Genomic DNA, 115,343 nt, shown 5'->3' on the forward strand with positions numbered 1-115,343 from the left:
ACCTGATGGTTATGCGTATGCTCTGCTTATGACAGGGATCATTGCTGAACGAACCAAAGCAGCAGTGAACCATCGGAGTTTTCGCATAGGTATCCAACTGCTGACCATCAGCTTCTTGTTGTTGTCCACCATTCGATCTGCACTATTGCTATGGTTCGTGTATCAAGTAGTTATGTTTTTTCTCCATATTCGCAAATACAGCAAGAAAAACACACTGATACTGGCAGTTACGTTCATGTTGCTCCCTGGAGCAGTATTTTTCGGGGGAAGAATGCTGCAATCTAAAAATCTTCTTTCCATTACTTCCTTATTGGATCGATTACAGACATGGGGAAGTAGTCTTACATCTCCCTTCACAATGAATGGGGTTATTGGTAATGGCATTGGGTCGGTAGGGGCTGCAAGCCGTAGAACACATATGATGGGTTTGAATTCCAGTAATTTTGCGGTAGACAATCAGTACTTTTCCTTATACGAACAGACAGGTTGGATCGGACTCGTTTACTTTTCCATTTTATTTATGTGGATTGTCGTCTCGCTTGTGAAGCGAATGAATACTTTACCGGACTCGAATGGTTTGCGTCTGCCCCAGGTAGCACTTTCTCTTGGAGCAGGAGTGGCAGCAGCAAGTTTAACAACGAATGTACTTGAGTTGTTTCCTGCCAACGTTTTCTTCTGGATGGTCATGGGAATGGCTCTTTATCAGTATCGCGAAGCAGACGATATACCTTACAAAGCGGGTGAGCTTAAATGAAGGTTTTGCATATAGGAGAGTATGTTGTTGGTGGTGTAGCGACCTACTTAAATGAACTCGTCGCCTACCAGCGTCATATTTTTGATGTTTATTTACTGATGAGTGACTATAATTCAGCTTCTGATTTCGATTTAGCGTCAGATCGCATTTTTCGTTACAAGTACAAGCGCCACCCCAAACACTTTTTTTCAGCTATGAGGCAGATTCACCAAGCCATACAACGGATTCAACCGGATATTATTCATGTTCATAGCTCATTTGCGGGTATGCTCGCAAGGGGCTTATTTTTTATTACGCCTCGAAAAGCGAGCGTGTTTTATTGCTCCCACGGGTGGTCCTTTTTAATGGATACCAAACCATTGCACAAAAAGGCTTATTTCATGATCGAAAAAATATTGGAATTCAAAACGGATTTTATCATCAATATTTCAAAGTATGAGCTGGAACAGTCCGTTCAATTAGGGATGTCTCCTGCCAAATCAAGGTTTGTGTACAGTGGATTGCGGGATCGTAAAAATGACCGGCGACCAGAGCATTCTTCGCCCGTTGTTCATGAGGATGCAGAGAAGACGAGTGCCATTCAGCTCTTATTCGTTGGCAGATATGATCGGCAGAAAGGGCTGGATCTTCTTCTGGATGTACTTGGGAAATACCCTGAGCTTCAGCAGTTGATCCGGCTATATGTTATCGGTGATAGTGTACTGGAGAAGAATGAGTGGAATTTTCCTGAAAATGTAGTTCGGCTGGGATGGGTGAACAATGCGGAAATTGATCACTATTACAAGCAATGTGATGCGATTATCATGCCTTCCAGGTGGGAGGGACTACCTTTGGTCGCCCTGGAAGCGATGAAGAACCACAAGCCAGTGATCGCAAGCAATCGAGCCTCTTTGCCGGAGTTAGTCTCACATGGCATGAACGGATACATCTTTGATCTGGAACGACCCGAAGAGCTGAGAGAGATTCTTATGAATCTGGATAAAGTGACCTTGGCTGCCATGGGAGAAGTTGGTCATGGTATATACAAGGAGAAGTTTAGCTCTGATCGAATGAATGAAGAGTTCGTTAGTCTCTATTATGAAGCGAGGGATATGGGCGTTACCTTCCATGGGGTTCATCCGGCTTCACGCCTGGAAATTTCAAAGAGAAATGGAGAATGACATGATTAGAATATATATTAATGCCCGCTTCCTAACTCAGACCGTTACCGGAGTACAGCGGTATGCTATTGAGCTAATAAAGGAAATAGACAAACTCATTGAAGAGGGAGAGGTAGATGGAACAAGATATGAGTTTTGTCTGCTTTCCCCCGCAAATGTTATTACCAAACTTGAATTAAAGCATATCCGTCACCAAGTGGTCGGCAGATTCAAGGGGCATCTGTGGGAGCAGCTTGAACTTCCACTCTACGCAAGAAAAGGGTTGCTGATTAATCTTTGTAATACAGGCCCGGCGTTTAAACGAAATCAGGTCGTTACGATTCACGATGCATCCGTATTCAGTTATCCGAAGGCCTTTTCTTTTGCTTTCCGTTCATGGTATCAGTTTTTAACCGTTAGGTTGGGGAAAATATCCAAAAAGGTGATCACGGTATCCAATTTCTCCAAAGGAGAACTGATCCAACACTGCAAAATTGCCGCGCAAAAGGTAACCGTCACTCACTTGGGTATTGATCATATTCATCACAGGCAGGCTGCTCAAGGGACACTGGAGAAATACGGAATTCAATCCCCATATGTCCTTGCAGTCAGCACCATGAATCCGTACAAGAACTTCAAGTTGATTTTGGAAATTTTGCCTGAGGTGAAGGCGCAAAATTTGAGTGTGGTTATTGTTGGATCGAAAAATAGCAAGGTATTCAGCAATCATGCATTGAACGAATCGGATGGGGTAAATTGGGTGGGTTATGTGACGGACGAAGAGTTAAAAGCACTGTATGAACATGCGGCTGGCTTCATTTTCCCGTCGTTGTATGAAGGATTTGGATTGCCGCCGCTGGAGGCGATGGCGCTCGGTTGTCCGGTAATTGTATCTTCTCGAGGGTCCATTCCCGAAGTATGTGGGGATGCTGGACTTTACTTTGATCCTCATCACCCGCAAGAAGCTGCTTCACGCCTAGTCGAGATCATGTCTGATCCGGAGCTTGGTCAGAAATTGTCCATTCAGGGCAGAGAACATTCGGCTTTTTTCTCCTGGAACAAATGTGCCAAGGATACGGTCAACGTTATTATGAGTACGGTGTAAGAAGGGTTTATGTTGTCTTTTAAGGGAGATAGAACCTATGAATAAAGTATTTGTTGCTATTGATTTCCCGCCTGAAAAAGGAGGGATTCATGATTATGCTTATGGACTTATATCTCAGATTCCGGCAGAAGAGACTACGGTTCTAACGAATAAAATAAAGAATGTTGCCGAATCTGAACAATTCGACCAGAAGACCGATTTCGAGATTATTCGAAAACGTATTTTTTGGGATTCCAATAAACTTCTGCTCATCCTCTCGCAGCTAATTCTGATTATTCAGCTTATTCATCTGAAATGGCGCAAAAAGACAGACGAAATACATTTTGTTAACATATTCCCGGTAGGCATCGCAGGCCCGTTGATGAAGTTTTTTTTCGGGGTGAAATACTTTCCTTATGTTCATGGGCTCGATGTGATGGGGATGGTGAACAGTAGACTATTTCCACTCCTGTTATTCATTTTGAAGCGGTCCGACAAGGTGATTTCCAATAGTCAATATACCAAGTCCAAGCTGGTGGAACTGGGGATTTTGGAACAACAGATTGTTATTATTCCACCAGGATTAAACGTAAGCAAATTAAACGGTGATGCTGGGCTTCAGCAAGATATCCGGGATAAATATGATCTGCACGGCAAAAAAGTAATGATAACCGTTTCTCGTCTCGTGGAACGCAAAGGTCATGATGTCACGCTTAAAGCCATGAGCCAAGTGATTGAACGGATTCCAGATCTTAAATATGTAATATGCGGAGATGGACCCTATAAAGAACAGCTGGAACGTCTGGTGAGACAGTACGGGTTGGATTCTGTAGTTGTTTTCACAGGGCGGACGACTGACCATGAGCTGCATCAGTTATATGAATGTTCTGATCTGTTCATTATGCCTAGCCGTGATATCAAGGAAAAAGGTGATGTTGAAGGTTTCGGAATTGTATTTCTTGAAGCCAACTACTACAGATTGCCTGTGATTGCGGGGAATAGTGGCGGCATACCTGATGCGGTAAAGGACGAAATAACCGGTTATCTCGTAGATCCTATGGATGAGAAGGAAATCGCGAATCGGATTGAAGAATTGATTACCGACGAGGGACTGGCCAGAACAATGGGGAATAACGGGTATGAGTGGGTTACCAATCATTGTCTGTGGTCGCATCGTGGGAAGCTGTTGAAGCAATTAGCCTAAATTAAAAAATGTAATTGGGGTGAGATCATGAAGGCTTCAGTATCCATTTGTACACACAACAGAGCAGTAGACACGATGCAGGCTGTTGAAAGTGTTTTGAATGGGGATACGGGTGGTACAGATTACGAAATTCTGGTCATTGATAATCATTCAACAGATAACACCAAAGAATTATTCGACTCACTCAACTTGCCAGAGCATGTTCGCTATATTTTCGAGCCGCAACTAGGGTTATCTTATGCTAGAAATAGAGCAATCAAGGAAGCAAAAGGGGAATTTATTTTATTCCTGGATGACGACGCATTAGCGTGTCCTAACTGGATTAAAGAAGTCGTTAAAATATTTGATATGGATCCCCGGATTGGATGTGTCGGTGGGAAAATAAATCCCATTTGGGAGGGGGGGAAACCTGATTGGATCCCACAGGATATCGTTAGTTTGTACACGTTAATGGATTTTTCTGACGAGGTTGTTGAAATGCAGGCGCCATCTATTCCTTTTGGAGCTAACGTAGCATTCAGAATGAGTATTTTTCAGCAGATTAAACCGTTTAGAGAAGATTTAGGACGTGTCGGTAGTAATTTAATGTCGAGTGAAGAAAGTGAACTAATCGGTCGGGTTCGCTTAGAATATAAAGTTTTTTACAGTCCATACGCTATTGTAGAGCACAAAATAGCAAAAAGTAGGCTGACTAAACGTTGGTTGCTACGAAGAGTTTATTGGCAAGGCATTAGTGATGCAACACGTTATAAGAAGAGCGGATGGGGAATATTCAAGCATACGGTAAGGATTGTTCAAGCGGTGTTTTTAATATTGATCTCATTCAATAATGTGCAAAAGGTAATGAGTGAAATGGCCAAGATATCTTATCGTAACGGAACGATCGTAGGGTCTTTCCGGAACGGCAGAGGACTGAACACCTGATGAGCATGGCCATTGCCAAAAAGCCAAGGCAGCGCAGCATGGTGCAGACCATTCTCATGACCAGTTTTGCCAATATTCTCATTATGGCTGTAACGACTCTCACGTCTATTATCACCGCCCGCATGTTTGGGGCAACTGGTAAAGGGGAACTTGCGGCTGTACTGTTCTGGCCCGCCTTTATATCTGGTCTAGCTGCAATAGGTCTTCCAACCTCGTTAATCTACAATGTCAAAAAGAACAGAAATCAATTACCAACCTACATCAGCATGAGTTTTGCGGTTCAAATTCCTATCAGCTTAATAGCTGGAGTGGTAAGTTGGTTTGGTATCTCGTCCTGGCTGACCGGATATTCGGAATCTGTCATTTCCATTGCACGCTGGTATACGGTGTCCATGGTTCCTGTCATGCTGTTTATGGGAGTGCTTGCAGCAGCCGCTCAAGGAACAGATAAATTTCATATTTATAATTTATCGAGGCTGTTTGCTCCCTTATTTAATCTTTTAGGTCTGGTATTGTTGTGGGTAACAGGGATATTGACGGTGGAAAGAGCGATCATAGTCAGTTTTGCAGCCAATGTACTAGTATTAGTATGTTACATGTATGCCATGCGTCAGCAAATATTCAGTTCAGTAAGCAAATTGGCTGGTCAATTCAGAACCTGTATTCACTTATTCAGTTATGGCATTCGAGTATACGGTGTAGAATTGCTTGGTACTTTGTATAACCAGTTCGATAAAATCATTATTTTGGCTTTGCTTACACCCAAAGATTTTGGGCTGTATTCGGTTGTTTTTGCCCTCTCTCGAATGTTTAACGTAGTTCAGACTGCGATAACGAATGTTATCTTTCCAAAAGTCGCAGGCATGGAGCAGCAGAAGGTATTAACTCTTGTAGGCAGAGCTTTCCGCATTAGTATGGTTCTTATGACGATTATCATCATACCTAGTATGCTGATTGGTCGTTTTTTTATTGGTATTCTGTTCGGACCGGAATTTCTTGAAGCTAGCGGTGTGTTTTATTTGTTATCTCTGGAATGCATCGTTGGCGGAGGATCCTGGATTCTGGCCTCGGCATTCAATGCGCTCGGAAGACCAGGTGTAATTGTACTTCGGCAGATTGTCGCACTGGCTGTGACCATTACTTTATTTTTTGTGCTCACTCCAATTCTGGGTCTATACGGAATAGGGTTAGCATTATTGTTGGGTTCCTTTGTACGTATGTTGATGTCACTGGCATCGGTATCCATTATTTTCAAAATGCCCATGCATAAGATGCTGTACAACAAGGAAGATATTACGTTCTTAAAGGAAAGATTGAGAGAGAAAAATTTACTCAAAGGAGCCGGAAAAGATGTCAAACGTGCAAAAGATTCATCCCATGGATGAATTGAAAAAACGGCTTGAATCGATACTGGAGGTCATACCTCCCTATTCCAAAATTTATTATATTGATTACCCTGTGTATAGCAATGGGGGGGATATATTAATTATGAAGGGAGCAGAAGCCTTTTTTAAGAGCAATAATATTAAGGTTTCTGCCAGATATAGTGTGCATGATTTTCATGAAAACATTCATATCCCAGAGGATCACATTATCGTTCTTAGTGGGGGAGGAAACTTCGGGGATTTGTATGATGCTCACCAGAAGGTGAGAGAAACACTTGTTCAGAATTTTACCCGACACAAAATAGTAATTTTGCCTCAGACGATCTTCTATAAAGAGGAAACCAATATTCTTAAAACAGCGGCAATTTTTAATAAACATACAAATCTCCATTTATATGTACGAGATGAGCCATCTTATCAGTTGGCCTCTACGTATTTTATAAATTGTCATGTTGCTCTTCTTCCAGATATGGCGCATCAGCTTTGGCCAATCGAAGTTAAAGATAACCCAAGCAAAGAGAGACTCAACTTTTTTAGGACCGATATCGAAAAAAATTCAGAACAAACACAACTGGTAGTACAAGGTGATCATTTGGATTGGCCTTCTCTATTTAACAGATATGAAAAGAAGCTGATCTATTACATCAGTAAAGGACTAAAAAAGCCTTCGACAAGAGCCATTTCACAATTTTTATGGATGAAATATAGTGATTATTTGGTGAACAAGGCAATTCGTTGTTTCGCTGACTATCGCATGATTCATTCTTCCAGATTACACGGGCATATCCTGTCCTGCCTGATGGCAAAACCCAATGTGCTGATCGATAACTCTTATGGAAAGAACTCGGGATATTATCGGATATGGACTCATGAAGTGAACACGGCAAACATGGATTCCTCCTCAAAAGTGAGCTCTCCACCTGCGCCTAAGTATATGGAAACAACCGCAACAGTATAAAATCCGGGCTCAATGTGTGTAAAATATAGAGAGTGGAGTGATGACTATGAGAATCGTACTTCTCTCCGGTGGATCAGGCAAGAGGTTATGGCCCTTATCCAACGATACGAGATCGAAGCAATTCCTTAAAGTACTGGAGGGCCCTGAAGGGCAGACGGAATCCATGGTGCAGCGGGTATGGAGGCAACTGCAGCATACGGGACTAAGCGAGCAGGCCACAATTGCAACGAGTAAGCCGCAGGTGGAGATTTTACGGAGTCAACTGGGCGATGAGGTTGATCTTGTCGTTGAGCCGGAACGCAGAGATACCTTTCCTGCGATCGCCTTGGCGGCGGTTTATCTGTACTCGGTACAGGGTGTAAGTCTGAACGAAACGGTGGCTGTACTTCCTGTTGATCCATATGTGGAGGAATCCTTTTTTTATAAAGTTACAGAGCTTGAAGATGTATTGGATGAGTCTGGTGCTGATTTGGCATTAATCGGGGTGAAACCCACTTATCCTTCAGAGAAATATGGTTATATTATTCCGGATCAACATGAAACTGAAGAACATATACAATACGCCAAAGTGTCACGTTTTCAAGAGAAACCCTGTGAAGCTGAAGCGGCAGAAATGATCGAACAATCTGCCCTTTGGAATTGCGGGGTTTTTGCATTCAAGCTGAATTATCTGATTAATCTGCTGATTTCCCTTGAGCTGCCAATTCAGTATGAGGAGATGCTCAAACAATATGGAAGATTACAGAAAATCAGCTTTGACTACCAGGTCGTGGAGAAAGCCAGTCATATTGTGGTTACACCTTATGAGGGGTATTGGAAAGACCTTGGTACATGGAATACGCTGACGGATGAGATGAGCACCCATATTGTGGGCAGAGGTGTAGTGACGAACAGTTCGGTAAACACACATCTGATCAACGAATTGAACATCCCGGTGTGTGTGCTGGGAGTATCCAATCTGATCGTGGCTACAAGTCCGGATGGAATTCTGGTCAGTGAGAAAGAGGCAAGTCCACAGATTAAAGAGATTCTTAAGGATAGCAATCAACGCCCCATGTATGAAGAACGCCGCTGGGGTTGTTACAAGGTGCTTGATTATACACGTAATGCCAAAGGAGAAGAGGTATTAACCAAACGCATTATTATTGGGGCAAACAAGAATTTCTCTTATCAATACCATCTCAAACGAAATGAAGTATGGACAGTCGTTTCAGGACAAGGCGAGTTGATTCTGGATGGTGAGCTGAGACTGCTGAATCAGGGGGAGATCATTTCCATTTCGGCAGGCAGTAAACACAGTGTGAAAGCCGTAACGGAACTCGAAATTATCGAAGTACAGATGGGCAGCGAGCTGGTAGAAGAGGATATCGTGCGAATTGAGATGGAATGGACAGATATTATCCAAAATTGTGTGAATTGGGGGAAAACAAGATGAATATTGCAGTGATTGGAACAGGGTACGTAGGTCTTGTATCGGGAGTATGCTTCTCGGAAATCGGCAATCAGGTCATCTGTGTGGACAACAATCAAGCCAAAGTTGAAATGCTCAATGAAGGTCACGTTCCCATCTATGAGCCTGGACTCAAAGAGCTGATGGCTTCCAACATGCAAGCGGGAAAACTGTCGTTCACTTCCAATATCGCTGAGGCCATTAACCAGTCCGATATTATCTTTATTGCTGTAGGTACACCCTCACTTCCGAGCGGCGAAGCCAACCTGAGCTATGTAGAGCAAGTGGCTGTTGAGATTGGAAGTCACATTGAGAGTTATAAAATTGTAGTAACCAAGAGCACTGTACCTGTAGGCACCAATGATCGTGTCCGCGAGCTGATCAGCAGTATGTCATCCCAGCCTTTTGATGTAGCTTCTGTTCCCGAGTTCCTGCGGGAAGGAACAGCGGTCAAAGATACGTTGAATCCTGACCGGATTGTCATTGGAACAAATAGTGATCGTGCGATTAAAATACTAAAGAAACTTCATCGGCCATTGACGGAGAATTTGGTCATTACGGATATTCGATCAGCCGAAATGATTAAATATGCTTCCAATGCATTTCTCGCGACCAAAATATCATTTATCAATGAAATCTCGAATATATGTGAAAAAGTAGGGGCCGACGTTACACGAGTAGCCGAAGGCATGGGCTACGATAAGCGTATTGGAGCTTCCTTTTTAAAGGCAGGCATTGGCTATGGAGGTTCATGCTTTCCAAAAGACACACAGGCACTAATTCAAATCGCAGGCATGGTCGACTATGATTTCAGACTATTAAAATCTGTTGTACAGGTAAACCAGGATCAGCGTTTCCATGTCATTCACAAACTGGAAGAGGCGCTGGGTTCGCTAAAAGGAAAAACAATTGCAGTCTGGGGATTAGCCTTTAAACCGGATACAGATGACGTGCGAGATGCTCCAGCGATCGATATTATTCAGCATTTAAGCAACGCAGGAGCGGTGATAAAGGCTTATGACCCTATTGCAACTGCGAATTTCCGTAAAGAGGTAGATGTAGCCTCCATCTCATGGGAAGAGAATCCACTCCACGCTGCTGAAGGAGCAGATGCCCTGTGTGTGTTGACCGAGTGGAAGGAATTTGCTCATATTGATTTGGCAGAGTTGGCCGAAGTCATGAAGGATCCCATTATGATTGATGGTCGTAATTTGTACAGTGCGGAACAGATTCAAACATCTAATCTTCAATATTATTCTGTTGGTCGTCCGGGTTTGAAGAAGCTTGAGGGCAAAACGGCAGCAATCATTTAATCAAACCAGTTATCATCTTGAATGTAAGTGAGGAAGATCCCATGAAAAAGTGGATTAAAATTACAACGTGGATTGTTTCCCTTTTTGTGATTGTTGTGTTTGGTTATGCCATATATCTATACCAATCCGTTAAATCAACTGCTGACCAAATTTATGAGCCTCGAAATCCTGTGAAGCCTGTCTCCGTCACGGAGAGTAAAGGTGGGCTTCCAGTGGATATCCATAGTAAAGAGCCTTTTAATGCACTCATACTTGGTGTGGATGAGCGTCCAAATGATGCGGGGCGCTCGGACACAATGATTGTGCTAAGTGTCAATCCAGAGAAAAAACAAGTGCTCATGTTTAATATTCCGAGGGACACACGAACCGAAATTGTCGGACACAATACAGAAGATAAGATCAATCACGCATATGCCTTCGGAGGCGTGGATATGTCGGTCAATACCGTCGAGAAATTTTTGGGAGTCCCCATTCATTGTTATATGAAAGTGGACATGGAGGGCTTTGCCAAAATCATTGACCTGGTCGGAGGCGTGGATGTAAATAATCCTTTTGCCTTTGATTATGAGGGGAAGCGTTATGATCAGGGAAATATTCATCTGGATGGTATTGCTGCGCTCGGCTTTTCAAGAATGCGCTATGATGACCCGAAAGGCGATTTGGGCCGCAATGATCGACAGCGTGAGGTTCTGAAGCAGGTGCTTAAGAATACAATGCAATTTTCCAGTGTACTTCATATTCAAAATATGCTTGATGAACTAGGGACTCATGTCAGAACGGATGTTACTTTTGATGAAATGAAGGAACTTATTCTTGATTATCGCAGTGATCTGGAGAATGTCGATACAGTAGAGATTCAGGGGAAAGGCGAAAAAATCAATGGGATATATTATTATATTGTCGATCAGCAGGAAAGGGATCGAATTCACGGAATACTGGAAGATCATTTGAAGAAATAAAAGATAAGAAATAAGGAAAATCGTAAATGTTCCAAGAAAGAAAGTGGTGAAGACATTGCTTATGGAGGAGGACTTCGGGAAAAGAAAACATAAACATAAACGCAGTCAACGACCGTATATGTATATCCTTTCAATGCTGATGGTTGTAATCTGGGTACTGGTAATCTGGTCTTTTTCGACACAGTCGTATCAGCAGCAGACCATCCAGCCTTTGCTGCATAAATGGGCTCAAAAAGTGAATATCGGATCCGCATTACCAGATGTTCAATTCACATATGGCGAGCATGAGTATTCGCTAAGACAAAGACCTTATGATTTTGCCGAATTTATATTTCGCAAGAGTGCCCATTTATTTATATATGCAGTGCTGGCAGGGTTGGTTTATGGTGGCTTGCGATACAGGAAGATGCGGTTGATGACATGTATCATTGCAGGTCTGGCAGTGGTGGCCGTGATTGCGTCTGTGGATGAATATATTCAGCAGTTTAGCCCGAATCGGACCAGTTCGATTCGGGATGTCGGTGTAGATCTGCTTGGGGGATGTGGAGGAATTGCCATAGTAATGGGACTTCAGGCGATTCGCAGGACAATCAGATCATCAAGGTATTCTCCAGGCAAAAGAAAGTGATTTCCCAGGAAATGCTGCTCGTCGATTCCAGCTTCTACTTGCCTGCTATCCATCATAAGTATGGGAGTAGGACAAGGGGGGCTGGACATGCTGCGAAGAAGGAACCGGAATGCGCTGCTCAAAAAAGTCGGATTTATAGCTCTTGTGTTATTGCTGTTGTGGCTTATAGGCAGAACGATTCCCTATTTGTTTCGTGCGGATGCACCAGACGAAGCTGCTGCAATTGTCGAAGAATTTTACAAATATGAGCAGACGGGAGATTTCGGCAGTTCATGGGAACTTTTTCATCCGTTAATGAAGGAACGGTTTCCCAAAAGCGTCTATTTACAGTCCAGAGCACATATTTTCATGCAGCACTTTGGGGTGGAAACCTTTGAGTTTGAGATGGAAAAGCCCGAGCGGGAGTTTGACGTAACTGTAATGGATGGTGTAAAGCCATTCCCGGAGGCGTATCGTATTGGAATTACACAGCAATATACAGGAACCTTCGGGCAATTTAAAATTGTGCAGACCTGTTACGTTGTGCAGGATGGGGAGGATTGGACATTGCTTTGGTATTATCCGAAGAATGGAGATAACCAGCATGAAAGCAGTGACTAGTCATGAAAAATGATAATAACCCATACAATGAACCGATTTGTATCATTTGGACGAAAAGGAGCTCTATGAATGCGAGACTTTTGTCGCATTTATAGAGCTTATTTTGCATTTTATCTCTTTTTATGCCAGTAAATCCTTGACATTGGTCCTGGTGTGAAGTAAATTACGAGGTAGATACAAAATGTATCAAAATCCAGCGTCTAACGACAAATAACAGGGACTTCAATGCTCCTTGTGAGGGGAAGGAATATCATTGATCGAAATGGACCGCTTTTACTGTGTCAGTTGTGGGATGATTGTGTCGGTCGCTAGGGGTTCTGTCGAACTAAAGGAAGAGGACTGTGTAGGCAATCACGTATTTCGCACCGGATTCTATCGGAGTGAGATGCCGCTTGGATGCTGTGAAGCGTGTGTAGTTCAAACGAAACGCCAGGGGAAAACCCAGTTTGCGGGACAATATACTAAAGATTATGATACACTGTGTTCATATGAGAAACGGGCATAATGTTAATGTCCGTCGATGAAGGAGGAAATGGAATGCAGCAGGAGCCGGTCGTCCGTCTTCAGGGCGTCAGTAAAATCATCTCCTCCCGATCATTGGTCAGTGACCTGACTCTGGATATTTCTCCGGGGCAGGTTTTTGGTTTTTTAGGACCCAATGGGGCGGGGAAAACAACAACGATTCGAATGATGGTTGGACTAATGTCCATTACTAAAGGAGATATCATCATCTCGGGGCACAGTGTAAAGAATGAATTCGAGCAAGCGGTAGCCCAGGTAGGAGCCATTGTCGAGAATCCGGAAATGTACAAGTTTTTGAGCGGATATCAGAATCTCGTTCACTTTGCCCGGATGTCACCTGGCATTACAAAAGAAAGAATTGCCGAGACGATTGAACGTGTCGGGCTTACAGCTCGCATTCATGACAAGGTAAAGACCTATTCTTTGGGAATGCGCCAACGTCTCGGTGTTGCACAGGCCATATTACATAAACCAAAGTTATTGGTACTGGATGAGCCAACCAACGGGCTTGATCCGCAGGGAATACGGGAACTCCGGGATTATTTGCGTCAGCTCTGCCAGGAGGAAGGCATTACTGTTTTTGTATCCAGTCACTTGTTGTCGGAGATGGAGCTCATGTGTGACACTGTTGCGATTATCCAGAATGGCAAGCTGATCGATGTGAGAAATCTGAAGGCTGAAGCGGGGGCGGATGTCCTTGCTGAAGTTGCTTTTGAGGTAAATGATGCGGAGCGTGCGGCTGAACTGATTAGCGAGGCTACCGTGCAGGGCAACGCCATTGTGATTCGTTTATCCCGGGAGCAGATTCCGGACATAAATGCCAGACTGGTCAGTGAAGGGTTCCAGGTATACGGTATTCGTAATGTGACCCGTACACTGGAAGATCAATTTTTGCAAGTGACTGGGGGCGGAAGCATTGGGTAATTTCGGCAATCTGATTATGAATGAAAACATGAAAATTTTCCGTCGTCCGCGTACCTGGATTATGTTATCCATTCTGGCATTAATCGCACTGTTGCTGCCGGTTTTGCTAAGAGAAGGTATGGGGTCCAGTGAAGTTCCCTTCTGGCAAGCAGCGATTACAACCGTACAGGTCGTCTTTTTCCTGAATACCATTTTCTGTGTCGTCATTGCAGCCGAATCGGTAGCCGGAGAGTTCACCTGGGGAACCATTAAATTGCTGTTGATCCGTCCGTGGTCGCGCAGCAAAATACTGGCTTCCAAATATCTGACCGTGATTGGGTTTAGTATTCTGAGCACGTTCCTTGTAGTAATTCTGGCAACCGTAATGTCGTATCTGCTGTTCTCCCATTCCGTACCTCAGGATGGAAGTGGGGCTTCTGCGTCATATGCATTTACATCATGGGGATATCTGTACGTGGACCTGTTTATCACACTCGCTATTGCCTTTATGGTTTCCTCTGTGTTTCGTTCAGGTGCATTGGCAATCGGTTTATCTCTATTTATCATGTTTACACAGAATTTGTTCTCGCTGATCTTTAATCCTGTCCGATATGACTGGGCCAAATATGTCCTGTTCAATAACATGGATCTTAGTCGATATATGAGTCCAGGGACAGACATTGGGATGATGGACGGTGGTAATGCAGGCATGACACTTGGTTTTTCCGTTGCCGTCCTGGCCGTGTACTATGTCATCTTCATCGTCATTTCATGGGTTGTATTCAGCAAAAGAGATGTGGCAGGCTAACCGCCTGCTTCTTTTTTTTGCTCCCAGTTCTGTTTTGGGAAGAAAACGAGTGTATATTCAGCATCAGCTGTGGCATGACTGTCATTTAAGGGTACTTACTATCATAAGTAAATGACCAGGTTACATATCAACGCCGCAGTCCATTGGCAGAGCAGCGTATGGAGGGATCACGTTTCTTGATAAACAACAAGTTTTACCGCATATGCACAGCGATTATTTTGCTGCTGCTCATCGTGTATCTGGGGGATAAAGTCAACTTTATTTTCAGTCCTCTGACCTCACTGATTCACATCATCATGATTCCGCTGCTAATTGCCGGTTTCTTCTATTACCTGCTTCGCCCGCTCGTCGATTATATGGAAAGGCACAAAATGAAGCGAGCTTTGTCGGTAATTCTTATTTATGTGGTGATTGCGTTAATCATGGCAGGGTTCAGCGTACTGGTATGGCCTTCATTGCGGGAGCAGCTGTTGAATTTTGTGGAAAATGCCCCGGCACTGGTTACTTCGCTTAGCAATCAGTTAAGTGAATTCGAAAAGAGCGGTTTCCTTTCCAAATATTTGCCCGAGGGTTCCGATCTATTCTCACGGCTTTCCGAATTTCTGAGTCAAGGGATTACACAGGTGACGGATTATGTATCCGGGTTGTTCTCGGTGGTATCCAATCTGGTCATCATTCTGGCGACATTCCCGATTATGCTGTATTACATGCTTAAGGAAGGCAGCAAATTTGGAACCAATCTCACACTGTTGCTCCCTAGACGTTACCGTAAGGATGGAGAAGAGACGGTCCATGAAATCGATGAAGCACTAAGCAATTATATTGTTGGGCGGGTTATTGTTAATGTGGCATTGGGTATTTTGATGTACATTGGTTTTCTGTTTCTCGGGTTGCCCTATGCCCTTCTTCTGACAGTTGTATCCATCATTCTGAACTTCATTCCCTATGTGGGGGCATTGCTGGCAGCCATTCCTGTCGTCATTGTGGGGTTTATCGAGTCACCTTCGATGGCCATCTGGTCACTGGTCATCATTGTGATCGCCCAGCAAATTCAGGATAACCTGATCTCACCTTACGTCTATGGCAAGCAGCTCGATATTCATCCACTGACTACCGTTATTCTGTTGCTCGTGGGTGCGGACTTGGGGAACATCCTGGGTATGATTATCGTGATTCCGCTATATATGATCCTGAAAATTATAGTTCTCAAAATCCATTATCGGATTGTCGAAGATAAGACTGAACTTTGAATGGAATTTAAAATACAACTTTGTCATGTGTCTCCACTAATGTTTGTCCTTGAATAACATAGATAAGCTCATCAGGATAAGCCGCATATCAATGGTGAAGGGTCAGGTAAGCTTGCCCTCGCGATTGATATGCGGCTTTATTCATAATAGGCTACTCAAAATGTGGGTGAGCCAAAATAACTCATATCCTCGTGATATAAACTCCTGAGTCAATCCCCCTTGTACTCACACTTCATTATTTTCATGCTTATTGCTCATTCGTGTTATACCTGTTATACTTGGTATATAACAGATGACAAAAAGAAGGTGAACTCTTGATTATTCAACTTGATATGCAATCCGAACTTCCCATCTATTCGCAATTGGTTTATCAAATTATCGAAGGCATTGCTAGTGGTGAGCTACAACTAGGTGAGGCGCTACCTTCGGTTCGGAATTTGGCAGCAGATATTGGTGTTAACCTTCATACGGTCAATAAGGCTTATACATTACTCAAGCAGGATGGATACATTCTAATTCATAGACAAAAGGGAGTTGTAGTAAACCCTGATGGAATGCCTGATTTAACGGATGAGTTTTTGAAAAAGCAGCAAAGAGAACTAAGACCGATGATTGCCGAAGCGATATGTCGAGGAATGACCAAAGAGGAGCTTTCTGCGGTATTAGACCAAATTTATGATGATGTAAAGATGGGTCACAACAAGGATTAAACGAATCAAAGGAGTGTGTTATGTATGCAGCTATTCAGTGTATTACCTATCATATTAATCTTTGCTCCATTAGCCTTACTTCTATCCTTTGCGCCATATGTGACAAGGGAAACCATTAGCTTTGGGGTTACGGTAAGTGAATATAATTACTACACATCCATCTTACGTAAGCTACGGAGAACGTTTGCTACTGTAAGTCTGATCGGAAACGGGATGATTATAGTTGTCTGTCTGTATTTACTCCGATCTGGTAATGAAGAGTCTACCGCAATGATCACCGGTGTGTGCACAATGATGTTCATTGTGTACTGGGCAGCACTACATATATTATTTCATTTCAAGATGAAAAAGATAAAGGGAACACTTCCAACTGTAGAAGCACCTCAAAGGGTTAACATTGATACCACCTTCCGCCAAAATAAACTCACCTATTCCAACTATTGGTTTCTAATTCACATTGCTATTATTGTAGCTATTGCAATCATTTCGATCCTGAATTATAAGTCACTACCTAACGTCATTCCAATGAAATATGATCTTCAGGGCAATGTCACTTCCAGTGTGCCCAAAACCTATCTCTCGGTACTGGCTATTAACCTTGTACAGCTAGGAATCATTGCACTTATGATGTTGGTGAACTGGAGTATTAAAACAAGCAAACAACAGCTTACTCCATCTAATCCTGCCCAATTTGCTGCTGAACATATCCGATTTCGCCGTAAGTGGTCCCTATTTACGATCATAACAGGCTTGCTTCTTACCATCTTATTTGCCTTCATTCAGATAAATATGTTCGTTCCTAATCAGGTCTTGTTAACAGCGATTAGTCTAATCACCTCAGTGGCGATCTTATTAGGCGCGATATTGCTGTCTCTCACAGGCAGACAAGGCGGTGGAAAGATTAGGAATCATCAGGAAGATCGCGAACGATCTAAGGAGCAGCCTGTGAATGACGATGATTATTGGAAGCTTGGTTTTATTTACTTCAATGCCAATGATCCTTCTTTTACTGTAGAGAAACGTTATGGAATAGGTTGGACGATTAACTTCGCCCGTCCACTATCTTGGGTCCTGTTGTTATTCATCATTGCTATTGTTGTTTTAAGCAGAGTTCTGAGCCAATAAAAGCTCATAGACTATGCATATTATAAAAATGATTTGGAGGAGTTATGACGATGAACAATTGGAAAAAGTTATTATGTTCTCTTACTGTCGTATGTCTTATCCTGCCGGTAACATCCATCTCAGCAGCTGCTGAGAAACCTTCTGGTCATGAAAATCTGGTTCCTGTTCGTGAGATTGCAGCAAAGAATGGGGCAGAGGTATCTTGGCAACAACAAACAGGAGAAATCACAATACGAAAAAGCGAGCTTACGATTGTAGTTAAGGTAGGAGATAAACAGGCGATTGTGAACGGGCAAGTCATCCCCTTAGACAATCCTGTTCAGTTAACGAAAGGGGTTACCTTTATGGATGAGGGATTTCTTACCGAGACACTGAAGGCAGCACCTGAGGATATGTTCATTTCACTTTTAAGTGAGGGTGATGGCAAGGAAGCTGCGAAGTATGTTCATACCTCGGTGAGTGGAGTGTTGTCACCTACGTTGTTGAGTCAGTTATGGACAGCATTAGAAGGTCAAAATGGTAAAATCACAAATAAAGCCATAGCTAAACACGTAGAAAATAACACAGTGCATCGCAATGTCACCTACACTTTTAAGACAGAGCTTACTAGTATAAATATTACGGTCAGAATGAATCATAACGGGTTTGTGGATGACTTGTATATTGCCGCTGCTGCACCAGATGTGTATCAAAAGCCAAGCTACGACGACCCATCTGCCTATACAGAACAAGACATTACGGTTGGTCAGGGTGATTTAGCTTTACCAGGGACATTAACTTTACCCAAGGGTGATGGACCTTTCCCGGTTGTAATTCTAGTACATGGATCTGGACCCAACAATCAAGATTCTGCCATTGGTGGTGCAAAGCCATTTCGCGATCTCGCTGTGGGCTTGGCTTCAAAAGGAGTTGCTGTATTAAGATACGATAAGGTCACATATGAGCATACCTATAAGGTAGCTTCACAGCCTAAATTCACATTAAAACAAGAAAGTGTGGATCAGGTAACCGATGCAGTAGAATTACTTAAAAAGAATACACATATTGATTCTACAGCGATTTATGTAGCTGGACATAGTCAAGGCGGGTTTGCATTACCGTTGATCATTGCTGAGGATAAACAACATGATATTGCAGGAAGTATTCTACTTGCTGCACCAAGTAGTAGCTTTGTGGATGTGCTTACCGAGCAGCAGGACGAATTGGTAGATCGGATGAAGCAGCTTGGTTTAGACACGGAGATCATTAAAAGACAAGCTGAATTTTATAAAAATGTTGCTGCGATAGTTAAAGATCCTAAATATTCTGTAGATCATCTTCCTGAGGCGTTTCCGCTTCAACCTGCTTATTGGTGGTTTGAGCAGAGAGATTATGTGCCTGCGGAACTGGCTAAAATACAAAATACCCCTATGCTTATTATACAAGGTGAAAATGATGTGCAAGTGTCTATGAATCAATTCCAAAACTGGAAATCGGCTCTTCAAGATCATTCCAATGTAACGTACAAAAGCTATCCAAAGGTAAATCATATTTTATCTAGCTTTGATGGACTTTCGATTGGTCAAGAGTACGCTGAGCCATCTAATGTCTCTAAAGCCATTATCGATGATATTGCGAAGTGGGTATTAAAATCAAACTAAAAAAGGGATGATAAGTTTCATTCTTGGTTGAGTGATAACATAGGGAAGTGACACCTGGAGCGAGAAATAATAAGAAGAAGAAGAGCACTTACCAATGTAGGCAAGTGCTCTTCTTATTATATATGAAATTGCTTTATTTAGGCCAATTAGGCCTCTTTCTCGTCTTCATCGGTGTAATCAGACATGGTCAATGGTTCTTTAGGAACAACGGCCACTTTGTAGAAACGATTCTTGTCTTTTTCCAGCAAAACGAAGGTCAGATTCTCGAACTCATATTCTTCCTGTTCATTCATCTCTGGGCGATGACTATAGAGCCATCCACCAATGGTATCCCATTCATCAGCATCCAGGTGGGACATAAACATGTCATTTACCTTGGACAAGGATACCTTGCCGTCCATAATCACGTAGTTCTCATTGATGACCTGAATATCTTCCACTTCGTCTGCGTCGAACTCGTCGCGGATCTCACCAACAATCTGCTCAAGCACATCCTCAATGGTTACAATTCCGGAAGTTCCTCCATACTCATCGACCAGCACGGCAATATGCACGCCATCCTTCTGCATCTTCTTAAGCAGATCCTTGACCGGGGTCGTTTCGTGAACAGCGGATACCGGCTGAATCAGGGAAGACAGATCGACAGGTTCGTCGTTTCCGTATAACTCCAAGAAAAATTGTTTGGTATTAATGATACCGATAATATCGTCTTTGCTCTCATTTACAACCGGAAAACGGGTATATTGTTCCTGTCGGATAATATCCAGATTTTCCTCGTTTGATCTATTTACATAAAGGCAGACCATATCAGTCCGGGGTACCATGATTTCTTTGGCAAGCATCTCATCAAAAGCAAAAATCCGGCTTACATATCCGAACTCGGCCTGGTTGATCTTTCCACTCTCAAAGCTTTCATTGATAATAATCTGTAATTCTTCTTCCGAATGCGCATCTTCATGTTCTGATGCAGGTTTGATTCCGAACAACTTGACCAGTTGATTCGCTGAGCTGTTTAACAGCCAGATAAAAGGATACATAATTCGGTTAAACCAGATGATAGGTGTAGACGTCAGCAGAGCAACGGCTTCGGCTTTGCGGATTGCAATCGTTTTGGGGGCAAGTTCACCAACGACCACATGCAAATACGTGATGGCAACAAACGCAATAACAAACGATAAGAATGAAGAAACAGCCTCAGGTATGTTCATGCTTTCAAACACAGGGTGGAGAATTTTCTCAACCGTTGGTTCACCCAGCCAGCCCAGTCCCAGTGATGTAATCGTGATACCCAACTGACAGGCAGACAAATATCCGTCCAGGTTGGCAACGGCTTGTTTGACAGCCAAGGCACGCTTGTTTCCTTCCGCAATCATTTGGTCGATCCGGCTCGGACGAATCCTCACCAGTGCGAATTCCACTGCAACAAAAAACGCCGAAAATCCTATCAAAATCGCAACCAATACTAAATTTAACGCATACCTCTCACTGTCCATTAACTAGTCTTCTCCTTTAAGTAATAAGTTTTTAACGAATATTATATCTAATTTTACGTAAGAAGACCACCTCCCGATGAAGAAAACAGGAAGAGTCTGGAAGCGGAGTTGCTCAAAAGTGCGTGATACTGCTAATTTGCTGACTTGAAATAATAATATGTAGAAGATAACACAGTCAGAATATACACCGACAGAGCATGGAATGACCTGCTGATCACCATAGGTAACTGAGGTTCGGATGTAAAACTTTATCTGAGCAAACGTTACGAAAGGGGCTAACATTGGGTATCTATGATTAGTTAAAGGCTTTATCGTCAAAGCTGATGTAGTGAGAGAGAACGGCAAGATTGAACCTTGCCATGAGGGGGAAGCCGAATGTTTTGGCTGGTCATTATACTGCTCATATTTATTTTTCAGGCAGCCACCATTCTCTTGCTGGAATTCCGTAATCCAGCGAAAGCTGTGGCATGGCTGTTTATTTTAATTTGTGTGCCTTTGATCGGTTTCGTTGTGTATTATTTTGTGGCGCAGGATTACAGCAAACGTAAGAAAGTCCGTAAAGGCGGGTCGCGAATCTTTCGGGAAATACGGGAAACGATCTGGGAACAGGCCCATATTATCGAGAATGCCAGTCAGATGCCGGACAGCCGATACATCCATCAGCATCGTTTGTTTAACCTGCTGTCACACCTGTCCGAGAGTCCGATTACGGGCTGCAACAAGAGTAAAGTATTAACAAACGGTGAAGAGGCATTTGCAGCCATGCTGAAGGCGATGGAACAGGCAGAGCATCATCTCCATGTTGAATTTTATATTTTCCGTGATGACGTTATCAGTACAAAGTTTCAGGAAGTCATGATCCGTAAAGCAAAAGAAGGCGTCAACGTGCGGTTCATATGCGACGGACTGGGCAGCCATAAAATGAGCGGGAGCTTTATCCGCAAATTACAGGATGCTGGCGTAGAGTTCCATTACTTTCTTCCACCGCTTATTGCAACAATTGATCGGAGGGTTAACTACCGAAACCACCGTAAAATTGTTGTGGTGGACGGAAAGATTGGATTTGTGGGTGGAATGAATGTTGGAGATGATTACCTCGGGCAATATCCCGATGTTGGATTTTGGCGGGATACCCATGTGCAGATTGAAGGGGATGCCGTATATTTTCTGCAAAATACGTTCCTGAATGACTGGAAACTGGCCTCCGGCGAGCAGATTACGGAACCTCAGCTGACAGCGCTGTTCCCGCCCCATATTTGCAGCGGAAAAGAAAGAATTCAGGTTCTGGCCAGCGGGCCGGACCAGGAATGGGATGCTATTCAGGAAATGTGCTTTGGTGCGGTTTCCGTCGCGTCCGAACGCATATACATTACAACACCCTATTTTATACCAGACCCTGCTCTGTATGAAGCGATCAAGACAGCTGCCGTCAGCGGGGTCGATATAAAGATTATCATCCCGTATCAATCGGATTCCCGGCTTGTCCATCTGGCCTCGTTATCTTATGTCGAAGAATTATTACGAGCCGGAGTAAAATTTTATCAATACCGTAAAGGTTTCGTACATGCCAAGGTTTTGATTGTGGATGATTTGCTTGCGACGGTAGGTACAGCCAATATGGATATGCGCAGTTTTTTCTGTAATTTTGAGTTGACCGCAGTGTTGTTTGAGGCATCATCCATGGAACGACTCACAGAAGACTTTGAGCGGGATTTGGATGATTGCAGTCAGATTAATGTGAAGGTGTTCCAGGAGCGTTCTCGATGGCAAAAAGGGGCCGAAATGCTTTCCCGCATGCTTTCTCCGCTGCTTTAGCCGTTTTAGGGCCAATTTCTCAAGATAAATTCACTTTTTGTGAATTTATCTTCTTTTTGCTAACTATTTTGCTCAAATTTGATCTTTTATGATATAATAGTTATATAAATTATGTCTTGGCGAAGGAGGGGAGTCTGCGGGAAAACAGGCTCCCTTTTGCTCTCTTTTGAAAGTGTCAACCGGAATTAAGACATACTTGAATACATTTCATATAGCCTTTAGGTGCTTTTAATGCAGGGTGCGTATAGAATCGGAACGATATTGTTCTTCTATATGCTGAAGTCCCTCTAGGTACTTAAATGATTTATGAAATGGATTCACACACTGATTTAACGGGGGGGATACCATGTCCAATGTAACGGTGAAAGAACTAACAGCCAAGCAAGCTGACCGCGGGGTCAAAAGCTCGGTGTTTACATTAAAGCTGCTGCAACGTATTGTGATGATCCTGATCGGTGCTGCACTAATGGCTGTATCGCTTGAAGTGTTTCTCGTACCGAATGGTGTTATTGATGGTGGGATTACGGGTATTTCAATTATGGTGTCAGAACTTACAAATCTGCCACTCGGCGTATTCCTGACCTTGCTCAACTTGCCTTTCCTGATTCTGGGTTACAAGCAGATTGGTAAAACATTTGCGTTATCCACATTGCTGGGGATCGTCGTCATGTCCATTGGGACTTCGTTATTGCACCATGTTCCTGCATTAACACCAGGGGAGCCTTTGCTCGGAGCTGTATTTGGCGGATTGATCCTGGGTGTCGGTGTTGGACTCGTTATTCGGTCTGGTGGTTCACTGGACGGTACGGAGATTGTGGCCATCCTGCTTAGTGAGAAGTCGCCATTGTCTGTAGGACAGATTGTACTGTTCATTAACGTATTTATTTTCGCAGGTGCAGGATTTGTATTCGGTTGGCCGAATGCCCTGTATTCCATGATTGCATATTATATTGCGATGAAGATGATTGATATCGTGAATGAAGGACTGGATCAGTCCAAATCGGTATGGATCATTAGTGAAAAGTATCGTGATATCGGTTCAGCCCTGACAGACCGTCTTGGTCGTGGGGTAACTTTCCTGGATGGAGAGGGCGGATTCAGCGGGGACGAGAAAAAGATCATCTTTGTTGTCATCACTCGCCTGGAAGAAGCCAAACTCAAGTCCATCGTTGAAGATTGGGACCCGCAAGCCTTTGTGGCAATCGGTAACATTCATGACGTGAAGGGCGGACGTTTCAAGAAAAAAGGTATCCATTAGCGATGTATATACGCATGAATGATAATAGCCGACACCCTTGTGATGAGGGAGTCGGCTATTTTTGTTTTAAATGCTGGATAATCAGCTCAACAGGCTGGGGCTCGACTGCTGCGATCAAATCTCCCGTCTGCGTCAGGCGTTCCACGATGTTCATGAGGTGATAATCCTTGATCGAAACGTTGTTACGAACTTCATCCCAGGTGAGCGGGGTGGAGACAGTGCCGCCAGATTTGGCGCGCGGCGTATAGGGAGCTGCAAGTGTCTTGCCTCCGTAGTGCTGAAGGTAATCAAAATAAATACGGTCACCCCGATCTTTTTTGAGTCGCTCCAGTGTAAATAGATCCGGATGTTTCTGAGTGACGTATTTACCTACAAAATGACCGATATCCCTCAATTCATCAAAGGTTACACCTTTACGAATGGGAACAATAATTTGCACACCTGTGGCACCAGAGGTTTTCGGTACCGATCTCAAACCAAGAGAAGTTAGTGTTTCCCCCACGATCAGAGCTGCCTGCATGATGCGGGGTTCCTCTTCCTGGGATGGATCCAGATCAATCATCCACTCGCAGGGCAGATGGCTGCCTACCGCATGCAGGGAAGGATGAAACTCGAGGGCGGCAAGATTACCAAGCCATAACAGGTCTGGAAGTTCGTTCATCACCACGTATCGTATTCCCTCATGCATTTCAGTCCGCACAAAATCAGGAACAGGTTCAGGGGCATTTTTCTGATAAAAAAATTCACCGCCTGCACCATGTGGATAACGTATCGTGGTGAGAAGCCGATTTTGGGTGTAGGTAAGTAGATAAGGTGCCAGTGCAGCCAACTTTTGCAAATAGAGGGCCTTGGTTACACCTGCTTCGGGCCATAGCATTTTTTCCGGATTGGTCACGGTGAGTTCCATTCCATGAATCGTTATGGTGCCCTTTACCTTATGGGCCATGCAGAACACCTCCTGTGGTGAACAACGCTCGTATCAGATAGCTAAATTGCATTTGTTTTTCCAGGGCAGATTGAATATGGAACTAACGTTCAAAAATAAGCTGACTGGCTTGACACTCCTCAGGGGTTACGGAAGCAAAAGTCTGGATACTGGGGTGACGTAATGTCCGATGGTGTGTCAGTTCCATAAACTGCACTTTGACTCCGAGTCGTGGTTCTATCCATGTTGTCTCTGCGCTTCGTTCCGGCTCGTTATGAAACGGTCTGTCCTTGCGAATGAGCGGTTTCACTTTTTCGGTTAGCTCACGCCAAGTGTCCGAGTTCAGCTTACCTGTGCCAACATGACCAATATAGACAAAGTTGGGCCCATCATATACACCGACTGCAATTGCATTCACGATCCCGCTGCGGTAGGTAACGCCTCCGATCATGGCATACAGATCGTGCATAATCTTAACCTTCTGCCAGCGTGAGTCTTTGCCGTTGATTCCATAGGTACTGGAAAGGTCTTTGCATACAATCCCCTCCATCTGGTGTTGCCTCATGACAGTGAGCAGAGCGTCGGCATCTGACGTAGTGGTCACCTCCTGAACGTGGGGAGCAGGATTCAGTACTTGATGAAGCAAACGCTGGCGATTGGCGAGAGACTGATCTGTGACCCAGACTCCATCGCAAAACAGAATATCAAACACCATATAAGTCACCGGAATCTGGTTTACAGCCTGGGCGATGCCATCCGGTCTGCTCATGCGATCCCGCCGGAGGACGTGGTAAAAGGACGGCTTCCCTGTATCCGGGTCAAGAGCAATAACCTCTCCGTCCAAAATATAGGAAGGGACTGAGCACAGATTACGTGGCAGGACCAGTTCGGGATACTGTGCTGTTCGATTGTGCAGCCTGCGGTTGATTAGCTGAATACTATGCCCATCTTCGTAAGCAAGCATGCGGACTCCATCCCATTTGATCTGGGCAATCCAGTTTTCTCCGGCAGGGATAACATCCCGGGATACGGGTTCAAAAGGAACCACGGGATTGAACATGTACTATACTCCTTTCTAATGTTAAATCTGCCCGGAGATGATCCTCCAGGTTGAATTGCTCAAGCTAACCCTTTCGCAAACGGGCTTTCAATTTATGCATCGTTATGAGCAGCAGGGGAATTCCGATACCACACGTCAGATCCCAATCCAACCAATAGGGTATAACCTCCTTGAGATAGAAAGTTTCATTGGGAGCGATAAGAATGGACAGAGCCAGAATCAACAAGCCACCAGGCAAAATGAGTGGACGATAACTGGACAACCGGAAGAGATGCGTGATTCCGAGAATAAAGCTGTAAAAGAACAGAACGCTCTTGAAAAAGACGGCAATAATCCAGACGGACGCCATAAAGGCCTCGATTCGCTGCAAAAAGTTGCCTATGTTGATCTTTAGCGACAGATTGAATGCTGCGAACCAGTGGTGCTCTGTCATGAATGGTCCCATGACCAGAAGACAGATGGCTAGAGTCAAGGTAAGCATCAATCCGCCTATAATGGCTACCAGGAGGATATCCCTTTCCCAATGTGGTTCTTTTTTGGCATACGGAAAAAGCATAAGAAAGATGCACAATTCACAATAAGGATAGGTAAGCACAGCGACAAAGCCTTTGAAGGGATTGAGAAGGCCTTGTGCAAGGACAGGCTTGATATTACTCACATGTGAATGCGGGAACAGACAGACCGTTAATATAAGTAGAAACAGCACGATCAAGGGGAGGAACACCTCAGCACTTCTGCCTATGGGTTCCAGCCCGGAGAAAAGTCCCCAGACAAGAGTGCAAAGAAAGAGCAAATTCACAATCATGAGCGGTGATTCAGGCAGGATCTGGGTCGTCATGAAATCACCGATTTCTCTTATGAACGTGGAGGTACCCATCAGAAAATAGAATAAATAAAAACAGCTGAAGAAGGCACCGATCCAGGGTCCCAGCGTTTGCAGTACATGTTGAATCAGATTCATCCGGGGCTGCAGCTTGTATGTAATGAGCATAATGGATATTACCCCGGTTCCTCCAGCAACACCCAATAAGGCGGACAACCATGCATCCTGATGTGCATATGAGGTGATCATCGAGGGGAAGACGATAATCTGCTCACCGATGGTACATAAGAACATCAGTGAAGCCAGTTGTCTGACAGTTAAACGCCCCTTTTCAATCATATGGCTTCTCCTTCGCATGTGTATCCGGGTATTTGGATAGGATGCACCAATTTCTCCAGTTTTATAAATAGGCATGCAAAAAGCCCAGGCGACTGTCTGCTCCAATGGTACATGGAGAGGACAGGATCTGGGCCAAATTAGGTATGTGGGGGACTTGATTCGCTTCATAAGCTTCGGAGGGACTTGGAATTCACCTTAATGACTCGTTGTAGTAAGGAGAATACGGATATTTTGCGGATCTACAGTAAACCAGCTGTCACCTTGTTGTTCTAGAGTTGCACCTGATTGGCGCAGTTGCTCCACAGCCTGCTCTAATTGCTCAATTCCCGAGTAGACGATGGTAAAGTAGTCAATCCCTGTAGCATTGTCCGGATTCACAGGTGCGCCGTTACCAGCCCAGATGTTCAGCCCGATGTGATGGTGATATCCGCCTGCGGAAACAAACAGGGCAGACATGTTGGCGAAGTTGCCCACGATATCGAAACCAAGTACACCTGTATAGAAACGACGTGACTCTTCCAGACTCCGCACATGGAAATGAACATGGCCGATGACCGTTCCGGCAGGCAGGCCCTGCCACGGCTCGTTCGCGGCTAGAGCAAACAGACTTTCCACGTCAACGGGATCACTCGACATAATGTAGTTATTATCTGGATCGCGCTTCCAGGTGTCCCGTGCACGGTCCGCATAGATTTCAATTCCGTTCTGGTCCGGATCGGAAATATAGAACGCCTCACTGACCAGATGATCTCCTTGGCCAATTTCGATACCGGATTCAGCGAGATTACGGAGGGCAAGGCCCAATGACTTGCGGTCAGGCAGCAGGATGGCAAAGTGGTACAGGCCAGAAGTGGAGCGAACAGGCATCGTCACTGCATCCGTTAACTGCTCAAGGCGCAGGAGAGAATGCACCCCATCGGCTGTCATTGTAGCGACTTTTTCGCTGCGTTCAAGCACCTCCAGTCCGACAATCGTAGTATAAAATTGAATGGATCGCTCCAGATTGCTGATTCGCAGGCTTACTTCACCCAGATGGGTTGTAGCAGGAATTTGATAAGTAGAAGTCATAATGGTTTCCTCCTGAAAAGAGTTTATTGGTATAGGCTGGTTCTCTCATAGGTCATGAAATAGAGCTATTATGCGGAATAGATTCATATCAAAGTAAAGGGAACTGTATATTTATAAATGAGTTACTTTTCATAAGTTAATATAAAATATAAACCAACTTTCGTCAATCGAATTTTCCATGCAAAACAAAATCCGGCATATGGCCGGATCTCCAAAGTTGGATATGGAGTAAAGCAAATCTCTTTATGGTTCGGCAGCTTCGATAACTTATACTTTGGGCTTGGAAGCAGCTTTCTTTTTTTTGACAGGAGCAGGAGCTTCAGTGTCACCCACAGCGGTTGCCTGTTCGGCCGTTTTTTTCGGAGCACGTTTCTTGGGTTTGGCAGTAGTAGTTCCAGGGTCGGCAGGAATGGGCTTCACTGCTTCGATACTTGCTTGCAGCGCAGCCATTAGATCCATAACATTGGCTTCCGGTTTGGCCGGGGCAATTTTGATCTCTTCGCCTGCCACTTTGTGATTGATCAGATCCAGCAGTTTGGCACGGTAGTCGTCTGTATATTTACCAGGTTCGAAAGGGGTCGATAACTGGTCAATCAACAGTTTTGCCATCGTCAGTTCCTTTTCGTTCACATTCAAAACCTCAGGCAGGTTGGGAACCTGAGAGACGGGACGAATCTCGTCGGGATAGAAAATGGTTTCCATGGAGATGCAGTCTTCCAGTACACGGATCGCAGCCAGACTGCTCTTGGAACGAATGGATATTTTGGCGATGCCGATCTTGCCGGTATCTCGCATGGCCGTCATTAATAATTGGTAGGCATTACCTCCCGCTTGATCGGGGGAGAGATAGTACGTTTTTTGAAAATAGATCGGATCAATCTCGGTTAAATCCACAAAATCCAGAATGGTAATGGTTTTACTGCTGGAATCATTTAAAGCCTCGAGCTCATCTTTCTCAAACAAGACGAATTTGCCTTTTTCATACTCATATCCTTTGGTGATTTCTTCCCATTGAACCTCAACCTCGCAGGAAGGACATTTGCGTACATAAGCGAGTGGGCTGCCGCAGACTTTGTGAATATAACGCATGGAGATATCTTTGTCTTCGGTAGCCGAGAACATTTTGACAGGCACATGAACCAGACCAAAGCTGATAGCACCTTTCCAGACCGTATGCATGAGGGCGGCTCCTTTCCGTGAACCTTTTTTTCAATAGTATAGGCATCTGACGGACGGGATAACCGTATTTCCAAGGAACTGTATGGTTCAGACAGACTGGGGGATGATAACAGAAACATCCCCCAGTCTGCATGTGAAATGCTAACCATTATGAGGGATGATGCTGCAACTAGTACGTACCACGTCAGGAGGTGCACCTTTGAAGAACAAACGAGATGAAGCCGAAGCTCATGCCCACACGTTCTCCCCGTATCCCCGTGCCGACTCGGAAGAGTCTGAGGATTTTCATACGCCGGCAACAGCGGTCAACTGGGAGGCCATCACCTCAGAAGAGCTGCCGCTTGACCGGGAGTCGTTCATGCTGGACATTGACCGCATGGTGAATGAGGGACTGGGCGGGGGACAAGTTACGGAAGATAACGGTTATATTGGTGATAGTACAACAGATAGCATGGTTCGTGAATCTCATGATGATCCGGAAGGGGAGTATGAATAATGATGATGGATGTGAAACGCGCAAAAGCCATTTTTGATTCCAAGGATACGATTGCAGTTACGCTGGAAGGAGATCCCGTCTGGATTGAAAATGTGGATGAAGCGAACGGTATGGCAACGGTGCAGGTAGGCAGCAGACCGGGGAATACCCAAACAGTACGTGTAGACCGTTTGGAAGAATAAGAGAAACATAAGAGACTTAAAGATGTTCAAGCATAGCCGGTGCCGCAGGGTGCCGGTTTATTTGTCGTTCCTGTGACGTGAGGTCAGCTTCCATTCTGCTTCCGATCCTTCCATGTTGCGGGGGAAGAAAGGGACCGATATAATAAAGTTCAAAGTGAACTCAGGCGGCTTGACCGCCAAAGGTGGGGCGTATATTGAATCAGACGCATGAGCAGTGGGTGTATTACTCCCATGGCATTGCAGATACAGAAGTACTTGCGTCCGCACTCGCTGAACAGGCAACCGCCGGCATGGTGATTGCATTGGACGGTGATCTGGGTGCGGGCAAAACGGCATTTTCACAGAAGTTTGCCTGGCATTTGGGTGTACGTGATGTGGTCAACAGTCCCACGTTTACACTGATCAAGGAATACGAAGGGCGTCTGCCCTTGTATCACATGGATGTCTATCGCATTTCACTGGAAGAAGCAGACGAGCTTGGGCTGGATGAGTATTTCTATGGAGCCGGAGTCAGCCTGGTGGAGTGGTCGAGTATCATTCCCGAACTGCTCCCGCAAGAACATTTGCATGTGCAGATGGAGACGACAGGCCCGGAGGATCGAACGATTACACTGGATGGGTATGGCGAGACTTACGCTGCTATATGCCGACAGTTCAGACAGAATGGAGTCATAAGATGATGGAAGATTTACAAAAAAAGCCGCGTCAGCGGTTTTTGGCGTTGGATACCTCGACTGCGGTGATGGCAGCCGCGGTAATGGAAGATCACGCCCTTCTGGAAGAACGCAATGAACGGGCAGAACGCAATCACTCGGTGCACGTTGTGCCTGTAATGGAGCAGCTGCTGGAAGCCAGCAGCACGCAGCCGGGACAGCTGGACGGCATTGCTGTCGGCATTGGCCCGGGATCGTACACGGGCATCCGCATTGCGGTGACCGCGGCGAAGACGCTGGCCTGGGCGTGGGACATCCCCGTTGCCGGAGTGTCCAGCCTTCAGGCTCTGGCCTGGGGCGGCTGGCACAGCGGCCACGCGGCCAAGGCTGAAGCTGCGGCAGAGGATGCCGCAGCCGGGGCTGGCGGAACGCCATCCGCGGACCAGGGCGGCACGGGTGCCGCCCCTGTCCACTGGATCGTTCCGCTTGTGGATGCGCGGCGCGGTCAGGCCTATACCGCGCTGTTTGCCTCCGCCGGGAGCGCTGCGCCCCGGCGGCTGGCACCCGATGCCATCCGTCTGGTGGACGGATGGCTGGAAGCCCTCGCCGTCCGCATGGCGGAGGCGGCGCCGGAAGAGCGGCCCGCTGCCGTCTGGATTGTCGGCGAGACGGGCCCACATGCGGCGGCAGCGGCTGAGCTTCGCTGCCCAGCAGGAACGGCGCTCCAGCTCGTACCCTATGAGCTGGAGGGCCGCTGGGTTGGGCGCCTCGGCGCCGAGGCGCTGCTTGCAGGTCAGCGGGATGACGTGCATGCGCTCGTGCCCAACTACACCCAGCTGGCTGAAGCAGAAGCCAACCTGCTGCGCAAAGGCTAAAAGAGGTTGTTCAAAAAGTCCGCTTGTGATTACGAAGGATGCCTAGTGGCATCATCAGCATCGAATATGAAATTCAGCCGAAATAAGTGGGATGCTTGTGAAGTATGTTTCCTTCGGAAACATTGTAGTTGCTCACGTAGTTTTCCCTACGTTCGGCTACTCCATTTCTAGCTTCACCCCATCTTCTCGGTACTGAAAACCGGTCTTTTTTGAACACGCACTAAAAGGGGAGGGGAAGCGGATGGACAACGTGGAGAATGACGAGCAGGAAGCAGCCCTTCAGTTCAGGTTCATGACTCTGGATGATATTCCCGATGTAATGATTATTGAACATGAGGCCTTCACCCTGCCCTGGACGGAAGAAGCGTTTCAGAATGAATTGACACACAATCATTTTGCTAAATACATGGTCATGGAACTGGAAGGAACAGCAATTGGCTATGCTGGTATGTGGACGATCATGGATGAAGCCCACATTACCAATATTGCAGTCAGGGAAGCTTATCGTGGGCGCAAGCTCGGCGAGAAGCTGCTGGACGAATTGATGAGAACGGCGGCTTATCTCGGGATGGAACGAATGACGCTGGAAGTCCGGGTTTCGAATCGAATTGCCCAGAGCTTGTATCAGAAAAAAGGGTTTGAATCGGCAGGTCTTCGCAAAGGATACTACTCCGACAATGGGGAGGATGCGATGATTATGTGGGCGAATTTGCCGCCTGCGAGCCGGAGCGGCGAAGAGGAAGGAAGCGTAACGGATTCATGAAGGATTTCAATGAAAAGATAAGTTCAGCACCATCTTATATATTGGCTGTGGAGACAAGCTGTGATGAAACGTCCGTAGCGGTAGTCAAGGATGGACGGGAAGTGCTGTCCAATCTGATCTCCAGCCAGATTGAGACGCATAAGGCATTTGGCGGGGTTGTGCCTGAAGTGGCTTCGCGCAAACACGTTGAAGTCATTACATTGATGCTGGAACAGGCTATTGAACAATCCGGTATCCATCCGCGTGATCTGAGCGCGATTGCCGTCACGCAAGGGCCTGGACTGGTAGGTGCATTGCTGGTCGGCATTGTAGCGGCCAAAACCATGGCTATGGCTCTTGGCAAGCCGCTCATTGGCACACATCATATTGCGGGACATATCTATGCCAACAGACTTACCCAGGAGCTGCAATATCCAGCGATGGCATTGGTGGTTTCGGGTGGTCATACCGAGCTTGTGCATATGGAATCCGAAGGCAAGTTCAAACTGATCGGTCGTACGCGTGACGATGCTGTAGGCGAGGCTTACGACAAAGTGGCACGGGCCCTGGGCTGTCCCTACCCGGGAGGACCGCATGTGGACCGGATGGCTGCTGAAGCAGAGCAGGCGGTACCTTTGCCGCGTGTCTGGCTTGAAGCAGATTCGTATGATTTCAGTCTTAGCGGTCTGAAGTCTGCTGTACTGAATGTTCTGAATCAAGCCAAAATGCGCGGAGAAACGCTTGAACCATCTGCTGTGGCCCGGGGCTTCCAGGAAGCGGTCGTCGAAGTGCTGGTAGAGAAGGCAGTGCGGGCTGTCCGTGAGTATGGATCGCGTCAATTGTTGTTATGCGGTGGCGTTGCAGCAAATCGGGGTTTGCGTTCAGCTTTGCAGGAGCGTTGTGCGAAGGAAGGGCTTGAATTGCTGATCCCGCCGATGGAGTATTGTACCGACAATGCTGCGATGATTGGAGCTGCGGCGTATTTGAAATGGCAGCGGGGAGAAATCTCGGAATTCGATGCCAAAGCAGATCCTGGACTTTCACTTGAGGCATGGTCTGTTCAATCGCTATAGAATGATTCATACACATTAAGACTTGACAGCCAGATGTGAAGAATGTATATTAGTTACAAATTTAAACAGGAATTCAGATTCCTGAATTGTAAACGCGATGAACAGGAACAGTAGGGTAATTCCCGGTCTTAGAGAGCTGCGGGGTGGTGCAACGCAGTCGAAGGAAACCTGAAACTCACCTGGAAGCGGAACGATGGAACACGGTAACTCCCCGGGAGAAGCCGAAGGCCGATGATGGCCCAAAGTACATGGTTACGGGTTGCCTCCGTGAATGGGCCGTTGTTGATGGAATACGGATGACATATCGGTAGGAAATCAACGATAACTGAGGGGGCTTTTGTCACTTTGGGCAATGATAACGGTATGGACGCATACAGGATCAGCTCAAAGGAAACGAAGTCAACAAGAGTGGTACCGCGAAGGTGAACAGCCTGTCGTCTCTTGCAATATTGCAGGAGATGGCAGGCTTTTTTGATTTTCAAAATGGTATTGGTTATCAATCCGTTGTTGTATTGGTTATGGGTCAGTTGTTATATACGATAAATGTAATGAACGGGAGCAGTAAAATGACAAAGCGCTCAGAGAGCTGCGGGGTGGTGCGACGCAGTGGCTGATATCATTTGAATCTCGCCCGGGAACAGAGCTGTGGAAGCATGAGGGACGATGTTCCGTCCATTTGTCCTTGCGGACGAAAGGGTCATGCGTTACACAGTAACGGCTAACCTCCGTTACAGGGTGTTTCTCCAGCTGGATAAGCTGTTGTATGTGCGGTGTGGTTTGTACGCAGTACGCAGCGGCAATGTTTATGATTGGAGACGACGAGGTGGATGGTCTCTGGCGCAAGCCTGGATCATCAAGCAAGAGTGGTACCGCGGAGGGATAATAACCCGCCGTCTCTTAGATGAGATGGCGGGTTATTTGTGTTTGCTGCCGGCAGCAGGGTGGGTGATGGGCATGAATAATCTGCATGAGAAGAACTGAGAGAGTGTAAGTCGACGTACACTCTTGTATGTCAGAAATAAGTTCATGAATAAGGTCTAGAGTAATGTCCGAGTTGTGAGTGGTTAACGTAGCGAGCCTGGATATCCGATCAAACACAACGATGAACAAAAACATACGAAAACATGCCATGTGAAAAGCAAGGATCTGGCCTGGTTCCAATGCAATGAACATTTTATAAATTTGATGGAGGTTGAAGGATATGACAACGAACAATAATAAACGCATGATCGAGATTTTTGATACAACACTGCGTGATGGAGAACAGGCACCGGGAGCAAGTTTGCAGCCTGAGCAAAAAATTGAACTGGCACACCAATTGGCTTCTCTGGGCATTGACGTCATCGAGCCTGGATTCCCGATCTCAAGTCCGGGTGAGTTTGCGGCGGTTCAGGCGATTTCCAGACAACTGCAAAACGTTGAGATTTGCGGTTTCGCACGTGCGGTCAAGGGGGATATTGATGCAGCTGTTCGAGCAACGGCTGACGCAGCACGCCGCCGAATTCACCTGTTTATCTCCTCTTCGGATATCCATATTGAGCATCAGCTGCGCCGTCCGCGCAGCGAAGTCGTGGCTACCGCTCGGGAGATGGTATCTTATGCGCGTCAGTTCACAGATATTGTGGAATTCACCGCCATGGATGCGGCTCGTACGAAGATGGATGATCTGATTGAAATGGTTGAAGTGGCCATTGAAGCAGGAGCGAGTGTTATCAATTTGCCGGATACGGTCGGGTACGCGCTGCCGCATGAATATGGAGAGATGTTCCGCCGGGTACGTGAAGGTGCAAGAGGTGGAGACAAGGTTCGTTACAGCGCACACTGTCATAATGACTTGGGGCTTGCCGTTGCTAACAGTCTGGCTGCGATTGCGAACGGTGCTTCCCAGATTGAAGTAACCATCAACGGTGTAGGAGAACGGACGGGCAACTGTGCATTGGAAGAGCTGATTATGGCTTTGGAGACACGTGGAGACGCTATTGGTGCAACCACGAACATCAAACTGAACCAAATGTATGAGACATCGCGTCAGATTAGCCGTGCAATGCATTTCCCGATTGCCTACAACAAACCGGTGGTAGGACGGAATGCCTTCCAGCACGAGTCCGGTATTCATCAGGATGGTCTGCTCAAGAACAGGAATACGTATGAAATTATGGACCCGGAAGCGCTGGGTATTCCGCGCAGCATGATTATTCTGGGCAAACACTCCGGTCGTCACGCTTTGAAAGACCGGGTTCGTAAATATGGTTTTGAACCGGATGAGCAGCAAATGGAACAACTGTATGAGGTATTTAAAGAAACGGCCGACCAACAGAAAGTGGTCAGTGATGATCAGTTATTACAGATGGTTAGCCAGACCATGAATATTCCTGCTCAAGATTATGAGCTGGTTGAATTGCAGGTAACAGCAGGCAGCATGACCGATCGAATGGCAGCCGTTCGCATTCGAACAAGCGCAGGAGAGCAATCTTACTCTGCCGTTGGCGGCGGTCCGGTAGATGCAACCATCCGTGCGATTGGGCAGAGTATTTCAGATGATATTACGTTTGTGGATATGGAGATGCACGCCTTGAGCGGAGGAGAGGCTGCGAGTGCAGAAGCTGCGGTAACCGTGGAACGGGCAGGACGTGAATTCAGAGGAACCGCTACGCACAATGATATCGTCATGGCTGCTGGTCTGGCGTATGTAGCAGCTTGTAATGCTGCTGGATTGAAGGCAGAATCTTCCGAGAGTGATGAGCCTGTGCACGCATAAATAGCAATTAGCCTTTCAGAGAATTTTTTATGCTAACAAAGAAGAGCGAAGCAGGCCTTGAATGAAGAGGTCTGCTTTTGTCCTTTTAAAGGAGATTACATATGAAGACACGGATCGATTTGTCAAGATGTGATTAGAGTTATCCACATATTCAGGATAATTTGTGGGTAACTCTATCAAACCCAAACCAGTAATGTTTTCGGAAATAAAGGTTTTAGGGGATAGAGATCCCCCTTTATATCCACAAAGTTGTGGATAACGTGGATAACTTGGTGGATAAATATGGTTTTTATGCAGAAAAGGCTATTCTACCGCCGTATAATTAACTCAATTAAGTTGATTGCTATATTGCTTTCTTGTGGATAAGATTGAGGGTAATCAACAGAAAAATATTTCCCGTAATTCGAGTGAATTTGACAAATATGAAAACACTCTTGTCAAAACCCTATAGTTATAATTAACAAAAAAGCTGAATCCGTCAAGGAATCAGCTTTTTTGTTTGCTATTTGTTCCACGCAGCAGGACAGCAGGGAAATGGACTGAAAGGGCCAGCTTATTCCAAAGCTAATTCTTCCCACTCTTCATAAGCCTTGGCAAGTTGAAGTTTGTGACTCTCCGCTTGTTCCTGAAGCTCTTGCAGCTTCATGTAATCCTGATATATTTCAGGCAGGGCCATCTGTGCCTCAAGCTCCGTAATCTCCGTTTCCAGCTCCGCAATCTGTTGTTCCAGAGCTTCCTGCTTGCGCTGGCGGTTTCGTTCTTCCCGCTTGGCCTGCTTGTCAGCTTCGAATGAAGCGGCTCCGGATTTTTCGGTTGCAGACAGGCCCGGATCCGATTTCGCAGAGTTTTTGGAGGAGGCAAGGCGTGCTTCAGCAGCTTCGCGTGCAATGTCCTCAAGCTCCTGTTTCTTCTCTACATAATCATCATAGTTGCCGAGGTAGTGTTCTGTTCCACCTGGATGAAGCTCAACAATACGCTCAGCCATTTTGTTAAGGAAATACCGGTCATGGGAGATGAACAGCAATGTGCCTTCATAGTCCATCAGTGCGGCTTCAAGCACTTCTTTGGCGAACAGATCAAGATGGTTCGTAGGTTCATCCAGAATAAGCATGTTGGCTTCCATGAGCATGAGCTTGGAGAGAGACACACGAGCTTTTTCTCCACCGCTGAGCGAGGAGATTTTTTTGAGTACATCATCTCCACTGAACAGGAAGTTGCCAAGCACCGTACGAATCCGCGCTTCCTCCATGCCTGGATAGGCACTCCACAGCTCTTCCAACACGGTATTGGAAGGATTAAGTCCCGTCTGTTCCTGATCATAATAGCCAATCTGCACCTTGGTACCCCATTGGATCTCACCGCTTGCAGGACGCAAACTTCCGGTGAGGCATTTCAGCAAGGTGGATTTGCCAATACCGTTTGGACCGATCAAAGCAACCGTTTCCCCGCGTCTAAGATCAAAAGATACATTGCGGAACAGCGGCGAGGCCTCATCGTAAGCCACGGATAGCTGATCCACACGGAGCACTTCCTTGCCGGACATGACAGCCGTTTCAAAAGAGAAGTGGGCTTTCTTCAGATCTCCCATAGGTTTATCCAGCCGTTCCATCTTATCGAGTGCCTTGCGTCGGCTCTGCGCCCGTTTGGTTGTTGAAGCACGGACAATATTCTTCTGAACAAATTCCTCCATCTTGGAGATTTCATCCTGCTGTTTCTCATATTGCTTCATCTGGCTTTCATACTCGGCAGCCTTAAGCTCCATGTACCGGCTGTAATTGCCCGTATATTTTTTCGAGCGATGCCGTTCAATCTCCACGATGGTTGTAACAAGCCGATCAAGAAAATACCGGTCATGGGATACAACGAGCAGTGCGCCGGAATAACCTCTCAGATAATCCTCAAGCCACGTTAAGGTGGCGATATCGAGATAGTTGGTAGGCTCGTCCAGCATGAGCAGGTCAGGGGCCTGGAGCAAAATTCGAGCGAGCGCAAGACGTGTCTTTTGACCGCCGCTCAGTGTGGCAATCCGGGTACCCGGTGAGAATTCACCGAATCCCATCCCGTGAAGTACACTGCGAATGCGGGTTTCCATCTCATAACCGCCATGATCCTTGAACCAGTCCGAGCGTTTCGCATAACGTTCCAGCAGGTCTGCATATTTTTTTTCGTCTTCCATCTGGGCAGGGTCAGCAATTTCCTGTTCCATCTGACGCAGATCTGCTTCAGCCTGGGTCAGATGAGCGAATACATTCATCATTTCATCCCATATGGAGCGGTCCGATTGCAGTCCGCTGTTCTGGGCAAGGTAACCGAGTGTCGTTTCCTTGGATTTGAAAATCTGCCCGCCATCGTAGGACATTTCCCCTGCCACAATTTTGAGCAACGTGGATTTCCCTGCGCCGTTAACACCAACGAGGCCGATGCGCTCGCGTTCTAATATTTGTAAGTTCACGCCGTCCAGGATCGGATCGACACCAAAACGTTTGATAATTCCGGATACTTGCAGCAGCATAAAATTAAGTTCCTCCATAGGTCCAGTTCGTGATTTGACAACTACATCTCAGTTTACATGAAATACAGAGCAAATGCACCGATTGAGAGTGCCTGGGGCGTGTAGTCTTTTTGGTCAATCAATGATAAACTGAAACAAGGCATGTTATTACATGAGGATTTTGCAGAAAATGAATCATTTGGCCATTCCAACAAGATGACAACTGGTGCATAACATATAAATTGTTTTTCAATGAGAGCTAGTTTACCTTCCCGATCAACAGGAGGTTATCCAAGGATATGCAGGATCGTACGGGACAGAAAAGCCGCCTTCGTTCCAAGCTCAAGCAAAGCCGTGATCTGATGGATGGAAGCATGCGTCAGCAGGTGATGACTGAGATTCAGGTGGTGACGAAGCGGGAGCTGGAGCGCCTTAGGCGAGACAAATGGAAGCTGGAGAACAAACCTCTCGTTCTATTCAGCTATTTGTCTTATGGAAACGAAGCATCGACGGCCTTTTTGTTTGAAGAGGGCTGGAAGCATGGAGATCTGATGCTCGCTCCGAAAGTGCTGGCCAATCCGGCTCGTATGGAATTACGGCGAGTGAATGGGGAGCAGGATATTGAGCCGGGAATATGGGGTATACCTGAACCCAAGGATTCCTGTGAAGTGCTGCAACCTGAAAGCTGGCCGGATATTGATCTTGTCGTAGTACCCGGGCTGGGATATGACCTTCATGGTGGACGCATTGGCTATGGGGGCGGTTATTATGATCGCTTTGCCGAGACACTTGCAGCAAAATGTGCAACAACCGGCAGAAGACCATTGATGGCTTCATTCGTATTGCCAGGACAACTGCAGGATGAAATTCCGATGGACCAGCTCGATCTGCGGCTTGATCTGTTGTTGACAACCGAAGGTATAGTACATATCGAATAAAAGGTTGTGATGTAATTGAATTCAGAAGCGAGTAATGACCAGGCTTCCAGCGGGAAATTGACCCATTTTAATGAACAGGGACGAGCCCGGATGGTTGATATTTCAGGCAAGGAAAGCACCGTACGCACAGCTGTGGCGGTATCCAAGGTGACGATGAATCCGGCTACGCTGGAAGCAATTCGAGCGGGGCGTATCGGTAAAGGTGACGTTCTGGCTGTGGCTCAAATCGCCGGCATTCAGGGCGCCAAGAAAACATCCGACTGGATTCCGATGTGCCATCCGCTGGCACTGACGGGTGTGGATATCCGTTTTCATGATAACGGTGTGGATGAATTACAGATTGAAGCCACGGTCAAAACCGAAGGGAAAACAGGTGTCGAGATGGAGGCGCTGACGGCGGCCTCGGCTGCGGCACTGACGATCTATGACATGTGCAAAGCCATGCAAAAAGATATGATTATCGGTCCAACCATGCTGAATTCGAAGAGTGGTGGCAAAAACGGCGATTTTAGCCGATGAGGGTTATTTATTTTTTCATAGAGGAGAAGGGTGATCTTTATGGTGTGGAGAACAGCAATCCTGACAGCCAGCGACAAAGGGGCCCGAGGACAACGTGAGGATACGAGTGCCCAAGTGATCCGGGAGCTTGTGGAAGAAGAACTGGGTGGGGAAATCGTGGAGTACCGCATCGTTCCGGATGAACCCGATGAGATTATTGCGGCTTTGATTGAGATGACAGATTATTTTCACGCTGATTTGGTATTGACTACAGGAGGTACGGAGCTTGCGATTCGTGATATTACTCCGGAAGCGACCCGACGAGTTATTGAACGGGAAGTTCCAGGCATGGCTGAAGCCATGCGATACAGTGTCATGGGCAAGAATCGTTCTGCGATGCTATTCCGTGGCGTATGCGGCATTCGTGGACGTACATTGATTGTCAATTTGCCAGGTACACCGAAGGGTGTGCATGAACATCTGGCGGCGATTATGGACCAGCTTCCGGAAGCATTGCTGATGGTTACGGGTCAATTCAAGCAGTAGGACCTGGTTCATTCAAATAACAGATGGTGAATTACACCAGATTTAATGCCGGAATTACATGTCTTTTTGTGAATATTATGGGTTATGTAAGTGGTTACATCTATGGTATGATGGGCTTAATTCTAAAAAGTACAGTAGCTGTATCGTTCAAGGTTTGCGGGTGCAGGTTCGCTGCTTCTAGTAGGTTGAGACAAGGAGGAGGATAACTATGGGATTTGGTGGTATTGGACCAACGGGGATCATATTGCTAGTCATTGTCGCTTTGCTATTGTTTGGGCCGAACAAGCTGCCTGAACTTGGGCGTGCAGTCGGACGAACTTTCCGTGAATTCAAGGAAGGTGCACGAGACATTATCTCTGATGATGATTCCAAACGCAAGGGGCAGGAAAAGGCGAAGCCGCTGGCATCGGAGAGCACAGCTGCAGACAAGCCTGCTGATAAGCGCCTGCCGGAATAATCTGTACGGCAACGAAAGAGAAATCCCTTCCTGCCGGAAGGGTTTTGTATTTTAAGCTGGCAATACTGGGGGGCAGGCATGACGCAGCAAAATGAAGAAATGACGATTACGGAACATCTGAGCGAGCTGCGAAAGCGGCTGATCTACGTATTAAGCATTTTTGTGCTGGGTCTGGTTGCAGGTTTTTTCGTAGCGGACCCGGTATATCGCTATCTGACGAAGGCCGAGTCAGCACAGGGTTTTGTGCTGCACGCCTTTTCGTTCTGGGACGGGATTGGCATCTACATGAAGATTGCCGGGCTGTTTTCACTGATTATTACGCTGCCATTTACGGTGTTTCAGATCTGGAAGTTTGTTAGTCCCGGATTGCGACCGCGCGAGCGAAAAGCATCACTGAAGTATGTACCCTATGTTTTCCTGCTATTTCTTATAGGAGTGGCATTCTCGTATTACGTCGTCTTTCCAATGGCGCTTGCCTTCACTACGGCAATTACGGAGAAAATGGGGCTTGTGGAGACGTACGGAATGAAGCAATATTTCAGTTTCCTGTTTGGGATTGTGTTGCCCGTATCCCTATTATTCGAACTTCCTTTGCTTATTATGTTTCTAACAGGACTTCGGATTTTGAATCCGATTCGGCTTCGCAAGATGCGGAGAGTTGCTTATTTTGTCCTGATCTTTATTTCAGTGGTCATTACACCTCCAGATTTTATATCGGATATTCTGGTGATGATTCCCCTGCTCCTGTTATATGAAATCAGTGTGTTTCTATCTGCAATCGTATACCGCAAGCAGCTCGCGGCAGACGCAGAGATCGAATCTCGCTACGTTCGTGCTGAAGATGAGAAGCATGCGGGTTAGAGAATTAAATGCCATATTGAATATTCCTGGATAAAGGACTGTTACTGGACTGGAATAGGATACATGGCAACATGCCCGGAGAAGACGATCTGTTCTGCTCCGGGTTATTTCTGTAGTTTTCCCTTAGACGCAACAGGACAAGCAGGCATATTCTAATCAATAATGGATACAATGGAAAAAGGACTGCCTGGGAACGTTGCAGGAGGACGAGTGGATTCCGTAGAATAAGATTAGCATAAGACCACAAATATGATGGCAAATGAGTGCTGTTTGGCTGAGTTGGTGTAAATCTGATGTAAAATCTCACAAGAATTCATCAAAAGGACTTGAAATCATGCTTCAAGTTGAGTATCATAAAGTTGGTTGTTAGCACTGAACACTGTCGAGTGCTAATACATATGGCTACAACCCACGATGCAACGTTATATAATTTCAAAAGGAGGCTATTTTTCATGATCAGACCTTTAGGTGAACGCGTATTGGTAGAACCACTGGAGCAAGAGCAAACCACTTCTTTCGGGATCGTACTTCCGGACTCCGCCAAAGAAAAACCGCAAGAGGGTAAAATTATTGCAGTTGGTGCTGGAGTATTGAAAGACGGAGTACGTGTAGCTCTGGAAGTGAAAGAAGGAGATCGTGTTATTTTCTCCAAATATGCCGGTACAGAAATCAAATTCGAAGGTAAAGAATATTTGATTATGAAAGAGAGCGATATTCACGCGATTCTCGACTAATTTCAAATTTAATCGGTTAACCGAACCATATAGCAACACCATTTTAGACCAAAAACTAGGGAGGTTTTCTTAACATGGCTAAAGACATTAAATTCAGTGAAGACGCTCGTCGCTCCATGCTTCGTGGTGTGGATGCATTGGCTAACGCAGTAAAAGTAACACTCGGTCCTAAAGGCCGTAACGTGGTTCTGGAGAAAAAATTCGGAAGCCCGCTGATCACGAATGATGGTGTAACAATTGCTAAAGAAATCGAACTGGAAGATGCATTCGAGAACATGGGTGCACAACTGGTTAAAGAAGTAGCAACCAAAACGAACGATGTTGCCGGTGACGGTACAACAACTGCAACTGTACTCGCTCAAGCGCTGATCACAGAAGGCTTGAAAAACGTAACTGCAGGTGCTAGCCCAATCGGTATCCGTAAAGGGATCGACAAAGCAGTTAAAGCTGCTGTAGCTGAACTGCAATCCATCTCCAAACCAGTTGAAACCAAACAATCCATCGCACAAGTTGCAGCGATCTCTGCAGCTGACGAAGAAGTAGGCGAACTGATCGCTGAAGCTATGGAAAAAGTGGGCAAAGACGGCGTTATCACGGTTGAAGAATCCCGTGGATTCGCTACCGAGCTGGAAGTGGTTGAAGGTATGCAATTCGACCGCGGTTACATCTCTCCATACATGATCACGGATACGGACAAAATGGAAGCGGTTCTGGACAACCCGTACATCCTGATCACTGACAAAAAAATCTCCAATACTCAAGAAATCCTGCCATTGCTTGAAAAAATCGTTCAACAAGGCAAACCGCTTGTATTGATCGCTGAAGATATCGAAGGCGAAGCACTGGCGATGCTGGTTGTGAACAAATTGCGTGGTACATTCAATGCTGTAGCTGTTAAAGCTCCTGGCTTTGGTGACCGTCGTAAAGCCATGCTGCAAGATATCGCTGCCCTCACTGGTGGCCAATTGATCACGGAAGAACTGGGTCTGGACCTGAAATCCGCTGTTGTGGAACAACTGGGTACAGCTCGTCAAATCCGTGTAACCAAAGAAAACACAATCATCGTTGACGGTGCTGGCAACAAATCCGATATCGATGCACGTGTAAGCCAAATCCGTACACAACTGGAAGAAACAACTTCCGAGTTCGACAAAGAGAAACTGCAAGAGCGTCTGGCTAAATTGTCCGGTGGCGTAGCAGTAATCAAAGTTGGTGCGGCTACTGAAACAGAATTGAAAGAACGCAAACTGCGCATCGAAGATGCCCTGAACGCAACTCGCGCTGCGGTTGAAGAAGGTATCGTATCCGGTGGTGGTACAGCGCTTATGAACGTATACAACGCGGTTGCAGGTGTAGCCCTGTCCGGTGACGAGCAAACAGGCGTAAACATCGTCCTGCGCGCTCTGGAAGCTCCAATTCGTACGATCGCAGCTAACGCTGGCGAAGAAGGTTCCGTCATCGTGGAACGTCTGAAAAAAGAACAAACTGGCGTAGGCTTCAACGCTGCGACTGGCGAGTGGGTTAACATGATCGAAGCGGGTATCGTTGACCCTGCGAAAGTAACACGTTATGCATTGCAAAACGCTGCTTCCGTAGCAGCGATGTTCCTGACTACCGAAGCGGTTATCGCTGACAAACCAGAACCTCCAGGTGCTGGTGGCGGCGTTCCAGACATGGGCGGCATGGGTGGAATGGGCGGCATGATGTAAGTAAAGGTGTAAAAACCTTTGTAATGCCAATAGATTAAAGGCTCCCGAGAGGGAGCTTTTTTTCATTTCCGTCACGGTGTGACCAGCATTACACTTCTTATTAATCTGATCAAGGAGTGGGGTTATGAATATCCTGTGATTGCAACCTTGTATCTATTATTTTCGTATGTACCTTGATACATAGAAGGAATTAGTATAATAGTCTGAGGAGGGGATGAATTGAGAAAGAGTACAAAGTGGGTATTATGGATTCTGGGCTTGATGCTTGGTGCAATTTTTATCAATTTTTACATGAATCTATATAGCTTCGCTTATGCGCTAATTACCGTGCTTTTACTTGCCTTTATGGGATGGGGATTCTTAGCAAAATTAAAGAACGACGTACGTCAGCATGAAGACCATCATAGAAGAGAGCACCAATCTGCGATCGATGACATCGATCGATACACAAGGTAATAACTAATACCACAAATAGCATCCAAGATAAATACGATGCTCAGAAGATTATTAACCATCTGATTCAAAGGTAAGACACATAATGCTAGAGCAGACGCTAGGGATGATTAGCGAATGTCATAACTCACATTTTTGGGTATATTCCTAAAAGGAGGGATTTTATGAAATTATATTTAAACTGCCATGGATTCTTTGTACTATATTACTGATGCGGAGAAAACCAAAGACCCGATAACCTTTAAGATGAGTTGGAACAATCAAAGTGAATTTGTGAATTTTGAATAACTCTTCGCAGTGTGGGGGTGGTTTTTTTTGGATATGTGGCAACTATTAATCGCGTGGATTTGCATTATTTGTTTAATGATCACTTTCAAAGATAAAATCAGTAAATGGATACTGTACCTTGTATCGCTTTTTTGTATAGTGATCACTTTGATTTTTGGGTTTATCCATCAATAATACATATCAGACGTTGAGCCGATCCGTAATGGAGCGGCCTTTTTCACGCAATTGCAACGTACTTCGTTACGATATTCCAAAAGTAAAAGTGCGACTATCTTGAATGATAAAGCGATATTCCAATCCATTCCGAACCGTTGCCCCTTCAAAATCGGTCTGATCCACATCGCGATCTAATAAACCGATATCCTGTATGATGTCTTGCGCATCATTATAAGTGTAATCGCTATTGGTTGTAAGAATGAGTGTGGCAATAGCGGTTAAAAGGGTTCCGTCGGTTGGTTCGCTGACATCACCAGTCCCGTATAACCTGACTCCTTGTAATCTTTGATCTGAATCCAACACACCAATCATACGTAAATCATCACTAAAGACATACTCGAAAGTTCTTGTGTTATCTTCTGAGGACTCTTTCACATTCAGATGGGTCACACCTAAACCATTTAACCGATATTTACCTACAATTGAATTGAACTTGTTCTTGAACTCCTCCGTTGTCATGTTGAAGCCAGAGTGTTCTGTCTGAGTTGTCCCGTTATGGACAGTCTTATCCGTCAAAGATATCTTACCGTAAACCCCGATACAACCAATTACAAGGCATATCCCCGTTAGAATAACATGCCTATTTGTGTTTCCATTTTGTTTCCTTGCGGAAAGGACCGCCAAAACAAGAAATACGAATGATGCAATGAATGCAATTAAGAACAGGGTTATAAATAGAAATTGCAAAATCTCACCTCATGCTCATTATAATATGCCTCCCTATATATGTCCTAATTTGAGTGGTGAAGTGCATGCTTCTTTGGGAAATATTCTGCTTCTTCAAGCCGCGGCGATGACTGCATTTTTCTTGAATAATGTTTGGATTGTCGGTATGTTTAGAGCGGGCGGAGTGGATTTATGCATTGTTTTTAGGTGAAGAGATGAGCAAGGCCCTAATAGGGTATAAGCGTTATCGCTCTCAGAAATGGATGCGGAATCTGGTAGGGGACGTTCCTGAAGCGCCACCATCGGCGCTGGCGTTATAGTTACTATAGTGTTCAATATGCATCGTAATCATAAAGAGGAATGGGAGGACTGGGCATGTCTCTTGCAGGTGAAGAAAGAAGACTAAGCATAATGAACTTGCTTAACGAGCATGGGAAGGTCATTGCGGGTGACCTGGCTCGCATGTTTGAGGTTACAACAGAGACGATTCGCAGAGATTTGGATGAACTTGAGAAAGAAAATAAGCTGAAAAAGGTCTACGGTGGTGCGATCAAGCTGAAGGTGGAAGTAGAACCTGCCTTGTTCGAGAGAGCTTGTGTCAATCAAGAGGCGAAGGAGAAAATCGGGTATCTGGCATTTACGCTGATTGAAGATCACGACGTTATTTTTTTGGATGAAGGCACAACACCGCTCCAGATTATTCCGTTTCTATCCCAGAAGAGGGAGGTCACAGTTCTAACGAGTTCGATCTCTGCCATGATGTCCTTAATTGAACTGAAGAAGCGAGAGCAATTCGATGGCCGGATCATTATGCTTGGCGGTGAAGTGAGTGTGAAGCATCTCCGTGTGGCTGGTGCAATTGCAGAAGCAAGTATGTCAGACATTTTTGTGAATAAAGCCTTTGTAACGGTAGATGCGTTATCCATGGAACATGGATTCACAAGCTATGATTATGAGAAAGCAACTTTGACTCGCAAATGGATTCAGCAATCGGAAACCTCTATCGTTCTGGCGGATTCATCGAAATGGTATAAGCGATCGATGGTGAAGATCTGTGATTTCGAGAATGTGGATATGGTTATCTCGGAGCTGGAGCCCCCGGAAGAATGGAAAGCGCAGCTTGACGAATCCAATACCAAATGGATGATGCCGAGTGAAACTCACGTGTGAAGACGAATGTATGAACAGTAAAGTAAAAAAAGGAACTGCAATCGCAGCTCCTTTCTTCTCTTAATCGGGCATAATCCAGACGATTTCGGCAATGCGCACAAAAAATTTCTTCTGTCTTTCCTCCAGCACAACGTGGTCATGCTTAACAGTGACAACACATCCGTCAAGTCTGCCGCGTGTCGTTTCAAGGATAACCACTTTTCCGACCAAGGACATCAAGCTCTCGACTATACAATGATCTACCTGATGAACCACAATGTTATGAGGCATGTGGTGCATGTAAGGTGAGTTAGCCATATGATGCATCATTGGATAATTATTCACGAAAAAACCTCCCAAATCATTTATAGGGCATTCTATGCGGTTGCCTACCCATGCGACACTGGATGATTGTAGCGTTTGAATTTTGATGTTCTTTTCATCTCCATTTCAGATTCCATTAAGGTAGCAGGGGTAAGATAAGTCTTGTAAACCCCTTCTCGTGTTAAATAGATGTGTGACTAGCCCCGTCGGATCGTCCGGCGGGGCACTTTTTTCATTTCATCGGTTGATGGTATGATAGGTAAATACATATACGCAAGTAACGGAGGGATGATTTGTGGACCCCAGCCTGCACCCGCTGTTCAGACCCATTCAAATGAATGGAGCGGATTTGAACACCTATTATATTGAGCAAACCCCATCTGTTCCCCTGCTGGCTTATATAGCCTGTTACTGGGAGTCGGGATCTCTTCCGTATTCAGAAAAGAATCAAGGTACAGCAGATCAGCCTTATATGTTTATGCCTGCCCGGGTATTGCCGGATGGCTGCACGGACATGCTGATTACATACGACCCGATCCGTTTGGTACATTCATACGCGTACTGTGGCAATTATACACATCCGTTCGTTGTACCTGAGTCAGCCAATGTGTCTGCTTCTTCCGAATACACATTTGGCGTACGCTTTTTCCCGGGGGGAGCATATGTCTTTCACGGTTTGCCGTTGGAAGAATTTACGGACAGGCGTATTCCGCTTGAGGAATGTTGGCCAGCCAAGCTGAATGGACTTCAGGAGCGGATGGCTGAAACGAGTTGCTTTGAAGAACGGGTACAGGTGATGAATTCCTATTTGAGCCCGTTGTCCGTGCAGGCTCATACATATGAGAGTGATATGATGAAAAACGTGCTGCACCGTGTCTTTGTGGATGGAGGGCGCATGAGTGTCAGTGAACTGGCGATGCGAGAGGTTATCAGTGAACGGCAGTTGCATCGGAAATTTGCAGAATGGATTGGAATCAGTCCCAAGCGATTCAGCGAAGTTGTTCGTTTTCACCGTGTCCTGGACAGTATTCATCAGGGGCATACGGCGGATGGGGTAGAGCTTGCCTTGATTCATGGTTTTTATGACCAAGCCCATCTGATTCGTCAATTTCGCAAGTTCTATGGAGACACCCCGCTGACAGCTGCCAAAGAACATCATCAGATGTTGTCCGATTTGTACAATAAATCAGCTGCTCAATCCGTTATATTGAATTCATGACAATATATAAGATAAAGGAGAGACTATTTATGAATGGAACAATGCAAATGCGGGATCATCTGCTCCGTGAATTGGAGACAGGGGTTCGTACGGGAGCTAGCTTGATTCGCTTGATCCGTCCAGAGGACTGGGCTTATCGCCCGCAGGAGAATATGCGTTCACTGGTGGAACTGGTCCACCATTTTATTCAGATCACGGCATCGGACCTTGCGATTATGCAGGAGAAAGATGAGGCTGAAGTTGGTTTGGTGGAGAATAGCTTGTCGGGGATCGAGGACATTGAAAAACTGGAGGCGACCCTTTGGAGCAATTTGGAAACCTACAAAGCGTATATCGTTTCATTGAGCGAAGAAGATCTGTTAAACCGTTCAACCAAAGCTTTCTATATGGAGCATGGCCATTTGCAGGCCCAATGGCAAATTGAAACGTTAACACATGTATTCCACCACCGTTCACAGCTGTATAACTATCTCAAACAGCGGGGGCATGAGCTGAACTTTTTCATGCTTTATGCTTAACAATCTTAGAATGTGAGTGCATGGAATTGGCTTCGCCGGATGATCTGGCGGGGCTTTTTGATTAGGGAGTCTAGCATCTCTATTAAAATGGACATTATAACACTGTCATTTTACCGTTACATTAATAGATTCCAAACATAGAATACCGTATCAAAGCAAAAGGAGGTGATTTCTATGGCCATCCTTTTACCGTCACAGTTTTACAACTTGGCTGCAAGCGTGGGCAAATCGTATTATGAGAACCTGGCTGGAGGCGTCAATGCCAGCATCACGGTTAACAACGTTGGTCCGTTCCCAGTCGATTTGGTTGTTACTCGCGTGGATGCTCCTGTCATCACGTATTTAATCCCTGCCGGCAACAGCCTTACACTGTCTGTAAACTTGCTGCTCGTAGCTGCCTTATTGACTAGTGCGGCAGGTGCTTCTACAGGTACGATTCAAATTGCAACATCTGATTTCTGATTGATGTAATTCGCTTGTTGAGCCTCTGTCGGACATGTTGTCGACAGGGGCTTAAACTTTTTTTGAGGATAGATATGGCTGATGTGAAGGTGGTATCATATAGGATGTGTTAAATAAAACCTGTTGTTATAAGAATGATATTCTTATGCCAAACGAAAGGAAGATTTGATGTTGAAAAAGATATTCATCTACGTTTTGGGGGTAAGCTTGGGATTGTCTTTATTCCTGTCTCCGCATGCTATTCAGGCAGCTTCTGTCATGAGTACTCTCGAGTACAGTAACGGATCGACGTATTATGGAGAAGCCCAAAATGGAAAACCGCATGGATATGGAACAATGAGCTGGGGAAAAAGCAAAACCTACAAAGGAAACTGGGTTGCAGGCAAACGTTCAGGTCATGGTGTTTATAAAGTAGTTACGCGTGGTGGGGACAGCATTTCAGAGCTTAAGTATGACGGGTTCTGGAAGAACGACAAAAAGGAAGGGAAAGGTGAACTGCAAATTACAGAAACTTCACTGACAGGTGAAATGCAGGAAGCGAGAATTCAAACCGGAACATTTACAAAGGATCAGTGGAGTACCGGGTATGATGTTTGGCATATTACAGTAGCAGATCCTCCGTATTCTTTTATTTATAAAGATTCGAAAATGAGTCTTGAAATTTTGGGTGATGCCGGAAATATATTAAATGGATTGAAAGCCGGTTATTTCTTCTCGTTTACATATCACAAGGGAAAAGTATACAAAGATGTTGGTGTCGGGGATGAGTATAGCCCCAAGCAATTTAGTTCTTTTATTAAGAGTGTAGAAAAAGAAATTAAGCCTCATATCAATCAATTCGAGAAGCTGGCTCAGCAGTTATAGGGATAATTTTGAGTGATGTAGCGGGTATAACCCTTTTTTTGTTTACAAAGGCAGCTATTCGAGTAAATTCATTATAGATAGAAGTAACAGTAGACTGATGTTGGGAAACAGGAGGTTATTGGATAATGAACAGAACAACGTTTCTTGAAACCGAGCGGCTTGTATTCTCCACATGGAGCGAAGAGGATCGAGCTCTGGCCTCTGCTTTATGGGGAGATCATGAGGTGACGAAGTGGATCAGCAGCAAGGGATTCCTCAGCGAGGATGAAGTGGAAGCAAGGCTGGCGCTGGAAATAAAAAGGCAAGAGGAGGTGGGGGTGCAATACTGGCCCCTCTTTGAAAAAGATTCGGAAGTGTTTGTCGGGTGCTGCGGCTTGCGCCCGTATTCTCCGGAAGAAAACATATATGAACTGGGATTTCATCTGACCAGGGATTACTGGGGCAAGGGTTATGCGATGGAGGCTGCACGGGCGGTGATTGACTATGCATTTAGAGAATTAAAAGTCAAAGCACTGTTTGCGGGGCATCATCCGGACAATGACGTTTCGCGTCACATGCTGTCCAAGCTGGGCTTCGAGTATGTACGCGACGAGTGTTATGAACCGACTGGCTTGATGCACCCTTCCTATTTGCTGAAAAAGAAATAAATAATTTGCCATTCAGGACAGCTCATAGATTTAAAATGTATAAGCTTGAATGGATAGCAGTAGTGACCGTCATTTTTGGATAACTGGGTTTTCATCGTTTTTTTATTTCATTTTCAGCTTCTATTAAGGTAGTAGAGGTAAGATCATTCTTGTAAACCCCTTCTCGTGTTAGATAGATGTGTGACTGACCTCGCCGGACGCCGGTGAGGTATTTTTTTTGTTCATTTTATGGGGAATGAAAAAAACAAACATAAACAAAAATAAACAGAATGAATTTTTCTGTGTATTATTGACTTATAAAGATAAACAAAGGTATAATAAATGTGAAAAAAGGAACTTACTATTGTGCGTGACGGCCATTCTATTTTTTATCACAAGGAGAGAATGATGATGAACGTGACCCTTACCAACGAAACAACGCAGGCAGTTGGTTTCCATATCCCTTTTGTCCGTGAGATGGCGGAAATTACACAACATATGTGGAAAAATGGCTGGGATGAACGAAATGGAGGCAATGTTAGTTATCTTCTGGAGGAAGAGGAAGTTGCTAAATACATCGATATCAACCATGTGATCCGCAGGATCAAACCCGCATTTTCGGTGCACGAACTGGCAGGGAAATATTTCATCGTGACTGCTTCGGGTAAATATTTCAAAAATGTACTGGCTGATCCGGAGAGCAATTTAGGGTTGTTGCGTGTATCGAGTGATGGTCAGGAGTTGGAAGTACTATGGGGCTTCAAGTCAGGGGCGAACCCAACGAGTGAATTACCTACGCATTTTATGAGCCATATTGAACGTCTGAAGGTCGATCCGAACCACCGGGTTGTGATGCACAACCATGCGACCCATGTGCTGGCGATGACGTTTATCCATGAGTTGGATGAGATGAAATTTACAAAAACGTTGTGGCAGATGTGTACAGAATGTGTGGTCGTATTTCCTGATGGTGTGGGTATTATTCCGTGGATGGTACCTGGATCGAATGAGATCGGACAGGAGACGGCTAAGAAAATGAAGGAATACCACGCGGTCATTTGGCCGCAGCATGGGATCTTTGGAACAGGCACAACGATGGATGAAGCCTTTGGTCTTATTGAGACCATTGAAAAGGCAGCCCAGGTTTATATGCTGATTCATGGTCACGAAGTCCAGCAGCGAATTACGGATGAACAACTGTTGACATTGGCTCAGGTGTTCGGTGTTACTCCACGTCCTGGCATTTTGGGCATGTAGGTTTGAGGGATCGAGAACGTATAAAAAAAAGAGTATCGGCACAGCTTAATACGGAATGGTCTTTGGTCTAGTAAACCGAAGGCCATTTTCCTTTTTTCGACGAACAAACGCCGTTTTGGTTCAAAAAAGTTCAAAATGCTGAACAAGATCGGCTTTGTTATCGATTATTGAATCGTAGTATGCATTATCACGCGCTGGCGTATTTCGGGTGAAATGACGTATTGTCATTAGCCCTATGATTTTGCATAATAACAATGCTTCACAGATGATGGATGGAAGGAAGTTATGATCATGCTTGGCAAAATGAAGAGAATCTTAATAGGCAAGCCTATGAAATCGGCTGAACTGGATGCAGAAAAATTGGGGAAATGGAAGGCGCTCGCGATCCTGTCCTCCGATGCATTATCGTCCGTTGCCTACGGTACGGAGCAGATCTTATTGGTACTCGTTGCGGCCGGATTCGCCGCCTTATGGTACTCTGTTCCCATCTCCATCGCCGTGTTGGGATTACTCGTCATTTTAATATTTTCCTACCGCCAGACCATATTTGCTTATCCAACAGGAGGCGGCGCGTATATCGTAGCCAAGGATAATCTGGGTACGGCTCCGAGCCTGATTGCCGGAGGGTCTCTGCTGGTCGATTATATTCTGACTGTCGCGGTAAGTTCGTCTGCAGGGACTGATGCGATTACATCAGCCTTTCCCATGCTTCACGATTACAGCGTAGTGATTGCATTGGTGATGATTGTATTCCTGACGATTATGAACTTGCGGGGAGTGACGGAATCCGCTTCTGTACTGGCGATTCCCATATATTTGTTTATCTTTTCGATTGCGATTCTGATTATATCGGGAGGCATCAAATTTCTTGCGGGTGGAATGGAAGCTGCAGCGCCTGAGTTCGGAACGAGCATGTCTCATGTGAGCATGTTTCTGCTGCTGAAGGCATTCAGCTCGGGGTGTTCGGCTCTGACAGGAGTCGAAGCGGTCAGCAACGCCATTCCAAACTTCAAGCAACCTGCCGAAAAAAATGCTGCGGGAACTTTGATGCTGATGGGCTGTATTCTGGGGGCCATGTTTATCGGCATCACGTTACTTGCTTATGGTTACGGAGTGAAGCCTGATCCCAAAGCCACGGTCATTTCCCAGATTGCCGAAGCCACGTTTGGCAGGGGTACGATGTATTTTATTATCCAGGGCGTAACGGCACTGATCCTGTTCCTGGCAGCGAATACGGCGTACTCGGCTTTCCCGCTGCTGTCCTTCATGATGGCGAAGGATAAATATATGCCGCATATGTTTATGGTCAGAGGAGACCGCCTTGGCTTCTCGAACGGTATCATTTTTCTCAGTGTGATGTCTGCATTGCTGGTGGTGGGGTTCAAAGGAAATACGGAAAGCCTGATTCCACTCTACGCGGTGGGTGTGTTCATTCCATTTACCTTGTCCCAGCTGGGCATGATGATTCGCTGGATCAAAGTCAAACCGTCCGGCTGGGGTGTGAAGCTGCTCGTCAATACGATTGGTATGCTGACCACACTGTCGATTACATTGATTTTTATATTCACCAAGTTTACGCAAACGTGGGTTATCTTTATTTTCCTGCCACTCGTCGTCTATGTGTTCATGCGTATTCACCGTCATTATTGCAACATCGCGGATGAATTACGGATTGATATCAAGCTGGAGAAACCGGTAAGAAAGGGCAATACGATCGTCATTCCGGTGGCTGGTATTACCCGGGTCGTGATGAACACAATCAGTTACGCGCAAACGATGTCAGATCACGTGGTTGCCCTGTATATCGGATTTGATGATGAAGCCATTCGCAAGATGGAGCAGAAGTGGGAAGAGTGGAACCCGGGTGTTCGCTTGGTTGTAATTAAATCGAGATACCGCAGCATTATGGGACCGCTCAAGAAATTCATTGATACCGTGGAATGGAAAACGGCTGAGACGGACCATATCACGATTCTCATTCCGCAGTTCATCACCAAGCATTGGTGGCAAAATGTACTGCATAACCAGACCAGCTTCATGATTCGCGCTTATCTGATCAATTACAAAGACGTGATTGTCACGACGGTACCCTATCATCTCAATCGTTAAAAGGCTTCGTCTACACTGGCATGAAAACAGTATATTTTGTGCGTACATGCAATTCATATGATCCCAGGAATATCAACTGAACATTTGAGTTAACGTTAAATATCCAGTTTTCTGTTAAATTTATTGGGTTTATATTTAATCGTTGTTCATTTTCCCTTAACACACAAAGCCGCATGAACATTCCCAAAAGAAGGGAGTTCATGCGGTTTTTTTTGCTGTTCACTAACCTTTGTTTGAAGTCTATATAACGTCCCTTGTTTGGTAAACTTGCCGATCCATGATTAACGCTGCGTTGATTCAGAACGGATGCTGCTGTGACAGTTGGCTTTTACACTAGATAACATGGGTGATGAAGTTCACACACCGAATGCGTAGATCAAGGGGGAAGAAAATCCGATGAGTGAGCTTGACAACCGGATCGGCTTGCCTGCTGCAAGACGGCGCGTGTCCAATACGAGTCAGCGCCGGACAGCTTCGCTGCGTGTGCAGCGGATGCGGGAGAACATGCTGGCCTATGGTTTCCTGGCACCATCGCTGCTTTTATTTGCAGTGTTTTTGTTTTATCCGATGTTCAAGTCGGTGTACCTGAGTATGCATTCCACGGACCCTACTGGACAGATTGCAGCCTATGTTGGACTGGACAATTTCAAGGCGGTGTTCCAGTCCGGACTGTTCCTGCAAGGCATGAAAGTGACGCTGCTATTTGTCCTGTTTACCGTGCCAACCGGCATGCTCGCGGCCCTAATTCTGGCGGCTCTGACACATAACCGTTTCAAGGGAATGCGTGTATTCCAGTTTGTTTTCTCTCTGCCAGTGGTATTATCTGTCGGTTCGTCAGCGGTCATCTGGAAGTTCCTGTTCCATCCAACCCTGGGCATGCTGAATTATGTATTAGGAAAAGTCGGAATTGACCCAATTCCCTGGCTAACCAGCCCGGATTGGGCATTAATTTCGATCTCCATCATGACCATTTGGATGAATCTCGGATTTAATTACATTATATTATCCAGTGGATTGCAGGGCATCCCGGATGAAATTTATGAGAGCGCGAAGATGGATGGCGCAGGTCCTTTGCTTACTTTTCGCAAAATCTCAATGCCACTGTTGTCGCCAACCCTGTTTTTTGTCACGGTCGTATCAATCATTGGTGCGTTCCAATCATTTGGTCAGATCAACATTCTAACCCGGGGTGGCCCGATGGACAGTACGAATGTTTTCGTCTACTCCATCTATCAGGAAGCCTTCGTTAATTTCCGCTTTGGAACGGGCAGTGCGCAGGCACTAATCCTGTTCGCAGTTATTATGCTGCTGACCCTGATTCAGTTCAAATGGATGGAAAGTAAAGTGCATTACCAATGAGAACGCCTTGGACAAAAACGTTGCTGTATGTGTTGCTTACCATCTGTGCGGCACTCGTGCAGTATCCGGTGCTGTATACCTTTTTCATGGCCGTGATGACGCCGGAGGATGCCAGTGCGTATCCGCCCCATATCATCCCGCGGTCCATAGATTTGTCCAATTTTGTGGAAGTATTCGATATCGTTCCGATTGGTTCGTTTATCGGAAATACGTTCCTGGTCGCAGGACTGACGATGCTTGGTCAGCTTGTTACAGCGAGCATGGCAGCTTATGCATTCGCGAAAATGGAGTTTAAAGGCAAAAACGTCATCTTCAGCATGTTTGTTGCCACGATGATGATTCCTTGGGAAGTGACCATGATACCCAACTATCTCACGGTGCGCAGCTGGGGCTGGCTGGATACGTACCAGGGGCTGACCATTCCGTTCCTGGCAACGGCGTTCGGTACTTTCCTGCTGAGACAATTCTTCATGCAGCTGCCGAAGGAATTGTTTGAAGCAGCGAAGATCGATGGCTGCGGGCATATCCGGTATTTTGTATCACACGTCCTGCCATTGTCCCGTCCGGCACTTGGAACACTGGCGATCTATTCGTTCCTCAGCATGTACAACTCTTATCTGTGGCCGCTGCTCGTCACGAACAGTCCGGAGATGAGAACCGTACAGATCGGGATCTCGATGTTGGAGTTCCAGGAATCCACCGCATGGAATCTGGTGTTTGCTGGCACGGCGCTTGTCATTTTGCCATCGCTGCTGCTATTGATCTTTGGTTTGAAACAGCTCGTCCGAGGAATGGCCGCAGGCGCGCTGAAGGGGTAGTAGGAGTAAGATTTGCTTTAAGGATTGAAAAGGTTGGCGTTTTGGTTACACAGGAGCGAATAAACAAGGCTCACTCTTGAAATAAGTCTTTCAGAAACTGCAAAAGTAGTGGAGGGGACGAAATCGATTCTGTAGAAGCGGTAGCGTTCGCCTTTGTCTCCGGAATTTAAACAATTAAAAACTAATTCAAAAAAATATGGAGACAACAGCGATCGAAGGAACGATTCGTAACCGGAACGGCCACCGTGCAGAACGTAAGCACTTATTGTAACGTGAGCCCAAAAAAAAGGAGAGCGATTATGATCGGGTTTCGTTTGAAAAAAAGAGGTACATTTGCACTGATGCTGGCTGCACTGATGCTGGTCATCTCCGCTTGCGGCGGGAAAACAGAAACAAGCAGTCCGGCAAGCGGCGCTGCTCAAGCGGATGCAGCTGCGGCTGAACCGATTCAACTGACATGGTGGCATTCAATGTCCGGAGCAGGAGAGAAAGCGATCAATCAGTTAGCTTCCGATTTCAACGCAAGTCACCCGGACATTCAGGTGAAGGCGATCTATCAGGGGAAATACGATGAAAGTCTGAACAAACTCAAGGCATCCATGGGATCAGACAGCGGTCCGGACATTATCCAGGTGTACGAGATCGGCAGCAAGTTCATGATCGATTCAGGCATGATTACACCGGTACAGCAATTCATCGACAAAGACAAGTTCGATCTGTCCCAGCTGGAACCGAATATCATTCGTTATTACACCATCGATGGCAAACTGAATGCGATGCCGTTCAACACATCGAACCCGATTCTTTACTACAACAAAGACATGTTCAAAGCAGCAGGTTTGGACCCAGAGAACCCGCCTAAGACATATGAAGAGTTTGAGCAAGCAGCCAAAGCACTGGCGAAAGACGGTAAACCGGGTGCATCCATGGCGATCTACGGCTGGTTTATGGAACAGTTCTTCGCGAACCAGAATGCAGATTATGTAAACAATGGTAACGGTAGAAACGGTACAGCGACTGAATCCATGTTGAACTCCGAAGCGGGCGTGAAGACATTAACATGGTGGAAAAAGATGATGGACGAGAAAACCGTCTCCAATCTGGGACGCAGCACAGACGATACGACCGCTGCATTTACCGCACAGCAAATCGGCATGACGCTGGACTCTACCGCTGGTTTGCGCAAAATTGTAGAGGGTGCTGGCGGCAAGTTTGAACTGGGAACAGGATTCTTGCCTCGTCCGGCCGATGCCAAAGAAGGTGGCGTCGTGGTTGGTGGCGCAAGCTTGTATATCATGAACAACAAATCCGAAGCTCAGCAGCAAGCTGCTTGGGAATTCATCAAGTATTTGGCTACACCTGAGGTTCAAGCCAACTGGAGTGTTGCGACAGGATACTTCCCAATTACGACAGCAGCCTACGATGAGCAAGTATTAAAGGATAATATGGCGAAGTACCCGCAATTCCAGACAGCTGTCGACCAATTGCACGCTTCCGCTGATTCGACAGCAACATCCGGGGCTGTTATGGGCGTTTTCCCCGAAGCCCGTCAAATTGTCGAAGGAGCAATCGAGACGGTCCTAAATGGACAAGGCTCACCACAAGAAGCACTCGATGCAGCAGCAAAGCAAATTACAGACAAGATTGCTCAGTATAACAGCACGGTGAAGAAGTAATGTGTTTGTTTTTAGGATTGGATGCGGCGATCACGCTGCATCCAATTTTTTTGTTCTAACAAGAGGAACAGTCTAACAATATTTGTTAATGATTCCGAAAATAGAATAGGGAGTTGAAATGGGGAGTCCAATAGGTATGAACGAAATTAAAAATGAGAAGGAGAGTAAAAGAATGAAAAAAATAGCCTTTCTAATCATGGTTTTTACATTGTTGTTTGTCTCAAGTGCTTATGCGGAGGATCGCAAAGTTGAAGATATTCAGCTTATGCCGGCTAAAGTCGAAGTAACAGTCGGGGAGAAAATCGATTTTGATGTGGCTTTAATTTATGATGAGGAGAATATGATGACCAGTGTTGATTATCCCTTTCTAGGTAACCATGTTGGTCTCTCAAAAACAGACTATACCATCAGCAAACCACATATACTCAAGTTATTGAGCAATGGGATGTTAAAGATAACGGGTGTGGGTTCATCCAAAGTTACCGTTAAGGTCGGAAATATCGAGAAATCGGTTGTCATATCAGGTAGCTTGAAGGATGCCATTGATGGAGGATATGCGAAGGACGGAGTTAATTTTCTTCCTATGAAAAAGGTGTTCGAGGCCTTGGGGGGAAATGTGAATGATATGGCACAGCAAAAAAACTTCCAAATTAATGTAGGGTCCACTGTGATCATTCTTCCAAAGTCGGGTACCAAGGCGACTCTAAACAGCGAGCCATTAACGCTGAAAGCCCCGCTTCTTGTCCATAATGGAGTGACATTGTTCCCGGCCTCGCTTCTCTCGGATGCTTTGGGTGGGCAGTTAGCTTATAATGCTTCGGACAAGCAGATGAATATATCTATTGATAAAGGAACAATGGCCGTAAATATTGAACAACCTCAGAAACAAAACGGTGGAACATCCTCAGTCCCAACCAAAGGAAAACTTTATGCTGTACCGGCTGCTGGGGATATGAAGGGATGGAACATTCTCAAGGGTCACCCCTATGAGAAAAGCATCCGTGTTTATTTCAAGGTGGACGGAACGACGGTACAGATCCATACTAAGGATATACGCAAGGTCGATCTTAATAAAAAAGTTACGTGGACAGATCTGGATGGTAAAAAACACACGAATACCATAAAAGAGTTGTATATTGTTTTTGGGAAATTGAGTAATGAATATACAAGTGAAATACTATATAAAATGTTTGGGAAAACCTATTCGGACTGGATTGCTGTATCTACAGTGAATGCGGAGAAATATGTTGACCAGTATTTGGAGCAAAAAGGGTTGATTAAACCATCCGGAAGCAATATTACGTTGACCCCAGACACGGAAGTATATTAAAAATATTTTCAAGTAATCTCGAATAGGTAAGTATTAGTTTCAACTATTGTATTTCTTGTCTCACAATATTCCACAAGAAAGTCTCTGGAACTGGAGATTTTTTTGTGGTTTTTTCTTTGTGTGGTTTTATCTCATTGTACATACCTGATTCAAAATTAACATTCCATTGATTGGGACTGATTCTGCTTTTAATACTTCTCTTTTACAATGGAGGAATGCGGCGGTCAAACTCGCATTTTTTTCTACGAGGAAATATATGATCAAAGTCCGGGCGCAGCAAATTCGGGGTAGATTGCATGTCGTTAAATGTCGAAATAGTAATCACAACGATTATATGTGTTAATTTAACTGACATTAAATGATGGGTTGTACACATTGATACGACTTTTAAAGATCGAAAAGACATGTTTTTAATCGGGAATTAGCCCTATATGACGAAGAGTGAGAGGAGATAGATTATTTTTGTAATGTATATGTTCTATTTTATTTCACAATAGAAGAATGTTGTTTACATCGGATTGAAGTTCAGTTATCTTATATTTGAACTAATGTACAAGCTTCATGAACAAATGATTGGAAAATCGACACATGGGGGTAGGTAAAAGATGCATTGTATGCAAATGAAAAGCTGGCTCAGGTTGTTCCTGGCCATGGTCCTGTTGATAACAGGTGCCATTCCGACCGGATTGTTCAACAGTAATGCCTCTGCGGCAGATGAGCCGTTAACGGTTGCTCAGGCCCAGGCGAAGAATTCTGACAAATCTATAGCGACTGTTGAAGGATATGTAGTAGGTTACTACAACAGTGGAAGCTCTATCCAGCTAAGTCCTCCGTTTACTTCTGACACGAACTTTGCACTGGCAGATCGACCTGATGAAACAGATGTGAGCAAAATGATGCCAGTACAAGTACCCACAACTGCTCCTCGCAGCACTTTTGGACTACAAAGCAATACTTCCTTATATCATTCCAAAGTTCGAATTAACAGCGTTAGTTTGGAAACCTATTTTACTGTTAACGGAATTAAAAGCACCGCTTCGACCATTTTCCAACTGATCGATGAGACGCCGGAAACCAAAGTGGCAAACGTCACAGCAACTCCATCCTCGGGTGCAGTTCCAGCAGGCACACAGGTTACACTGGCAACAACTACAGTTGGTGCAGCCGTATACTATAAGTTAGATGATGAAAATGCTTTTCTCCCATATACAGTGCCAATCACAGTGAATGATACGATTCACATTGAAGCTTATGCACACAAAAGTGGATTGATGGATAGCGATATTACGCTTCTTGACTATACCATCGTCGACAACACCCCCATTTCAATCTCCGAAGCACGAAATAAATCTGAGAATACGCCTGTTACCGTACAAGGGATTGTAACCTACCGAGAAGAATCGGGTGGATTGGCGAACTTGTACATTCAGGATGATCATGCTGGAATCGTTATTCGTGGAACGGACGCCACTGTAGAGCCAGGTGATCGTATTGAAGCTTATGGACCACTGACGATCTATAACGGTTTGCTTCAGGTAGAGAAGGACAAGACTGGATTTCCAGGCGGTTATATTAAGGTCTTGGATAAAACACAAGAAATTCCTGAACCGGTTACATTGACATCCAAAGATTTTACGCCTGCTGAAGGCGGAGGAAAGGGTACAGGTGGCATCTATGAAGGGATGCTTGTCGAAGTCAACGCGGTTACAGTGACAAGAAGCAGCAGTTCCACCTTTTATGCGACAGATGCCGATGGCGGAGAGATCACGATCTATGCCAAAAATAGCCCTACTTCACTCGCAACAGGCAAAACATACGAAAAAGTGACAGGGGTTATGACCTATCATACAAGTTATGGTCTTGAACTGATTCCACGTACAGCAGCGGATGTTGTCGAAAATCTGCTGTCTGTTACAGCAAGTGTTCCATCAGGCGGTATTGTCAAAGGATCAACAGTGACATTATCCTCGCCAAAGGCAGGAGCAGAAATCTATTACACGATTGATGGGACTGAGCCAACCCAAACATCTGCAAAGTACAGTGTCCCGATTACATTAGAAGAGGACACGCTTGTTAAAGCGATTGCTGTATCAGGTGGAAATACAAGTGATGTGTATAGCTTTACTTACAAAGTTCTTCATGAACTGGACAATCTTAGAATTCACGATATTCAAGGGACTTCCCATAACTCTTTGTATGATGGTTTGGCTGTCCAGAATGTCGAAGGTATTGTGACTTATGTTGTAAATGCAAATTCCTTCTATATACAGGAAATTCCTGGAATGGAAGATGGCGATGTGAAAACATCCGAGGGCATACTTATCTATAAGTCTTCTCATGGAATGACAGTAGGCAACAAAGTGAGGGTGTCTGGTCAGGTCAAAGAATATGCAACAGCGACGACTGAGCTGTCAACGACAGAGATTGTGGCGACAGCAATTCATGTTGAGGACAATAACCTAGAGCTTCCTGAACCTGTGATTTTGGGAACTAATGGTCGAATTATCCCTAACGTGATTGATTCAGATCAGTTCGGGGAGTTTAACCCGGAGACGGATACGATCGATTTTTATGAAAGTCTGGAAGGCATGAGAGTTCAACTTGATAATGCAACGATTATCGGTCCGTATTCCAGTGAACCGGGTTTGGCAGTTGTCGTTGACAATGGTTCCAATAATCCGGTACGTACACCAGCAGGAGGTGTCATCCTCACTGCGGATGGTACAGAACCATATGAGAGTACGCTTAATCCGCAACGTTTGTTCATTAACAAAAAGCCTGCTCAGGCGGTCAAAACCGGTGACAAGCTTACCGAGTCCGTCAAAGGTGTTATGACGTATTCCAACGGAAATTTCAAGGTGAATCCGGAGGGGAACCTTCCAGTCATCACTTCCGGGGGGCTTGAACAAGCAACAACAACGATTCAGCAGGCCGATGGTAAGTTGACAATTGCAACTTTCAATGTGGAAAATTTCAGCAAGAAGGATGCAGCGAGAGCTGTCAAAATCGGTGGAATTGTAGTCAATAATCTAAAAAACCCTGATATTATTGGCATTATGGAAGTACAAGATAATGATGGAGCTACAGACAGTGGAACAACTGCTGCGGATGCAAGTTTCCAAACCCTGATTGATGCTATTGCATCTAAAGGTGGCCCTACCTATAAATACACGGATATTGCTCCAGAAAACAATAAGGATGGTGGAGCTCCGGGAGGGAACATCCGCGTAGGATTCCTATACAATGAGTCACGTGTAACCCTGAAACAAGGAAATAAAGGGGATGCAGTGACGGGTATCCAAGTGGAATCGGACGGGAGCTTGTCCCTGAATCCTGGACGCATTGATCCAACAAACGATGCTTTTGCAAGCTCGCGTAAACCGCTCGCCGCGGAATTCGAATTCAACGGAGAACGTGTTGTTGTGATTGCAAATCATCTGAATTCCAAAGGCGGCGATCTGAAGCCTTACGGAAGCATACAGCCTGCGACAAGAAGCAGTGAGATTCAACGTGCACGACAGGCGACTGCTGTGAACGGTTTTATTAAGGAACTGTTAAGTAAAGACCCAGAGGTAAATGTTGCTGTACTTGGCGATTTCAATGACTTCCAGTTCTCCAAAACATTGAACATTGTTGAAGGGAATGAACTGGACAATCTGGTAAACAAACTGCCAGAGAACAAGCGTTATTCCTACATTTATGATGGAAACTCTCAGACACTGGATCACATTCTGGTGAGCAAAAACCTGTCTGATGCTGCAGCAATCGAAGCTGTTCATGTGAATGCTGATTTCGAAGACTCTCATGGACGCGTCAGTGACCATGATCCGCTGCTCGCCCAGCTAAGCATTGGAAGCACAGCGGAGGAAGGCGACTTCAACCTGCGTGTATTGCATACCAATGATACGCACGCGCATCTGGATAACATTCCGCGCCGCGTAACAGCTATCAAGGAAACACGCAATGATAACACCCTTGTGTTGGATGCAGGGGACGTATTCTCTGGTACGTTGTATTTCAATCTCTTTAACGGTCTTGCGGATCTGGAGTTCATGAACATGATCGGATACGATGCCATGACCTTCGGAAACCACGAGTTTGATAAAGGGCCAAGCGCACTGAAAGCTTTTATTGAACAAGCGGAATTCCCGTTTGTGAGTGCCAATATTGACTATACCACGGATGCGAATTTGGGTAGCCTGTACAACGGTACCATTGGAAATCCAGGCGAGAATTCTCAAATCTATCCGGCCATTATTACGGAAGTGAACGGTGAGAAGGTTGGAATCTTTGGCTTGACGACACCGGATACCGTATCCCTTTCCTCGCCGGGAGATGATCTGAAGTTTAGGGATTACAAGGCAAGTGCTCAGGCTACGGTGAACATGCTGAAAGATGAAGGTATCAACAAAATCATCGCGCTGACCCATCTGGGTTACGCGGAAGACCTGAAGCTGGCAGAAGCTGTGGAAGGCATCGACATTGTGGTTGGTGGTCATTCACACACCATTCTGAACAAACCGGTGGTTGTGGATACGCACATGGACCCGACGCTTGTGGTACAGACAGGTGAGTATGACGTTTCGTTGGGTCAACTGGATGTAACGTTCGATGAAGCGGGCGTGCTGAAAACATGGAACGGCAAGTTGTTGAACCTGGATGCGAAGGATGCCTCTGGAGCATACGTCTACGCCAATGATCCGGAAGCAACAGAGAAACTGGCAAGTTATGCAGGGCCTCTGGCCGAGTTCAAAAAAGAAATTATCGGTAAAACGAATGTATTCCTTGATGGAGAACGCGGCAGTGTGCGCAAGCAGGAAACCAACCTCGGTAACCTGATGACAGACGGCATGCTGGAGAAAGTGAAATCCATAGTGAAGGAAAGCGACGTTAAAGGATATGTCGCCATCCAAAACGGTGGAGGTATTCGGGCTTCGTTCCAAAAAGGAGATATCACGTTGGGTGATCTGCTAACCGTGATGCCATTCGGCAACAACCTGTCTGCATTAAAAATGACAGGTAAGGAAATTACGGCTGCGCTTGAAAATGGCGTGAGCGGTGTGGAAACAGGAGAAGGGCGTTTCCCGCAAGTTTCAGGCATGCGTTTTTACTACGATTCCACGAAGCCGGGTGAGAAAATTGATGCGATAACCAATACGGTGACCCAAGTCGGTCAACGAGTCCTCAAAGTACAAATTAAAAATGCCAATGGCACGTATACGGATATCGATCCAAACGGGTACTACATCGTCGCGACAAACTCGTTTATGGCTAACGGTGGAGACTTCTACCGTGCCATGAGAGTGGCGAAGGATGATAACCGTTACTATGAACTGAATCTGGTGGATTATGAAATCTTCCATGAACATTTGGACCGTGTAGGTACGGTAAATCAGACAACGGAAGGACGGAGTACCGATCTGAAGGGAGCGCCACTTCCTAGTGACGGGAATGGAAGCAACCCTGGCAATGGCGGCAATCCGGGCAGTGGCAACAGTGGTGGAGGTACAACGACACCACCAACACCGGTAACGCCAACAACACCAACAACACCAACAACACCAACAACACCATCCGTCCCGGGTAATGGAAATGGCGGAGGAACCACGCCAACCAATCCGGGTACAGTTTTAAAAGATATCGGCAATCACTGGGCAGCAGCTGCCATCGAGCAGGCCATTTCCCGGGGAATTGTGAATGGATATCAAGACGGTAATTTCCGTCCGAACGCTCCGGCAACACGCGCCGAGTTTATTGTGATGCTGGCAAGAGCATTTGAACTTCCAGCCAGCACTAAGGCGTTGACGTTCAAGGATGCTTCCAAAATTCCGGCTTGGGCCCAATCCTTTATTGCTCAAGCTGTAGAACAGGGAATCATCAGTGGATATACAGATGAGACGTTCCGTGCATCCGGCAAAGTATCACGTGTGGAGATGACCGTTATGCTTGTAAGAGCATTGGGGCTACCAGTTGATTCGAAATCCACTTTAACCTTTGCAGATGCGAATAAAGTACCTGCATGGGCCGTACCTTACATCGCAGCTGCATATGATGCAGGACTGGTGAAGGGTACAGGCAAGAACATGTTTAATCCGCTCACTGAAGCAACTCGTGCTGAAGTCGTGACATTGCTGATGTCAGCAAGGGAGCTGCAATCCAAGCAATAAAGATCGAATTCATATACCACCGAAACAGGCTGAAATCAGTTTATTCTGAAAGGCTATCTCCGATAATAAAACGAAAACGGCTTGCAGACTCTTATCTGCAAGCTGTTTTTAATAATTGATGACTGTTTATTTTCACCGAGGAAGGTATAGTAGACAGACTTATACCAAAAAAAGACCCCCGAAAATAAAATTTTCGAGGGTCTTTTTACCAAATTCAGGTTTATCCATCTCAATCTGGTTTAATTATCTTTTAAATCTTCAATAGAACTAATGTCCATATAGGTTGGTACAACCAGACCTGTTTTGGCACCGTCCATATTTGGACCGAGATCATCGATCTGATCTTTGTACTTGTTGTAATAATCTGCAGAGGTGAGCGGCAGCCATGCAGCTGGAGTTGCATCCACATCACCATTGGCGATACCGGTCCACATTGGACCAATCTCTACCTGAAGGGCGGTTACTTTGTAACCCAGTTTTTCTTTCAAAATGTACTCCAGCAAGTTGGTACTTGCAATTTCGGAGTCCCAGGCTACGTAACTCAGTTTAATGGGATCTCCATTCACCGGGGTCAGACCTTTGGTCCATTCAGCCACTTTGTCGCTATGCTTTTCGGCAAAAGCTGCTGCGGCTTTTTGGGGATCCTCTCCGTCCTGAATGGCGACCATGATTTCACCCATATCCTCAGGTGTCCAGGAGAAGCGATCCAGGAATTCATAAGCGACAGGTTTGTCTTCCTTTAACCCTTTACGGGCAATGGTATGAATTTGTTCGGCTTCGCCATAGACGCCTTCCGGATCGTCCAGGTATTTCAAGTCATATGCGTTGAACATCCAATGCGGTGTCCAACCGGTAACGATAATTGGATCTTTATTCTTAACGGCTTTATCCAGCGTAGCTGTCATTGCAGCTCCTGAACCTTCAACCAGTTTCCAGTCAGACAAACCATATTTCTCAATGGCACTAGCTGTGGATTTCATGATTCCGGCACCTGGATCGATACCGATAATTTGATGATTTACTTCATTTCCCACATTGGCATTCGCCGATGGAGTAGAGGAAGATGCACCTGTTTCCAGATCTGCAATCGAATTAACGTCTGTCATGTACGCAGGAACAACGAGCCCTGTACGTACACCGGTCATGTTGGCACCCAGATCATCCACCTGGTCTTTGTAACGTTCCCAGTAGTCAGCGTGAGTCAATGGCAGCCAAGCTGCTGGAGAGGCATCTACGTCGCCTGAGGCGACACCCGTCCACATCGGTCCAGCTTCAACCTGCAGGGCGTTAACTTTATAGCCAAGCTTGTTTTCCATAACATATTTCAGCAAGTTGGTACTTGCTATTTCGGAATCCCAGGCTACATAGCTAAGTTTAAATGCATCGCCGTTAACTGGCGTCAGACCTTTGGTCCATTCGTTAATCTGATCTGCATGTTTCTCAGCGTAGTTTTTAGCCGCTTCTTCTGGAGATGTGCCGTTTTGGATGGCGCTCATCATCTCGCCCATTTCATCAGAAGTCCACTTGAAACGGGACAGGAACTCATAAGCAACCGGGTGATCCTTTTTCAAGCCTTTACGTGCGATGGTATGAATTTCTTCTGCATCACCAAAAGATTTTTCCGGATCATCCAGATATTTCAGATCATATTTGTTGAACATCCAGTGTGGAGTCCATCCAGTAATGATGATCGGTTGTTCAGCTTTGAGGGCTTTGTCCAATGTAGCCGTCATCGCTGCACCAGATCCTTCAATGAGGGTCCAATCCGTCAAATGATAGTCATTGATGGCTTTGGCAGCGGACTTCATAATACCTGCACCCGGGTCGATACCAATGATCTGATAATTGACTTCTTCGCCAATAGCATTAGCTGAAGTGTTGTTACCGCCGGCAGAAGAACTATTGCCACCAATAAAGTATTGTGAGAAACCAGCTACGAGTACAACCAGTGCTGCCGCAGCCGTAATCCAGGCTTTTTGTTTCGACGAGATGCGGGAGGTCTTCTTACGACCTGGCATAAACAGATTTTGCGTGAAACGGTCGAGCACAATCGCGAGTACCACGACAGCCAGACCTGCTTCAAATCCTTTACCGATCTGCAACTGCGTTACCGCACGATAGACTTCCGCGCCAATACCCTGTGCACCGATCATGGAAGCAATAACAACCATGGACAGCGACAGCATGATAGTTTGGTTAATCCCTGACATGACAGTAGGCAATGCAAGAGGAAGCTGTACTTTGAACAACTTTTGCATGGATGTGGAACCAAAAGCATCTGCTGCCTCAACGAGTTCGCCAGATACCTGCTTAATGCCAAGATGAGTCAGGCGAATCGTAGGTGGAATCGCAAATATTACGGACGCGATAACACCGGGAACCACACCAAGACTGAAGAAAGTTACAGCTGGCAGCAAGTAGACAAATGCTGGCATGGTCTGCATAAAGTCAAGCAATGGCGTAATAATCCGGGCTGCGGTTCTGCTGTATGCAAGCCAAATTCCGATTGGAACACCAAGCAGGATGGAGATTAATCCTGACGTAATAACAAGGCCCAATGTATCCATCGATTGGGACCAATATCCGAGGTTATCTACGAGCAGAAATCCAATAACCGTAAACAGGGTTAATGGTAATCGCCCAACAAGATATGCCAGTATACCAAGTATTACAATGAACAGAAGCGGATGGGGAAGCATGAACAACCCGGAGAAAAATCCGACAACCTCCTGAATCACGATAGATATCACTTTAAATAATCCGGAGAGCGAAGAGCTCATCCAGTCAACAATGGCTTCAATCCACGATGCTAGTGGTATTTTGGGAATCATTTGCAAGTTCCTCCTTTACTGCAACTTCACCGCTAAGTGCGCCAAGCAGGGCACCGCGGACGATAACACCTTGCAGACGACCATTTTCGCCAACGACAGCGAGCGGCACATGGGCTGAACTTACAATTTCGAACAATTCATGAATCAGGGTTTCAGGCGATACAGTCGGCCCATCCGTGATCAGAATATCGTTCAACACTTTGTTTTCGCGCATTGCACGGGTTGCATCTTCTGCTGTAATGACACCAAGCAGCTTCTTCGAACGGTCAATGACAAACAGGTTGGAAATACCACGTTCGCGCATTAATTCGAGGGCAACACGAGGACCACGGTCAAGCGTAATCGTTTCAGGACGTCGCATAACATGAGATGCGGTAAGGACCTTGGACAAGTCCACGTCTTCGACGAAGCGGGCCACATATGAGTTGGCCGGTTGAATCATGATTTCTTCCGGAGTACCGATCTGTACGACTGCGCCGTCTTTCATGAGGGCAATGCGATCGCCGATGCGCAGCGCTTCGTCCAAGTCATGGGTAATGAAAATAATAGTCTTTTTCATTTTATCTTGAAGCTCAATCAACTCATCCTGCATATCACGACGAATCAACGGATCAAGTGCACTAAAGGCTTCATCCATTAACAGTACTTCCGGATCATTTGCCAGCGCACGAGCCAAACCTACACGCTGCTGCATCCCGCCACTCAGCTCATCCGGCATTTTATCTTCCCAGCCTTTAAGGCCAACCAGTTCAAGCGAGGTTTTCGCTTTTTCCCGACGTTTATCTTTATCTACCTTTTGAATCTCGAGTCCATACTCCACATTATCGAGAACGGTACGGTGCGGGAATAACGCAAACTTCTGGAACACCATGCTGATCGTTTTCCGACGCACTTCGCGCAATTGTTCTTTGTTCATCTTGCGTAAATCTTTGCCATGCACGAGAATCTCTCCCGATGTCGGTTCAATCAGACGATTAAACATCCGAACCAGCGTCGATTTACCACTTCCTGATAGTCCCATGATGACGAAAATTTCGCCTTCTTTAATTTCCATGTTGACCCGGTTGACACCAACCGTTATCTGTTTTTCTTTGGCCAACTTTTCTTTACCCCAACCTTGCTCCAATAATTGAATCCCTTGCTCGGTTTGGGGGCCAAACAGTTTACTTACATTCTTAACTTCAAGTATGGTCATGTTTTCACCCCTTCTGATGTGTTGTGCACTTCGAACGGCTTTCAGCATCCACAAGCCCATACACTTGTGCGCCCAGCCACGAAATCCGGTAATTGCTTCGCTTCCCGTCTTTCTGGGTAACGTTTTGTATTCTAACAATACTTAACCTGTATAGCAACTGAATAAACAGTACATAATGTTTGTACAGTAAAAACTGTACAAAGTTTTCCGTCCATATGCTCTGTCATCCTCCTTATTTTGGCTAATAAGGCATCTTTACATTTGATATCGCTTTTCCTACAATAGAAAATAAGCTGAATTAAAGCTGTTTTTATTGGTTAAAAGATAGTCGTAGGCAGATGCAACCTGGTAAAGTTCCCCTTAACATACATTGGGTAGCCTAAAGTCCTCTGGCATATAGGATGTCCTGCAGGATACTTTCCCATGTAAGCAGGATCTTAAACCGTTGCAATTTATTTTGCCAAGACTGGGAATGTTCAGAATGGAGGTTGCAAGCATGGGCTTGGACCATTTAGAAGAGGAACAGCAAGCAACCGTTCTCAGAATCCGTAAACGCGTCATTGAAGCCATTGGACGTAATATGGATCTTTACGGAGTTACGCTGTCCACGGGACACTTATATGGATTGCTTTTTTTTGCAGACAAACCAATGACCCTTGACGATATGGGCCGGGAAATGGAAATGAGCAAAACGAGCATGAGTACCGGCGTACGCACACTGCTGGATCTAAAAATGGTGAATAAAGTATGGAGCAAAGGCTCCCGGAAAGACCTATATGAAGTGGAGTATGACTGGCATCAGACGTTTACGGATTATTTCGTGATTAAATGGAGAAAAGCCGTGGAGAGTAACCTGCAGGTACTGCGCAAATCCATTGATGAATTGAATCGTTTGATTTCTGACCTGGATGAACAAGCAGATGCTGAACTTCTTCACATTCTTATGGAGGACAAGCATAAAGTCCTTCAAGCAGAAGCCTATTACAAATGGTTGGACCGATTGATAGATACCATGGAAGATGAAGAAATATACAAGCTGGTTCCGAAGGAAGAAATTAAGGAACATTAATAACACCAAAGAACCCTCTCCAGACTGGAAAGGGTTCTTTGGTGTGCCTTCACTCATGCACAGACAATATACATAGTATGCTAATGAAGTGATCCGGTTGAGCACCGCGATAAGTATCATACAAGTGTGGTGTTTTTGAAAAAAGTTTTCGCCATAAAAAAAGAGGATACCTCGAGCCGTTTGGGCTGTAAGGTGATCCTCTTCTTGGGATATATATGATTTTAGTTAGGTGTTACCAACAGGATATCGTCCAGGAAAACATCACTAAGCGACTTTTTGCCTGTACCATTCGCTTGGACGTGATACAAACGGTACAAATCATTTGCGTTGATGTAGAACATTCCCGGAACATCCGCCATGAACTGGAATGTATCCCATTCATCTCCGGCAAGCTTGGTTACTTTGAGAGAGGGGTTAACGGAGTAGAGGCCATTGGTGCCCGATATGTATGCCATTGTTGGTGTGCCATTGGTGAACTGATTGCCCACATAGCTGACATTACTCAGATTCAGATTGACAGATTTAGATATCTTGTTGCCAGAAATGGTTTTGGCGTATGCCTTTTTATCAGCATCCACAATAATCATTTTATCTGTACCTAATGCGTCCACTTCTCGAATGCTCTTGCTGTGGACCTGGAGCGTCTTGCCTGAAGCGGTCAATGCATAGGCTTTGCCAATTGCATAGTTATAGTCCTTGTTGCTGTCCAACTTGATGCCTTTGTTATACACATAAAGGTTATTGCCCCAGCCACCAGAATAAACTGCGTTGACATCGAGCTTTGCTTTTGGGTTAACAGCTGTGGCTTTGCCTGTGTTGTAGTTAACCTTATACATCACAACAGCATTGGTGGAATATACCTGTTCATACGGGTCGGTATTGACCATGAGTTGAAGCTCATTTTTGGCTGGGTGCATAAAATAACGACCTTCTACTGCGCCTGCAGCAATCCGCTGTACGGCTCCGCTGCCATTGGATGCTTTGGAAACGATCCAGGTATTTCCGTTAACGAGCGCGTTATAGTATACTCGGCCTTTCGTTACAGTGAGGAGCGGAAAATCTGTATCCGCTTTGTCTGCAATTTTTTTGACAGTCGAAGCCTCACTGTCACCGTTCGCACGATAAATTGCACCTTTGGTGTCCATATAATAGATGAACCCGTTGTCTGAAAAGTAGTTTAACACCTCTGTAGCATACGTTTCGGCTGAATCACGTGATCCGTCATTTGGGACGCGAAGCAATGTTGTGGACGATTTGGATTGTGTGTAGTAGAGGTAAGAGCCTGCCTCGACAAGGTCAACCCCTTCGAAATCCAGCAAGACTTCAGTTGTGTTACTTCCGTCACCGGATACTTTGTACAATACCCCATCGGAATCATAGTACACAGTAGATTGGCTGAGCGAGGCTGCTTGCGCGGCGTTCCCGCCTCCCAGTGTCGCTGCTGCCAGCAACGTAAACAGCAGCAAGGCGCAGATGGTACGTTGCACCCGTGAGGACCATTTGTTCATAAATCAATCGTCACCCTTCTTCTTTATGTATGTAATAAATACCTTAACACCTTAAGTTATATCGGCAAACTATGGAAAATATGTTATACATCTTAGTCAAATATGATCGACAGATATGAAATTGAATTTTATTAAAATTCCCACTCGGAAATGCATCTGCATCCGTCATAGCCAACGTCTAACATGCTGCAAAAAAATCAAAACACCGCGCGCAAGGGGATGCACGCGGTGCAAACTTAAATCTGACTTTCTGCCAGCTGCTGCCGGCTGTTCCACAAGGTGACCAGCCGAAGCAGAGCGAAACTGATGAGCAGAAGCACCGCTCCAATCAGGAGCAGCATGAATGGACTAATTAGCAGCATGCCGCTCGCCTGACCGGCAATCAGTGCAAGCAACGGAATGACCACTAATCCACCCAGTTGATAGGCTTCCTGGAATCCACGAACCTTGGCCGAAATCAATACATTAAACAAAATGACCACAAGACTGCATGCCGGAACCACCCAGAGAACGAGAATGATCCAGTTCAGATTGGGGAACATCCATTTCCCAAACATTGGGTACATCAGGATATTGGCAATGATTCCGTAGATGATGAATGTAGTCCAGGATAACAACAGGGAAGGAATGAGAGCAGCCAGCACTTTTCCTTTGAACAACGTATCCATACTCATCGGCGTGAAAAGAAGACCTTCTAATGTCTTCCGTTCCTTCTCACCTGCAAAGCTGTTCGCCGTCAGAATGCTGGATGCCATCACCGGAATGATGAGAAACAACGGGGCAAACATGTACAAGCCCAAATAATAGACAATACGATGGTTATCCGTAGGCATGGAAACGAGCTGGGGGATCTGGCCGGAATGGGTTAAGGTATCCAGTGTATCAAGCAGTAAGCTCATATTGCCCAGGGAACGAAGTTCCATCCTTGAGGCTGTCCACAGAAGGACTGCGGGCATGATGATACCAATTATCAATGGAACGATCAACATGGGCAACCAGAGCTGAACACTGGCTGTGATGGCTTGAATGTCTTTGCGTACAAGTGCACGTATGGCTTGGCGGTTATTCATGATGGTGTGCCTCCCTAATAGCAAAATAAATACTTTCCAGATCACTGCCCAAGATTCGTGCCTGATAGACTTGTCCGCACTCTGTTAATCTCCGCAGCAGAACTGGAATCTCATCACGGGATTGGAGCTGAAATATCGCTTTATATGCGGAGATCACTTCCGGCATATATTCTGTTAAGGACAGCCAGCCGTTCGGTATGGTCGCTTCAACTTCAATTCGTGGTGTGGTCAGATAACGGTTCACAATCTCCTGCTCCGAACCTTCTTCCACTTTGCGACCCTTTTCCATAAAAATATACCGGTCACACACGGCCGAGAGCTGGGACAGCACGTGAGACGAAACGAGGATAGTCATGTTTTCCTCCTGGTTCAATCGACGAATGATACGGAGTACCATCTGGATTCCGTCAGGGTCAAGTCCGTTGGTCGGCTCATCCAGAAAGAGGATGGAAGGGCGATGCAGCAGCACCCGCGCAAGACCTACGCGTTTTTTCATGCCTGTGCTGTAGGTGCCGACTTTCCGATGCTGATAATCCTGCAATTCGAACAGATCTACGAGTTCTTCGATTCGTGCTTTGGCATGTTGTACACCGAAAGCTTCAGCGAAAAAGATCAGGTTGTCACGTCCGCTCATATTTTCATACAATCCGCTCTGTTCGGTTAGTGTGCCGCATAAGGCTAGTACGTTCTCCGTCTCACGGAAGGGATCAAGGCCGTTAATGCTCACTTGTCCACCCGAAGCGCCAAGAACGCCGTTCATGATGCGGATCAGGGTGGTTTTGCCCGAGCCGTTGGGCCCAATCAGCCCGGTAACGCTACCTTTTTCAACCTTAAAGCTGACATCGTTCAGTGCCTGATGCACTTTAAATTGCTTGGAAATGTTGCGAACTTCAATCATGTACATTCACCGTCCGATCTGAGTTTGGAGATTATACGTCCAACCCGATCATATCGTTCAAATGAATGTCAAAATTAAAGTTTCCTCCTTCTTAAGTCCCAAACGCATGCAGAAACTTCACCCTAAAGTCTGGAGAAATCGGGTCTCAGGTTTGTTTTCACTGTACCCATTACCATGTATTCTGGTTAAAAGGATGCAATATCCCGTTTCATTGCCATCCATAACGTGGTAATTAGACCTAAGGCCTCTTACATATCTGGAATGCCTGAATATTCATCTAACGCCGGTCTTGGTTAACCAGGGCCGCTTTGACGTCGCCGCTTGACGTATCCATCCGGTGAACGCCTGTTTCCAAAAAAGTACATAATCTATTCGTCTAACACATCATATGCACACATACTTTCTGGGGCATCTGATGTATTGGACTATGAGGAAGGTGAGCGAAATGACAGCATCCAATGAATATCGCTTTCAAGTGAACCTGAGCGGTATGATCCAGATTTTATCGAACCATCTATACAGCAGTCCCAAAGTGTTTTTGCGTGAACTCATGCAGAACGCTACCGATGCCATTACAGCCCGATCGGAGGCAGATCCTGGCTTTCAGGGCGAAGTTCGCGTGGAACTGACCGGAACAGGTGAGCATCGCACGATGATGGTGGAGGACAACGGTATAGGCTTGACTGAAGCCGATATCCATGAGTTCCTGGCAATGATCGGACAATCCTCAAAGCGGGGGCAACAAGCTCTGCTGGATGGAGAGACTTCTTTTATCGGGCGGTTCGGAATTGGGTTATTGTCCTGTTTCATGGTGAGTCATGAAATCGTCATGTTGACGCAATCCGCGAAGGGCGGACCCTCCATGGAGTGGCGAGGCAAGCCGGATGGCACGTATACGATTCGGCAATTGGACGTACAGTTGTCCCCGGGGACGAAAGTGTATCTGCGCTCCACATCGGATGCGGCCCATTATTTTGATACGGAATATGTGAACGAAGCCTTGTTCTATTATGGAGCGCTGCTGCCTTATCCCGTTACGCTGCATAGTGATGGTGTTCAGCATATCGTAAACAGTCAGTCGCCAACCTGGTTGATAGAGCCTGAACTCGCGCGGGGACGCAGAGCGGAGGTGCTGGCTTTTGGTGAACGCTTGCTTGGAGAGAAGTTTCAGGATTACATTCCACTGACAACCGCTTCTGGCCGTACAGGAGGCATTGCTTATGTGCTGCCCCATGCCGTTAATCTGAATGCCAAGCGTTCCCATCGGGTGTATCTGAAGAGAATGCTGATCTCGGAAAAGGCCGAGAATATTTTGCCGGATTGGGCTTTCTTTGTGAAATGCCTGATCTGGACGGATGAGCTTCCACCGACGGCTTCACGGGAGCATTTTTATGAAAATGAAAAGCTGGAAGAGGTACGCTCCGAACTCGGTGATGCTCTTCGTCAAGGGTTGGCCGACATGGCAGAGAGCCAAACGGAGCGGTTGCAGAAGCTGATACGTCTCCATGCCCTGTCGATGAAGGCACTGGCTGTGCAGGATCAGGAATTTTACGCGATGATTCATCGCTGGCTTCCGTTTGAGAGCACTCGTGGTCATCGGGAACTGGGCGAGCTAATGGACGAGGGAGAGACGTTGTACTTCACTACCTCGGTGGATGAGTATCGCCAGATTCACCATGTCGCCTCTGCTCAATCGATGCTGGTTATTAATGGTGGATACATCTACGACAGTGATTTGATGGCGATGCTGCCACTCGCAGTACAGCATGTAAAGACGGAACGATTACATCCGGATGAAGTATCCATGAGTTTCACCGACGTGCCGCCGAGTGAACGGAACCAGTATTATGATGCGCTGCGCCTCGCTGATTCTGCATTACAACGTTTCCGCTGCCGTGCAGAGGTCAAAGGGTTTAAGCCAGCGGATTTGCCTGTGTTGTTCACACTCTCGCAGGAGTCTTCCACGCTCCGTGCATTGGAAAAAGCAAGCGAGGAGAGTACAGAGTTGTTCTCTTCTGTCCTTGGTTCATTGTCTTCAGGGATTAGTTCCGCAGGATATTCAACCTTGTATCTGAACATTAACAATCCTATTATTCAGCGAGTACTGACGGCACCAGATGCCCAAATGACCCCGATTGCCATGGAGATGTTGTATGTCAACGCGCTGATGATGGGTCATTATGCGATGAATCGGCAGGAGCTTGAGGTGCTGAATCAGGGCATCGTTCGGTTTATAGATTGGGGATTGCGTGCGAATACAGATCGTAGTAAGGGGGATGCCTGATGAAGACAGAGCTGGATTTTGAGGATCTGATGGAAGAGGCCTACGGCTTGCCAAATGGAATAGCGAAGCTGGGCATGCTGGAGCAAGCGGCAAGAGTAGCCGATGTGAATGGCATGGAGGAAGAAGCGTACGAGGCGCGTTCGGAGATCGTGGAGACGGCGACATTTTGCGGTTATCCGATGAAAGCACTGATTGCTTTTTCCTGGCAGCTGGGCAAGTTTGATCAACAGCCTGAACAATATGACGAAGAAACGTTAATGTGGTCGTACAAATGGATTTTGGGCGAGTTATCCAGCTTCCCGGAAGTGTCTCGCGATAAAATGATGGAACTGCTGGAGGACTTCGGACGTCGCTTCAAGTCATTTGGATACAGCGAACGTTCGTATTGGTATTATCGTTTCCGCATATCCATGGATCTTGGGGATCTGGAGGAGGCTGGAAACAGCTATACGAAGTTCAGAAGCATGGACCGTGACTTTATGAGTGATTGTGAAGCCTGTGAGCAGGATGAGATCATGCGATATTGGATACTTGTTGGAGATGATGAGAAGGTATTGGAAGCGGCGAAGCCCATTTTGAAAGGGCGAATGAGCTGTGCCGAAATTCCGCACCTGACCTTATCGGAGATTTTGATGCCATTATACCGACTTGGCAAGATGGATGAAGCTGACAAATATCAGCCCAAAGGTTACCGCATGATCAAAGGACATAATGATTTTGTGCAAAGCTTTGCCGAGCAGATGGAGTATCTTGCACGCACGAACCCGGCGAAGGGCATCGATGTATTGGAAGAAAGTCTGGTGCTCGCGATGGATCATGAAGATCCGTTTGCCAAAATGATGTTCTATGCCAGAGCCGCACAATTGCTGCGCCGCTGGGCCGACGAATCTCCAGGATACCGCTTGCGGCTTCCCGCTTCATTCCCCTATGAAGGAGATCCGGGAGATTTACATAAACTGGCTGAATATTTTGCAGCCCATGCCAAAGCATCTGCTGAGAAGTATGATCAGCGTAATGGCAATCAACATGTCTCTTCAATGTTAGGCGAAGTATAGCCAGAATAATTCACTAAAGCGCTAACGAACTCAGCGTCACTAACCAAAGCAGGCTTGTTCATAGGGGAGGAAGATCCTCCTTCGAACAAGCCTGCTTATCTTTTTATACTGTAAGTATTATGAAGTTGGTATTCAGTTTGGTATTCAGCTTATTCAGGAGTCACGGTTGCAGGCGCGGTTGTATCTTCAGCAGGTTCCTCATCTAAGGAAGTTTCCGCTTGCGGCTGCTTTGACATCAGATCAGCTACGATCTTGTCGGTAGGCTGTGTAAACAATTGGTACATAATCGCGGCTTCCTCCTGGCGGATCAGTGGTTTGCGTGAGAGGAAATCGACTGATCCATCCTCCAGCACCTTCACTTCCGGACCGTGTATGCCTAGCTTAATCATCATCTGGATCGCAGGCACTGCCCAGGCATCTGTCTGCCCGGCCAACTTCACATCGACGAACAGTTCGTTCGGGTATTGCAGCTGGAGTGTTCTCCAGATCATCACCATCGCTTCCTGACGGGTGATGATCTGATCCGGCTTGAACTGTTTCTCATCTGCACCCGTGATCATGCCGGATTCATAACCAAGCTGAATGTAACCGGCAGCAGGGTGTGTAGCCCAGTCGGTATCCGCAGGTGGCGTCGTTTTGCTAGCTTTCAGCCCGCTCATTTTAAGCACATCTTCAATGAATTCAGCCCGTGTAACGGCATTTTTGGGTTGAAAAGCTTCACTTGCATCATTGGTATAGTATCCAAGCGATTGTAATCCATAGATGGCCTCAGCATACGGACTGTTCGCACGGACATCACGGAAGCCTTGAGGTTTCTGCCCTTTCTTCTCATATCCGAATGGATTGAGGTAAGGTTCTTTCATATAGATGGTTCCATCAGCATTTTCCTTGAACGCCGTGAATTGGCCTGTTAATGCATCCTTGAAGAGATGATCTTCAATCTGAATCAGGTTACGTGAGCCCAGAAAAACATCTGAAATACTCAATTGTCCGGGCTCGTTGCCGCTTTCTTTCAGGGAACTGACAATGGTGCTGAGTCGCAGATCTGCGTAAAGCCCAGCGAAGCGTTGCAGTTCATCCGCAGATTGAGGCGTATACTCCTTGAACTTGACCGGCTCCGCATATTGCGGGAAGAACGTCTGGATAAAGGCCGGATAGAACAGATTACGAAGTGCTCCCGTCTGGTTGTAGGTAAGGAAGACACCTGTGTTTTGCTCAGGAATTAGGAAGAGATAAGAGCTAAATCCATTGATGTCGCCTGCTTTGGTAATAATTTTGGAACTGCTGCCTGCACCCGGAAGCTGAAAAGCAGCTTCGAACCCATAAGTGGTGTCAGGTAACAGCGGATGAATGGACGAGCGGTATTGTTCCATGCTTTTTACTGTAGATTCTTTCCAAATACGTTCGTTATCCTTCACACCATTATTCAGGAAAGCGATCATGAAATTCCCAATATCCTCAGCCGTTGACAGCATGCCGCCTTGGGGCATAGGCGTTGGGGAAAGGGTGTACAGATCCAGTGGATTATGGGCCGCATCATAGGCCGTTGCAAGTTGGTTTTTGAACTTGCCGTTCAGCATAAAACTGCTGTTATCCATACCCAGAGGTTTGAAGATATGTTGCTGCATATACGTCTCGAACGGCTCGCCGCCGACATTCTCCACAATCATGCCAAGCAGCAGGAAGGAGAAGTTATCATACATGTAGGCGCTACCAGGTTCCCTAACGACAGGTGGCATATGTAACTTTGCATAATCCTCCATCGATACGATTTTGTCGAAGTCATCATGGATGTCTTCCTGCTGCGGGTCGCGAATCTCGAATCCAGTGGTATGTGTAAGCAGATTCTCCACCGTTACAGGTTTGTCAAAAGGATTATCGAATTCCAGCCCCTTCACATAGGTCTGAAAATCAGCTTTTAAATCCACCTTGCCTTGCTCCACGAGCTGCATGACAGCTGCTGCCGTGAACGTTTTGGAGACCGAGGCTATGCGAAAGGTGGTGCTTTTCGGATCTACGGGCGTTTTGCTCTCCAGATCAGAATAACCATACCCTTTCTCAGCCATAACTTTTCCATCTTTGACGACGACCACGGAAGCACCAACATATTGGGCCTTGGCTTCGGGGGAATCAAAGAATGTGTCGAGAAATGCTGTGGCTGATTCGCTCGTCAGAGCTGTTGCTTTCCCTTTTTCGTTGACCACAGCAGATGCGGTCTCCGCCTGCACGGCGGGTGCCCATAGACTGAGGGAAAGGACCAGCGCCATGAGCGCCCCGGTTAGGGAGGTGAGCCTGAAGCGGGTGCTTCGATTGGATAAATGCATGCAAACACTCCTTTTAAGAAAATTTTACAAAATTAGACTTCACCGTGTATTACTGATTACTGACTCTTTAGGTTTCACGATAGTAGAAAGTCAAGAGGCATCTGCACGTAACCGTAGGTCACTTTGACCCGCTGAAGGCCGAAGCGACCGTCGAAAAAATACGAGTGCACCGAGACCCATCAATACATACAGGATGGCCATGGCATATGAAGGCAGAAAGGCCCCAATCGACAGCCCAAGACTACCCAGCAGAGCGGCCGCGTTATAACTCATACCATCGACAGCCATATAGGCAGCACGGTCCGAATCGGGAATCATGCCAGCAAGCAGCACCTGACGTACAGGAGCATACATGAGTTCACCAATGGTCAGCAGTACAGCAGATGTGATAAGCAGCCAGGCCCAGTTACTAAAAGCGAGCATACTGAAACCGGCGGTGTACATACACATGCCAATCGTCATGATAGAACCGGATTGGAAGCAACCCATCCATTTCGAGAATGGAAAGGCCACCAAGGCTACGAGTACAGTGTTGATGGCCATGATCAGACTGAACATCTGCAGTCCGGTGATGTCCCAACTGAACAGTTGGGCACTGAATTCACTTTTCAGACGAACGGCGATGTATTTATCCAATTGGAATTCCAGCGCAACAGCCAGCACCGTTGCGGTGAAAAACACCATAAAACGTCGGTCATTAAATACACCACAATAAGTACTCAGCATATTCTTCCTTATTGGAGCATCCGTTTTATTCGAGTGTGTTTTATCCATTGTTTCGTGAATATAAAACAAGAGGATAAATAGTGTAACCAGACTCTCCAGCCCTACCAGACTGAACAAAATAAAGCGGAAGGACTCGAATAATAACCCGCCCATCAGCGCACCGATCGTAACGGCAACGTTGGTGGTCCAATATTGCAGTCCGTACACATACTGACGTTCATGTTCATTGCTCACGTCCACAATCATGGCATTGGCAATGGGCATGGTGATACCTGAACTGACACTGCTGAGCAGAAACATGACACAAGTCAAAAGCACTGAATCCATCCAAGGCGAGTTGGCAGCGGCCAGCCAGAACAGGGCGAATACTTGCATACTTTGGGCGATCACCATCAGTTTCTTTCGGCCGATTCGGTCAGACCAGTACCCTGCACCCAAGCCAACGATCATGGAGGCCACAATATTGACGGTTAGCAGCATGCCCGCCCAGCCTGCACCAATTTGGACGCTCAGGTAGATCGCCATAAAAGGAATGATGGATTTCTGAGTCAGATCCGTGAAAAAATCAGTAATGATGCGAATTTTGATGTTGCGGTGCAATTCAGTGTATTTCATATGTAACTCTCTTCCTCTCCTGCTGGTCTTGTCGATGTACCTGAGTATAATGGAGGAAAACCTGAAGAAAAACTGTAAACGCACAAAGATGTATTTCGTATTTTAATCAGGGCAGGAAAAGGTGGGGGATTTGTGGAGGTCATCGAACATTACATACAGTTGCGTAAGGCCTTTCCGAACGCAGATGAGGAGGAGGAAATACACACAACGATTGGTGAACTTGCGGAACATTTATGTTGTACAATGCGCAATATGAATCTGATTATGAATAAATTCATGAATCATGGCTGGATCAACTGGAGTCCACAACGTGGCAGAGGCAGAAAATCAGTGCTCGTCTTTTACCTGCCGCTGCTTCAGGCTGCTCAGGAACGGTTCGACCAACTCCTGCAGGGGAACAAGTTGGAGGATGCCTACGTGCTGGCTTCAACAATGCCATTTTCGATGAGAGAAATGTTGATGCAAGGATTACAGGGCCAGTTCGGTCTGCGTTCTGATCAAGATGCTCGTGGAAGAATGGATACGCTGCGTATTCCACAGGAAACTCCCTTTGAGACACTGGACCCAACGCAAGCTGCCATGTGGGGAGAAGTTGGAATTATTGCGGAGGTATTTGATCGCTTGGTACAGTACAACGCTGAACGCCAGGTTTGTGAACCGAGCCTTGCTGTTGCATGGGAGAGCAACCAGGAGGGAACGGTGTGGACATTTTATTTGCACAAGGGCATACGGTTTCATCATGGCAAGATACTCGATGCAGAGGACGTTAGATATACGTTTGAACGGATTCTTTCAGCTCAGGAGAGCCCTTGCAGGCCGCTTTTTGACTCGATTCATCGGATAGAGACGTTGGATGAGCTTACGGTGCGCTTTGCGTTACGGTTCTCCAACTATATGTTTCCGGATCTGATGAGCAGCATGAGTGCTTCCATCTTGCCCCGTGATATGGAGCTGGACCCGATGCATCCGATTGGTACGGGACCTTACCGGTTGACGCGCAATCATCCCAAGCTGCTTGTCCTGGACGTTTTTCCATCCTATTTCAGGGGCAGGGCGTTCATTGATCGGGTTGAAATATGGCAGCTTCCCCAGTCGGGTCTGGTGGAGTCGGTGATCAAACAGGACTTGTTTCCGGACGGACAAGCTCGTTCAGTACAGCATGAGGTTCAGGGCGGTGTGTACATGACGTTTAATATGCGAAAAGAAGGCCCGCAGCAGGATCTATACTTTCGCCAGGCTGTTCAGCACCTCATGGACCCACAGGAGATGGTGGAGGCCTTGGCACGCACAAGTGTACAGGCTGCCTATAGCCTGGTTCGGGACGAGTCCGGGGAACAGTGGATGACTGGACCAACAGATAAAAATGAGCATTCGGAACAAAATGTACCCATGGACTCTCCAGAGCAATCTGAGCACGAGCATCTGTTTCTTCCACAGGCATCGAAGCCGCGACCTGAACCTTCTGCTGATTCTTCTCTTGCACGAGCTTCTAAGCTATTACAACGCAGCTGCTACGCAGGCCAAATCATGGAGGTGTGGGTAGAGGAGGGTGAGAAAATGGAGGCAGACATGGTCTGGTTTGCACAGCGCTGTGAGATGATTGGACTGAAGGTGCATGTTATGCCAGGTAATCCGGTAAATGCCGTATACCATGATGAGTTTTCTTCTTGCGATTTGATCTACACGGGTGAGGTGTTCGATGAACATCTCACACTGAGCCTGCTAACGATGTATACGTTCCAGAATACGTTACTTCTGATTGCGCTTGATGACCAACGAAAAAGGGAGTTGGAAAACGAATGCAGACACGTCGTTATGATTCGGGATACTACGGAGCGATTGCGTACGCTATTGCTGTTGGAGCATCGACTCATTCAAGAGGCGTTGTTACTGCCTGCGTACAGCTTCAGGGAAGAGCATGCGCACCATGCCTCGCTTCAGGATTACCGTGTAAGGGCATTTGGCATGCCTGATTTGCGTCGATTATGGGTGAAGCGCAGTCCGGTTACGGACGAAGGTACTGGGAGTTATCCGGCGTATATCCCATTGTGGTAAGGGTTTGGTCACTACAATGGGATAGGCCGTTAAGGATGTTTTTTTAGACTGAAGGTGACTTCTTAAATTCTATGGGCGTTGTACCCGGCTCAAGCAGAAACGGAATGGATAGAGCGTTGATGCTATCATGTTCATCCGTCTTGAACGTAAACGTAAGCTTCAGGCCAAACAGGACGAGTTCAACGGCAAAAGTATCTTTTCCGGTGTATTCCATAGGCATTTCGATCGCATTAAGGATGGTCTGTAGTCCTTCATTCGTCTGTTGAATGGTTAATTCGCCATAACCCGGATGGGTGAAGGTTCCCACATATGCAGTTACAGGCCGATCATGGGGATGAACTTGAGGTTCCTCCGTTTTCTCCTCTGCCGGGGTTTCTGGCGTTGTTGGATTTTCTAGAGATGTTGCGGCGACTTCTTCGGATTCAGTCGATTCCCCGGTTATGAGTTTGGTTAATTTGCTGCTCCAGTCCACGGCCTCCAGTCCAAGCAGACGATCGATGATGTTAAAAGCAGTTGTGTAGGGAACAATGCTCCCGTTGGTATTACTAAGGACTACGACACCGATCTGTTCCTCCGGTAAAAAGGCAACCTGTGAAGCGAATCCATCGATTGCTCCACCGTGATGAATCATGGCGTGTCCGCGATAAGGTTCGATGAACCAGCCGAGACCGTAAGTGCTAACCGGAAGCTCTGTCCCTTGGAACGGTGAATCGCAAGGCATTTGCGGTCTGTGCAGAGTAGCCATTTGTTCCTTGGAAATCAGTTGTTTCCCGTCAAGTTGCCCTTGTTTCAATTGGAATTGAACCCATGCGATCATATCAACCAGATTGCTGTTAATGGAGCCAGCAGGACCTACGGCATCAATTTTCCGAAAAGGTATTCTTATGTTCTGCCCGTCTTTTTCCATATAAGGCAGGGCAAAATCGGGTTGAAGCTGCATCTCATCGACAGAGAAGACACTTGAATTCATCCCGAGAGGGTTAAACAGGGACTCCTGAACAACATTCTCCCATGAAGTTCCTTTTAGCTGACCCACCAGATAACCAGCCGCCATATACATCAGGTTCTGGTACTGCCATTTATTCCGAAAGTCCTCATTGGGCTCCAGATACTGAAGCGCGTTTACGAGTTCTTCTCTGCTCCGGGATGAGTTATACCACACCATCTCGTGCCTCGGAAGTCCGGAGCGGTGACAGAGCATATCGCGAATGGTCAGACGTTCCGTGGCAACCGGATCGAACATTTTGAAGTCTTTCAAATACGTTCTAACAGGCGTGTCCCACTTCAGCATATCCTGATCGACGAGAAGGGCAGCGGTTGCCGCTGTAAAAGCTTTGCTACTTGAACCGATGGCAAACAGAGTATTCGGGGTAACCTCCAGTTTGGACTCCAGATCGCGATAACCGTACCCTTTTTGCAAAATGACTTCATCCTTGTGGATGACCGCTACCGCCAAACCTACACCTTTCCATTGTTGCAGCTGTTCTTCCACAAAATGATCCAGTCCATCCAGCCTTGCGTGAAGATAAGTTGTGTTCATCGTTTTCCTCCAATTAAAAATAGACTTTGTACATCAGTTAAGCCTGGTATGTAATAGCGTTGGTTGAGTTGTTATCTGTATTTACTATGAAGATTTTGGTTGGTTTTTACATCCTACCCGAGACTGATTTTGTTACAAAATGGAGTGTTCACAGCATGGACAGTGGCATGCTTGTCAAACTAGTCCGCATATATCGAACAAGTCCCTCATAACATGTACTAATCAAGTAGGGGTTCTGCTGTACGCACAATCCTGAAGTGAAAACATGTGCTAAAGGGGATGATGTCATGCGCCGAATATCATGGATGCTTGCCATGGTATTGGTCTTATCGGCCTTACTTGCTGCGTGCGGGAAGAAGGATGCGGCAGCCGTGGTCAAAGATCTGAACGAAGTCGTAGGAGAAATGGAAAGTTATCAGGGGGCAGGCATCATGACGCTGCATACCGGAGATACGCCGCAGCAGTACAAAGTCGAGGTATGGCATCAGAAGCCTTCGTATTATCGTATCGCGTTAACGAATGCCAAAAAGGATGTAACGCAAATTGTACTGCGCAATGATGAGGGGGTATTTGTCCTGACGCCGAGCCAGAACAAAAGCTTCCGTTTCCAGAGTAACTGGCCGGATAACCAGGGCCAGGTTTACCTCTATGAGACGCTGATCCGCAGCATCACAGGTGACTCGACCCGCCAGTTTGCCGATGAGAAGGAGAGCTATGTATTCGACGTAGCTGCCAACTATAATACACATGCATTGGTCAGACAGAAAATATGGCTGAACAAAAGCGATTATGCACCGAAACAGGTAGAGGTTTCGGATTCGAATGCCAATGTGGTCGTTGATGTGAAGTTCGATAGCTTCAAATTTGGCACCGAATTTGAGAAAGACGCTTTTGACATGCAGCGTAACATGACTGCAGCTACCCAAGATGGCAGCAAGACTGGTAACTCAGGCGCTGCTCCTGCTGAACAGACAGGTAAGGGGGATGGTAAAGAGCCTGCCAATCCTCAAGCTGCACCAGAGCAAGGTTCTGAAGCGAATCCAAGTGGAACAGTTAGTGATGGACAGACGGGTGTGAGTGATAACACGGATCAGCAAGGTTCAGAAGATCCGGCCAGTGGTCAGGGCACGGAAGAACCGACATCGGCCGAGCCGGAAGGTTCAGACAGCTTTGGGGTTATTCAGCCGACCTATGCACCGGAAGGTGTCAAACTGAAAGACGATCAGATCGTGGAAGGGTCAGGAGACTATTCGGTAATGCTTCGTTATGAAGGAACATATAATTACACGATTTTCGAAGCAAGGCCGCAGGACAGAGCCGTGTCGCTTGCGCCATCCAGTGTAGTTGATCTTGGGTTTACTTTCGGGATGTTGAGTGGAGATGCCTTACAGACACTTACATGGATGACCGATGGGGTGGAGTACCGAATTACCAGTGCAGATTTGCCTGTAAATGAGATGGTCCAAATTGCAACATCCATGCAGGAAGAGTCAGGGAAATGATTCCGAAAGTATAGTCGTCTTAACATGAGGAATGCTAAGAAGCATCGGAGATATTATCTCCGGTGCTTTATTGTATAGGCTGTGATCTTCCCTGTAAAATATCAGTGTTTTGTACCAATTCAGTTTAGTTGAATACAATTGTATCAACCTGCAACAACCTCGCGTAAGATGAATAAGAAAGAATCTCCGTGCACTCAATAATGCAAAACAAATGCAAAACACGCTTCTACGCAGGAGGAACCGGGTAAATAATACCGTATAAGCAGATTAGTCATGTTATGGTGAGATGAATATCTCTTCATTTGTCTGGCTTATGGGTCTTATTCTGTGTTTTCCCCCGACTTCAGGATAACGCTCCTGTATGTGTTTTGGACTGCGGATCTTCTGCTCATTTGACAGTCACATGCTGGAGCATTACGATGGAGTCTGATGTGAGCCGGATTAAGATGACTAGAGAAGGTGACTTAACGTGCAAGAACAATATCGGCCGACCCAAGCGGAGATCAATTTGGATCATTTGTGCAGCAACGTAGAAGCTTTCCGCGAAGCATTGCCGCAAGGCATGAAACTGCTCGCTTGTGTGAAGGCAAACGCCTATGGGCATGGAGCAGTGGAGACGGCCAGAGAACTTGAACGAGTTGGCGCGGATTACTTAAGTGTAGCTTTTCTTGACGAAGCGCTGGAATTGCGACAACACGGGATTACGCTTCCGATTCTCGTATTGGGTTATACATCGCCTGAAGGTATCGCTGAAGCCTGGAAACATGATGTAACCATTACGCTGTTCAGCAGGGAAGTACTCGAAGCAATCCACCATTTGGAGACAGGTACATCCCAACGCAAGCTAAAGGTTCATATCAAAATCGACAGCGGCATGGGCAGGCTTGGCCTGTTGCCTGGCGAAGAAGCTCTGGCTTTCATACAGGAAGTCGCGGCGCTGGATCAGGTGATGCTTGAAGGCATGTTTACTCATTTTGCCAAAGCGGATGAAGAAGACAAGACCTATACACTGGAGCAGTATCGACGGTTCCGAGGCGTGGTTGAAGCGCTGCGGGATCAGGGATGTGTCATCCCGATTATACATACGGCGAACAGTGCCGCCGCCATTGATACACCAGAATTGTCCTATGATATGGTTCGCGTGGGGATCAGCCTGTACGGATTGTATCCTTCGCCAGAGGTGAATCATCAGGTGGTGAAGCTGTCCCCGGTATTGACACTGAAAACAAAGGCGGTTCTGGTCAAAACGCTGCCGCCCCACTGGGGGATCAGTTACGGAACCCGATATGTAACACAAGGGAATGAACGAATAGCGACATTGCCTATCGGCTATGCAGATGGATTTTCAAGAATGCTGACAGGTAAAGCCCAAGTGCTTGTACGCGGCCGCCGCGTTCCCGTCGTCGGTACGATCTGCATGGATCAGTGTATGGTGTCGCTACAATCTTTTGCAGAAGAAGCAGAAGAAATTCAAGCCGGCGAAGAGGTTGTTCTCATCGGTCACCAGTCTGACGGCGTTATAACCGCAGATGAGGTGGCAACCCAGCTGGGTACGATTCCCTACGAAGTGATCTGCATGATGGCGCATCGGATTCCGCGGGTTTATACCCGTGGTGGAACAGTAGTCGCCAGAATCAATCCTCTTTTGACATCCTGACAGGTCGACTGGACGCTATTTCCAGGAAACTTTTTTTCAGAACAGAAGGAAAACTGTCGGAGCATCTCGAATTATGAAGGATGACTGGGATGAAAAATCCTGAAAAGAGATGTTTGCTCTGTACGAATATTGTTCCCCGTGTTTATAATGGAGTACAGCATACTTGATATACTCGGGGCATATATATTCCTTTGTATAAAAGTTCTGGAAAAACGTAATACTGGTTCACAATGGCGAAAGGTTTGTGGGGGTGGAAGAAAGGTGGCCAACTTGCAGAACACCAAGCGGATCATGATCAGTTTGCCTGATTATCTTTTGCAGGAAGTGGATGGCATCGTAGCGCTGGAGAATTCCAACCGCAGCGAATTGATTAGGCAGGCCATGAAGCTGTATTTGACGGAGCGTAAGAAACGTTACATCCGTGAATCGATGCAGCGAGGGTACATGGAGATGGCGAAGATTAACCTCACCATGGCATCCGAGGCCTTTCACGCGGAGGAAGATGCGGACAGCACTCTGGACCGCTTAGTTAGCGGGGTGTAGACATTGATCGTAAAACGCGGTGACGTTTTTTTTGCGGATCTTTCTCCCGTTGTCGGTTCCGAGCAAGGTGGAGTCAGGCCGGTTCTGGTCATCCAGAATGACATCGGCAACCGGTTTAGTCCTACTTGTATTGTGGCGGCGATCACCGCCCAGATCCAAAAGGCAAAGCTGCCGACGCATGTGGAGATTGATGCGGCGGCACACGGCTTTGACCGGGACTCGGTTATTTTGCTCGAACAAATACGGACAATTGATAAGCAGAGGTTGACCGACAAGATTACCCATCTGGACGAGGAGACCATGAAACTGGTCAACGAAGCTTTACAGATCAGCTTGGGCTTAATCGATTTTTAAGGCATCAGGCAGTTGTTTCTTTGTTCTGCCGTGCTATCCGTTGACAATGGATGTTCCTTCACAGGAGCACACAATTTCAGAACGCAATCACAGGAGCGTACTACAGCCTCACGGCGGTGGTGCGCTCTTTTGATTAAAGCTCCTTGAAAGCGTAGAACATTGAGAGGCTTTTCGTTATAATGATACCTGAGAAACCGTTTACGCCAATCGACATATATAGAGGTGGAGGAGAAATATGAGCATTTATATCGACCAGAAGAAACTTCAATTTCATTTACAGACTCAAAAGGCAAGCTATGTATTCCAGGTACTGCCTTCAGGATATTTGGTACATTTGTATTATGGCAAAAGACTGCGTGACACCGATCTGAGCTGGCTTCACGTGCGCACAGAGCGTGCTTCGTTCAGTCCGAACCCGGTACCGGAAGACCGGACGATCTCGTTCGATACCTTGCCGGTGGAACTGCCGGTATACGGCACAAGTGATTTCCGTAATCCGGCGATCCAGCTGGAACTGGAGAATGGCTCTACGGTATCTGAGTTTACGTACACAGGCCATCGTTTGGTTAAAGGCAAAACAGCCCTTTCTGGACTGCCGGCAACGTATGTTGAATCCGATGACGAAGCAGATACGCTGGTCATTGAACTGGAAGACCGTGTTTCCGGGATCAAGATCGATCTTTCTTATACAGCTTTTACGGCATTTAATGCCATTACGCGTTCTATGCGGATCATTAATGAGAGCGCTACCTCGGTGAATATTGCACGTGCCCTCAGTTCTTCCGTTGACTTCCCTCATGCAGATTATGAATTATTGCAGTTGTCAGGAGCCTGGACACGGGAACGTGATATCGTTCGCAGACCGCTGGCTTCAGGCTTGCAGGGCATCGAGAGCCGTCGGGGTTCAAGCAGTCATCAGCAGAACCCGTTTGTCGCGCTGATGACGCCAGGTACGGATGAGGATCAAGGTGAGGTCTACGGGTTCAGTCTGGTCTACAGCGGCAGTTTTACCGCACAGGCGGAAGTGGATCAATTCCAGACCACTCGTGTATCGGTAGGAATCAATCCGTTTGAGTTCAGCTGGAAGCTGGAGCCGCAGGAAGCGTTCCAGACACCTGAGACCGTTATGGTCTATTCGGCTGCAGGACTGGATGGCATGTCGCAGTCCTATCATGAACTGTATCGGGAACGTCTTGCACGTGGCAAATTCCGCAATGCAGAGCGTCCGGTTCTGGTCAACAACTGGGAAGCGACATACTTTGGCTTCGATGCGGACAAGATTGAACAAATCGCACGTGCTGGACAGAAGCTGGGTATCGAGCTGTTTGTCTTGGATGATGGCTGGTTTGGACACCGGGACAGTGACAATTCCTCGTTGGGCGACTGGATTGTCGATAAGAACAAGTTGCCACAGGGTCTGGATGATCTTGCGAATCGTGTGACTAAACTGGATATGCAGTTCGGATTGTGGTTCGAGCCGGAGATGATCTCGCCAGATAGCGAATTGTACCGTGCGCATCCGGACTGGTGTCTGCATGTACCTGATCGCCGCCGGACGGAAGGTCGTCAACAGCTGGTACTCGATTTCTCCCGTCAGGATGTACGCGATGAGATTGTACGCATGTTAACGGATGTTCTTGGCTCTGCACCGATCACTTATGTGAAATGGGACATGAACCGGAATATGACGGAAGTGGGTTCGGCTTTACTTCCGGCAGACAGACAGCGCGAGACGGCACACCGTTATATGCTCGGATTGTATGAAGTGATGGAACGCATCACTGCATCCTTCCCGAATATTCTGTTCGAGAGCTGTTCGGGTGGTGGTGGCCGCTTCGATCCAGGTATGCTGTATTACATGCCGCAGACGTGGACAAGCGACAATACGGATGCCATCTCCCGCTTGCGTATTCAATACGGTACGAGTCTTGTGTATCCGGTGAGTTCGATGGGATCACATATTTCGGCGGTGCCGAATCATCAGGTGAACCGGATAACTTCACTCGAGATTCGCGGTCATGTCGCGATGTCGGGCAACTTCGGATATGAGCTGGATTTGACCCGTTTCACAGAGGAAGAGAATGCTATCGTGAAGGCTCAGGTTGAGCTGTACAAGGAAATTCGGGGAACGATTCAATACGGAACGTTCCGTCGTTTGCTAAGTCCGTTTGAGGGGAATGAAACGGCGTGGATGTTTATTGCACCGGATGGCAGCGAAGCTGTTGTATTCTACTTCCGTGTGCTGTCCGAACCCAATGCACCGCTCCAGCGTCTGAAGCTGAAGGGTCTGGACCCTGAAGCGGATTATCGTCTGAAAGGTGGCTCCGAGACATTTACCGGGGATGCGCTGATGTATGGCGGGATCTCGGTAGGCAGCGCATCGGGAGACTATCTGAGTGAATTGTTCCGGTTCGAGCGCGTCTAGATAAGTAACTACAGATTATTTACACGGATACTACGATGACAGAACAACCTTCCAATCGCTGTTATCCCCAGATTTTTCGATTCTCTTTTCTCAAAGGGAAAATCCGGAGATAAAGGCGAACGCTTCGCTTTTTCAGGTTTTTTCTGTCCTCTCCGTTATCGTGTAAATGAGCAGTTTCACTTATTAGATTGCTATTGTATTTAAAGTTTTAAAAAAGGAATGACCGAACAGCGTCGCATTGACGTTTTTCGGTCTTTTTTTGACGTAATGGGGAAGGCTGGAGGAAGACGTAATTCTGTCAGAACTTGTATGCCAGTGGAATGATGGAAATCTGGTCGTGATTTTGTGATAATATAGGGTAGAGTGGTTGAATCAAATGATTCAATCAAAATGTAATTACAGCAGCAAAGCTGCCCTGAAATGATTGTAACAAACGATTCAGGAAGGAAAGAGGGATTTATTTTGTCTGAACAGGAAACGGTTCTGGAACCCAATGAAGAAACAATAAAGGCGGAACGCCATGAACGAATCATCAAACAGGTAGCCAAGGAACTGTCACTGTCCTTGAAGCAGGTCCGCACCACGTCGGAGCTTCTGGACGAAGGCAATACGATTCCATTTATCGCCCGCTACCGTAAGGAAATGACTGGAGAGCTGGATGAGAACCAGCTGCGGCTCATTGAAGAACGCATCGTTTACTTGCGCAATCTGGAAGACCGCAAAGTGGAAGTCATCCGTATTATAGAGGAACAAGGCAAGCTGACCGGAGAATTGAAACAGTCTATCACTCAGGCAGTCAAGCTGCAGGAAGTGGAGGACTTGTACCGTCCGTTTCGTCAGAAGCGGAAAACCCGGGCCAGTGTAGCGAAGGAAAAAGGTCTTGAACCGCTCGCTGTCTGGATCTGGGGTCAACCGAAACAAGGCAATGTCCTGGAGGAAGCTGCTTGTTATATCGATGCTGAACTTGGGGTAGAGGATGCAGAGGCTGCACTTCAGGGAGCCCAAGACATTCTGGCTGAGAATATTGCAGATGATGCTGCTATTCGTGCCTGGATTCGCCGTTACACATTGGATCATGGCATGCTGACCTCGGAAGCGAAGGATGCCGAACAGGAGTCTGTGTACGAGAACTATTATGATTATCGTGAATTAGCCAAAAAAATGCCTCCTCACCGTATTCTCGCAATTAACCGCGGTGAACGTGAAAATATTTTGAAAGTGGGTCTGGAAGTGCAGCCTGAACCGGCTCACCGTCATATGGAAGGACAAATCATCAAGGGTGCATCTGCAGTGCAGGACATTTTGCGTGCTGTGATTGAAGATGCTTACAAACGATTGATTGCCCCTTCGATTGAGCGTGAGGTTCGTGCAGAATTGACGGAAAAAGGCGAAAACCAAGCGATATCCGTATTCTCGGCCAATCTTCGCAACCTGTTGCTTCAGCCGCCGATTCATGGCAAACGTGTGCTTGGTGTCGATCCTGCCTATCGTACCGGCTGTAAACTGGCCGTGGTCGACGATACGGGCAAGCTGCTGGAAGTGGCTGTTACGTACCCAACGCCACCACACAACAAGAAGCGTGAAGCTGCCGAGGTTTTCCATCGGATGATCAAGCAGTATGATATCGGATTGATTGTTATTGGTAATGGTACCGGATCACGTGAAACAGAACAGTTTGTTGCCGAGATTATTCAGGAGAACGGGGACGAAAGTCTCGTGTATCTGATCGTCAATGAAGCTGGGGCGAGTGTGTATTCTGCATCCAAGCTGGCCCAGGAAGAATTCCCGGATCTGGACGTTGCGGAGCGTAGCGCTGCTTCGATTGCCCGCCGGGTGCAAGACCCACTGGCTGAGCTGGTTAAGATCGATCCCAAAGCCATTGGGGTAGGTCAATACCAACATGACGTATCTCAGAAAATATTGGAAGAAAGCTTGAAGGCTGTTGTGGAATCCGCAGTTAACCATGTGGGCGTGGATGTGAACACGGCTTCACCTTCACTGCTGTCATATGTTGCGGGTGTAAATGCTACCATTGCCAAGAATATCGTAAAATACCGTGAAGAGAACGGCCGGTTCACGAACCGTCGCCAGCTGCAGAAGGTGCCGCGTCTGGGTGCCAAAACCTATGAGCAGTGCGTAGGCTTCATGCGGATTGGCGAAGGTGAGAACCCACTGGATCGCACACCGATTCACCCTGAGTCGTATAAGGTTGTTGACCAGCTCTTTAAGGAGCTTCAGGTTGAGCTGGACAAGCTGGGCAGCAAGGAACTGTCTGTGCTCCTGTCTGAGCAACAACCGGAACAGCTGGCTGTGAAGCTGGATGTGGGTGTACCTACACTGCGTGACATTCTGGACAGCTTGCAGCGTCCGGGTCGTGACCCGCGTGAGGAAATGCCGCTACCGATCTTCCGCACGGATGTGCTCAAAATTGAAGATTTGGTGGAAGGCATGGAACTGCAAGGTACGGTTCGTAACGTGATTGACTTTGGTGCCTTTGTTGACATCGGCATCAAGAGTGACGGACTTGTCCACATCTCACAGCTGAGCAACGGTTACGTCAAACATCCGATGGATGTTGTATCCGTCGGGGATAATGTAACGGTATGGGTGATGAATGTGGATACCAAAAAAGGCCGCGTCGGCCTCACGATGAAGAAGCCTGCTTCTTCTCAGCAGTCTTCCTGATCCAACATAAAAGATCGGAGAACAGCCTTCCCTGTATTGGGAAGGCTGTTTGTTGTCAGCTATAATACTACTGTTGCCCGTACTGTATTCTTCGAAGGAATTTTATGAAAGAAGTGAGAGCTTGAGGTGGACGGAGAGAATGGCGTAAGATCTTATAGTTCGCTGTCCGCGCTGCGCGGGGTGCCACTTGTCGGTTTGTTACGATAAAAAAACCAGCATTCGTTCAGCAGCTTGATCTGTCTGCTGTCCTTTTTGTGAAATGCACGCATCAGTTGATTGCAAAGCCATTGAGGCAAGGGTATCTCCTCCTCTTGCATAATTCATCTGTACGTTAGCATATGTGGCAATAGCCTGGACTGTGCGGATTAACCTGTGAGTAACTGGGAAATTCGACACCAGAGAAAAAAAGCGCAACCTCCGATTGGGGAGATGCGCTTTGGTTCCGTTTAAAATAAAGTCTATAAAGAATTAGAGCGATTCCATCTCTTCTTCATACCATTGCTCCAATTGGGCCTGAAGCGCCCGAATCTCAGTGAGCAAAGAAATTAATGGATAGTGTGTCTCGCGCAGTGCTGCGAAACTTTGCTCAAGGGCATTGATATAATCCAGACCGCCAATGATGGAGAGTTGCTCGTCCAGGAGATCAAGATTGTCACATTCAGCAATAGCCCAAGGCAATGCAGGCACATCTGCTGCGGTAAGTTTATCAATCTCTTTGTGCAGGCGCAGGTTGAGCGCACTGAGTTGGTAAGCGTAATCGGCAGGCATTTCCACAAACTGCAATTGCTGTTCCTGCTGCAGGATGACGTAGCGCATTGTAGGCATAACGAGTAATAATCTCCCCTCATACATTCTACTTGACAGTGTAGCCTACGAAACGGTTAAAATTCAAGTATTATAGCGGAAAAACAAATGGCCCAAAGGGTGTGAAAGGAAAGAAACCGATGGAAAATGAGGAATTGCAACAATGGATTGAGCAGGTGTCACTGGACCATTTCGGGGTTCCGTTCACTCACGAGGCACTGTTTAACCGCCGTCTGACCACTACAGGTGGGCGTTATATGCTCAAGAGTCACCGCATCGAAATTAATCCTCATCAGCTCGAAGCCTATGGGCGGGAAGAGGTTGAGAAGATCATCAAGCATGAGCTGTGCCACTACCATCTGCACATTCGTGGACGCGGCTACCAACACCGGGACCCTGAATTCAAGGCTCTGTTGCAGAAGGTGGGCGGTTCGAGGTTCTGTCAGTCCCTTCCGGATGGAAAGGGAAGAAAGCCATTACCCTATCGTTATAAACTGGTGTGCAAGAGCTGTGGCACGGAATATTTGCGTAAACGAAAAGTGGACCCGAAGAAGTACCGCTGTGGTCGATGTGCGGGCAAGTTGCTATTGCACGAAATATAGATGGGGCATTTAGCATCAGCTATAGGACGAAATGGGATCTGCAATGGATCTGCTAGAATTGCGTGATTCCATATTTGGAATGGTTCGTTATATTTAATATCGAGTTTATATCGATCTTAAGAAAGTTGTAATCTTTTTGGCGACCTTATTGTCATTATTTCATAGTAAGCTGGTGTAGTTGGGATCACCAAAAAAAGTAATGGCGTAAGGAGGGAACGAAGATTGGCAGAGTATAGGGTGCTTGTAGTGGATGACGATCCCGATATCCGCAACGCGATTGAGATTTATTTACGCATTGAAGGAATCTCGGTGAGTAAGGCAGCAGATGGGCAGGAAGCGATAAGAAAAGTCAGGGAAGAAGAAGTTCACCTCATTGTAATGGATGTAATGATGCCTAATCTGGACGGTATACAGGCGACTCTCAAAATACGCGAGAACTGTAATGTACCGATTATTATTTTGTCTGCCAAAACCGAGGACCACGACAAAATTCTTGGTCTGAATATTGGAGCTGATGATTACATAGCCAAACCCTTCAATCCATTGGAACTGGTGGCCAGAGTGAAATCCCAACTGCGCCGATTTACAGGACTTGGAACACAGCAAATCCACAGGGGCGATGAACAAGAAATTGAGGTCAGGGGACTGGTGCTTAACAATAGGAGGAAGAAAGTAACGCTGGAGGGTGAAGAGATTCGATTAACTCCAACGGAGTTTCATATTTTGAAATTGTTGATGGAGAATACGGGGCGTGTTTTTGCCATTGATGAAATCTATGAACGTGTTTGGAAAGAGCCGGCCTTTCAGTCAGAAAACACGGTGGCTGTACATATTCGCCGGATCAGGGAGAAGATCGAGTTTAATCCAAGAGAACCGAAATATGTAAAGGTGGTGTGGGGCATTGGCTACAAGATGGAAGGTTAATGTGATCCCCTATATAATTCGATTTGTTATGATCAGCTGCGGCACTCTCATGTTTTTTTATGTCATCTCACGATTTCTCCAGAATATTGACTTTGTTTTTTGGGGCTGGGGTGTTCAGAGTGATCCGTCTTTAATCATATGTTTATTCCTGATCGCTGTTTTATATGTGTATAGAAACCGATTTCCACTGCCTTCGGAGAGTAAATATGTGAAAATGAAGAATTGGATGTCGGTCAGATTGGCTATGGATGTACAAATATTGCTTTATTTTATCATCGGTCTACCGTTGTTCTATGGAACGGTTCTTGTCATGCAGGGGAATGGCGTGCGGATTAGCCAACATGAGTGGATCAACGATATTGTCATGTTTATATCTGCATTTCTTTTGTCATCCGTGCTTCTCTGTTTTGCTGGGGAGTATGGCAGGGCGGGGATTCGGATGATTGCGGATCGAGCCGCGCTTCGTCAAACCATCAATGAATTATGGTTAAGCACGACGATTCATATGCTGCGGGATGAACTGAAACATGCGACCCCACCTGAAAATAGGATCCTCAAAACACTCATCGTTTGGTCTGTATCTCAATTCGTATTGTTGATCATTGCGTTCGTGGTAGAGGAATTTAGATTCCCGATCTTGCTGCTGATCGTGGCGTGCAGTGTGATTATTCTGGGTCAGATCGTGCGAATCATTCATGGTTTGCAAGGCTTAACACAAGCAGCTTCGGCCATGGCTTTGGGACGTATGGACGTTCAGCTTCCCCAGCAAACATACGGTATGCTGGACCAGCTGACGATGCATATGAACGGCATGAAACAAGGAATTCAGCGTACCGTCGAAAAAAGAGTGAAAAGTGAGCGAATGAAGTCGGAGCTGATTACCAATGTTTCACATGATTTAAAAACACCGCTGACCTCGCTGGTGAGTTATGTGGATTTGTTAAAACGTAATGAAGGTACTGCCGAGGAAAAGGCAGAATATATTGAGGTGCTGCAACGCAAGACGAAGCGGCTGAGTGTACTTGTTGAAGATTTATTTGAGGCGGCCAAGATGGCCAGTGGAGATGTGGAGCTTCATCTGGAGCAGGTTGATGTTGCAGCCTTATTACATCAAGCCTTGGCGGAATATAGTGAGTCTATCGTACAGTCTGGTTTGATTTTCAGAGTAAGTGACAGGGATGGTCCGATGTACGCTCAGTTGGATGGAAAACGTACATGGCGTGTATTCGAGAATTTGCTTGGCAATGTCACTAAATATGGAATGAAGAATTCAAGGGTGTTTATTGAATTATCAGAAGATGATTCGTATGTGATATTGTGTATCAAAAACGTTTCTGCATATGAAATGCAGTTTGCGGCAGATGAAATTTTTGAACGTTTCAAGCGGGGCGACCGTTCCCGGAGCACGGAAGGATCAGGATTGGGTTTATCCATTGCGAAAAGTATTGTTGAGCTGCATGGAGGGAGAATGAACGTCAAGATTGATGGCGATCTGTTTAAAGTGACGGTCCATTTTCCAAAATGCACTCGGCAGAAGCAATAAAATAATCATCGTGACCGACTTTTCTATGCACTCGAATGAAAGATGCAAGGCTTCTAAGAAAGTCACTCGGGCATGTTGACTTGGCTAATTAATCATGATAAATTAAATTTATTCAAGATTAATATTCCCTGATAGCTCAGTTGGTAGAGCACTCGACTGTTAATCGAGTTGTCACAGGTTCGAGTCCTGTTCGGGGAGCCATTTCTTGGAGAGATACCCAAGTGGCTATAAGGGGACCCTCTGCTAAGGGGTTAGACTGCGTAAGCGGTGCGAGGGTTCGAATCCCTCTCTCTCCGTTCTGAAACACTTCTCTGCAAAGGGATGAGGACCCTAAAGGTTCGTCGAAGCATAATCTTCGTAAGGAATACATCGCAGTCTCGAATGAAGTGAGAGTATCCCTCTCTCTCCGTTCTGACTACAAACATAATCCCCATTCTCATGAACCATTAACGGTTTGTGAGTATGGGGCTTTTTGATGTTTCGTCTTTTTGCCAATAAACACGATTGTCCTATAATGAAATGCCCAGCACCTCGTATAAACCCTTCTTGCCTGCTTCCGTGACTTCAACCGCCCGACTGCCTGGCTTCTGGCGGGTCCAATCCAGCTCGGACAAGCGGCGCCCCAGTTCGTCTCCCAGTAAACCGGAGATATGATGGCGACGTTCACTCCAGTCGAGGCATTTGCGAGCCAGAGTACGGCGTAATCCAGTTTTGCCTTCAAGTGTAATGCCAAATGAATTAAACCATTGAACTCCTTTCGCTGTAATTTGGTAATCCTTGGACTGTTCATCCTCCGATTCCTCGAGATAACCTTCCCGCAATAAAGCTTCGCACAACGCTATCCCCAATTTTCCGGCCAGATGCCCGTAACAGGTTCGAGCAAAGCTCAGATGTTGAAGTTGATTGGATTGTTTGAGAGACCTAACCTGTACAGGTGGGGCAATACTGCCCATCGTTTCAATCAAAAAAGCGATTTCCTTGCCCGCCAGACGGTAGTACCGATGCCTGCCTTGACGTTCAACCACAAGCAACCCGCCTTCGACCAGCTTGGCAAGATGGTTACTCGCTGTTTGGGGTGTGACACCAGCCATAAAGGCAAGTTCACCGGCAGGTAGCGCTCTTCCATCTAGTAAGGCTTCGAGAAAAACAGCACGACTCGGATCAGCGATTAACGACGCAATAACAGTTATATTCGGATATGCATTCATACTTCGATGATACCTGAACTATTAGTGTTTTACAATCGAGTCAGGCTCATCCACATGGGTCAGATTTAAGTTGTGGGAGCCGAATGAATGGAAACAGGAGATGGAGCAAATCATGAAGCACGAAAACAGTAGAGATCGATCTGCCAAGGGGCAAGAGATGAATCAACATGAAACGATTAATCCAAGTATTTTATATTACGGCACCCCGGTATTGTTACTGAGCACATTAAATGAAGACGGATCGACCAACTTGTCCCCATTGTCCTCGTCGTGGGCGCTGGGAGATTGTCTTGTGCTTGGGTTGGGTGTTCAGGGCAAGGCTTGTGAGAATCTGAGCCGACACCCCGAATGTGTTATTAATTTGCCGGACGCTTCCATGTGGAGGCAGGTGGAATCCTTGGGACGTTATACGGGTACATATCCGGTTCCCGAGGAGAAAAGACAGATGGGCTATAAATTTTGTTCCGAAAAATTTGAAGCCGCTGGGTTGACAGCTCAAAGTTCGGCTCTGGTTCAACCTGAGAAAATAGCGGAGTGTCCGCTTCAGATCGAGGCTTCCGTGCAGCACATCCGCACACCGGAGCATACGCCTTTTATGGCCGTTGTTGAGGTGAAAGCACTGAAGGTACATGCACATAAGACGCTTATATCTGGATTGAACAAAATTGATCCGGCGAAGTGGCACCCGCTAATCTATAATTTTCGGCATTATTATGGAATGGGGGAGAGACAAGGGGAGAACTTCCGCGCTGAATAGGGACAGGTATAAGTTAAAAGTATAGATGCAACCTATGTAATCCGGAATATATAAGTGGGGGCCATTTGGTCTTCACTTTTTTCAGGTACCTTTTGAAATGGATGAAAGAATGCCGCGAATGATTATTGTTTTAGTTAAAGAATGGGTAAATAGTAAAGAAAGATACATGTAAGCATATACATAAGAGAGGTGATGTGCATGGAAATGGAATACTTGATGCGTGTACTCATAGCTGGCATATGCGGCGTATTGATTGGATATGAGCGCAAGAACCGGATGAAGGAAGCGGGAATACGTACTCATTTTGTTGTCGCTGTGGGTGCTGCATTGATGATGATTGTATCCAAGTATGGCTTTCAGGATCAGGCAGGCTGGGTTAATCTGTCGCTTGATCCCTCCAGGATTGCGGCACAGGTGGTCAGTGGGGTCGGCTTCATTGGAGCCGGGATGATCTTTACACAGCGCCATACGGTCCGGGGATTGACGACAGCTGCCGGAATCTGGGCGACTGCCGGGATGGGACTGGCCGTTGGTTCCGGATTGTATTGGACAGGGGCCGGGGTGACCCTGCTTATTGTATTGGCCCAGATGCTGCTGCATCGGCCGACACGCTGGTTGGTATCCGCGAGAACAGAGACGTTGACGATTCGTTTGCTGCAGGAGGGAGATACACTGAAAACCGTTTTGGCTTTGCTGGGACGGGAAAAAATCTCGGTGATCGGATTCAAAACGGAACAGCAAATAAGCACAGACTCCAAAGAGGAGACTGTGCTTGAATTCACGTTGCAGCTGCCGGGTTCATACCGGGGTGAGCAATTGATTATTTTATTGCAGGATATTCCTCATGTTCGTTCCGTTGAGATGAGGTGATATAACCTTTTGCTAAGCCACAATGATGAACTTCGACAAGAAGGGTTACTGATTGCCTTCAATGACGGCCTCAGGGCGGGAAACAGGCTTTCCTTCAAGAACACACTGAATGGCATATGCGACACCATGTTCCACATTAGTCAATGACACAGCCTTGGCAAGCGCCTTAATTTCCGGTTCAGCATTGCCCATGGCAATACCGAGCCCTGCCATTTTCAGCATGGATACATCATTGAAATTATCACCGATGGCAGCTGTATCTTCCATGGAGATGTTCAAATGCGCAGCCAGTTTGGTTAAGGCGTTACCTTTGGATACATCAGGATGCTGCATTTCGAAGTTGTGTTCAGAGGATACCACCATGGCTACATCGGAGCGGGAGGCAAAGTATTGGCGTCCTTGCTGCAATTGCTCCGGATCCAATGAAAAGGCCATAATATTGTAAATGTAAGCTTCAGAAGGAATCTCCTGATGAGAGTTTACGCGGTGGTAATCTTTCTTGTCATAGTGCTTCTTAACGGCGCGAATGAGGCGTTCAATGTCCTCCCCTGGACTTGAACCCAGAATTCGGTCCATCTCAGCGAGCATCGCCTCATGGCTGCTAATGGGGGCGTATATACCTTGTTGTGTTGAGGCCTCGTAGTAGCAATGATGATCTTCCAGCCACTGCATCACCGATGCGGCCGTTTCTCGCTCAAGCGGAAGATGGAACAGGCGTTCACCGTTGGCATCATGGATGGTAGCTCCGTTTGAGCCGATAACTGGCGTGTGAATCCCGCCTTCGCTGCTTATCGTTAATACGTCGGAATAGACCCGTCCTGTAGCGATCGTAACCTTCAATCCTTCTTGTTGTGCCTTATGGATTGCGGCTGCATTTTCCGGGCTGATCCGGCTGTCCCTGTTCAGTAACGTTCCGTCCAAATCGGTAGCAAATAATTTCATATGTTACAACTCCTTTTCAATTGTAGGTTCAGGAATGAGAATCTCAACCTGCTGTTCGGCTAGAAAGGTTCGCCAATCTTGGGAAGGCCATTGATCTGTGATTAACACATCCACGAGCGACCAGTCTGCAAAACGATAGCCATAACGCTTATCAAACTTGGAATGGTCAGCAAGTACAATAACCTGTTTGGCGGCCTGCATCATTTTGTGTTTTATTTTTCCTTCTTCTTCAGAAGCACTAAAGCCGTCCATCGTAATTCCGCCAATGCCGATAAAGGCTTTGTCTACATAATAATGGGAAAGAGTTTCAATCACTGAAGTACCATAGACATAACGCTGTTCTTTATCAACTTTACCGCCCAGCAAACGAATCTCGACAGCCGTGTGATTGGAGAGAAGTTCGGCGGAATAAATAGAATTGGTGATGACCGTACAGGACTTGCCGTTCAAATTTTCGGCACAAGTCTGCACTGTAGTGGAAGAATCCAGAATGATGTGTTCACCTTGGCGGACGATCGCAGCGGCTAACTTGCCAATAGCTCTCTTTTCATCTGAAATGTGGAGCAGGCGATCTTTGTACGATCTGTGCTCAACGGGTGGAACGGGGAGAATTGCACCGCCACGGGTTCGGATTATCGCATCTTGTTCTTCAAGTTTGATCAAATCCCTGCGGGCCGTATCCCGGGAAACGTCAAACAGGGAAACAATATCATCAGCTGAAATGCGACTGTGCTTGCGCAGATGTTCGATGATCAGCTGCATTCGTTCTTCCTGAAACAAACGTGATGCCTCCTTGTACGTATCTAACCGTGATTATTATTTACTTATTGATAATTCAATTATAAGTAGTAATAATGAAGTTTGCAATATTATAAGTAAACATAAGTGAAGTTAAGTTTTTTGATCTTGATTTTACAATTTACGATGATTATGATGATAAATATGTGAAAGAGAAATCATTAACATTATGGGGGAGAGAGCTTAAAAAAAGAGGGCAAGAAGTAGTTGGGAAATAAATATTAAAAAAAGTGTTGCATGTTTCAATTCGCCTATGATATACTCATTCTTGTCGCCAAGAAAGACAACTTGTTAATAAGGCCCGTTGGTCAAGGGGTTAAGACACCTCCCTTTCACGGAGGTAACAGGGGTTCGAATCCCCTACGGGTCATATCTTCACCACCTCAGGGATGCACAATCCACATGAGGAAATCCTCAAAAAGTCATAGCTCCTAATCAAAAGAGTTAAGTATGGCACATCGGTGAAGTTACAGCAAGAGCCATTAGCTCAGTTGGTAGAGCACCTGACTTTTAATCAGGGTGTCGAAGGTTCGAGCCCTTCATGGCTCACCATTTTTACAATTGAATATGCGGTCGTGGTGGAATGGCAGACACGCTATCTTGAGGGGGTAGTGGGTGTATACCCGTGGAGGTTCGAGTCCTCTCGACCGCATCACAGCAACAAACGTTATAAGATAGACTCTCATGGTTATCCGTGGGAGTCTATTTTTGTGCTATGTGAAATAGCAGAACGTATTTCTGGGATTAAAAGGCTGAGGATTCAGGGAGGTTGTGGTATAATTTAGGTACATGCAATGATTATTACGGTTGGAAGGCGGTTCTGTATGCAGTCGATCTATGAGCGAATTGAACACCTGATTGCCGAACGAGGAATGACCAAGAAGGCTTTCTGCCAACAGCTGAAGATCAGCACAGGCAATCTGGGTGACTGGAAACGCGGTAAATCTATTCCGAGTACGAATAAACTAATTGAGATTGCTTCGTTTTTTGATGTGAGCCTCGACTGGCTCATGATTGGGCGTCCATCCAAGGAGGCGATGGTGCGGGAAAAACGGGAGGATTATTTTTTTGACGTTTTGCGGCAATTGAATTGCCAAGAAAGCGAATTATCGACTGTGGAACAGTCTTTTATCAGTGAATATATTGAATTTACCCGTTATCGCAAATCCAAGGAAAGCAGAGATTCAAGCGACTTTCGTTACAAGGGAGAAGATAATCCCAAAGGGGACGAGACGTTGTAGTGCAAATTTAGTGAAAGTTACATCTTGACTGGACCATCTGGATATATAAAAAACCTCTGAACAAATCCGAAACCCGTCGGAAATTGTGCAGAGGTTCTTTGTCTTTTAAACTCGTTGCAATATGCAATTCCGAAAGTTAGTCCGATATACGTATAGCTTCACTTGCGGAATATGAGGCTTGGTTTGCCCAAAAGGGTGGGACGAAGGGAATTCCAGATCCGAAGGCATTGCTCCTGAAGTTCCCAGGCTGCCATGCCGAGCAAACGAACACCAATCCCGCCTGTAGCGAGTAAACTGGCTCCGGCAAGCATGCGGCCATCTGGTGGCAAGGTGGACCGTACAGATTCCAATTGTGCTGCGCCCAATCCAGGGGCGATCATCCACAAAGCAGCAGTATGAGTATATCCCATTAACGCTGCGGATGCTTTCGGATCGTCGGATTCTGGTTCGAGTCCGAATCGATCCCATACGGCCAACTGCTTCTCATGCCAGATTTCTGTCAGACTGCGATAGCGCTTGAACTGAAAGGCCTCACCCCGATGAATCCGTCCAGCGGACCAGATATCCGCGTATGCAAGTACTGCTTGTTCTCCTAGCTCAAAGGTCGTGGTGAGTGCAGAGGAGCTGCCTTTGAATGGAATGACGCATTCGGGAAAGTACTCCAGTACCGCTCCTTGTTCCAGTCGAAAGTGATGGTTCACAGACGACGGAACAGTAGGTGTGGGATGAAGCCTCGTCGCTGATGTGCTGCTTAGCATGAGGTGGGTGTTCTGGCCCAACTGCCAATCGGATCGATAATGATCACCGTTCAGTACACCTGGGGAAACGTCTGAAGTATATACACATAATTCATCTCCGCCACCCGGAGGCCGAAAGGATCGACTGAACCGGAGAGGGGCGCTGTAATAACGATCTGTCATGACGGTGCGCCCGCCTTGGAGGGCAAATGAGGCCCTGAGCTCGCTGCGGCGTATCACGGCCTCTCCGGCACTGCGGTTCAGTCCATGTTCAACTCCATGTAAAGAGGAAGATGAATTAGTGGCTGTGAGTCGTTCCGTGTTCATGGGTGTGTGTATGCAGATGCGCAGCGGAAGCATCGTCATCCATATATTGATGTTCAAGCCAATGGACGATTTCAGATACCCCTTCACCGCTCATCAGGTTCGACATCACATAAGGGCGTCCTTCACGTACCCGCTCAGTATCATTCTTCATGACTTGCAGACTTGCGCCAACATAAGGAGCGAGGTCAGTCTTATTAATAAGCAATAGATCTGAACGAGTGATGCCTGGGCCGCCTTTACGAGGCAGTTTTTCCCCTTGAGCCACGTCAATAATGTATATGAATACATCCGCCAGTTCCGGACTGAAAGCTGCAGACAGGTTGTCACCGCCGCTTTCGATAAAGATCAGCTGCAGATCCGGGAAGCGTTCAATCAACTCATCAACGGCTTCGAAATTCATGGAAGCATCCTCTCGAATAGCGGTATGCGGGCAGCCGCCTGTCTCTACACCGATAATACGTTCCGGTGCGAGGGCATTCTGACGCAGCAAGATTTCGGCATCTTCCTTCGTATAAATATCATTGGTAATAACAGCCAGGCTGTAGCGTGTACGCAGTGCCTTGGACAGCTTCTCTACCAGGGCTGTTTTCCCTGAACCTACCGGCCCGCCGATCCCGATTCGCATCGGGCGACTCCGATCAAATACCTTGCGTTCCCATTCTGCATGATGCGTATGATTAGCTCCTCCACACATAACAAATTCCTCCTTGGTTTTGAATTAATGTCGTTAGGACATGAACAGACGGGCTGGCAGGCTCTCGTGCCGCATGGCATAGATTTCCTGGGCAATACCGAAGCTGTGCATATCTTCCGGTTCGTTATTCCGGATTCGAGACCATTCAGAGTCAATATCATTCAAAAGTTTCTGGATCAGCATTTGTGCTTCAGTTTGCCCGATGGGTAGAAGACGCAGAGCGCTGTTTACATAAGCGTTAACAGAGGTGTACAGATGTCCGGTGACGGCTTCGTCTAGTCCAATTTCCAGCTGATAATTGATGTAGCCGTGAATGGTTGTGATGCCGCAAAAGGCACCGTGTTCCTGTACGGCTTCATCGATTAGAGAAAAGTCCATCCACGGGTAAAGTGATCTCGCGAGTTTGAGTAATCGCTTCCCCATCTTGTGCCCACTTTCCCGCAGTTCCCTCGGGGTTCGCTGAGTGTGTACACGTTTGTCGTAAAGGGCGAGCAGGGCGGCATCCTGTTGCTCAATAGCCTGGTAAACACCTTTGATGGCGAGACCATCGAGCCGCACGAGGCTGGAATGAAGCTGGCTGCGAATAAATTGTTCAAGCTGGGCGGTGGTTTTTATCGTTCCATCATGGGTGTATGCCTCCAGACCGAACGAGTGGGAGAACCCGCCGATGGGCAGGGCCGAATCCAGCAGTTGAACATAACGGAGCAATTTCGTGCCGCTGTGCATCATCAAGCGTCCCTCCCTTTGTCAAAACATGAAATAGCGTTGTGCCATTGGCAGTTCATCTGCGGGCTCGCAGGTGAGAAGCTCGCCATCTGCCCGTACCTCATAGGTTTCGGGATCGACTTCAATGACGGGAGTTACATCGTTGTGAATCATGTCTTTTTTGCTCACCGAACGGCAGCCTTTAACAGGTTCCACGCGCTTGTTCAAGCCTAGCGTCTCTTTGATCCCTGCATCCGCTGCGGCTTGGGAGACAAAGGTGATGGACCCTTTAGCGACTGCTCCGCCGTATGCGCCAAACATTGGTCTTCCGAAAACGGGCTGCGGCGTAGGGATTGAAGCGTTGGGATCTCCCATCTGGGCAAAGGCAATCATGCCGCCCTTGATGACCATCTCGGGTTTTACTCCAAAATAGGCCGGATTCCAAACGATCAGATCAGCCAATTTACCGACCTCCACAGAACCGACAAGATGGCCAATTCCATGAGCGATAGCCGGATTAATTGTATATTTGGCGACATATCTTTTGATCCGATCATTATCAGACGGAGAGCCAGTGGTCAATTCGAGCTTGCCGCGCTGTTTTTTCATTTTGTCAGCAGTCTGCCAGGTACGAATAATGACCTCGCCAACCCGCCCCATTGCCTGCGAATCGGAACTGATGATGCTAAATACGCCAAGATCATGCAAAATGTCTTCGGCCGCGATCGTTTCGGGCCGAATCCGCGAATCGGCAAAGGCGACGTCTTCAGGGATGGATGGGTCCAGATGGTGACAAACCATCAGCATATCGAGATGTTCTTCTACCGTATTGCGTGTGTAAGGACGTGTTGGGTTGGTTGAAGAGGGGATGACGTAAGACTCTCCGGCAGCGCGGATAATATCCGGCGCATGTCCGCCGCCAGCACCTTCCGTATGATAGGTGTGGATTGTGCGTCCGTTAATGGCCGCCAGTGTATTCTCCAGAAATCCGGTCTCGTTCAGCGTATCGGTATGAATGGCTACCTGGACATCATGTTCTCCGGCTGCGGTTAGACAGGCATCGATGGCGCTTGGTGTTGTACCCCAATCTTCATGCAGCTTAAGTCCAATGACACCGGCTTCAATCTGTTCAATTAATGGTGCGGTACTGGAACTGTTGCCTTTACCCAGAAAACCGATATTCATGGGAAATGCCTCTGCGGACTCGAGCATTCGGTGGATATGCCAGGCTCCGGGGGTACAGGTGGTGGCTTTGGTTCCGGTTGCGGGTCCTGTACCGCCTCCGATCATGGTCGTTACGCCTGAAGATAATGCCGTTTGAATCTGTTGTGGACAAATAAAATGAATATGGGTATCAATGCCTCCTGCGGTCACAATCATGCCTTCCCCGGCAATGATTTCGGTCGATGCGCCAATAACCAGCGCGGGATCGACTCCATCCATCGTATCCGGGTTGCCGGATTTGCCGATGGCGCAGATGAGGCCATCGCGAATACCGATGTCTGCTTTTACAATCCCCCAATGATCGATGATGATAGCGTTGGTGATGACTGTATCAGGCGTGCCTTCACTGCGCAGGGCGGATGTGGACTGGCCCATTCCGTCCCGGATGACCTTGCCGCCACCGAATTTGCTTTCATCCCCATAAATAGCATAATCATGTTCAATCTCTGCCCATAATTCCGTATCTGCAAGCCTGACGGCATCCCCTGTTGTGGGTCCAAACATGGACGCATATTGTTCGCGGCTCATTCCTTTCATAAAGAGTCCTCTCCATCCTGCACAGGGGGCGCAAATGACTTCAGGAATGTTTCCAGTTTCTGTGGATCGGGTGGCTGATCCGCCGCCCCTTCGGTTAATCCGTTAAATCCATAAATCTGACGTTTTCCGCCAAATGTAGTGAGTTCGACCGGTTTTTCTTCACCGGGTTCAAAACGGACAGCGGTACCTGCCGGAATATGCAGGCGGTGCCCGAAAGCGGAAGAACGATCGAAGTCCAGTGCGGCATTGACTTCATAGAAGTGAACATGAGAACCGACCTGTACGGGACGGTCGCCACGGTTCAGTACGATCAGTCGCATAATTGGGCGATCTGGATGACAGATGATCTCATCATCCTGTTTCAAACGATATTCACCAGGGATCATGGTGTTCTCCTGCCTTTCTCAGCGTATAGGTTCATGTACAGTGACCAGTTTTGTTCCGTCTGGAAAAGTGGCTTCCACCTGTACCTCAGGGATCATGTCTGGTACACCGTCCATGCATTCTTCTCGCTTCAGGATCGTGCCGCCATATCTCATCAATTCTGCAACACTCATGCCATCGCGTGCGCGCTCCATGAGTTCGGAGGTTAGCAATGCGATGGCTTCGGGAACATTCAGCTTCAGGCCGCGTCCTCTGCGTTCGCGGGCAAGATTAGCGGCGACAGTAATCAGGAGTTTTTCTTTTTCCTGCTCAGTCCAGTGCAAGGCAATCCGACCTTTCCCTTAGGTAGTCTCTATCTTTATGGATAATGTTGTATGTTAATTATACTCACACAGGGTGGGCCCTTTGTCAATATGGTTCCAATCATATTAGCAGTATGCATGAAACGAGTATGCATGAAATAAAATTGTGTAAGCATTATTGACATGGTGATTGTGACCCTCCATAATTTGGATCAACGAACATTTCAGTAATATATGACCTTAATGTTCGTCAATAGACTAAAAAAAGGGAGTGTAAGCTATTGAAGAAGAGGTCGGTCAAATTATGGGGTATTTTGCTCGGTACGGTTATTGCGTTGACAGGATGTGTAGAAGGTGGCACGCCGCCTAAGGCATCGGGTTCCGTTGAAACAGGAGAGTCAGCTTCACCCGGAGACACGATTAAAGTAGGTATTCTTCACTCCCTAAGTGGAACGATGGCAATCAGTGAAGTGTCCGTTAAGGATGCGGAGATGCTTGCCATTGAAGAGATCAATGCAGCAGGCGGAGTTTTGGGTAAACAGATCGAGCCTGTGGTTGAGGATGGTGCTTCCGATTGGCCTACGTTTGCAGAGAAAGCAGGGAAACTGCTTCAACAGGATAAGGTAGCTGCTGTATTCGGAGGATGGACCTCTGCAAGTCGAAAGGCCATGCTTCCGGTATTTGAACAGAACAAGGGTCTGTTGTTTTACCCGGTGCAATATGAAGGATTGGAATCATCACCTAACATTTTTTATACAGGAGCCACAACGAATCAGCAGATCGTTCCATCCGTAACCTGGTTGCTGGAGAACAGGGGCAAGAAGTTTTACCTGCTGGGTTCGGATTATGTTTTCCCAAAAACGGCCAATCAGGTCATCAAAGCCCAGCTTGCAGCTGAGGGCGGCGAGGTGGTAGGTGAAGAATATACACCACTGGGGCATACGGATTACAGTACGATTATCAGCAAAATCAAGGCTGCCAAGCCGGATATTGTATATAACACGCTGAACGGAGACAGTAATGTCGCCTTTTTCAAACAATTAAAGGATGCCGGGATCTCATCGGACCAGATGACGACTCTGTCGGTGAGTGTGGCGGAGGAAGAAATTCGGGGGATTGGTGCAGATGTACTGAAAGGACATCTGGCTTCGTGGAACTATTATCAGACGACAGATACACCTGAAAATAAAACATTTGTAGAGAAATATAAAGAAAAATATGGTGCTGACCGGGTGACAGCTGATCCGATCGAAGCGGGATATGTGGCCGTTTATCTGTGGAAAGCGGCTGTGGAAAAGGCCGGATCAACCGATGTGGAAAAGGTGAAGGAGGCTGCCAAAGGTCTTGAATTCGATGCGCCGGAAGGCAAAGTGACGGTGGACGGAGAGAACCAGCATATCTACAAAACGGTGCGGATTGGCGAAGTGCAGGAAGATGGACAGTTTAAGGAATTGTGGAACTCCGGTGCGCCAGTCAAACCTGATCCGTATCTGAAAACCTATGAATGGGGGGCTTCCCTCAGTAACAAATAGCGCAGAAAGTTCACGTCAAAACTCCTGAATAACGGATGAGGGTGAAACAACACACCCTCCAACAATATCGCGGTAAAGCGTTGATGTGATATATAAATGGTATCTTGTGTGAAATGTCAGATGTTCACAGCATAAGGAGGGAAAGGCGATGGATATGTTTGTCCTGCAAATGTTCAATGGGTTAAGCATCAGTTCCATCCTGCTGCTGATTGCATTGGGACTCGCGGTTACATTTGGATTGATGAATGTCATTAACATGGCACATGGTGAATTGATCATGATTGGCGCTTACGCTACGTATGTGACACAAAACCTGTTCAATTCATATGCTCCGCAAGCGTGGTTCGACGTCTACTTTATTGTGGCTCTTCCTATCGCCTTTGGTGTGGCGGCTCTTATAGGCTGGTTGCTGGAAGTGGTGCTGATCAGGCATCTGTATGGGAGGCCACTCGACAGTCTGTTAGCTACGTGGGGCGTGGGTATGATGCTGCAACAATTGGCACGAACCATTTTTGGGGCGCCAAATGTAGGGGTGTCCAGTCCGACATGGCTTAACGGAGGTCTAACCATCGCGGATGGGATTGTTTTTCCGTATAAACGTCTTTTCATTATTGCGTTGGTTGCAGTTGTGTTGTTGTGCATGTATTTGTACATCTATCGGACTTCTTCCGGCAGGCGGATGAGGGCGGTGATGCAGAATCGGAGCATGGCGGGCTGTCTCGGAATTTCCACTAGACGAGTGGATGGCATGACCTTTGCGATTGGTTCGGGCATTGCAGGAATCGCCGGGTGTGCATTGACGCTCATTGGCCCGATTGGCCCTTCACTGGGTACGTATTATATCGTGGATGCATTTATGGTGGTTGTGCTGGGTGGTGTTGGAAAACTGGTGGGAACCGTGTGCGGTGCGCTCGGAATCGGCATGTTTAATACGTTATTCGAAACATACACTTCCGCCTCCATCGGCAAGGTGCTGGTATTTGTCTGTATCGTGGCTTTTCTGCAATGGAAGCCTCGCGGACTTGTGGCCATACGGACCCGGAGTCTGGATTAATGCGAAGAAGGGGGTTATATGATGTCTGCACTTCTCAAGACGGGTAGTCTGAAAATGAAGATCATCTGGGCGGTTGTCCTGATCATGATGTGTCTTGCTCCGCTCATTTCCACGGAATTCCGGCTTAGTCTATTGGCGAAATTCCTGGCGCTGGCCATTCTGGCCATCGGTCTGGATCTGATCTGGGGGTATGGAGGTGTACTTAGTCTGGGGCATGGTGTGTTTTTCGGACTGGGCGGTTACGCCATGGCGATGTATCTGAAGCTGCAGGCCAGTGGTGCTACTCTTCCTGACTTTATGGGATGGAGTGGTCTTAGTAGTCTCCCGTGGTTTTGGGAACCGTTCAGGTCGTTCCCGGTAGCGTTATTACTGGGTATTGCCCTCCCGGCATTACTGGCCTTTGCTCTGGGTTGGTTTACGTTCCGTAACCGGATTACTGGCGTTTATTTTACGATCCTGACGCAAGCGCTTGTCCTCATTACCGTAACGTTGTTTGTTGGCAAACAGGAATGGACAGGAGGGACCAATGGTATTACTGGATATAACGCCATCTTTGGATTCACACTTCATTCAGCAGGGACAACAATCGCACTCTACTATATAACGCTCGCCGTTCTGGTGCTCGCCTATCTGCTCTGTCGCCGGGTTGTGAACAGCAGGTTCGGTCAGGTGCTTGAAGCTGCGCGGGATGGGGAGAATCGGGTTCGCTTTCTTGGATATGACCCGGCAGGGTTCAAAACGCTGGCTTTTGCCCTTTCCGGAGCGCTTGCGGGAATCGCTGGAATGTTATTTGTACTCCAGGTAGGGATTATATCGCCTTCCATGATGGGGATTATACCTTCCATTGAAATGGTGTTATGGGTTGCGTTGGGTGGGCGTGGAACACTGATTGGTGCGGTGATCGGAGCTGTGGTGCTGAATGCAGCCAAAACCGGCATCAGTGAGGCTTATCCGGAAGGTTGGTTATTTGTGATCGGAGGACTCTTTGTAACGGTGGTATTGTTCATGCCAAATGGGCTTGTTGGTGTGTACCGTCACGTGGTTCGTTTGCTGAAGCGGAGAGGAGAGGTTGTGCATGTTCCAGTCAGTCAGGAAAAACCTGAAGTCTACTGAGGTTCCGGTGGTCTTGGTCGCTGAAGGAATTACGGTAGCGTTTGGAGGCTTTGTTGCGGTCAAAGGCATGAATCTGAAGCTGTATGAGCATGATTTGCATTTTCTGATCGGCCCCAATGGTGCGGGGAAAACCACGATGCTGGATGTCATTTGCGGCAAGACCAAGCCTGTGTCCGGTGCGGTAAAGATGGCTGATGGTACGGAACTGACTCGTCTGAAGGAGCATCAGATTGTACGGAAAGGGGTAGGACGCAAATTCCAGGCTCCCTCGATCTTTGGGGGTCTGACCGTGCAGGAGAACCTGATGCTGGCTGCGGAGACTCGTCGTTTTCCCTTGCAGGCTCTGGGTATTCGACGTTATGGCAAAACAAGTTCAGCGATGGAACGGATTACGCACCAGATTGGTTTGCAGGACCGTGTGGACGCGCTTGCAGGGGCGCTATCGCACGGGGAGAAGCAGTGGCTCGAAATTGGCATGCTTCTGCTGCAGGAGCCGCGTGTATTGCTGCTGGATGAACCTGCGGCAGGCATGACGGATGAGGAAACACATAAGACGGGCCGATTATTGCAGGAGATTGCGCGTGAAAGGTCTGTTGTAGTGGTAGAGCATGATATGGAATTTGTTCGCGAGTATGCGGCCAAAGTAACGGTAATGCATGAAGGCAAGCTCTTGAAGGAAGGAACGATGGCGGAAGTGCAGGAAGATCCGAGGGTGGCTGAAGTGTACCTGGGCAAAAGGAGAGATGACCATGCTGTCGCTGAAACGAATTGAATCCGGTTATGGGGAAAGCAATGTACTGCGGGGCGTGAATCTGGATGTTGAGCCAGGTCAGGTGGTGTGTCTGATGGGTCGCAATGGCGTGGGAAAGACTACCCTGATGAAAACCTTGATGGGACTACTTAAAACACGCAAGGGCAGTATCCAGTGGAAAGGTGAGGAGTTATCCGCCCATGACTCAGCCAAACGGGCCAGGGCGGGGATTGGCTATGTGCCGCAAGGGCGGGAAATTTTCCCTCAGCTTACGGTTAAGGAGAATTTGTTGCTGGGACTGGAGACCGGCGCTCCGGGTGTGAAGACGTTACCGGAGGATGTGCTGGCGATGTTTCCGGTGCTTGCCACGATGTATGGACGGCAGGGTGGTGATCTGAGTGGGGGGCAGCAGCAGCAGCTGGCATTCGCCCGCGCGCTCGCTTCCCGGCCCGGACTGCTGCTTCTGGATGAGCCGACAGAAGGCATCCAGCCTTCCATCGTAGAGGATATCCGGCAGGTTATTTTGCAAATTAAGGCAAAGGGCGAGATCTCTATCTTGCTGGTGGAGCAAAGCATTGATTTTGTACGCGGTGCTGCAGATTATATCTATGTAATGGACAAAGGAGCGATTGCACTGCAAGGGACACCGCGAGAGCTGGATATGTCGCAGTTTGAGCACCATCTGTCTGTGTAGCCAAGGTTCATGGCGTAGGATGAGTTTAGGAGCGCTTGTCCAAAATGTTGGAGTATTTGGGATATAGTCTTCGGATGCAATCCGGGCAGATATCATGGGTGAATTCGGCATGTGTGTGCTTCTCCAGATAACTCTCGACAGAGTTCCAGGCGTCCTGTTCATCCTTGATCTGTTTGCAGACAGCGCAGATGGGCAGCAGCCCGCGTAATGTGCGAACTTCGGACAGGGCCTTCTTTAGCTGCTGTTCTATGTGTTTCTGTTCGGTGACATCTGTGTGAGCAATTAGGGCAAGATCAGACAGCAGAGTTGGATCGGCCTGCCTTAACGGGGTAAGCTCCAGACGGAACCAGCGCTGCTCCCTGTGGGTCGTTTGAATGGAAATCTCGTATGTACAACAGTCGTTAAAGGGTTTGGTGATATTTTTCAACTCTTGAACAATCTTCGCATTCTTTGCTTTCTCCTCGCGTGATATCCACGCCTCCATGAGCTGGAGGTAATGGGATGTTTCTGGTGTTCTGGAAGTGTCTGATATGTCCAGCTTGGTAGGCGGCTGTCCGAGCCCCTGCTGCCAAGCGGTGTTGCAGCTTCGAATGATCCAGTTGTGGTCAACGATGATGAGCTGGTGATGCATGGACTGGAACGATAATCTCTCCAGATCGGATATTAAATATCTCATGAAATGAGGTCCTCCTTGGCAGAAATCTTATCTTAAATCATCAGGAATTCCCAAAATGTCTGCGACCTGGTTCCTGAACCTGGTTGCTTTGCGTGTGCCGTGAATGAGATTGGAGAGACGGTATGGCGGAATGCCGTGCTGTTCGCAAAATGTCTTCTGGTCGACCTGGAGTTCGGTTAGCCGTCGTTTGATCGCCCAACCGAACGGAGTAACAGGTTTCTTTTTGTTCAAAAGGGTTCACCCCTCAGTTAGAATGTAGTATTCAGCCGGTCATTCTTGATGTAAAATATATGGATATGCGAGCTGTAAGATTTATTATATACGTAATTGCGTCATCTAACAATTAAAAAATACGGAAATAAGTGTATTTTAATATGTTAAATGGCGTAAATGCGTTAAACAGGCAACATAATTGACATAAAAAACACGCCAGCAAGGAGGTTGCGGCGTGTTTTTTGTGTCTTACTGTATGAGGAGGTGAGTGATATGGAGGCGAAGGGGGTAGAGATTACGCCCTGTAGGCGTGAAGGCCTGCTCCAAGCATGTGAAAGCTGGGGAACAATGCTTTCATGGACATTGAGGTTGGTTGTACCAGTCCATCCGCAGCGGAGGCGCTGACGGTATGCCATTCATGCTCCAGGTCTGCGGCCAGGCGAACCAACAGGTCCTGTGTTGTATTGGTGTTGAGGGGGATGACTTTGGAGGCTTCGGTTATGCAGGCACTCATGGCTGAATGCAGATAACCCAGGACCGCCTCC

The 115,343-nt window shown here is 46.6% G+C and carries 100 protein-coding genes, 5 tRNA genes and 1 other annotated feature (2 of these 106 cut by a window edge); of the genes, 74 read left to right on the forward strand and 31 right to left on the reverse strand.

Annotated elements, in window-relative coordinates; all coding sequences use genetic code 11:
• From ACFTRD_RS02495 to ACFTRD_RS02580, 18 genes are all read left to right on the forward strand, one after another.
• Nucleotides 1–754 carry the 3' portion of an O-antigen ligase family protein gene (locus tag ACFTRD_RS02495; protein WP_379377599.1) on the forward strand. It extends 554 nt beyond the left edge of the window, so only the last 754 of its 1,308 coding nucleotides appear in the window; its start codon lies beyond the left edge, outside the window; its stop codon occupies nucleotides 752–754.
• Nucleotides 751–1,914, forward strand: a complete 1,164-nt coding sequence (locus ACFTRD_RS02500) for a glycosyltransferase (RefSeq protein WP_379377600.1) — start codon at nucleotides 751–753, stop codon at nucleotides 1,912–1,914. Before ACFTRD_RS02495 ends, ACFTRD_RS02500 begins: the two co-directional genes overlap by 4 nt.
• 1 nt (nucleotide 1,915) lies before the next feature.
• On the forward strand, nucleotides 1,916–2,998 hold the full coding sequence (locus ACFTRD_RS02505) for a glycosyltransferase family 4 protein (protein WP_379377601.1): 1,083 nt from the start codon (nucleotides 1,916–1,918) through the stop codon (nucleotides 2,996–2,998).
• 37 nt (nucleotides 2,999–3,035) lie between these two features.
• A complete protein-coding gene (locus tag ACFTRD_RS02510) occupies nucleotides 3,036–4,181 on the forward strand; it encodes a glycosyltransferase family 4 protein (RefSeq protein ID WP_379377602.1) in 1,146 nt (381 codons plus the stop codon).
• Nucleotides 4,182–4,208: 27 nt separating this feature from the next.
• Nucleotides 4,209–5,105, forward strand: a complete 897-nt coding sequence (locus ACFTRD_RS02515) for a glycosyltransferase (RefSeq protein WP_379377603.1) — start codon at nucleotides 4,209–4,211, stop codon at nucleotides 5,103–5,105.
• Nucleotides 5,105–6,490 carry a lipopolysaccharide biosynthesis protein gene (locus ACFTRD_RS02520; RefSeq protein WP_379377604.1) on the forward strand — a complete coding sequence of 462 codons (1,386 nt, stop codon included), beginning with the start codon at nucleotides 5,105–5,107 and terminating at the stop codon, nucleotides 6,488–6,490. The genes ACFTRD_RS02515 and ACFTRD_RS02520 overlap by 1 nt, the downstream gene beginning before the upstream one ends.
• Nucleotides 6,456–7,448 carry a polysaccharide pyruvyl transferase family protein gene (locus ACFTRD_RS02525; RefSeq protein ID WP_379377605.1) on the forward strand — a complete coding sequence of 331 codons (993 nt, stop codon included), beginning with the start codon at nucleotides 6,456–6,458 and terminating at the stop codon, nucleotides 7,446–7,448. The genes ACFTRD_RS02520 and ACFTRD_RS02525 overlap by 35 nt, the downstream gene beginning before the upstream one ends.
• Before the next feature lie 46 nt (nucleotides 7,449–7,494).
• Entirely contained in the window at nucleotides 7,495–8,883 is a 1,389-nt protein-coding gene (locus ACFTRD_RS02530) for a sugar phosphate nucleotidyltransferase (RefSeq protein WP_379377606.1), read from the forward strand.
• Nucleotides 8,880–10,211, forward strand: coding sequence for a UDP-glucose dehydrogenase family protein (locus ACFTRD_RS02535; RefSeq protein ID WP_192264701.1), 1,332 nt, complete (start codon nucleotides 8,880–8,882; stop codon nucleotides 10,209–10,211). The genes ACFTRD_RS02530 and ACFTRD_RS02535 overlap by 4 nt, the downstream gene beginning before the upstream one ends.
• A gap of 41 nt (nucleotides 10,212–10,252) precedes the next feature.
• Nucleotides 10,253–11,170 carry an LCP family glycopolymer transferase gene (locus ACFTRD_RS02540; RefSeq protein ID WP_379377607.1) on the forward strand — a complete coding sequence of 306 codons (918 nt, stop codon included), beginning with the start codon at nucleotides 10,253–10,255 and terminating at the stop codon, nucleotides 11,168–11,170.
• A gap of 46 nt (nucleotides 11,171–11,216) precedes the next feature.
• The gene (locus tag ACFTRD_RS02545; RefSeq protein ID WP_379377608.1) at nucleotides 11,217–11,798 is read left to right on the forward strand and encodes a VanZ family protein; all 582 of its coding nucleotides are present in this window, start codon (nucleotides 11,217–11,219) and stop codon (nucleotides 11,796–11,798) included.
• 87 nt (nucleotides 11,799–11,885) lie between these two features.
• Complete coding sequence (locus ACFTRD_RS02550) at nucleotides 11,886–12,398, forward strand: hypothetical protein (protein ID WP_379377609.1); 513 nt, start codon at nucleotides 11,886–11,888, stop codon at nucleotides 12,396–12,398.
• A gap of 537 nt (nucleotides 12,399–12,935) precedes the next feature.
• A complete protein-coding gene (locus ACFTRD_RS02555) occupies nucleotides 12,936–13,844 on the forward strand; it encodes an ABC transporter ATP-binding protein (RefSeq protein WP_379377610.1) in 909 nt (302 codons plus the stop codon).
• Nucleotides 13,837–14,631, forward strand: coding sequence for an ABC transporter permease (locus ACFTRD_RS02560; protein WP_379377611.1), 795 nt, complete (start codon nucleotides 13,837–13,839; stop codon nucleotides 14,629–14,631). The genes ACFTRD_RS02555 and ACFTRD_RS02560 overlap by 8 nt, the downstream gene beginning before the upstream one ends.
• A 176-nt stretch (nucleotides 14,632–14,807) precedes the next feature.
• The gene (locus ACFTRD_RS02565; RefSeq protein WP_379377612.1) at nucleotides 14,808–15,881 is read left to right on the forward strand and encodes an AI-2E family transporter; all 1,074 of its coding nucleotides are present in this window, start codon (nucleotides 14,808–14,810) and stop codon (nucleotides 15,879–15,881) included.
• A 314-nt stretch (nucleotides 15,882–16,195) separates the two neighbouring features.
• Nucleotides 16,196–16,591 carry a GntR family transcriptional regulator gene (locus ACFTRD_RS02570; protein WP_379377613.1) on the forward strand — a complete coding sequence of 132 codons (396 nt, stop codon included), beginning with the start codon at nucleotides 16,196–16,198 and terminating at the stop codon, nucleotides 16,589–16,591.
• 24 nt (nucleotides 16,592–16,615) lie between these two features.
• Nucleotides 16,616–17,716: a DUF1648 domain-containing protein gene (locus ACFTRD_RS02575; RefSeq protein ID WP_379377614.1), complete on the forward strand. Its 1,101-nt coding sequence runs from the start codon at nucleotides 16,616–16,618 to the stop codon at nucleotides 17,714–17,716.
• A 50-nt stretch (nucleotides 17,717–17,766) separates the two neighbouring features.
• Nucleotides 17,767–19,356: an alpha/beta hydrolase family protein gene (locus tag ACFTRD_RS02580; RefSeq protein WP_379377615.1), complete on the forward strand. Its 1,590-nt coding sequence runs from the start codon at nucleotides 17,767–17,769 to the stop codon at nucleotides 19,354–19,356.
• Between the two features lie 146 nt (nucleotides 19,357–19,502).
• Here the strand turns inward: ACFTRD_RS02580 and ACFTRD_RS02585 are convergent, their stop codons facing one another.
• Nucleotides 19,503–20,849, reverse strand: a complete 1,347-nt coding sequence (locus ACFTRD_RS02585; RefSeq protein ID WP_379377616.1) for a hemolysin family protein — start codon at nucleotides 20,847–20,849, stop codon at nucleotides 19,503–19,505.
• 375 nt (nucleotides 20,850–21,224) lie between these two features.
• On the opposite strand from ACFTRD_RS02585, the gene cls reads away from it, so the two are divergent.
• Together cls and ACFTRD_RS02595 are read left to right on the forward strand one after the other, a co-directional pair.
• Nucleotides 21,225–22,664 (forward strand): cardiolipin synthase, encoded by a 1,440-nt coding sequence (gene cls, locus ACFTRD_RS02590; RefSeq protein ID WP_379377617.1) that lies wholly within the window; start codon nucleotides 21,225–21,227, stop codon nucleotides 22,662–22,664.
• 346 nt (nucleotides 22,665–23,010) lie between these two features.
• The gene (locus tag ACFTRD_RS02595) at nucleotides 23,011–23,922 is read left to right on the forward strand and encodes a YitT family protein (RefSeq protein WP_379377618.1); all 912 of its coding nucleotides are present in this window, start codon (nucleotides 23,011–23,013) and stop codon (nucleotides 23,920–23,922) included.
• A gap of 55 nt (nucleotides 23,923–23,977) precedes the next feature.
• Here ACFTRD_RS02595 and ligD read toward each other — a convergent pair whose 3' ends face one another.
• From ligD to ku, 5 genes are all read right to left on the reverse strand, one after another.
• Nucleotides 23,978–24,868, reverse strand: coding sequence for a non-homologous end-joining DNA ligase (gene ligD / locus ACFTRD_RS02600; RefSeq protein ID WP_379377619.1), 891 nt, complete (start codon nucleotides 24,866–24,868; stop codon nucleotides 23,978–23,980).
• Between the two features lie 82 nt (nucleotides 24,869–24,950).
• A complete protein-coding gene (locus tag ACFTRD_RS02605) occupies nucleotides 24,951–25,907 on the reverse strand; it encodes an ATP-dependent DNA ligase (RefSeq protein WP_379377620.1) in 957 nt (318 codons plus the stop codon).
• 64 nt (nucleotides 25,908–25,971) lie between these two features.
• On the reverse strand, nucleotides 25,972–27,069 hold the full coding sequence (locus tag ACFTRD_RS02610) for a GerAB/ArcD/ProY family transporter (protein ID WP_379377621.1): 1,098 nt from the start codon (nucleotides 27,067–27,069) through the stop codon (nucleotides 25,972–25,974).
• Between the two features lie 195 nt (nucleotides 27,070–27,264).
• Nucleotides 27,265–28,137, reverse strand: coding sequence for a VOC family protein (locus ACFTRD_RS02615; protein ID WP_379377622.1), 873 nt, complete (start codon nucleotides 28,135–28,137; stop codon nucleotides 27,265–27,267).
• A gap of 267 nt (nucleotides 28,138–28,404) precedes the next feature.
• A complete protein-coding gene (gene ku / locus ACFTRD_RS02620) occupies nucleotides 28,405–29,316 on the reverse strand; it encodes a non-homologous end joining protein Ku (RefSeq protein WP_379377623.1) in 912 nt (303 codons plus the stop codon).
• A 199-nt stretch (nucleotides 29,317–29,515) separates the two neighbouring features.
• Here ku and ACFTRD_RS02625 point away from each other — a divergent pair, with 199 nt between their 5' ends.
• The 7 genes from ACFTRD_RS02625 (at nucleotide 29,516) to ACFTRD_RS02655 (ending at nucleotide 36,095) form a co-directional block, all read left to right on the forward strand.
• Entirely contained in the window at nucleotides 29,516–29,812 is a 297-nt protein-coding gene (locus ACFTRD_RS02625; RefSeq protein WP_379377624.1) for a hypothetical protein, read from the forward strand.
• 5 nt (nucleotides 29,813–29,817) lie between these two features.
• Nucleotides 29,818–29,994 (forward strand): H-type small acid-soluble spore protein, encoded by a 177-nt coding sequence (locus tag ACFTRD_RS02630; RefSeq protein WP_192273232.1) that lies wholly within the window; start codon nucleotides 29,818–29,820, stop codon nucleotides 29,992–29,994.
• 194 nt (nucleotides 29,995–30,188) lie between these two features.
• Entirely contained in the window at nucleotides 30,189–30,674 is a 486-nt protein-coding gene (tsaE, locus tag ACFTRD_RS02635) for a tRNA (adenosine(37)-N6)-threonylcarbamoyltransferase complex ATPase subunit type 1 TsaE (protein ID WP_192264733.1), read from the forward strand.
• Nucleotides 30,674–31,522: a tRNA (adenosine(37)-N6)-threonylcarbamoyltransferase complex dimerization subunit type 1 TsaB gene (gene tsaB / locus ACFTRD_RS02640; RefSeq protein ID WP_379381133.1), complete on the forward strand. Its 849-nt coding sequence runs from the start codon at nucleotides 30,674–30,676 to the stop codon at nucleotides 31,520–31,522. Before tsaE ends, tsaB begins: the two co-directional genes overlap by 1 nt.
• A gap of 241 nt (nucleotides 31,523–31,763) precedes the next feature.
• Nucleotides 31,764–32,285 (forward strand): ribosomal protein S18-alanine N-acetyltransferase, encoded by a 522-nt coding sequence (gene rimI, locus ACFTRD_RS02645; protein WP_113051825.1) that lies wholly within the window; start codon nucleotides 31,764–31,766, stop codon nucleotides 32,283–32,285.
• Complete coding sequence (tsaD, locus tag ACFTRD_RS02650) at nucleotides 32,282–33,337, forward strand: tRNA (adenosine(37)-N6)-threonylcarbamoyltransferase complex transferase subunit TsaD (protein ID WP_379377625.1); 1,056 nt, start codon at nucleotides 32,282–32,284, stop codon at nucleotides 33,335–33,337. Before rimI ends, tsaD begins: the two co-directional genes overlap by 4 nt.
• A gap of 539 nt (nucleotides 33,338–33,876) precedes the next feature.
• Nucleotides 33,877–34,238, forward strand: a binding site (T-box leader).
• A 300-nt stretch (nucleotides 34,239–34,538) separates the two neighbouring features.
• Complete coding sequence (locus ACFTRD_RS02655; RefSeq protein ID WP_192264737.1) at nucleotides 34,539–36,095, forward strand: 2-isopropylmalate synthase; 1,557 nt, start codon at nucleotides 34,539–34,541, stop codon at nucleotides 36,093–36,095.
• Between the two features lie 553 nt (nucleotides 36,096–36,648).
• On the opposite strand, the gene ACFTRD_RS02660 is transcribed toward ACFTRD_RS02655, so the two are convergent.
• Complete coding sequence (locus tag ACFTRD_RS02660) at nucleotides 36,649–38,607, reverse strand: ABC-F family ATP-binding cassette domain-containing protein (protein WP_379377626.1); 1,959 nt, start codon at nucleotides 38,605–38,607, stop codon at nucleotides 36,649–36,651.
• A 278-nt stretch (nucleotides 38,608–38,885) separates the two neighbouring features.
• Between ACFTRD_RS02660 and ACFTRD_RS02665 the strand changes: the two genes are divergently transcribed.
• The 8 genes from ACFTRD_RS02665 to ACFTRD_RS02700 all read left to right on the forward strand — a co-directional run bounded on the left by ACFTRD_RS02665 (nucleotide 38,886) and on the right by ACFTRD_RS02700 (nucleotide 44,785).
• Nucleotides 38,886–39,524 carry a 5-formyltetrahydrofolate cyclo-ligase gene (locus ACFTRD_RS02665; protein WP_379377627.1) on the forward strand — a complete coding sequence of 213 codons (639 nt, stop codon included), beginning with the start codon at nucleotides 38,886–38,888 and terminating at the stop codon, nucleotides 39,522–39,524.
• Between the two features lie 15 nt (nucleotides 39,525–39,539).
• A complete protein-coding gene (gene moaC / locus ACFTRD_RS02670; protein ID WP_228469176.1) occupies nucleotides 39,540–40,043 on the forward strand; it encodes a cyclic pyranopterin monophosphate synthase MoaC in 504 nt (167 codons plus the stop codon).
• Nucleotides 40,044–40,082: 39 nt separating this feature from the next.
• Nucleotides 40,083–40,568: a MogA/MoaB family molybdenum cofactor biosynthesis protein gene (locus tag ACFTRD_RS02675; RefSeq protein WP_379377628.1), complete on the forward strand. Its 486-nt coding sequence runs from the start codon at nucleotides 40,083–40,085 to the stop codon at nucleotides 40,566–40,568.
• Nucleotides 40,569–40,776: 208 nt separating this feature from the next.
• Nucleotides 40,777–41,025 (forward strand): twin-arginine translocase TatA/TatE family subunit, encoded by a 249-nt coding sequence (tatA, locus tag ACFTRD_RS02680; protein WP_192264744.1) that lies wholly within the window; start codon nucleotides 40,777–40,779, stop codon nucleotides 41,023–41,025.
• 78 nt (nucleotides 41,026–41,103) lie between these two features.
• Complete coding sequence (gene tatC / locus ACFTRD_RS02685; RefSeq protein WP_379377629.1) at nucleotides 41,104–41,886, forward strand: twin-arginine translocase subunit TatC; 783 nt, start codon at nucleotides 41,104–41,106, stop codon at nucleotides 41,884–41,886.
• A 452-nt stretch (nucleotides 41,887–42,338) separates the two neighbouring features.
• The gene (gene groES / locus ACFTRD_RS02690; RefSeq protein ID WP_024630746.1) at nucleotides 42,339–42,620 is read left to right on the forward strand and encodes a co-chaperone GroES; all 282 of its coding nucleotides are present in this window, start codon (nucleotides 42,339–42,341) and stop codon (nucleotides 42,618–42,620) included.
• A 74-nt stretch (nucleotides 42,621–42,694) separates the two neighbouring features.
• Nucleotides 42,695–44,329, forward strand: coding sequence for a chaperonin GroEL (gene groL / locus ACFTRD_RS02695; protein WP_379377630.1), 1,635 nt, complete (start codon nucleotides 42,695–42,697; stop codon nucleotides 44,327–44,329).
• A gap of 219 nt (nucleotides 44,330–44,548) precedes the next feature.
• On the forward strand, nucleotides 44,549–44,785 hold the full coding sequence (locus tag ACFTRD_RS02700) for a hypothetical protein (protein ID WP_379377631.1): 237 nt from the start codon (nucleotides 44,549–44,551) through the stop codon (nucleotides 44,783–44,785).
• A gap of 525 nt (nucleotides 44,786–45,310) precedes the next feature.
• On the opposite strand, the gene ACFTRD_RS02705 is transcribed toward ACFTRD_RS02700, so the two are convergent.
• On the reverse strand, nucleotides 45,311–45,973 hold the full coding sequence (locus ACFTRD_RS02705; RefSeq protein WP_379377632.1) for a hypothetical protein: 663 nt from the start codon (nucleotides 45,971–45,973) through the stop codon (nucleotides 45,311–45,313).
• Between the two features lie 354 nt (nucleotides 45,974–46,327).
• On the opposite strand from ACFTRD_RS02705, the gene ACFTRD_RS02710 reads away from it, so the two are divergent.
• Entirely contained in the window at nucleotides 46,328–47,122 is a 795-nt protein-coding gene (locus ACFTRD_RS02710; RefSeq protein WP_379377633.1) for a DeoR/GlpR family DNA-binding transcription regulator, read from the forward strand.
• A gap of 60 nt (nucleotides 47,123–47,182) precedes the next feature.
• On the opposite strand, the gene ACFTRD_RS02715 is transcribed toward ACFTRD_RS02710, so the two are convergent.
• Nucleotides 47,183–47,446 carry a DUF2642 domain-containing protein gene (locus ACFTRD_RS02715; protein WP_228469179.1) on the reverse strand — a complete coding sequence of 88 codons (264 nt, stop codon included), beginning with the start codon at nucleotides 47,444–47,446 and terminating at the stop codon, nucleotides 47,183–47,185.
• Between the two features lie 274 nt (nucleotides 47,447–47,720).
• On the opposite strand from ACFTRD_RS02715, the gene ACFTRD_RS02720 reads away from it, so the two are divergent.
• The 12 genes from ACFTRD_RS02720 to ACFTRD_RS02775 all read left to right on the forward strand — a co-directional run bounded on the left by ACFTRD_RS02720 (nucleotide 47,721) and on the right by ACFTRD_RS02775 (nucleotide 65,830).
• A complete protein-coding gene (locus tag ACFTRD_RS02720; protein WP_379377634.1) occupies nucleotides 47,721–48,644 on the forward strand; it encodes an AraC family transcriptional regulator in 924 nt (307 codons plus the stop codon).
• A 29-nt stretch (nucleotides 48,645–48,673) separates the two neighbouring features.
• On the forward strand, nucleotides 48,674–49,162 hold the full coding sequence (locus ACFTRD_RS02725) for a DinB family protein (protein WP_379377635.1): 489 nt from the start codon (nucleotides 48,674–48,676) through the stop codon (nucleotides 49,160–49,162).
• 174 nt (nucleotides 49,163–49,336) lie between these two features.
• The gene (locus tag ACFTRD_RS02730; RefSeq protein ID WP_379377636.1) at nucleotides 49,337–49,624 is read left to right on the forward strand and encodes a hypothetical protein; all 288 of its coding nucleotides are present in this window, start codon (nucleotides 49,337–49,339) and stop codon (nucleotides 49,622–49,624) included.
• 168 nt (nucleotides 49,625–49,792) lie between these two features.
• Nucleotides 49,793–50,488, forward strand: coding sequence for an MORN repeat-containing protein (locus tag ACFTRD_RS02735; RefSeq protein ID WP_379377637.1), 696 nt, complete (start codon nucleotides 49,793–49,795; stop codon nucleotides 50,486–50,488).
• A gap of 125 nt (nucleotides 50,489–50,613) precedes the next feature.
• The gene (locus tag ACFTRD_RS02740) at nucleotides 50,614–51,135 is read left to right on the forward strand and encodes a GNAT family N-acetyltransferase (protein ID WP_379377638.1); all 522 of its coding nucleotides are present in this window, start codon (nucleotides 50,614–50,616) and stop codon (nucleotides 51,133–51,135) included.
• 390 nt (nucleotides 51,136–51,525) lie between these two features.
• Nucleotides 51,526–52,371 carry a rhamnulose-1-phosphate aldolase gene (gene rhaD, locus ACFTRD_RS02745; protein WP_379381135.1) on the forward strand — a complete coding sequence of 282 codons (846 nt, stop codon included), beginning with the start codon at nucleotides 51,526–51,528 and terminating at the stop codon, nucleotides 52,369–52,371.
• A 291-nt stretch (nucleotides 52,372–52,662) separates the two neighbouring features.
• Nucleotides 52,663–54,480, forward strand: coding sequence for an APC family permease (locus tag ACFTRD_RS02750; RefSeq protein WP_379377639.1), 1,818 nt, complete (start codon nucleotides 52,663–52,665; stop codon nucleotides 54,478–54,480).
• Between the two features lie 396 nt (nucleotides 54,481–54,876).
• Nucleotides 54,877–55,839, forward strand: coding sequence for a carbohydrate ABC transporter permease (locus tag ACFTRD_RS02755; protein WP_379377640.1), 963 nt, complete (start codon nucleotides 54,877–54,879; stop codon nucleotides 55,837–55,839).
• The gene (locus tag ACFTRD_RS02760; protein WP_379377641.1) at nucleotides 55,836–56,657 is read left to right on the forward strand and encodes a carbohydrate ABC transporter permease; all 822 of its coding nucleotides are present in this window, start codon (nucleotides 55,836–55,838) and stop codon (nucleotides 56,655–56,657) included. Before ACFTRD_RS02755 ends, ACFTRD_RS02760 begins: the two co-directional genes overlap by 4 nt.
• Before the next feature lie 299 nt (nucleotides 56,658–56,956).
• A complete protein-coding gene (locus ACFTRD_RS02765) occupies nucleotides 56,957–58,333 on the forward strand; it encodes an ABC transporter substrate-binding protein (protein ID WP_379377642.1) in 1,377 nt (458 codons plus the stop codon).
• Nucleotides 58,334–58,505: 172 nt separating this feature from the next.
• Nucleotides 58,506–59,663, forward strand: coding sequence for a copper amine oxidase N-terminal domain-containing protein (locus ACFTRD_RS02770; RefSeq protein ID WP_379377643.1), 1,158 nt, complete (start codon nucleotides 58,506–58,508; stop codon nucleotides 59,661–59,663).
• A 605-nt stretch (nucleotides 59,664–60,268) separates the two neighbouring features.
• The gene (locus ACFTRD_RS02775; RefSeq protein WP_379377644.1) at nucleotides 60,269–65,830 is read left to right on the forward strand and encodes an S-layer homology domain-containing protein; all 5,562 of its coding nucleotides are present in this window, start codon (nucleotides 60,269–60,271) and stop codon (nucleotides 65,828–65,830) included.
• Between the two features lie 239 nt (nucleotides 65,831–66,069).
• On the opposite strand, the gene ACFTRD_RS02780 is transcribed toward ACFTRD_RS02775, so the two are convergent.
• Together ACFTRD_RS02780 and ACFTRD_RS02785 are read right to left on the reverse strand one after the other, a co-directional pair.
• Nucleotides 66,070–68,661, reverse strand: a complete 2,592-nt coding sequence (locus ACFTRD_RS02780; protein ID WP_379377645.1) for a glycine betaine ABC transporter substrate-binding protein — start codon at nucleotides 68,659–68,661, stop codon at nucleotides 66,070–66,072.
• Nucleotides 68,627–69,856, reverse strand: coding sequence for a quaternary amine ABC transporter ATP-binding protein (locus ACFTRD_RS02785; protein WP_062323694.1), 1,230 nt, complete (start codon nucleotides 69,854–69,856; stop codon nucleotides 68,627–68,629). Before ACFTRD_RS02785 ends, ACFTRD_RS02780 begins: the two co-directional genes overlap by 35 nt.
• 496 nt (nucleotides 69,857–70,352) lie before the next feature.
• Here ACFTRD_RS02785 and ACFTRD_RS02790 point away from each other — a divergent pair, with 496 nt between their 5' ends.
• Nucleotides 70,353–70,925 (forward strand): GbsR/MarR family transcriptional regulator, encoded by a 573-nt coding sequence (locus ACFTRD_RS02790; RefSeq protein ID WP_379377646.1) that lies wholly within the window; start codon nucleotides 70,353–70,355, stop codon nucleotides 70,923–70,925.
• Nucleotides 70,926–71,146: 221 nt separating this feature from the next.
• On the opposite strand, the gene ACFTRD_RS02795 is transcribed toward ACFTRD_RS02790, so the two are convergent.
• The 3 genes from ACFTRD_RS02795 to ACFTRD_RS02805 form a co-directional block, all read right to left on the reverse strand.
• Nucleotides 71,147–72,433, reverse strand: coding sequence for a DUF5050 domain-containing protein (locus ACFTRD_RS02795; protein ID WP_379377647.1), 1,287 nt, complete (start codon nucleotides 72,431–72,433; stop codon nucleotides 71,147–71,149).
• Between the two features lie 236 nt (nucleotides 72,434–72,669).
• Nucleotides 72,670–73,503, reverse strand: a complete 834-nt coding sequence (locus ACFTRD_RS02800; protein WP_379377648.1) for an ABC transporter permease subunit — start codon at nucleotides 73,501–73,503, stop codon at nucleotides 72,670–72,672.
• A complete protein-coding gene (locus ACFTRD_RS02805; protein WP_379377649.1) occupies nucleotides 73,496–74,401 on the reverse strand; it encodes an ABC transporter ATP-binding protein in 906 nt (301 codons plus the stop codon). The genes ACFTRD_RS02800 and ACFTRD_RS02805 overlap by 8 nt, the downstream gene beginning before the upstream one ends.
• 445 nt (nucleotides 74,402–74,846) lie before the next feature.
• On the opposite strand from ACFTRD_RS02805, the gene ACFTRD_RS02810 reads away from it, so the two are divergent.
• The gene (locus ACFTRD_RS02810) at nucleotides 74,847–76,685 is read left to right on the forward strand and encodes an HSP90 family protein (RefSeq protein WP_379377650.1); all 1,839 of its coding nucleotides are present in this window, start codon (nucleotides 74,847–74,849) and stop codon (nucleotides 76,683–76,685) included.
• The gene (locus ACFTRD_RS02815; protein WP_379377651.1) at nucleotides 76,685–77,740 is read left to right on the forward strand and encodes a hypothetical protein; all 1,056 of its coding nucleotides are present in this window, start codon (nucleotides 76,685–76,687) and stop codon (nucleotides 77,738–77,740) included. The genes ACFTRD_RS02810 and ACFTRD_RS02815 overlap by 1 nt, the downstream gene beginning before the upstream one ends.
• A gap of 149 nt (nucleotides 77,741–77,889) precedes the next feature.
• Here the strand turns inward: ACFTRD_RS02815 and ACFTRD_RS02820 are convergent, their stop codons facing one another.
• Nucleotides 77,890–80,064, reverse strand: coding sequence for a serine hydrolase domain-containing protein (locus ACFTRD_RS02820; RefSeq protein ID WP_379377652.1), 2,175 nt, complete (start codon nucleotides 80,062–80,064; stop codon nucleotides 77,890–77,892).
• A gap of 90 nt (nucleotides 80,065–80,154) precedes the next feature.
• Nucleotides 80,155–81,405, reverse strand: coding sequence for an MDR family MFS transporter (locus ACFTRD_RS02825; RefSeq protein ID WP_379377653.1), 1,251 nt, complete (start codon nucleotides 81,403–81,405; stop codon nucleotides 80,155–80,157).
• A 132-nt stretch (nucleotides 81,406–81,537) separates the two neighbouring features.
• Here ACFTRD_RS02825 and ACFTRD_RS02830 point away from each other — a divergent pair, with 132 nt between their 5' ends.
• Complete coding sequence (locus tag ACFTRD_RS02830) at nucleotides 81,538–83,460, forward strand: ABC transporter substrate-binding protein (RefSeq protein WP_379377654.1); 1,923 nt, start codon at nucleotides 81,538–81,540, stop codon at nucleotides 83,458–83,460.
• A gap of 43 nt (nucleotides 83,461–83,503) precedes the next feature.
• Here ACFTRD_RS02830 and ACFTRD_RS02835 read toward each other — a convergent pair whose 3' ends face one another.
• Nucleotides 83,504–85,000 (reverse strand): serine hydrolase, encoded by a 1,497-nt coding sequence (locus ACFTRD_RS02835; protein ID WP_379377655.1) that lies wholly within the window; start codon nucleotides 84,998–85,000, stop codon nucleotides 83,504–83,506.
• 287 nt (nucleotides 85,001–85,287) lie between these two features.
• Between ACFTRD_RS02835 and ACFTRD_RS02840 the strand changes: the two genes are divergently transcribed.
• From ACFTRD_RS02840 to ACFTRD_RS02865, 6 genes are all read left to right on the forward strand, one after another.
• Nucleotides 85,288–86,502 (forward strand): outer membrane lipoprotein-sorting protein, encoded by a 1,215-nt coding sequence (locus ACFTRD_RS02840; protein WP_379377656.1) that lies wholly within the window; start codon nucleotides 85,288–85,290, stop codon nucleotides 86,500–86,502.
• A gap of 469 nt (nucleotides 86,503–86,971) precedes the next feature.
• On the forward strand, nucleotides 86,972–88,159 hold the full coding sequence (gene alr, locus ACFTRD_RS02845) for an alanine racemase (protein ID WP_379377657.1): 1,188 nt from the start codon (nucleotides 86,972–86,974) through the stop codon (nucleotides 88,157–88,159).
• A 261-nt stretch (nucleotides 88,160–88,420) separates the two neighbouring features.
• On the forward strand, nucleotides 88,421–88,702 hold the full coding sequence (locus ACFTRD_RS02850; protein ID WP_024630715.1) for a CopG family ribbon-helix-helix protein: 282 nt from the start codon (nucleotides 88,421–88,423) through the stop codon (nucleotides 88,700–88,702).
• Nucleotides 88,703–88,705: 3 nt separating this feature from the next.
• Nucleotides 88,706–89,056, forward strand: a complete 351-nt coding sequence (locus ACFTRD_RS02855; RefSeq protein WP_024630714.1) for a type II toxin-antitoxin system PemK/MazF family toxin — start codon at nucleotides 88,706–88,708, stop codon at nucleotides 89,054–89,056.
• A 235-nt stretch (nucleotides 89,057–89,291) separates the two neighbouring features.
• Nucleotides 89,292–91,481, forward strand: a complete 2,190-nt coding sequence (locus tag ACFTRD_RS02860) for an alpha-galactosidase (protein ID WP_379377658.1) — start codon at nucleotides 89,292–89,294, stop codon at nucleotides 91,479–91,481.
• A gap of 462 nt (nucleotides 91,482–91,943) precedes the next feature.
• On the forward strand, nucleotides 91,944–94,166 hold the full coding sequence (locus ACFTRD_RS02865) for a Tex family protein (protein ID WP_379377659.1): 2,223 nt from the start codon (nucleotides 91,944–91,946) through the stop codon (nucleotides 94,164–94,166).
• Nucleotides 94,167–94,318: 152 nt separating this feature from the next.
• Here ACFTRD_RS02865 and cmpA read toward each other — a convergent pair whose 3' ends face one another.
• Together cmpA and ACFTRD_RS02875 are read right to left on the reverse strand one after the other, a co-directional pair.
• Nucleotides 94,319–94,462, reverse strand: coding sequence for a cortex morphogenetic protein CmpA (gene cmpA / locus ACFTRD_RS02870; RefSeq protein WP_090808144.1), 144 nt, complete (start codon nucleotides 94,460–94,462; stop codon nucleotides 94,319–94,321).
• Nucleotides 94,463–94,634: 172 nt separating this feature from the next.
• Nucleotides 94,635–94,991, reverse strand: a complete 357-nt coding sequence (locus ACFTRD_RS02875) for a hydrolase/acyltransferase (RefSeq protein WP_379377660.1) — start codon at nucleotides 94,989–94,991, stop codon at nucleotides 94,635–94,637.
• Between the two features lie 119 nt (nucleotides 94,992–95,110).
• Here ACFTRD_RS02875 and ACFTRD_RS02880 point away from each other — a divergent pair, with 119 nt between their 5' ends.
• The 5 genes from ACFTRD_RS02880 (at nucleotide 95,111) to ACFTRD_RS02900 (ending at nucleotide 98,335) form a co-directional block, all read left to right on the forward strand.
• The gene (locus ACFTRD_RS02880; protein ID WP_379377661.1) at nucleotides 95,111–95,572 is read left to right on the forward strand and encodes a SprT family protein; all 462 of its coding nucleotides are present in this window, start codon (nucleotides 95,111–95,113) and stop codon (nucleotides 95,570–95,572) included.
• 222 nt (nucleotides 95,573–95,794) lie between these two features.
• Entirely contained in the window at nucleotides 95,795–96,496 is a 702-nt protein-coding gene (locus ACFTRD_RS02885) for a response regulator transcription factor (RefSeq protein ID WP_379377662.1), read from the forward strand.
• Nucleotides 96,497–96,710: 214 nt separating this feature from the next.
• Nucleotides 96,711–98,039, forward strand: coding sequence for a sensor histidine kinase (locus ACFTRD_RS02890; RefSeq protein ID WP_379381137.1), 1,329 nt, complete (start codon nucleotides 96,711–96,713; stop codon nucleotides 98,037–98,039).
• 125 nt (nucleotides 98,040–98,164) lie between these two features.
• A tRNA-Asn gene (locus ACFTRD_RS02895) sits at nucleotides 98,165–98,240 on the forward strand.
• A gap of 6 nt (nucleotides 98,241–98,246) precedes the next feature.
• Nucleotides 98,247–98,335: transfer RNA gene (locus tag ACFTRD_RS02900), tRNA-Ser, on the forward strand.
• Between the two features lie 213 nt (nucleotides 98,336–98,548).
• Here the strand turns inward: ACFTRD_RS02900 and ACFTRD_RS02905 are convergent.
• A complete protein-coding gene (locus ACFTRD_RS02905; RefSeq protein WP_379377663.1) occupies nucleotides 98,549–99,247 on the reverse strand; it encodes an ArsR/SmtB family transcription factor in 699 nt (232 codons plus the stop codon).
• Between the two features lie 157 nt (nucleotides 99,248–99,404).
• Between ACFTRD_RS02905 and ACFTRD_RS02910 the strand changes: the two genes are divergently transcribed.
• Both ACFTRD_RS02910 and ACFTRD_RS02915 read left to right on the forward strand, forming a co-directional pair.
• Nucleotides 99,405–100,004, forward strand: a complete 600-nt coding sequence (locus ACFTRD_RS02910; RefSeq protein ID WP_379381139.1) for a flavin reductase family protein — start codon at nucleotides 99,405–99,407, stop codon at nucleotides 100,002–100,004.
• A 198-nt stretch (nucleotides 100,005–100,202) separates the two neighbouring features.
• Nucleotides 100,203–100,874 carry an MgtC/SapB family protein gene (locus ACFTRD_RS02915; protein WP_379377664.1) on the forward strand — a complete coding sequence of 224 codons (672 nt, stop codon included), beginning with the start codon at nucleotides 100,203–100,205 and terminating at the stop codon, nucleotides 100,872–100,874.
• A 45-nt stretch (nucleotides 100,875–100,919) separates the two neighbouring features.
• Here the strand turns inward: ACFTRD_RS02915 and ACFTRD_RS02920 are convergent, their stop codons facing one another.
• Complete coding sequence (locus tag ACFTRD_RS02920; RefSeq protein WP_379377665.1) at nucleotides 100,920–101,816, reverse strand: Cof-type HAD-IIB family hydrolase; 897 nt, start codon at nucleotides 101,814–101,816, stop codon at nucleotides 100,920–100,922.
• 3 nt (nucleotides 101,817–101,819) lie between these two features.
• Entirely contained in the window at nucleotides 101,820–102,596 is a 777-nt protein-coding gene (locus ACFTRD_RS02925; RefSeq protein ID WP_379377666.1) for a DeoR/GlpR family DNA-binding transcription regulator, read from the reverse strand.
• Nucleotides 102,597–102,912: 316 nt separating this feature from the next.
• Here ACFTRD_RS02925 and ACFTRD_RS02930 point away from each other — a divergent pair.
• The 4 genes from ACFTRD_RS02930 (at nucleotide 102,913) to ACFTRD_RS02945 (ending at nucleotide 103,855) form a co-directional block, all read left to right on the forward strand.
• Nucleotides 102,913–102,984: transfer RNA gene (locus ACFTRD_RS02930), tRNA-Glu, on the forward strand.
• 106 nt (nucleotides 102,985–103,090) lie between these two features.
• Nucleotides 103,091–103,166 (forward strand) — tRNA-Lys (locus tag ACFTRD_RS02935).
• 17 nt (nucleotides 103,167–103,183) lie between these two features.
• Nucleotides 103,184–103,266, forward strand: a tRNA-Leu gene (locus ACFTRD_RS02940).
• A gap of 172 nt (nucleotides 103,267–103,438) precedes the next feature.
• The gene (locus ACFTRD_RS02945; RefSeq protein ID WP_192264824.1) at nucleotides 103,439–103,855 is read left to right on the forward strand and encodes a helix-turn-helix domain-containing protein; all 417 of its coding nucleotides are present in this window, start codon (nucleotides 103,439–103,441) and stop codon (nucleotides 103,853–103,855) included.
• A 158-nt stretch (nucleotides 103,856–104,013) separates the two neighbouring features.
• Here the strand turns inward: ACFTRD_RS02945 and ACFTRD_RS02950 are convergent, their stop codons facing one another.
• The 6 genes from ACFTRD_RS02950 to ACFTRD_RS02975 all read right to left on the reverse strand — a co-directional run bounded on the left by ACFTRD_RS02950 (nucleotide 104,014) and on the right by ACFTRD_RS02975 (nucleotide 108,786).
• Nucleotides 104,014–104,775 carry an urease accessory protein UreD gene (locus tag ACFTRD_RS02950; RefSeq protein WP_379377667.1) on the reverse strand — a complete coding sequence of 254 codons (762 nt, stop codon included), beginning with the start codon at nucleotides 104,773–104,775 and terminating at the stop codon, nucleotides 104,014–104,016.
• A gap of 115 nt (nucleotides 104,776–104,890) precedes the next feature.
• Nucleotides 104,891–105,613, reverse strand: coding sequence for an urease accessory protein UreG (ureG, locus tag ACFTRD_RS02955; protein ID WP_379377668.1), 723 nt, complete (start codon nucleotides 105,611–105,613; stop codon nucleotides 104,891–104,893).
• Nucleotides 105,614–105,646: 33 nt separating this feature from the next.
• Nucleotides 105,647–106,342: an urease accessory protein UreF gene (locus ACFTRD_RS02960; RefSeq protein ID WP_379377669.1), complete on the reverse strand. Its 696-nt coding sequence runs from the start codon at nucleotides 106,340–106,342 to the stop codon at nucleotides 105,647–105,649.
• An 18-nt stretch (nucleotides 106,343–106,360) separates the two neighbouring features.
• Nucleotides 106,361–108,079 carry an urease subunit alpha gene (gene ureC, locus ACFTRD_RS02965; RefSeq protein WP_379377670.1) on the reverse strand — a complete coding sequence of 573 codons (1,719 nt, stop codon included), beginning with the start codon at nucleotides 108,077–108,079 and terminating at the stop codon, nucleotides 106,361–106,363.
• Nucleotides 108,076–108,465, reverse strand: coding sequence for an urease subunit beta (locus ACFTRD_RS02970; RefSeq protein ID WP_379377671.1), 390 nt, complete (start codon nucleotides 108,463–108,465; stop codon nucleotides 108,076–108,078). Before ACFTRD_RS02970 ends, ureC begins: the two co-directional genes overlap by 4 nt.
• Before the next feature lie 18 nt (nucleotides 108,466–108,483).
• The gene (locus ACFTRD_RS02975) at nucleotides 108,484–108,786 is read right to left on the reverse strand and encodes an urease subunit gamma (RefSeq protein ID WP_379377672.1); all 303 of its coding nucleotides are present in this window, start codon (nucleotides 108,784–108,786) and stop codon (nucleotides 108,484–108,486) included.
• 260 nt (nucleotides 108,787–109,046) lie between these two features.
• On the opposite strand from ACFTRD_RS02975, the gene urtA reads away from it, so the two are divergent.
• The 5 genes from urtA (at nucleotide 109,047) to urtE (ending at nucleotide 113,909) form a co-directional block, all read left to right on the forward strand.
• The gene (gene urtA, locus ACFTRD_RS02980; protein WP_379377673.1) at nucleotides 109,047–110,297 is read left to right on the forward strand and encodes an urea ABC transporter substrate-binding protein; all 1,251 of its coding nucleotides are present in this window, start codon (nucleotides 109,047–109,049) and stop codon (nucleotides 110,295–110,297) included.
• Between the two features lie 148 nt (nucleotides 110,298–110,445).
• Nucleotides 110,446–111,351: an urea ABC transporter permease subunit UrtB gene (gene urtB / locus ACFTRD_RS02985; protein ID WP_379377674.1), complete on the forward strand. Its 906-nt coding sequence runs from the start codon at nucleotides 110,446–110,448 to the stop codon at nucleotides 111,349–111,351.
• Nucleotides 111,352–111,369: 18 nt separating this feature from the next.
• Nucleotides 111,370–112,464 (forward strand): urea ABC transporter permease subunit UrtC, encoded by a 1,095-nt coding sequence (gene urtC, locus ACFTRD_RS02990; RefSeq protein WP_379377675.1) that lies wholly within the window; start codon nucleotides 111,370–111,372, stop codon nucleotides 112,462–112,464.
• Nucleotides 112,427–113,236: an urea ABC transporter ATP-binding protein UrtD gene (urtD, locus tag ACFTRD_RS02995; RefSeq protein WP_379377676.1), complete on the forward strand. Its 810-nt coding sequence runs from the start codon at nucleotides 112,427–112,429 to the stop codon at nucleotides 113,234–113,236. Before urtC ends, urtD begins: the two co-directional genes overlap by 38 nt.
• Nucleotides 113,214–113,909 carry an urea ABC transporter ATP-binding subunit UrtE gene (gene urtE / locus ACFTRD_RS03000; RefSeq protein ID WP_379377677.1) on the forward strand — a complete coding sequence of 232 codons (696 nt, stop codon included), beginning with the start codon at nucleotides 113,214–113,216 and terminating at the stop codon, nucleotides 113,907–113,909. Before urtD ends, urtE begins: the two co-directional genes overlap by 23 nt.
• A 25-nt stretch (nucleotides 113,910–113,934) precedes the next feature.
• Here urtE and ACFTRD_RS03005 read toward each other — a convergent pair whose 3' ends face one another.
• From ACFTRD_RS03005 to ACFTRD_RS03015, 3 genes are all read right to left on the reverse strand, one after another.
• Nucleotides 113,935–114,585 (reverse strand): nitrogen regulation protein NR(II), encoded by a 651-nt coding sequence (locus tag ACFTRD_RS03005; RefSeq protein ID WP_379377678.1) that lies wholly within the window; start codon nucleotides 114,583–114,585, stop codon nucleotides 113,935–113,937.
• 27 nt (nucleotides 114,586–114,612) lie between these two features.
• Entirely contained in the window at nucleotides 114,613–114,816 is a 204-nt protein-coding gene (locus tag ACFTRD_RS03010; RefSeq protein WP_379377679.1) for an XRE family transcriptional regulator, read from the reverse strand.
• Between the two features lie 277 nt (nucleotides 114,817–115,093).
• Nucleotides 115,094–115,343, reverse strand: partial view of an urease accessory protein UreF gene (locus tag ACFTRD_RS03015; RefSeq protein ID WP_379377680.1) — the 3' portion only. Its footprint extends 452 nt past the window's final position; 250 of the gene's 702 nt are visible here — the last part of the coding sequence; its start codon lies off the right edge, out of view — the gene reads right to left on this strand; its stop codon occupies nucleotides 115,094–115,096.

Origin of the sequence: Paenibacillus sp. NPDC056933 (assembly GCF_042674385.1) — a bacterium.
Classification (GTDB): Bacteria; Bacillota; Bacilli; order Paenibacillales; family Paenibacillaceae; genus Paenibacillus.

What these genes read in the sequence shown, in the direction of transcription:
- ACFTRD_RS02820 (WP_379377652.1), bottom strand. Translation starts at nt 80,064, where the DNA reads ATGCATTTATCCAATCGAAGCACCCGCTTCAGGCTCACCTCCCTAACC.
- ACFTRD_RS02510 (WP_379377602.1), top strand. Translation starts at nt 3,036, where the DNA reads ATGAATAAAGTATTTGTTGCTATTGATTTCCCGCCTGAAAAAGGAGGG.
- ACFTRD_RS02675 (WP_379377628.1), top strand. Translation starts at nt 40,083, where the DNA reads ATGGTGTGGAGAACAGCAATCCTGACAGCCAGCGACAAAGGGGCCCGA.
- ACFTRD_RS02630 (WP_192273232.1), top strand. Translation starts at nt 29,818, where the DNA reads ATGGATGTGAAACGCGCAAAAGCCATTTTTGATTCCAAGGATACGATT.
- ACFTRD_RS02805 (WP_379377649.1), bottom strand. Translation starts at nt 74,401, where the DNA reads ATGATTGAAGTTCGCAACATTTCCAAGCAATTTAAAGTGCATCAGGCA.
- ACFTRD_RS02735 (WP_379377637.1), top strand. Translation starts at nt 49,793, where the DNA reads ATGTTGAAAAAGATATTCATCTACGTTTTGGGGGTAAGCTTGGGATTG.
- ACFTRD_RS02585 (WP_379377616.1), bottom strand. Translation starts at nt 20,849, where the DNA reads ATGGACAGTGAGAGGTATGCGTTAAATTTAGTATTGGTTGCGATTTTG.
- ACFTRD_RS02730 (WP_379377636.1), top strand. Translation starts at nt 49,337, where the DNA reads ATGGCCATCCTTTTACCGTCACAGTTTTACAACTTGGCTGCAAGCGTG.
- ACFTRD_RS02655 (WP_192264737.1), top strand. Translation starts at nt 34,539, where the DNA reads ATGACAACGAACAATAATAAACGCATGATCGAGATTTTTGATACAACA.
- ACFTRD_RS02610 (WP_379377621.1), bottom strand. Translation starts at nt 27,069, where the DNA reads ATGATTGAAAAGGGGCGTTTAACTGTCAGACAACTGGCTTCACTGATG.
- urtE (WP_379377677.1), top strand. Translation starts at nt 113,214, where the DNA reads ATGCTGTCGCTGAAACGAATTGAATCCGGTTATGGGGAAAGCAATGTA.
- ACFTRD_RS02765 (WP_379377642.1), top strand. Translation starts at nt 56,957, where the DNA reads ATGATCGGGTTTCGTTTGAAAAAAAGAGGTACATTTGCACTGATGCTG.
- ACFTRD_RS02660 (WP_379377626.1), bottom strand. Translation starts at nt 38,607, where the DNA reads ATGCTGCTGCAAGTATCCGGAATTATCAAACGTTTTGGTGTCGATCCG.
- ACFTRD_RS02960 (WP_379377669.1), bottom strand. Translation starts at nt 106,342, where the DNA reads ATGATGCACAGCGGCACGAAATTGCTCCGTTATGTTCAACTGCTGGAT.
- ACFTRD_RS02800 (WP_379377648.1), bottom strand. Translation starts at nt 73,503, where the DNA reads ATGAATAACCGCCAAGCCATACGTGCACTTGTACGCAAAGACATTCAA.
- tsaD (WP_379377625.1), top strand. Translation starts at nt 32,282, where the DNA reads ATGAAGGATTTCAATGAAAAGATAAGTTCAGCACCATCTTATATATTG.
- ACFTRD_RS02740 (WP_379377638.1), top strand. Translation starts at nt 50,614, where the DNA reads ATGAACAGAACAACGTTTCTTGAAACCGAGCGGCTTGTATTCTCCACA.
- ACFTRD_RS02795 (WP_379377647.1), bottom strand. Translation starts at nt 72,433, where the DNA reads ATGAACAAATGGTCCTCACGGGTGCAACGTACCATCTGCGCCTTGCTG.
- cls (WP_379377617.1), top strand. Translation starts at nt 21,225, where the DNA reads ATGTTTTGGCTGGTCATTATACTGCTCATATTTATTTTTCAGGCAGCC.
- urtD (WP_379377676.1), top strand. Translation starts at nt 112,427, where the DNA reads ATGTTCCAGTCAGTCAGGAAAAACCTGAAGTCTACTGAGGTTCCGGTG.
- ACFTRD_RS02750 (WP_379377639.1), top strand. Translation starts at nt 52,663, where the DNA reads ATGCTTGGCAAAATGAAGAGAATCTTAATAGGCAAGCCTATGAAATCG.
- ACFTRD_RS02550 (WP_379377609.1), top strand. Translation starts at nt 11,886, where the DNA reads ATGCTGCGAAGAAGGAACCGGAATGCGCTGCTCAAAAAAGTCGGATTT.
- ACFTRD_RS02555 (WP_379377610.1), top strand. Translation starts at nt 12,936, where the DNA reads ATGCAGCAGGAGCCGGTCGTCCGTCTTCAGGGCGTCAGTAAAATCATC.
- urtC (WP_379377675.1), top strand. Translation starts at nt 111,370, where the DNA reads ATGATGTCTGCACTTCTCAAGACGGGTAGTCTGAAAATGAAGATCATC.
- ACFTRD_RS02790 (WP_379377646.1), top strand. Translation starts at nt 70,353, where the DNA reads ATGGGCTTGGACCATTTAGAAGAGGAACAGCAAGCAACCGTTCTCAGA.
- ACFTRD_RS02905 (WP_379377663.1), bottom strand. Translation starts at nt 99,247, where the DNA reads ATGAATGCATATCCGAATATAACTGTTATTGCGTCGTTAATCGCTGAT.
- ACFTRD_RS02970 (WP_379377671.1), bottom strand. Translation starts at nt 108,465, where the DNA reads ATGATCCCTGGTGAATATCGTTTGAAACAGGATGATGAGATCATCTGT.
- tsaB (WP_379381133.1), top strand. Translation starts at nt 30,674, where the DNA reads ATGGAAGATTTACAAAAAAAGCCGCGTCAGCGGTTTTTGGCGTTGGAT.
- ACFTRD_RS02615 (WP_379377622.1), bottom strand. Translation starts at nt 28,137, where the DNA reads ATGACTTCTACTTATCAAATTCCTGCTACAACCCATCTGGGTGAAGTA.
- ACFTRD_RS02760 (WP_379377641.1), top strand. Translation starts at nt 55,836, where the DNA reads ATGAGAACGCCTTGGACAAAAACGTTGCTGTATGTGTTGCTTACCATC.
- ACFTRD_RS03005 (WP_379377678.1), bottom strand. Translation starts at nt 114,585, where the DNA reads ATGAGATATTTAATATCCGATCTGGAGAGATTATCGTTCCAGTCCATG.
- ACFTRD_RS02575 (WP_379377614.1), top strand. Translation starts at nt 16,616, where the DNA reads ATGCAGCTATTCAGTGTATTACCTATCATATTAATCTTTGCTCCATTA.
- ACFTRD_RS02505 (WP_379377601.1), top strand. Translation starts at nt 1,916, where the DNA reads ATGATTAGAATATATATTAATGCCCGCTTCCTAACTCAGACCGTTACC.
- ACFTRD_RS02875 (WP_379377660.1), bottom strand. Translation starts at nt 94,991, where the DNA reads ATGCCTACAATGCGCTACGTCATCCTGCAGCAGGAACAGCAATTGCAG.
- ACFTRD_RS02910 (WP_379381139.1), top strand. Translation starts at nt 99,405, where the DNA reads ATGAATCAACATGAAACGATTAATCCAAGTATTTTATATTACGGCACC.
- ACFTRD_RS02665 (WP_379377627.1), top strand. Translation starts at nt 38,886, where the DNA reads ATGCAGGATCGTACGGGACAGAAAAGCCGCCTTCGTTCCAAGCTCAAG.
- ureG (WP_379377668.1), bottom strand. Translation starts at nt 105,613, where the DNA reads ATGTGTGGAGGAGCTAATCATACGCATCATGCAGAATGGGAACGCAAG.
- ACFTRD_RS02595 (WP_379377618.1), top strand. Translation starts at nt 23,011, where the DNA reads ATGTCCAATGTAACGGTGAAAGAACTAACAGCCAAGCAAGCTGACCGC.
- ACFTRD_RS02920 (WP_379377665.1), bottom strand. Translation starts at nt 101,816, where the DNA reads ATGAAATTATTTGCTACCGATTTGGACGGAACGTTACTGAACAGGGAC.
- tatC (WP_379377629.1), top strand. Translation starts at nt 41,104, where the DNA reads ATGACGCAGCAAAATGAAGAAATGACGATTACGGAACATCTGAGCGAG.
- ACFTRD_RS02780 (WP_379377645.1), bottom strand. Translation starts at nt 68,661, where the DNA reads ATGATTCCCAAAATACCACTAGCATCGTGGATTGAAGCCATTGTTGAC.
- ACFTRD_RS02840 (WP_379377656.1), top strand. Translation starts at nt 85,288, where the DNA reads ATGCGCCGAATATCATGGATGCTTGCCATGGTATTGGTCTTATCGGCC.
- ACFTRD_RS02915 (WP_379377664.1), top strand. Translation starts at nt 100,203, where the DNA reads ATGGAAATGGAATACTTGATGCGTGTACTCATAGCTGGCATATGCGGC.
- ACFTRD_RS02540 (WP_379377607.1), top strand. Translation starts at nt 10,253, where the DNA reads ATGAAAAAGTGGATTAAAATTACAACGTGGATTGTTTCCCTTTTTGTG.
- ACFTRD_RS02835 (WP_379377655.1), bottom strand. Translation starts at nt 85,000, where the DNA reads ATGAACACAACTTATCTTCACGCAAGGCTGGATGGACTGGATCATTTT.
- ACFTRD_RS02525 (WP_379377605.1), top strand. Translation starts at nt 6,456, where the DNA reads ATGTCAAACGTGCAAAAGATTCATCCCATGGATGAATTGAAAAAACGG.
- ACFTRD_RS02770 (WP_379377643.1), top strand. Translation starts at nt 58,506, where the DNA reads ATGAAAAAAATAGCCTTTCTAATCATGGTTTTTACATTGTTGTTTGTC.
- ACFTRD_RS02605 (WP_379377620.1), bottom strand. Translation starts at nt 25,907, where the DNA reads ATGTTCAATCCCGTGGTTCCTTTTGAACCCGTATCCCGGGATGTTATC.
- ACFTRD_RS02775 (WP_379377644.1), top strand. Translation starts at nt 60,269, where the DNA reads ATGCATTGTATGCAAATGAAAAGCTGGCTCAGGTTGTTCCTGGCCATG.
- ACFTRD_RS02520 (WP_379377604.1), top strand. Translation starts at nt 5,105, where the DNA reads ATGAGCATGGCCATTGCCAAAAAGCCAAGGCAGCGCAGCATGGTGCAG.
- ACFTRD_RS02860 (WP_379377658.1), top strand. Translation starts at nt 89,292, where the DNA reads ATGAGCATTTATATCGACCAGAAGAAACTTCAATTTCATTTACAGACT.
- ACFTRD_RS02825 (WP_379377653.1), bottom strand. Translation starts at nt 81,405, where the DNA reads ATGAAATACACTGAATTGCACCGCAACATCAAAATTCGCATCATTACT.
- ACFTRD_RS02500 (WP_379377600.1), top strand. Translation starts at nt 751, where the DNA reads ATGAAGGTTTTGCATATAGGAGAGTATGTTGTTGGTGGTGTAGCGACC.
- ACFTRD_RS02515 (WP_379377603.1), top strand. Translation starts at nt 4,209, where the DNA reads ATGAAGGCTTCAGTATCCATTTGTACACACAACAGAGCAGTAGACACG.
- ACFTRD_RS02580 (WP_379377615.1), top strand. Translation starts at nt 17,767, where the DNA reads ATGAACAATTGGAAAAAGTTATTATGTTCTCTTACTGTCGTATGTCTT.
- rimI (WP_113051825.1), top strand. Translation starts at nt 31,764, where the DNA reads ATGGACAACGTGGAGAATGACGAGCAGGAAGCAGCCCTTCAGTTCAGG.
- ku (WP_379377623.1), bottom strand. Translation starts at nt 29,316, where the DNA reads ATGCATACGGTCTGGAAAGGTGCTATCAGCTTTGGTCTGGTTCATGTG.
- urtB (WP_379377674.1), top strand. Translation starts at nt 110,446, where the DNA reads ATGGATATGTTTGTCCTGCAAATGTTCAATGGGTTAAGCATCAGTTCC.
- rhaD (WP_379381135.1), top strand. Translation starts at nt 51,526, where the DNA reads ATGAACGTGACCCTTACCAACGAAACAACGCAGGCAGTTGGTTTCCAT.
- ACFTRD_RS02535 (WP_192264701.1), top strand. Translation starts at nt 8,880, where the DNA reads ATGAATATTGCAGTGATTGGAACAGGGTACGTAGGTCTTGTATCGGGA.
- ligD (WP_379377619.1), bottom strand. Translation starts at nt 24,868, where the DNA reads ATGGCCCATAAGGTAAAGGGCACCATAACGATTCATGGAATGGAACTC.
- ACFTRD_RS02815 (WP_379377651.1), top strand. Translation starts at nt 76,685, where the DNA reads ATGAAGACAGAGCTGGATTTTGAGGATCTGATGGAAGAGGCCTACGGC.
- ACFTRD_RS02890 (WP_379381137.1), top strand. Translation starts at nt 96,711, where the DNA reads ATGAAGAATTGGATGTCGGTCAGATTGGCTATGGATGTACAAATATTG.
- ACFTRD_RS02755 (WP_379377640.1), top strand. Translation starts at nt 54,877, where the DNA reads ATGAGTGAGCTTGACAACCGGATCGGCTTGCCTGCTGCAAGACGGCGC.
- ACFTRD_RS02725 (WP_379377635.1), top strand. Translation starts at nt 48,674, where the DNA reads ATGAATGGAACAATGCAAATGCGGGATCATCTGCTCCGTGAATTGGAG.
- ACFTRD_RS02810 (WP_379377650.1), top strand. Translation starts at nt 74,847, where the DNA reads ATGACAGCATCCAATGAATATCGCTTTCAAGTGAACCTGAGCGGTATG.
- ACFTRD_RS02945 (WP_192264824.1), top strand. Translation starts at nt 103,439, where the DNA reads ATGCAGTCGATCTATGAGCGAATTGAACACCTGATTGCCGAACGAGGA.
- ACFTRD_RS02950 (WP_379377667.1), bottom strand. Translation starts at nt 104,775, where the DNA reads ATGACAGATCGTTATTACAGCGCCCCTCTCCGGTTCAGTCGATCCTTT.
- ACFTRD_RS02785 (WP_062323694.1), bottom strand. Translation starts at nt 69,856, where the DNA reads ATGACCATACTTGAAGTTAAGAATGTAAGTAAACTGTTTGGCCCCCAA.
- ACFTRD_RS02530 (WP_379377606.1), top strand. Translation starts at nt 7,495, where the DNA reads ATGAGAATCGTACTTCTCTCCGGTGGATCAGGCAAGAGGTTATGGCCC.
- tatA (WP_192264744.1), top strand. Translation starts at nt 40,777, where the DNA reads ATGGGATTTGGTGGTATTGGACCAACGGGGATCATATTGCTAGTCATT.
- ACFTRD_RS02880 (WP_379377661.1), top strand. Translation starts at nt 95,111, where the DNA reads ATGGAAAATGAGGAATTGCAACAATGGATTGAGCAGGTGTCACTGGAC.
- ACFTRD_RS02710 (WP_379377633.1), top strand. Translation starts at nt 46,328, where the DNA reads ATGTCTCTTGCAGGTGAAGAAAGAAGACTAAGCATAATGAACTTGCTT.
- groL (WP_379377630.1), top strand. Translation starts at nt 42,695, where the DNA reads ATGGCTAAAGACATTAAATTCAGTGAAGACGCTCGTCGCTCCATGCTT.
- groES (WP_024630746.1), top strand. Translation starts at nt 42,339, where the DNA reads ATGATCAGACCTTTAGGTGAACGCGTATTGGTAGAACCACTGGAGCAA.
- ureC (WP_379377670.1), bottom strand. Translation starts at nt 108,079, where the DNA reads ATGAAAGGAATGAGCCGCGAACAATATGCGTCCATGTTTGGACCCACA.